The organism is Inquilinus sp. Marseille-Q2685 (assembly GCF_916619195.1).
Classification (GTDB): Bacteria; Pseudomonadota; Alphaproteobacteria; order DSM-16000; family Inquilinaceae; genus Inquilinus.
In genome coordinates this window covers 393575-507017 of record NZ_CAKAKL010000001.1, presented here as the reverse complement: position 1 = coordinate 507017, position 113443 = coordinate 393575, and the positions used below count along the sequence as shown (strand labels likewise).

Here is a 113443-nt window from a genome sequence, read left to right as displayed (position 1 = left end):
AGGGAGACGCGGCGTCACAGGCGCGCCATCAGCATGGCGAAGCGGGTCAAGCCTTCCGGCCAGGGGCCGTGGCCGCTGGCGCTGTCGAGGCCGCCGGCGTCGCCGGCATCGACGAACTGGCTGCCCCAGGCGGCCGCAAGGTCGTCGGCCACGGCCAGGGCGCAGCCCGGATCGCTGGCGCTGGCGACCAGCAGGGACGGGAAGGGCAGCGGGTCGCGGGGCACAGCCTCGTAACCGGGCACGCCGGCCGGGTCCGGCGGCGCCACCAGCAGCGCCCCGGCGACGCGGCCGTTCAGGCGCGGGGCGGCGGAGGCGACGGCCAGCACGCCCAGGCCATGGGCGATCAGCACCACCGGCTTGTCGGCGGCGTCGACCGCGGCGACCAGGGCCTCGACCCGGCCCCGGTCGGCCGGATCGTCGGCGCTGCCGACCCAGCGCGCGGTCTTGAGGCGCGACTGCCAGCGGGCCTGCCAGTGCCCCTCGTCCGGCGAGGCCAGGCCGGGGACCATGAGGATATGGGCGTCGGAGGATTTCATGATGGAAGTGCTACCGATCAGGCGCCGGCCTTGTCCAGCGCCGCGGCCAGGGCGCGGAACGGCAGCTCGACGCAGTCGTGCCGGCTGCGCACGGCGCGGACCGGGGTGAAGATCTCCAGCTCCGGCCAGGGCGGGGCGGCCCCCTCGCGCAGCATCGGCCGGATGCCGGCCGCGATCTCGCGCAGCGTCGCCGGGGCCTGGCCGACCGCCTTCTCGGCGATCAGCGCCGCCGAGGCCTCGCACAGCACGCAGCCGCGCACCAGGTGGCCGACCCTGGCCACCTTGCCGTCCGCCAGGGTCAGGTCGATGGTCACCCGGTCGCCGCAGAGCGGGTTGTCGATCATCGCCGACCCGTCGGGCTCGGGCAGCCGCCCGGCACCGGTCGCGTCCCGCGCCTTCTGCAGGATGGCCTGGTCGTAGAGCGCGTCGATCATCGCGTCGGAACCTTGGCGGTCAGGGTCGACAGCGTCTCCGGCGTGTCGACGTCGAACAGCACGGCGGTGTCGCCGGCCTCGATCTCCACCACCTCGTCGGCATGCTCGCCGATCAGGTGGCGGGCGCCGACATCGCCGGCGACCGCGGCCATGGCCGGGAAGAAGCGGCGGTCCCACAGCACCGGGTTGCCGCGCTTGCCCTGATGAGTCGGCACCACGATCGAACGGCCCTCGGTCGGCGCATAGGCGGCGACCAGCCGCTCGATCAATCGCGAGTCGATGCGCGGCATGTCGCCGAGGCAGACGATGGCGGCATCGACCTCGTGCGGCAGCGCCGCGAGCCCGGCGGCGAGGGAGGTGCTGAGGCCTTCGGCATAGCGGGGGTTGGCCGTGAAGGTGACCGCCCGGTCGGCCAGCACCGCCTCGACCTGCTCGCGTTCATGCCCGGTGACGACGACCACCGGGCCGATGCCCTTGGTTCCGAGCGCGGCGTCGACCGCATGCGCCACCATCGGCTTGCCGTCGACCGGGGCCAGCAGCTTGTTCAGCTCGCCCATGCGGCGCGACTGGCCGGCGGCGAGCACCACCACGCCGACATTCGGCGCGTGCGGCATGCCGTTGCCGTCGGCGGTGCGGTCGCGGGGCAGGGGGCGGCTCGGGATCTCGGCCAGGAGGCCGCCGACGCCCATGGCCATGACATCGAGGCGGGTGACGGTCAGGCCGGCGGCGATGCGCTGCAGCACCCAGTCGAAGCCGTTCAGCTTGGGCGACCGGGCGCAGCCGGGCAGGCCCAGCACCGGCATGGCGCCGATGCGGCCCATCAGCAGCAGGTTGCCGGGATCGACCGGCATTCCGAAATGCTCGACGATGCCGCCCGACGCCTCGATCGCCGCCGGCAGCACGTCGCGCCGATCGGTGATGGCCGAGGCGCCGGCGATCAGCAACAGGTCGAGGCCGAGATTCTGCACCATGCGGATCTCGCTGGTCAGCGCCGGGGCCTTGTGGTCCGACCGGCGCTCGCGCGCCAGCGTGCCGCCCAGCCGGGCCAGCCGCTCCGCCGTCACCTGGGCGGTCTTGTCCAGCACGCTCGGCTTGGTCGTCGGCAGCCTGGTCTGGATCAGCCCGACCTTGAGCGGCCGGTAGCGGGCCAGGCGCAAAGCCGGCCCGCGCTCGGGCAGCGACGACATCACCTCGACCAGCGACACCGCGTCGGTCGGCGCGGCGAAGGGGATGATCTTGATCGTCGCCACCATCTGCTTGGGCGCGACCTCGGCCCATTCGGGCAGGGTGGCGATCGTGATCGATTCGTCGAGCCGGTTCAGCCGGTCGATCCGCTCGCGGTCGATCACGACCACGCCGGCCGCCTCGGCGTAGAGATTGACTCGGCCGGTGAAGGCGGCGCTGGCGCTCAGCCCCGGCCCCTGCACGGCCGCGGCGACCCGTTCGGCGGCCTGATCCTCGTGGATGTCGCCGCGCTCGAGCCGCGCCGCCTGCACCTCCTCGACGCCGGCGGCCTTCAGCGCCGCGATGTCGGCCTCGCTCAGCCGCCGTCCCTTGCGGAACACCGTGTCGCCGGCGGCGACGGCGTGGGCGAGGATGGCGCCGGCGGCCTCGGCGACGGGCAGGGAGCCGAAGATCACGCGGGGGCCTTTCCGTGCGGTTCGGCGCCGTGCAGCACCGCGGTCATCTGCGCCATCACGGCGATCGCGATCTCGGCCGGGGAGACGGCCCCGATGGCGAGGCCGGCCGGCCCGTGGATCCGGGCCAGCGCGTCGGTGCCGTGGCCGCGCGCGGTCAGCCGCTCGATCCGCCCGGCATGCGTCTTCCGGCTGCCGAGGGCGGCGATGTAGAAGGCCGGGGATTTCAGCGCCACGTCCAGCGCCGGGTCGTCCAGCTTGGGGTCGTGGGTCAGGGTGACGACGGCGGTGCGGCCGTCCGGCTTCAGCGCGGCAAGGCCGTCATCCGGCCATTCGGTGCTGACCTTGACGCCGGGGAAGCGTTCGTCGGAGGCGAAGGCGCGGCGTGGGTCGATCACGGTGACGTCGTAGCCGGCCAGCGCCGCCATCGGCGCCAGCGCCTGGGCGATGTGGACGGCGCCGACGATGGCCAGCCGCAGCGGCGGCACGAAGGCCTGGATGAACAGCTTGCCGTCCGCGGCCGTGCGGCTGCGGTTGTGGCGCAGCGCCTCGTCGATGGCGCCCCGCAGCGCCGCGTCGACCGGCAGGTCGCCGGTCACGGCGCCGTCGATCACCAGCGCCTGGGCGCCGCTGGAGAGATCGGTGACCAGCGCCGCGGTCTTGTGCTCGGCCCGCGCGGCCTGCAGCGCGTCGAGGATCTCGCGCTTCACGACAGCCGCTCGACGAAGACCTGGACCTTGCCGCCGCAGGCCAGCCCGACCTCCCAGGCCTGCTCGTCGGTGACGCCGAAATCGAGCAGGCGCGGCTTGCCGTCCTGCATCACCTCCAGCGCTTCGCGCACCACGGCGCCCTCGATGCAGCCGCCGGAGACCGAGCCCTGCATCCGGCCTTCGCCGTCGATCACCAGCTGGCTGCCGGCCGGGCGTGGCGAGGAGCCCCAGGTCGAGACCACGGTCGCCAGAGCCACCGGACGTCCCTCGGCGGCCCAGGCCGAGGCCAGAGCCAGCACATCGTCGTGATCGGTCATTGCACCACCTCCTGCTGGGCGGCAGCCAAATGCCGCCACCTGGCCATGCGCCGGTCGCCGCGCACCGGGTCCTCGGCCAGCACATCCACCAGCGCGGCCAGGCTGGCCAGGCTGTGGACCGGGCGGAACTCGTCGACATGCGGCATCAAGGCGCGCGCCCCCATAGATTTTGGCGCATAGCCGTCCCAACGCAACAGGGGGTTGAGCCAGATCAGCCGGCGAGAGCTGCGATGCAGCCGGTCGATCTCGCCCTCCAGCCGGTCGCCGGCGTCGCGGTCGAGCCCGTCGGTGATCAGGATCACCACCGCGCCCTGGCCCAGGACGCGGCGGCCCCAGACCCGGTTGAACTCGGCCAGGCAGGCGCCGATGCGGGTGCCGCCGCCCCAGTCCTGGGCAGCCCGGCCGACGCGGTCCAGCGCGTCGTCGACGTCGCGGCGGCGCAGCTGCCGGGTGATGTTGGTCAGCCTGGTGCCGAAGACGAAGCTGTGCACCCGGTCGCGCTCGGTCGTCACGGCGTGGAGGAAATGCAGCAGCATGCGCGAATACTGGCTCATCGAGCCGGAGATGTCGCACAGCACCACCAGCGGCGGCGGCCGGGTGCGGCGGATGCGCCGCGCCAGGTCGATGGAATGGCCGCCGGCGCGCAGCGACCGGCGCAGCGTCTGGCGCATGTCGACGAGGGGCGCCGAATGGTGTGGGGCGAAGCGCCGGGTCGGCACGTCGCGCACCGGCAGGCGGAAGCGCGCGATGGCGGCCCGGGCGCGGGCCAGCTCCTCCGCGCTCATCTGCTCGAAATCCTTCTGCTGCAGCTTCTCGCGCTCGGAGAAGGTCAGGCTGGCGTCGACCTCCAGCTCCGGCGGCTCCTCGGCGTCGTCGGGCGCCTCGCCGCGGCCGGGCTGGCGGTCGGCGAAGGCTTCGGCGACGCGGCGGTTGACGGCGCGCTCCTCCTCCTTGCCGGTGCGGATCTGCGGCAGCATCAGCGTCATGGCGCGCTTCAGCATGTCCGGGTTGCGCCAGAACAGGTGGAAGGCCTGGTCGAAGATCTCGCGCTGGTCGCGCCGGTTCACCAGCGTGGCGTGCAGCGCCCAGTACACGTCCTGGCGGCTGGCGATGCCGACCGTCTCCAGCGCCTCCAGCGCCGCCAGGGTGCGGCCGGGCCCGACCGGCAGGCCGGCGGCGCGCAGGGCGCGGCAGAACTGCATGACGTTGAGGGCCAGGCGGCCCTTCTCGGCCGGGGCGGGATCAGCCGGCATGGCGGCCGCTCCATTCCTCGGCCAGCAGGGCGTAGACGAGGTCGTCGCACCACTCGCCCTTGGCCCAGACCGAACGCCGGAAATGCGCCTCGCGCCGGAAGCCCAGCCGCTCGAACAGGGCGACGGAGCGGGCGTTGCGCGGGTCGATCGACGCCTGCAGCCGGTGCCGGGCCTCCTCCGCGAACAGGCGGCGGATCAGCGCGTCCAGCGCCTCGGTGGCGAGGCCGCGCCCCTGGGAGCCCGTGGCGAAGGTGACGCCGAGCTCGACGAGTCGCGGCTCCACGGCCAGAACATGGACGCCGATGTCGCCCAGCAACCGGTCGTCCGAGCGGTCGGCCACGGCAATCTGGAACCACTGGCCCGGCAGGCCGTAGGGGGCGCCGGCCATCCCGGCGACGAAGGCTTCGGCCTCCTCCCGGCCGCAGCCGTCCCAGCCCTGCCAGCGCGCGACCGCGGGGTCGTCCCGATAGGCGCGGAACGCCCCGGCATCCCGCGCCATGAAGCGCCGCAGGACCAGGCGGTCGGTCCGGATCGGGGCGAAGCCGCCGTCGCTCATACCGGTATGGACACCGCGGCGGCGGCCGCGGCGTTCATCTCTGCCCGCATCTCGGACAGGAGCCGCGCCGCCTCGGCGCCCTGGATGCGTTCGATGTCGTCCTGGTACTTCAGGATGGTGCCCAGCGTGTCGCGCACCACGTCGGGGTCCAGCTCCAGCACGTCCAGCTCGGTCAGCGCCTGGGCCCAGTCCAGCGTCTCGGCCACGCCCGGCTGCTTGAACAGGTCCATCCGGCGCAGCTTCTGGACGAAGGCGACGATCTGGGCGCTCAGCGCCTCCGGCGTGCCCGGCGCCTTGGCGTGCAGGATGGCGCGCTCGCGCTCCGCATTCGGGTAGTCGACCCAGTGGTAGAAGCAGCGGCGCTTCAGCGCGTCGTGGATCTCGCGGGTGCGGTTCGAGGTGACGATGACGATCGGCGGCTCGGCCGCCTTGATGGTGCCGAGCTCCGGGATCGTCACCTGGAAATCGGACAGCACCTCCAGCAGGAAGGCCTCGAACGGCTCGTCGGTGCGGTCCAACTCGTCGATCAGCAGCACGGCCGGGCCGGCGACGTCCGGCTCCAGCGCCTGCAGCAGCGGCCGGCGGATCAGGAAGCGCTCGGCGAAGATGTCGCTGGCCAGCTGGTCGCGGTCCTGCACGCCGCCGGCCTCGGCCAGGCGGATCTCCAGCATCTGGCGCTGGTAGTTCCACTCATAGACCGCGGCGGCGATGTCGAGGCCTTCGTAGCATTGCAGCCGCACCAGGCGCCGACCCAGCGTCGCTGCCAGCACCTTGGCGATCTCGGTCTTGCCGACCCCGGCCTCGCCTTCCAGGAACAGCGGCCGCTTCAGCCGCAGGGCCAGGAACAGGGCGGTCGCCAGCGGCCGGTCGGCGACATAGTCGCCGCGGGACAGCAGGGCGAGGGTCTCCTCGACGGAGGCGGGCAGGGCGGCAGCGTTCATCGGACGAATCCCAATTTTCCGGCAGGATACGGGGATGGGCGGGCAGGGGCCAGTGCCGGCGGTGCCGCGGGTCGTCACGGTGCTGTAACCGCCCCGTCGTCAATCCGTCGCCACCCTCATGGTCTCTTCCGCGCGCTCGAAGAGGGGAGAGACCGATGATCGACACTGGCTTCACGATCCGCCGGCGCACGCTGATGGGCGGCCTGGCCGCCGCGGCGGCGCTGACCCGCGCCGGGGCCGCCGGTGCCGCCGCGGCGCCGGCCGCGCCCGAAGGGACCGCCGCCGATCTGGCCCGCAACACCGCCTATTGGGACGAGGTGCGCAAGCTCTACGCGGTGACCGGCGACATCACCAACCTCGAGAACGGCTACTGGGGCATCATGGCCGAGCCGGTGCGCCGCGAATACCAGCGCCTGACCGACATGGTGAACCGCGACAATTCCTTCTACGCCCGGGCCAGGTCCGGCCCGGACCTCGAGGCCGTGCGCCAGGCCGTCGCCGCCGCAGTCGGCGCGGCGCCGGAGGAGATCGCCCTGACCCGCGGCGCCACCGAGGCGCTGCAGCTCCTGATCGGCAACTACAACCGGCTGCGGCCGGGCGACACGGTGATCTATTCCGACCTCGACTATGATTCGATGCAGTACGCGATGAACGCGCTGAAGGCCCGGCGCGGCGTCGAGGTGGTGAAGTTCGCGCTGCCGGAGCCGGCGACGCGCCAGGCCGTGCTGGACGCCTATGCCCAGGTCCTCGCCGCCAACCCCAAGGCGCGGCTGCTGCTGCTGACCCATCTCAGCCACCGCACCGGGCTGGTGATCCCGGTCGCCGAAGTCGCAGCCATGGCTAGGGCGCGCGGGGTGGACGTGATCGTCGATGCCGCCCATTCCTGGGGCCAGATGGATTTCCAGGTGACCGACCTCGGCGCCGATTTCGTCGGCTTCAACCTGCACAAATGGATCGGCGCGCCGCTCGGTGTGGGCTTCCTCTACATCCGTAAGGAGCGGATCGCCGACATCGACCGCGACATGGGCGATGAGGATTGGCCGGAGGCCGACATCCGCTCCCGCGTCCACACCGGCACGGTGAACTTCGCCGCCGTGCTGGCCGTGCCGCAGGCGATCGCGCTGCACCAGGAGATCGGCGCCGCGCGGAAGCAGGCGCGGCTGCGCCATCTGCGGGATTACTGGGTCTCCCGGGTCAGGGGCTTCAAGGACCTGCAGATCCTGACCCCGGACGAGCCCGGCAGCTACGGTGCCATCACCTCGTTCCGCTTGGCGGGCCGGACCGACAAGGCGGCGAACGACGCGATCGTGGCGGCGCTGCGCGACACCCATGGCGTGCTGACGGTGCGGCGCGCCGGCGTGGCGGCCGGCCACTGCATCCGGGTGACGCCGGCCCTCTATACGCAGGATGCGGACTTGGACAAGCTGGTGAAGGCGCTGGCGGCGGTGACCGGCTCGACGGCGGGATAGTCGCTACGCCGCGTCCGGGATCGTCTCGCCGCGCAGGTCCGGGGCCGGGGTGAACAGCTCCTGCGGCTCAGCGACCCCGCGCAGCCGGCGGGTGCCGGCGGAGATGAGGCGGACCGGGCTTAGCTCGGCGAAGCGGGACGACGTGAGGATCCGGCGGCCGATCAGCTTGGTCATCTGCTCGATCCGCGCCGCCCGGTTCACCTCCGGCCCGACCACGGTGAAGTCGAGCCGGTCGGGCGCGCCGATATTGCCGAAGATCACCTCGCCGACATGCAGCGCAATGCCGGCGTCGATCGCGTCCAGCCCCTCGGCCCGGCGGCGGTCGTTCATGGCGTCGAGGCCGGCGAAGGCTTCCAGCGCGCCGATCAGGCCGCGGGCGCAGGCCTCCTCCGCGGCTTCGCCGTCGCCCAGGCGGAAGATGGCGAGGATGCCGTCGCCCATGAACTTCAGCACCTCGCCGCCGGCGCCGTGCACCGCGCCGACGACGATGGTGAAGTACTCGTTCATCAGCTGCAGCAGCGCGTCGCGCGGCGTGGCCTCGGCCCGGGCGGTGAAGCCGCGCATGTCGCAGAACAGGATCACCGCCTCCAGTGACCGGGCGCCGCCGCGCACCACCTCGCCTTCCAGGATCCGCCGGCTGGCCTCGCGCCCGACATAGGTCTCGAGCAGATGGGCCATCTTCTGCCGGTCGATCATGATCTCGCAGACGGCGCCGAGCGCCGGCAGGATGCGCTGCACCAGGGCGATCTGGTCGGCCGAGAAGCCGTCGGGACGGTCCGAGACCATGCTGAAGCCGCTGGTCCGCGGCTCGTCGATGCCGAAGCGCATCGGCATCAGCACATAGTCCGCCGCACCCTCGGCACGCAGCTCCTGCAGCAGCGGGAATTCGACATTGGCCTCCGGCCCGACCAGCCGCCGGCGCACCATCCGGCCGCTGCGGTGCATCAGGCCCATCGGGCTGTTCTGATAGCCCGGGCCGTCCGCCCGCTCGCGCTCGAACCGGATCTCGCGCACCTGGCCCAGCGCCGGCCGCCATTCATAGGAGGCGGCGCCGATCAGCGGATGGAACTGCGGCAGCAGGAAGGTCAGCCGCCACAGCGGATAGCCGGCCTGGACCAGCCGCTCCGCCAGCGCCTGCAGCAGCGGGGCCGGCGAGGGCAGGGCGCGAGCCGGCCCGAGCAGCCAGCCGATGATCTCATCGGGGTCGAGCATGGTCCCGAGAATGCGCGGTGGTCGCGGTTTCGGGAAGGGGGCAGAGGATTCTCAGATGTCCGCCGCTTTCAGGATGGCAAGCCAGTCCTGCCGTCCGCCGAGCAGGCGTAGAATGGCGACGTGGTCACCTGCGTGCGTGTAGATGATCAGATGACTTTGGTACGCATGGATGCGGACCGGCGGATTGAACTCGCGATGCTCCCGAGCCAGGGTTGGCACGGAAGCGATCATCTCGAAGACACGCACGAGTTCGTCCAAATAGCGATCGGCCTGCGCGGCGGACCAAGTTTCGGCCGAATACCGCCAGATATCGTCGAGATCGGTCAGGGCAGCCGGAGTCAGGCGATACCGGTCTGCCTCACTTGGCGGCATGCTGTCGTCGCATCCGACGCTTGAAGGCCACGGCGTCGAAGGGTTCGGGTTCCCCGCTTTCGACCCCCTCGGTAATGGCAGCCTGCAAGGCGGCGATCGCTTCCGTCCGCTCCTGGTCCTTGCGGATCAGGTCCCGGACGTAGTCGCTAACATTGCCGTAGCGGCCGCCTTCAGCCTGCCTCTCCGCCCAAGCCTTCAAGGTGTCAGGCAGGGAAACATTCATCGTGGCCATGGCGCCCTCCTGCGGTGGCCGGGCCATGATATGACAGTCTTTGCCAAGTGTCATGGCAAAGACTGTCATGCCGAGACGACAACGGCCTGTCCCCGGTCTCCCGGAGACAGGCCGTCCATCGCGAGCGGTAGGTCAGCCGGCGGCCTGGACCGCGCGCTTGGCCATCACCTTGACCAGATGGGCCCGGTATTCGGCCGAGCCGTGGATGTCGCCGTTCATGCCGGCGGGGTCGACCGACAGCCCGTCCAGCGCCGCGGCGGAGAAATTGCCGGACAGCGCCTGCTCGGCCTCCGCCCAGCGGAACCCCCCGTCCGACCCCGCGCCGGTGACCGCGACGCGGATGCCGCCCGCCGTCTTCGCCACGAACACCCCGACCATGGCGTAGCGGCTGGCCGGGTTGTCGAACTTGATGTAGGCGGCCTTCTCCGGCTTCGGGAAGTGGATCGCAGTGATCAGCTCGTCCTCCTCCAGCGCCGTGGTGAACAGGCCTTGGAAGAAGTCGTCGGCCGCGATCTCGCGCTTGGTCGTGCGCACCGTCGCCCCGAGCGCCAGTACCGCCGCCGGGTAGTCGGCGCTGGGGTCGTTGTTGGCGACCGAGCCGCCGATGGTGCCGCGGTTGCGCACCTGGGCGTCGCCGATGTCGCCGGCCAGGGCGGCGAGGGCGGGGATCACCCGCCGCACCACGTCGGAAGCCGCGACCGTGGCATGGGTGGTCATGGCGCCGATGGTCAGGCCGCCATTCTCTTCCCTGATCCCCTTCAGCTCGGCCGCGCCGCCCAGGTCGACCAGGTCGGAGGGCGAGGCCAGGCGCTGCTTCAGCGTCGGGATCAAGGTCATGCCGCCGGCCAGGAATTTCCCGTCGGAGGCGGCGGTCAGCTTGGCCACCGCGTCGGCCGCGGAGGAGGCCTTCTGGTAATTGAACGCATACATGGTCTATCTCCTCACTCGGCCGCCATCGCGGGCGTGTGGATCGCCCGCCACACCCGCTCCGGCGTCGCCGGCATGGTCATGTCGCGGCCGATCGCATCGGTGATCGCGTTCATCAGCGCCGCCGGCGCCGCGATCGCCCCGGCCTCGCCGCAGCCCTTCACCCCGAGCGGGTTGGAGGGGTTGATGGTCTCGATCATGCCGACCTTGAAGCTGGGCAGGTCGTCGGCCCGCGGCATGCAGTAGTCCATGAAGGAGCCGGTCAGGAGCTGCCCGGTCTCCGGATCATAGGCGCAGTTCTCCAGCAGCGCCTGGCCCAGGCCTTGCGCCACGCCGCCATGCACCTGGCCCTCGACGATCATCGGGTTGATCACCCGGCCGAAATCGTCCACCGCCGTGTAGTTGGCGACGGTGACCACACCGGTCTCCGGGTCGATCTCGACCTCGCAGATCTGGGTGCCGGCCGGAAAGGTGAAGTTGATCGGGTCGTAGAAGGCGCTCTCTTCCAGCCCCGGCTCCACCCCCGCGGGATAGTTGTGCGGCACATAGGCGGCGAAGGCGACCTCCTGGATCGTCTTCGACCGGTCGGTGCCGGCCACGGTGAACTTTCCGTCCTTGAACTCGATGTCGGCCTCAGCCGCCTCGAGCTGGTGGGCCGCGATCTTCTTGCCCTTGGCGATGATCTTCTCCGCCGCCTTGACGATGGCGGATCCGCCGACGGCCAGCGAGCGCGAGCCGTAGGTGCCCATGCCGAAGGGCGTCTTGTCGGTGTCGCCGTGCACGACCTCGACCTGGTCGGCCGGCACGCCGAGAGTGCTCGACAGCAGCTGGGCGAAGGCGGTCTCGTGCCCCTGGCCGTGGCTGTGGCTGCCGGTGAAGACGGCGACATTGCCGGTCGGGTTGAACCGGATCTTCGCCGATTCCCACAGGCCGACGCCGGCGCCGAGCGAGCCGACCGCGGCCGACGGCGCGATGCCGCAAGCCTCGATGTAGCTGGAGAAGCCGATGCCGCGCAGCTTGCCGCGGCTCTGGCTCTCGGCCTTGCGGGCCGGGAAGCCGGCGTAGTCGGCCAGCTTCAGCGCCTCCTCCAGCGCCTTCGGGTAGTCGCCGCAATCATAGGTCATGATCACCGGCGTCTGGTACGGATACTGGTTCGGCTGGACGAAGTTGCGGCGCCGCAGCTCCGCCGGGTCCAGCTTCAGCTCGCGCGCCGCCAGCTCGACGATGTGCTCGATGACATAGGTCGCCTCCGGCCGCCCGGCGCCGCGATAGGCGTCGACCGGCGCGGTGTTGGTGTAGACCCCGTCGACCTCGCAATAGATCGCCGGGATGGCGTATTGCCCCGACAGCAGCGGCGCGTAGAGGAAGGTCGGCACGCAGCTGGCGAAGGTCGAGAGATAGGCGCCGAGATTGGCCGTGGTGTGCACGCGCAGGGCCAGGAACTTGCCATCCTGGTCCATCGCCAGCTCGGCATGGGTGACGTGGTCGCGGCCATGGGCGTCGGCCAGGAAGCTCTCGCTGCGCTCGCCGGTCCATTTCACCGGCCGGCGGACCTTCTTCGCCGCCCAGACGCAGACCGTCTCCTCGGCATAGATGAAGATCTTCGAACCGAAGCCGCCGCCGACATCGGGCGCGATCACCCGCAGCTTGTGCTCCGGCGCGATGCCGATGAAGGCGGACAGCACCAGCCGCGCCACATGCGGGTTCTGGCTGGTGGTGTAGAGGGTGAAGCTGTCCGAGCCGCGGTCGTATTCGCCGATCGCCGCCCGCGGCTCCATCGCGTTCGGGATCAGCCGGTTGTTCTGCAGATCCAGCTTGGTGACATGGGCGGCGCGGGCGAAGGCGGCCTCGACATCGGCCTTGTTGCCCAACTCCCACTCGTAGACGGTGTTGGCCGGAATGTCGTCGTGCACCAGGGCGGCGCCGGCGTCGCGGGCCTTCTCGGGCAGCACGACGGGCGGCAGCTCCTCGTAGTCGACGTTGATCTTCTCGGCCGCATCCTTGGCCTGGTCCTTGGTCTCGGCGATCACCACCGCGACATGGTCGCCGACATAGCGGACCTTGCCCTGGGCCAGAGCCGGGTGCGGCCCGGCCTTCATCGGCTCGCCGTTCTTCGACTTGACCAGCCAGCCGCAGATCAGCCCGCCGACCTTGTCCTTCGCCAGGTCCTCGCCGGTGAACACGGCGATGACGCCGGGCGCCGCCTCGGCCGCGCTGGTGTCGATGCCGCGGATCCGGGCATGCGCCACCGGCGAACGCAGGAAATAGGCGTAGGCCTGGCCGGGGCGGTTGATGTCGTCGGTATAGTGACCGTTGCCGGTCAGGAAACGATAATCCTCCTTGCGGCGCAGCGGGGCGCCGATGCCGTCTTGTGCCATGACCGCGCCCCCCTCATTCGGCCGCGACGCGCTGGCCGCCGGACTTGGCGGCGCAATCGAGACCCGCCTTGACGATGTTGTGGTAGCCGGTGCAGCGGCAGATGTTGCCCTCCAGCCAGTCACGCACCTCGTGCTCGGTCGGGTTCGGGTTGTTCTGCAGCAGGTCGACCGCGCTCATCACCATGCCGGGCGTGCAGAAGCCGCATTGCAGGGCGTGGTTCTCGCGGAAGGCCTCCTGCATCGGGTGCAGCGTGCCGTCGGCGGCGGCCAGGCCCTCGATCGTGGTCACCTGGCTGCCCTCGGCCTGGACGGCCAGCATGGTGCAGGACTTGACCGACCGGCCGTCGACATGGACGACGCAGGCGCCGCACTGGCTGGTGTCGCAGCCGACATGCGTCCCGGTCAGCTGCAGGTGTTCGCGCAGAAGCTGGACGAGCAGTGTGCGCGGTTCGACCTGCCGCGTCACCGACCTCCCGTTCACCGTCAGGGTCACGGTGGTGGTCATGGAATCCTCCCAAGCTGGCGTCAGGCCGCCGGGCACCGGCTGCGGCTGTTGCACGCCGCTTGCGGTGCCCGATCAGGCCACCCGGAGCGAAGGCTAAGGTTTCGTCCGACGATCGGTCAAGCCGGCCGAGGGTACGGTTCCGCCTGCGTTACAAATACAGGTACAGCAGCACCAGCACGATCACGATCAGGGCCGTGATCCAGACTGCCGGACTCAAGCCCCCGCGGCGCTCCTCGGGCGCGGGAGCCGGGGCGGGGCGGGGCGGGGCGGCGGCCGCGGGTTCGGGCTTCGGCGCCGGCTCTGCGGCCGGCACCGGCTGCGGCGCGGGGACAGGCTCGGCGGTGCCGAAGCTGGGCGCCTCGGCCGGGCTCGGCGGCGTCACCACCGTCTCGGCCGGGACCGGAATCGGCACCGGGATCTCGGTCGCGGCCGGCGCTGCCTCGGCCGGCGCGGGCGCCAAGGGCTCGGCCGCCGGGGCAGGGGCGGGCGCGGCGGCGCCGGCGCGCTGCTCCATCTCGGCGGCGAAGCGGGCGAAGAAGTCGTCCGCCATCTTCTTGGCGGTGCCGTCGATCAGCCGCGCGCCGAGCTGCGCCAGCTTGCCGCCGATATTGGCCTTCACGGCGTATTGCAGCAGGGTGCCGTCGCCATCCTCGACCAGCCTGACGTCGGCGCCGCCCTTGGCGAATCCGGCGGCGCCGCCCTTGCCCTCGCCGGAGATGGTGTAGCTCTCCGGCGGGTTCAGGTTGGACAGGGTGACCTGGCCGCCGAAGCTGGCCTTGACCGGCCCGACCTTGGCGGTGACGGTCGCCGTCATCTCGGTCGGCGAGGTCTTCTCCAGGCTGTCGCAGCCGGGAATCGACCGGCGCAGCACCTCGGGGTCGTTCAGCCCTTCCCAGACCACCGACCGCGGCGCCGCGATCCGATGCTCGCCCGTCATCTCCATGGTGCGATTCCCTTGTCTCGAGCCGGTCGGCTCCGTCCTGTCGAAGCTAGTGCGGGCCACCGGCCGCGACAACCCTACCTTCGAGGTGCCGGCCACCGCGCATCGGCCCGGCCGAAAAAGTTGGCTGCTCCCGTCTTCGCCGCCATACTCCGCCGGCAAAAATTTCGAAGCCAGAAGGGATGTTCATGCCGGTGTCTCGACATGTCCGCCGCTGCCTGGGAGCCGCGGCGGGAACGCTAGCCTTCATGTCGATCGCACCGGCCCGGGCCGCCGCCGACGGCGCGCCGCATCTGGACGGGTCGGAGCTCGGCCTGGCCTGGATCATCCCCTTCGTCGGCATCCTGCTGTCGATCGCGCTGTTCCCGCTGGTGCGGCCGCATTTCTGGCACCGGCATTTCGGCAAGGTCGCCGCCTTCTGGGGGCTGGCCTTCCTGCTGCCCTTCGCCGCGGTCCATGGCGCCGACCTCGCCCTGTACGAGGTGATCGCCGTCGCCCTGACCGAGTACCTGCCCTTCATCATCCTGCTGGCGTCGCTGTTCGTCGTCGCCGGCGGGGTACGGGTCAAGGGCACGCTGGTCGGCACGCCGGCGGTCAATCTCGGCATCCTCGCCATCGGCACCGCGATCGCCAGCTGGATGGGCACCACCGGCGCCTGCATGCTGCTGATCCGGCCGCTGCTGCGCGCCAACGAGAACCGGCGCTTCCGCGTGCACACCGTGGTGTTCTTCATCTTCCTGGTCGGCAATATCGGCGGGGCGCTGACGCCGCTGGGCGACCCGCCGCTGTTCCTCGGCTTCCTGCAGGGGGTGTCGTTCTTCTGGCCGACGCAGCACCTGCTGCTGCCGATGCTGGTCTGCTCGGCGATCCTCCTGGCCCTCTATTTCGCCATCGACACCGTGCTGTTCCGGCGCGAGCACGCGCTGCGCGAAGTGCCGCCGGAACCGCGCGTGCCGTTCGGCCTGGAAGGCGGGATCAACCTGCTGCTGCTGGCCGGCGTCGTCGGCGCGGTGCTGCTGAGCGGCGTCTGGAAGCCGGGCGTCGCTCTCGTCGTCTATCGCGTGCCGGTGCAGCTGGAGAATCTGGTCCGCGACCTGCTGCTGCTCGCGATCATCGGCCTGTCCTGGGTGCTGACCAGCCGGGAGAGCCGGCGGCTGAACGACTTCAACTGGTTCCCGATCGTCGAGGTCGGCAAGCTGTTCGCCGCGATCTTCGTCACCATCGTGCCGGCGATCGCGATTCTGCGCGCCGGCCGGAACGGGGCGCTGGCTGACCTGGTCGACCTCGTCGGCGGCGCCGGCGACCCGAACAACCTGGCCTATTTCTGGCTGACCGGCGCGCTGTCCAGCTTCCTCGACAACGCCCCGACCTATCTCGTCTTCTTCAACATGGCCGGCGCCGACCCGCAGCACCTGATGGGGGCCTGGGCGACAACGCTCGGCGCCATCTCGGCCGGCGCGGTGTTCATGGGCGCCAACACCTATATCGGCAACGCGCCGAACTTCATGGTGCGCTCGATCGCGCAGGAGCGCGGCGTGCAGATGCCCAGCTTCTTCGGCTACATGGCCTGGTCCTGCGGCATCCTGCTGCCGCTGTTCGTGCTGGTGTCGCTGGTGTTCTACGCCGGGCCGTAAGTCACTCGCCCGCAGGCCCGACATAGCCGAGATAGTCGGCGATCTCCGGCAGCGGCGGGCGGGTCAGCAGCTCGGTCGCCGGGCCGGTGGCGGCGATGCGGCCGTCCTCGACGAAGGCGGCCTGCGCGTCGATGCCGGGCAGGGCGTCGAGCTGGTGGCTGACCATCAGCACGGTCAGGCCGCGCTCCCGCCGCAGCCGGTCGACCAGCCCGACCATCTCGCGCCGCTGCGCCGGGCCCAGCGCGGCGAAGGGCTCGTCCAGCAACAGGATCGGGCGGTCGCGCACCAGGCTGCGGGCCAGGGCGACGCGCTGGCGTTCGCCGCCGGACAGCTCGGCCGGCCGGCGCGCCTCCAGCCCTTGCAGGTCGACATGGGCCAGCGCTTCCGTCACCTGCGCCGTCTCGGCCGGGCTCAGCCGGCCCGGATGCAAGCCCAGCGCCACGTTCTTCGCCGCCGTGAGATGCGGGAACAGGTTGTGGTCCTGGAACAGGGTGGTGACCGGCCGCGCCGCCGGCGGCAGGCCCAGCGCGTCGCGGCCGAGCAGCCGCAACGAACCGGACAGCGGCGCCTCGAAGCCGGCGATCAGGTTCAGCAGCGTGCTCTTGCCGGCGCCGCTGGGCCCGAACAGCACGACGAAGGCGCCGGCCTCGACCGTCAGATCGAAGCGCATCTCCATCGCCTCGTAGCGATAGGTCAGGCCCTCGATCTCAATCGCGCGTGTGGCCACCGAAGATCCTTTCGATCAGGCCGAACAGGGCCAGCCCCATCAGCACCAGCAGCAGCACGACGGTCGACGCCTCCTGCAGGCGGTAGGCGCCGAGCAGCTGCGCCACCAGCACCGGCAGCGTCTCGTTGCCGTTGCCGCCGAACAGCGCGGCGGCGCCGAGATCGCCGAAGGCCAGGCCGGCCGCGATCGCCAGGGCGAAGCCGGCGGGCCGGCGCAGCAGCGGCCATTCGACCAGCCGAAGGCGGGCCCAGCCGGACAGGCCCAGGCTGTCGGCCAGCCGCCCGTGGCGATGCTGCGCCAGCTCGGCGGCGCCGACCAGCAGGCGCAGCACGAAGGGCAGGGCCATCAGCGCGTTGACCATGGCGACGATCGGCAGCGCCCAGCGCTGCAGGTCGGCGGTGCCGAGCAGCATGACGAACAGGCCGGCGCCGAGCGCCAGCGGCGGCACCACCAGCACCACGGTGCCGCTCAGCTCGAACAGCCGCGCCAGCCGCCGACGCCGGCGGCCGATGCGCAGCACGGCGATGCTGTGCGCCAGCGCCCAGCCCAGCACCAGGGCGAGCGTGGCGGCGCCGAGGGCGACGGCCAGGCTGCGCCCGGCGGCGTGCCACAAAGAGGGGCTGGACAGGATCGGCTTGCCGATGCCGCCCAGGCCTTCGACCAGGATCGCGACCAGCGGCAGCAGCACGAAGCCGGCGGCCAGGACCAGCACCGTCGCATCGATCGCACGGGCCGCCGCGGTCCGGCCGTCGCCGCGCAGCACCGGCCGGCCGACGCCGCCCTCGTCGGCGACCCGGCCGGTCAGCCGCATCGCCGCCAGCACCAGGAGCGCGCAGAGGGCGACCTGCAGCAGCGACAGGGCGACGGCGCGGCCGGGGTCGAAGTCGAAGCGCAGCGCCTGGTAGATCGCGATCTCGATGGTGGCCGAGGCCGGGCCGCCGCCGAGCGTCAGCACCACGGCGAAGCTGGTGAAGCACAGCAGGAAGATCAGGGCGGTCAGGCCGGGCAGCTGGCGCCGCAGCATCGGCCATTCGACCAGGCGGAACAGGTCGGCGCCGCGCAGCCCCAGCATCGACGCCAGGCGCCAGCTCTCGGCCGGGATCGTGCCCCAGGCCGAGAGCAGCACGCGCACGGCGAAGGGCATGTTGAAGAAGACGTGGGCCAGCAGGATGCCGGTCAGGCCGTAGATGTTCGGCCGGATGGTCAGCCCCAGCGCCGCGAACAGGTCGGCGAGCAGGCCGGAGCGGCCGAACACCGTCAGGATGCCGAAGGCGCCGGCCACCGCCGGCACGATCATCGGCAGGCCGAACAGGCGCAGCAGCAGGGTGCGGCCGGGAAAGCGGCGGCGCGACAGGGCGCGGGCGACCGGGATGGCGATGGCGACGCTGATCAGCGCCGACAGCCCGGCCTGCAGCGCCGTGAAGCGCAGCACCGACCAGAGATAGGGATCGGCCCAGACGGACAGCAGGTCGAACTCGGTGGCGGCGCGGATCAGGCCGGTCGCCGCGGTGGCGATCAGCGCCAGGATGGCGAGGAGCGCGAGGAGGCCGGGGAGCGATGCGATCCGATTCGCCGCAGGTTGGGTCCGCCACGGCGAACCCAACAGGCCGGCGCCGTCGCGGGATGTTGGGTTCGCGTGCCGCGAATCCAACCTACGCTGGCTCAACGGCTGGTCGCCTGCAGCCATTCGGCGATCCAGGCGGCGCGGTTGGCCGCGACCTCCTCCGGCGGATACAGCAGCGCCTTGGCCGGGGCCGGCAGCGCCTTGTAGGCGTCGGGCAGCCCGGCCTTCGGCGTCACCGCCGGGTACATCCACTGCGTCGTCGGCAGCAGGTCCTGGAAGGCCGGGCTCAGCATGAAGGCGAGGAATTTGTCGGCCAGTTCGGGATGCTTCGAGGAGGCGAGCTTGGCCGCGACCTCGACCTGCAGGTAGTTGCCCTCGCTGAACACCGCGGCGCCGACATTGCCGTCGTTCTCGGCGATCACGTGATAGGGCGGCGAGGTCAGGTAGCTGAAGGTCATCGGCACCTCGCCCTTGCGGAACAGGCCGTAGCTCTCGCTCCAGCCCGGGGTGACGGTGAGGATGCGCGGCTTCAGCTTCGCCCAGGCCTCCGGCGCCTTGTCGCCATAGACCTGCTTGACCCAGAGCAGCAGGCCGAGGCCCGGCGTGCTGGTGCGCGGATCCTGGATGGTCAGCTCAAGGTCGCTGCTCTCGACCAGGTCGTGCAGGCTCTTCGGCGGGTTCGGCACCTTCGTCTTGTCGTAGACGAAGGCGAAATAGCTCCAGTCGAAGGGCACGAAGACCGGGTCGGTCCAGGCGACCGGCAGCGACAAACCGTCCAGCGTCATGCCGTGCGGCGCGAACAGCCCGGTCGCCGCCGCCTCGGCGGTCAGGTTGGTGTCGAAGCCCAGCACGACATCGGCCTGGGTCGACTTGCCCTCCAGCTTCAGCCGCGACAGCAGGGCGACGCCGTCCTCGACCGAGGTGAACTCGACCGTGCAGCCGCATTCGGCCTCGAAGGCCTTCTTCACCTGCGGCCCCGGCCCCCATTCGGCGGTGAAGGATTCATAGGTGTAAACCTTGAGCACCGGGGTCTCGGCCGCGGCCGGCCCGGCGACGGCGGAGGTCAGGGCCGTCAGCAGGACGGCGGCAATCAGGCGCATCTTGTTCCTCCGCGGGGCGCAGCCGGGCGGAAAGGGAACCTGCCGATGCCTGAGGCGCCGTCTCGTTCTCCCTTCGCCGGCATGACCCGGATCAGGTTCGTCGGGTTGGCGCTGACACGCCTCTCAGCCCCCGTTCGGGCACCCCGGCAAGACGCGCGCATCATCGGGTCGAGCGACCGCCCTGTCAACGCGGGCCCGTTTGGTTGGAGCGACCATTTGGAGGTCTTGCGGCAAGGCATCCGATGGCACATGTCTCCTGCATGGCCGGGGAGGAGCCCATGAACGAGTGCGGACTTGTGGCCCTGCTCAGGACGATGAAGCCGTTGAACAAGGACTTCCCGGAGATCGACGATCCCGCGCCGGAGCCGGAGATCGTTTTTGTCGAAGATGATGCTCCTGATGACACCGATCTCACGGCGCGGTAAAATTCCGCAATTAACGCTAATTGGAGGTAAAAATGGCCGGTCCGCTCGCGATTGGTGAGGACGCGCCCGATTTCGAAGTCGAGACCACCGAGGGGCGGATCCGCTTCCACGACTGGCTCGGCTCGTCCTGGGGCGTGCTCTTCTCGCATCCCAAGGACTTCACCCCGGTGTGCACCACCGAGCTCGGCGCCGTGGCCAAGCTGAAGCCCGAATTCGACAAGCGCAACGTCAAGGTGATCGGCCTCAGCGCCGACCCGGTCGACCGGCATGAGAGCTGGGCCCAGGACATCAAGGAGACGCAAGGTGTCGCCCCGAACTTCCCGGTGATCGGCGATTCCGAGCTCGTCGTCTCCAAGCTCTACGGCATGCTGCCGGCCGATGCCGGCACCACCTCGGAAGGCCGCACCGCGGTCAACAACCAGACCGTGCGCAACGTCTACGTCATCGGGCCGGACAAGAAGATCAAGCTGGTGATCTCCTACCCGATGACCACCGGGCGCAACTTCGACGAGATCCTGCGGGTGATCGACTCGCTGCAGCTGACCGCCAAGCACAAGGTGGCGACGCCGGCCGACTGGAAGAACGGCGAGGACGTCATCATCGTCACCTCGGTCTCGGACGAGGAGGCGAAACAGAAGTTCCCGGCCGGCTTCAAGACCCTCAAGCCCTATCTCCGCACCGTTGCTCAGCCGCGCGACTGATGATCGCGTTCCCGGGCTCAGCCGAGCCCGGGAACCGTCTCCGGCGGCACCAGCCAGCTGGGATCGGGCCGCAGCCGGAACACGACGCGGCCGACGATGTGATCGAGCGGGATATCCCCCAACTGCGCAGAGCGGCTGTCGTCGGCATAGTCGCGATTGTCTCCCAAGACATATATGGCTCCTGCTGCAACTGCCGTCTCCGGAATCTCGTCGAAACGGCCGGGTGTAGGGGATTCCGCGACTTCATAAGATAGGCCCTCCGGGAGCGTCTCGGAGTATACGCTCAAAGTTTCCCATCGCTCGGGAACTTGCCTTCTGATCGTCCCTTGAGGAGCCCGGGCAACTCTGATGCCGTTCAGGGTCAGCTGTCCCGAATTCACGGCGATCTTGTCTCCCGGCAGGCCAATCACGCGAAACATCGCCTTGCCATCGCCATCCGGTCGCCTGAAGACGACGACCTCGCCCCGCTTCGGCAACTGTCCGGCCGTCCGCAGGTCGGCAAGGACGGCATCGTCGACTTCCAGTTCCGGATCATCGCTCCGCTGGCGACACGCAAGATGTCGATCGGAATTCCGGCCTGAGAGAAGCGCGCGATGATGGCTGCGCTATCAAGTTTGGCTTGAGGCGGGGCCGATTGGCTGGAGCGTGCGGATAGCGACAGGCCCGCGGAGCCAAGGAGAAGCAGTGCCGCACGGCGTCCGACCATGGCCTCCGGTCCCAATAGCGATCTCAATCACAGATGATGGCGGAGAGCTGATTTGATGTCATCTCGCCTCCCGGGCTCAGCTGAGCTCGGGCCTTTCCGTCATCGGCCCAGCAGCTCCTTCGCCATCATCATGTGCACGCCCTTGCAGCCGTTCACCGTCTGGGTGATCCGCAGGTCGCCGGCTAGGCTGCACAGGGTGTAGGCGTCCTCGCGCGACAGGCCGGCGGTCTCGCCGAGCAGCCGGATCATGTCGCGCAGCGCCATCTCGGCGCAGCGGTCGAGGTCGGGGTCCATCCCCATGGTGATGTGGTGGGTCGGCGTCTCGGCGCGGGGATAGGTGAAGCCGAGATCGTCGCGGACGATCAGCTGGAAGGTGCCCTGCAGCGCCGTCTCGATCGCGGTGACGCAGACCTCGCCGTCGCCCTGGGCGCCGTGGCCGTCGCCGCAGGAGAACAGGGCGCCGTCGGTGAACACTGGCAGGTAGAGGGTGGTGCCGGCCACCAGCTCCTTGTTGTCGATGTTGCCGGCATGGGCGCGCGGCTGGATCGAGCTGATCCGGCCCCAGCCCTTCGGCGGTGCCACGCCCATGACGCCGAAGAAGGGCCGGAGCGGCAGGTCCAGCCCCCAGGGCAGGCGCGCGGTGCCGCGCCCGGCGTCGAGCGGGATGTTGAGGAGGCGCGAATCCTCGAAGTCATAGGGCAGGGTGCCGGCCAGCGGCCGGATTACGTTGTAGCCCCAGTCCTGGCGCAGCGAGACGTCGAGGATCCGCACCTCCAGCACCCGGCCAGGCTTGGCGCCGCGGACCGCGACCGGGCCGGTCAGGATGTGGCCCGGCGTCGAACGGTCGCAGCGCTGGTGGATCTCGTGGAGCTCGGGCGGGATATGGAAATCGCCATTGGGCAGCACCTCCGGCCCTCCGGTCACGGTGTCGATCACGACCGTGTCGCCGCTGTCGACCGTCAGCACCGGCTCTCGCGTCGCGTCGAAATAGCCCCAGGCACAGGTCTCGGCCGACGCGGGCACATGGTGTCGCGACATGATCGGGTCCCCTCCGGTGGAGCCGACACGCTCGTCTCTTTCGGTTGCCGGTTCAACCCTTCACGGCGCCGGCGGTCAGCCCCTGCACCAGATAGCGCTGGATCACGGCGAAGAAGATGCAGACCGGGATCAGCGCCAGCACCGAGGCCGCGGTCATCTGCCCCCAGTCGACGCCGAACTTGGCGACGAAGGTCGACAGGCCGACCGCAAAGGTTTTCTGGCTGTCGGAGTTGATCAGCATCAGCGCGAACAGCATCTCGCTCCAGGCCGCGGTGAAGACGAAGCCCAGCGTCGCCCCCATGCCCGGCAGAGTCAGCGGCAGCACCACCCGGCGCAGCGCCTGGAAGCGGCTGCAGCCGTCGATCATAGCCGCCTCCTCCAGGTCCTTCGGGATGGCGTCGAAGAAGGACTGCATCAGGAAGGTGGCGAAGGCGACGTTGAAGGCGCTGTAGATGACGATCAGCCCCATCAGGTTGTTGGTCAGGCCCAGCGGCGCCATCAGCCGGTAGACCGGCGGGATGATCATCACCAGCGGGAAGGTCTGGGTCAGCAGCAGCACGAACATCACCGCCGGCTTGGCCTTGAAGCGGAAGCGCGAGAAGGCGTAGCCGGAGGCCGAGGCGCAGAGCGTGACCACCGCCGCGGTGGCGACCGAGACGATGACGCTGTTCAGGAAATAGCGCGGGAAGTTGCTGGCGGTCAGGACCGAATCGAAGTTCCCCAGCGTCCATTCCGACGGCCAGAAGGTGATGCCTTCGGAGAACAGGAGCCGGGTCGGCGTGACCGAGATCTTGACCAGCCAGTACAGCGGGAACAGCGCGAACAGCAGATAGGCGCCGATGCCGAGATAGAAGCCGATGCCGCCGGCGAGGCGGCCGAGGGGCGAGCGTCCGACGATGGTCATCTCATTGCCCCGCGAGCAGGCTCTTGCGCATCCGGATCAGGATGGCGGCATAGAGCAGGAGGAGAAGCAGCAGCATCGTCGCCACGGCCGAGGCGTAGCCGAAATTCAGCCGGGTGAAGGCCTGGGCGAAGATGTAGGTCGACAGGATGCTGGTGGCGTTGGCCGGCCCGCCATTGGTCATCACCCAGATCAGGTCGGCGAAGGTGGCGATCCAGATCGTGCGCAGCAGCACGGTGATGGCGATGGTCGGGGCCAGGAACGGGATGGTGATCTGGGTGAAGCGCTGCCAGGCGGTGGCGCCGTCGATCGCCGCCGCCTCGTAGAAGTCGGACGGGATCGCCTGCAGCGCCGCCAGCAGGGTGATGGCGAAGAACGGGATGCCGAACCAGATATTGGCCAGGATCGGTCCCCACATCGCCAGGTCCGGGTCGGACAGGATGTTCAAGGGCTCCGGCAGCAGGCCGAGATCGGCCATCCAGTAGGGCAGGGGGCCGACCACCGGGTTGAACAGCCAGGCGAAGACCAGGCCGGACAGGAAGGTCGGCACCGCCCAGGGCAGGAACACCAGCGCCTGGACCACGCGCTTGCCGCGGAACGGCCGGTTCAGCAGCAGGGCCAGGCCGAGCCCGCCGAGGAACTGGAACACCAGGCTGCCGACGGTCCACCAGACGGTGTTCTTGAGCGCCCGCCAGACATTGGCGTCGTGCACCAGCATCTCGAAGTTCTTCAGCCCGACCCAGGTGGCCTTGCCGAACGGCGAGAAATTCTGGAAGGCATAGGACAGCCCGACGATCAGCGGCACCAGCATGCTGAGCGTCAGCAGGATGATGGCCGGGCTGAGATAGAGCCAGGGCTCCAGCGCGTTGCCCAGCGCGCGGCGGAAAGATCCCGGGCGGGTGCCTGGGATCGCATGGGTCACGGTCATACTCGCCATCGCAAGTTTGAATCCGTCATGGCGAGGCGCGCAGCGCCCAGTGGCCGGTGCGAGCGGCCCTGGATGGCCAGGCCCCTTCGGGGCTCGCCATGACGGCTTGGGAATGGCCGCGGGTCGATATGTCCCGCTGCCGCGTCACTTCTTGCTGGCCAGGAACTTCTGCTGGGCGGCGGTGAGGTAGTCGGCCCACTCCTTGGCGACGTCGGCGGTCTGCTTCTGGCCCAGCAGGGCCTCCTGGAAGCTCTGCACCGACATCACGTCGAAGAAATAGCCGAACTCCTCGAGATGGGCCGGCCAGGGCAGCGGCTGCCAGCGCGGGTCGTTCAGCTCCTGGAACCAGCCGGCATAGCGCTCGCCGGCGAAATGCTCGTTCTTCTCGGCGCCCTTGTGGATCGGCAGGACGCCGACGAACTTGGCCCATTCGATGTTCTGGTCGGCGTCGAGCAGGAAGGACATCAGCTTCCAGCTCTCCTCCTTGTGCTCGCTGTTGGCGAACATCGACCAGCCGGCATAGCCGATCGAGGGATAGGCGTGGCCGCCGGGGCCGAGCGGCATCGGCGCCACCGCGAAATCCTCGGGCTTCATGTGGTCGAGGATGCCGATCATGGCGTCCGGGTCGTTGTCCAGCATCGCGCAGGTGCCGGAGTAGAAGCCGGTGACGGTTTCGTTGAAGCCCCAGTTCAGGCTGTCCTTCGGCGCGCCGCCGGCCTTGTACAGGTCGACCAGGAACTGCATGCCCTTGGCCGCGCCCTCGTCGCCCAGGGTCGAGGTGCCGTCCTCGTTGAAGAACGTGCCCTTGCCGTCCATGGTCAGCATGAAGAAGGCGGTGCCGCCGGTGCCGCCCTTGCCGCCGCGCAGGCAGTAGCCGGTCTTGCCGCCGCCCAGCGCCGCGATCTTCTTCGAGACGTCCATGAACTCGTCGAGCGTCTTCGGCGGCTCCTTGATGCCGGCCTCCTGGAACAGCTTCTTGTTCCAGTACAGGCCGCGCAGATAGAAACCGTAGGGCACCATGTAGGGGGTGTCGTTCACGGTCTTCGAGAACTGCACCGTCCGGTCACTCAGAGTCGAGGCCTCGTCCCACTTGGCGATGTAGGAGGACAGGTCCTCGAGCTGGCCGTTGTTGGCGTAGAGCGACATCCAGCGCTCCGGCATTTCGGCGATGTCCGGGGTCTCGCCGGCCTGCACCATGGTCAGGAACTTCTCGAAGGCCTCGCCCCAGGGCAGCGAGACGATTTCGACCTTCACGCCCGGGTTGGCGGCCTCGAACTTGGCGATCTGGCCCTTCAGGAACTCGGTGCGCTGCGGGCTGGTGATGACCTCGACCAGCTTCAGGTTGGTGTCGGCCAGCGCCGGGCCGGTGAAGGCGATCGAGGCCAGGCCGGCCAGGAGCATCAGACGTTTCATTGTTGCCTCCCTGTTTGCAAAGCGAGTGTCAGGTGACGGAGCCGGCGAGCGCGCGCTCGAGATCGGCCCACAGGTCCTCAGTGTCCTCGAGCCCGACCGCCAGCCGGACCAGGCGCGGCGAGACCCCGAAGGCGGCGAAGGAATTCGGGCCCTGGGCCTGGCGCAGCGTGGCCCGGGCCGGGACCACCAGGCTCTCATGCCCGCCCCAGCTGACGCCGAGCTTGAACAGCTTCAGCGCGTCGACCAGCCGGACCACGTCGACCTTCTCCTCGACCTCGAAGGAGAACAGGCCGCTGTGGCCGGTCAGCGTGGCGCCGCCCGGGTGGTTGGAGAAGGCGGGGTGCAGCACCCGGGTGACCAGCGGGTGGTCGGCGAGGCGGCGGGCGATGGCCAGGCCGCTCTCCTGGTGCTGCCGCATCCTGAGCGGCAGGGTGCGCATGCCGCGGACCAGCAGCCAGGCTTCGAAGGGCGACAGCTTGCCGCCGAGATAGGGGTGGGTGATGTCGTTGACCCGGGCGATGCGCTCGGCTGAGCCGGCGATCACCCCGGCCACCGTGTCGCTGTGGCCCGACAGGTATTTCGAGGCCGAATGCACCACCAGGTCGACGCCGTGCCGGATCGGCTGCTGGAACAGCGGCGTGGCCCAGGAATTGTCGATGATGGTGGCCGCGCCCTGCGCCTTGGCCAGCGCCGCCAGCCGCCCGATCTCCTGCAGCTCGAACATCATCGAGGTCGGGTTCTCGAGATACAGCAGCTTCGCCCCCGGCAGCGCTGCCTCGACCGCGCCCAGGTCGCCCAGGTCGACATAATCGACGGTGATGCCCAGCCGCGGCAGCAGCTTCTCGAACAGGCGGTAGGCGTCGCCATAGACATGGCGGGTGCACAGGATGCGGTCGCCGGACCCGGCGATGCTGAGCACGGCCGCGCTGATCGCCGCCATGCCGCTGGCGGTGCCGCGGGCGGCCTCGGCCCCCTCCAGCGCCGCCACCTTGCGCTCGAACTCCTGCACCGTCGGGTTGTCGCCGCGGGAATAGACCGGGCGCCTCACCTGGCCGGAGAATGCCGCCTCCATCTCCGCATAGCTGGCGAAGGTGAACAGCGAGGTCTGGTAGATCGGCGGCACCACGGCGCCGGCGGGGAAGCTGTCGTCATGCGCCAGGGTGGTGGCGGCCCCGAAGACGTCGGGGGCGGGGAAATCGTCGGTCATCGGGTCCGTCTGCGGTCGGCGTCTCGGATGTCCTCATCGACCATGTCGATGATGGTCAGCGCGGCGGCGCGCGCGCCGTCCGGGTCGCGCCGGACGATCGCGTCATACATCACGCGGTGATAGGGGAAGGTGCGGCCGGCGAAATCCGGCATGTCCAGCGGGTTCTCCCAGAAGCGGTGGAAGGCGTCCCGCATGCTGGCCAGGATCTGGCCGAAGATCGGGTTCTCGGTGGCGCGGAAGATCGACTGGTGGAACTCCCAGTCCTGCTCCGGCGCGTCGCCGTATTTGGTGTGGTGCGCCTCCATGATGTCGAGGCGGCGGCCGATCTCGGCGATCTGCTCTTCCGTCGCCCGGCGGGCGCAGATCGCCGCGGCCTCGCCCTCCAACGCCCGCCGCACCTCCAGCGTGTGCAGCAGCGTGGCGACGTCGGAGGCGCGGTCGATGGTCAGCGGCATGTGGATGCTGGCGGTCGATACCGGCACCTTGAGATAGGTGCCGCTGCCCTTGCGCATCTCGACGATGCCGAGGCCCTCCCAGCGCTTCAGCGCCTCGCGAACGGTGGAACGGCTGACCTGCAGCTGCTCCGCCAGCTCGCGCTCGGGCGGCAGCCGCTCGCCGGGCTTGATGCCGGCGCGCTCGACATGCTCCGCGATCGCCGCCAGCGCCGCCTCGTCACGCGTCGGCGTGCGGACCGGCAGCAGGGAAGGGCGGAGGCGGGCGGACATCGCGGCGGCAGGGCGTCAAAATTGGTCTGACATCCCGACCACTTTGGACGGATGTATCGAATGCCGTCAATATCGGTTTAAGGTGGAGGCTACGGCGGCGCCAAATCGCAATATCCTTACGGGATTGCCGGTGCTCGATTCGACGGTGATGTGGCTGCGCATGCGTTCGTTGGGCTGGATTGCGATCGTCTGCGCCTTGCTGTCGTCGGCAGCCGGTGCGGCGCAGGGCAAGGACGAGACGGTCGAGCAGGCGGTGTGCCGGCTGATCGAGCAATCCGCCGCCGCCGAGAACCTGCCGCTGGAGTTCTTCACCCGGCTGATCTGGAAGGAGAGCCGGTTCCGGCCGCGCGCGGTCAGCCCGAAAGGGGCGCAGGGCGTAGCCCAGTTCATGCCCGGCACCGCCAAGCTGCGCGACCTGGAGGACCCCTTCGACCCGGAGACGGCGCTGCCGGCCTCCGCCGCTTTCCTGGCCGAGCTGCGCGACCAGTTCGGCAATCTCGGCCTCGCCGCCGCCGGCTACAATGCCGGGCCGAACCGGGTCGAGAGCTGGGTCGGCGGCCGCGGCTTCCTGCCTTTGGAGACCGAGGACTACGTGCTGTTCGTCACCAAGCGCCCGGCCGACGACTGGGTGCCGAAGGCCGACGGCAGCGTCCCCAGCTTCGACGGCAGCCCGAAATCCTGCCTGGAGCTGCTGGCGTCGCTGAAGACCGAGGCGGACCGGGACGAGCTGGTCTCGCCGACCGCGCCCTGGCACGTGCAGATCGCCGGCAACTTCTCCAAGGGCCGGGCGCTGGCGTCCTACAACCGCGTCCGCCGGCGCTTTCCGCAGCTGATGGCGGGGATCCAGCCGATGATCGTCGGCACCCGCATGCTCAGCATGGGCACGCGGCGATTCTACCGGGTCAGCGTGCCGGCGCAGAGCCGGGCCGAGGGCAACCAGTTCTGCAGCCGCCTGCGCCGGGCCGGCGGCGCCTGCATCGTGCTGCGCAACTGAGCGGGACTTGAAGTCCCGCCGCTTCGCACCGATCCTCAATCCACTGCCTGCGAGGGAGGATGTCATGCGTTTCCCGAAATGCCTGATCGTGGTCGCACTCGCCGCTTCGGTCGCGTCCTGCCAGTTCGACAGCGCGCCGAACACGATCGGCGGGGCCGCTGCCGGCGGCCTGGCCGGGGCCGGCATCGGCGCCCTGGTCAGCGGCGGCAACCGGGGCACGGGCGCGCTGATCGGCGCCGGCGTCGGCGCGCTCGCGGGCGGCGCCATCGGCAATTACATGGATCGGCAGCAGGCCGAGCTGCGGCGCAATCTCGCAGGCACCGGCATCGGCGTGAACCGCCGCGGCGACAACCTGGTGCTGGAGATCCCGGGCGACGTCACCTTCGCCACCGATTCCGCGACTATCCGGCCGGCCTTCTACGGCCCGCTCGACAGCGTCGCGGCGACGCTGAACCAGTACACCAACACCTATATCGACGTGGTCGGCCATACCGACAACACCGGCCCGGCCGAATACAACCAGCGGCTGTCGGAGGCGCGGGCGCGCTCGGTCGCCGACTACATCTCCTCGCGCGGGGTCTATCCGCCGCGGATCAATATCGGCGGTGTCGGCGAGGATCAGCCGAAGGCCAGCAACGCCACGGCCGCCGGGCGGCAGGAGAACCGGCGGGTGGAGCTGACGATCCGGCCCAACGGCCAGTGAGCCGAGGCTGATCCGGACAGGATTTCTTCGACCAAAGGCGGAGGCGGTACGCAACGGGTTCCCAACCCGAAGGACGGCGCGTTAGGCTGTTTGCCGGACATAAGATCCGCAACGGGAGGAACGGCCATGCAGCTGAGTCGCGATGACCTTTTGCGTGCCTATCGCCAGATGCGCCTGATCCGGGAGTTCGAGGATCGGGTCCATCTCGAATTCGCCACCGGGGAAATTCCGGGTTTTGTCCATCTCTATGCCGGTGAAGAGGCCAGCGCCGTTGGCGTCTGCCTGCATCTGACCGACCGCGATTCGATCGCCAGCACCCATCGCGGCCACGGCCACTGCATCGCCAAGGACTGCGATCCGGTGGCGATGATGAAGGAGATCTACGGCCGCCGCGACGGGCTGTGCGGCGGCAAGGGCGGGTCGATGCACATCGCCGATCTGTCCAAGGGCATGATGGGCGCCAACGGCATCGTCGGCGGTGGCCCGCCGCTGATCTGCGGCGCCGCGTTGGCGGCCAAGACGCTGGGCACCGGCGGCGTCGCCGTGGCCTTCGTCGGCGACGGCGGGTCGAACCAGGGCACCACCTTCGAGGCGATGAACCTGGCCACCGTGTGGAAGCTGCCGGCGATCTTCGTGTTCGAGAACAACGGCTATGCCGAGGCGACCTCGAGCAAGTATTCGGTCAGCTGCAAGGACATCGTCGAGCGCGCCCAGGCCTTCGGCATGCCCGGCGTCCAGGTCGATGGCCACGACTTCTTCGCGGTGTGGGAAGCGGCGCGGGAGGCCGTCGAGCGGGCGCGCTCCGGCGGCGGCCCGACCCTGCTCGAAGTCAAGCTGAACCGCTATTACGGCCATTTCGAGGGCGACGCCCAGACCTACCGCGCCCCCGGCGAGGTCGAGGCGATCCGGGCCCAGCGCGACAGCCTGGACCTGTTCCGCAGCCGGGTCACCGAGGCCGGGCTGCTGGAGATCGCGCAGATGGAGGCCATCGACGCGGAGATCAGGCAGGCGATCGACCGCGCCGTGGTCGACGCCAAGGCCGCCCCGGTGCCGGGGCCGGCCGATCTTCTGACCGACGTCTACGTCTCGTACTGAGGGAGGCAGGGCATGAGCAGGAAGAGCTTCCGCCAGGCGGTCAACGAGGCGCTGGCGCAGGAGATGCGGCGCGACCCGCGCGTGATCCTGATGGGCGAGGACATCTCCGGCGGCTCCGGCTCGCCGGGCGAGCAGGACGCCTGGGGCGGGCCCCTCGGCGTCACCAAGGGGCTGTACAAGGAGTTCGGGCCCAGCCGCGTCCTGGACACGCCGATCACCGAGAGCGCCTTCATCGGCGCCGCGGCCGGTGCCGCGGCCAGCGGGCTGCGCCCCGTCGCCGAGCTGATGTTCGTCGACTTCATGGGCGTCTGCTTCGACCAGATCTTCAACCAGGCCGCCAAGTTCCGCTACATGTTCGGCGGCAAGGCGGTGACGCCGCTGACCATCCGCACCATGTACGGCGCCGGCTTCCGCGCCGCGGCCCAGCACAGCCAGTGCCTGTACCCGGTGTTCACCCACATCCCCGGCCTGAAATGCGTCATCCCGTCCTCGCCCTATGAGGCGAAGGGCCTGCTGATCCAGGCGATCCGCGACGACGACCCGGTGATCTTCTTCGAGCACAAGGTGCTGTACGACATGGAGGAGGAGGTGCCGGACGAGCCCTACACCATCCCCTTCGGCGAGGCGAATCTGGTGCGCGAGGGCGAAGACGTCACCATCGTCGCCATCGGCCGCATGGTGCAGATGGCCAGGGCGGCGGCGGATGTCCTGGCGAAGGAAGGCGTCGACTGCGCCATCATCGACCCGCGCACGACCTCGCCGCTCGACCTGGATACGATCCTGGAGAGCGTGGAGGAGACCGGAAGGCTGGTGGTGGTGGACGAGGCCAGCCCGCGCTGCAACATGGCGACCGACATCTCGGCCCAGGTGGCGGACCAGGCCTTCGGCGCGCTGAAGGCGCCGATCAAGATGGTGTCGCCGCCGCATGTGCCGGTGCCGTTCTCGGCGGCGCTGGAGGACCTGTACATCCCGAACGCCGACAAGGTGGCGGCGGCGGTGCGCACGGTGATGGGCGCGCCGGACCGGCGGGAGGCCGCGGAATGACGGGAACGATTCACCCGATCACGATGCCGAAATGGGGCCTGGCGATGACCGAGGGCCTGCTCGCCGCCTGGACGGCGGAGGAGGGCGCGCGGATCGAGCCGGGCACCGAGATCGTCGACATCGAGACCAGCAAGATCACCAACGCGCTGGAATCGCCGGTCGGCGGCACGCTGCGCCGGCGGGGGGCGGCGGAGGGCCCGGCCCCGCCGGTCGGCGCGCTGCGGGGCGTGGTGGTCGAGGGCGGGGTCGACGAGGCCGAGCTCGCCCGCTTCATCGAGGCCTCCCAGGCCGAGGTAGCGGCCGCGGCGGAAAGCGCCGCCCCGCCGCCGGAACCCAAGATCGTGCAGGCCGGTGGCCGGCCGATCCGGGCCCTGGTGACGGGGGAGGGCGACGGCACGCCGATCGTCCTGATCCACGGTTTCGGCGGCGACCTCAACAACTGGCTGTTCACCCAGCCGGCGCTGGCCGGCCGTCCGGTCCACGCCATCGACCTGCCGGGCCATGGCGGCTCCGGCAAGGATGTGGGCGCGGGCGACATCGCGGCCCTGGCCGGCGCGGTGCTGGCCTATCTGGATGCCGCCGGGATCGCCAGGGCGCATCTGGCCGGCCATTCCATGGGGGGCGCCGTGGCGCTGTCCCTGGCGCTGGATGCGCCCGACCGGGTGGCCTCGGCGACGCTGATCGCCCCGGCCGGACTCGGGGCGGAGATCAACGGCGGCTATATCGACGGCTTCATCGGCGCGCAGAAGCGCAAGGACCTGAAGCCGCATCTCGAGGCGCTGTTCGCCGATCCGGAGCTGGTGACCCGCGACCTGGTCGAGGACGTGCTGAAGTACAAACGCCTGGACGGGGTCGAGGCGGCGCTGAAGACGATCGCCGGCGCTGTCTTCCCCGGCGGCCGCCAGGCGGCGTCGTTGCGCGACCGGATCGGCGGTGCCAAGGTGCCGGTCCAGGTGATCTGGGGCACGGCGGACGCCATCCTGCCGGCCGCCCATGCCGATGGACTGCCGGCTTCGGTCCCGGTCCACCGCTTCGACGGCAAGGGCCACATGGTCCATATGGAAGCCGCGGCCGAGGTGAACCGTCTGATCGAGGCGTTCATCGCGGCCGCGTAGGTTGGGTTCGCGATTGCGAACCCAACATTGCATCGCCTGATCATCGAAGAGTGTTGGGTTCGCCGGGCGAACCCAACCTACTCGCTGCACGAGCAGATTCTGCGGCTGAGTTCGCCAGCGGCAAAGCAGATTCTCATGGATTCTTCGTCTTCAGGACAGATTTCGTGAGAATTGTCATTTGTATGACATAGATATGGACTAGTGAATTCCCTTCGAAAGGAGGGCGATCCCATGAGATCCATCCGAAGTATCAAGGCGCTCGGAGCCATTTTCAGGGCTTGGGAGGGATATTTCGGAACCGGAGGCTTTTTGCGCAAAGACTGGATTTATTTTGGACTTGAGTTTCTGTCGCACGAGCAATGGCGAATATCTCAACCGGGGCCTCCGCCCGCTCCGGCCAGGAGCAATGTCTCGCAGCTCAGCGATCATCGGAAACCCCAGGTGACGGCCGATGCCCGGCCGGGGCCGACGGCATCGCCGGCGCCGGAGGCCCTTGCGGCCCGCCGGAGGGCCCGCTAGCCTCCGTCCCGCGTGCAAGACGCATCCGGTCCGCGGGAAGGGCAGCGCCCACTTGCGAGAGAGCAGCCTTCCTGCGCCGATCCTTCTTTCTGCCCGTGATGCGGATGCCGGGCCTGTGAAAGGAGGAGCGCCATGCCTCATCCCTATGCCCGCGACCTGCCCGCATCGCCCGATCCGGAGCAGCAGAAGAAGCGCGCCAAGGACCTGCTGAAGGCGCTGCGCGCCGGCGAGGCCGAGGCGATCGCCCGGTTCCGCTACAGCCATCCGCGACTGGCTCATCGTGCCGATGCCGAGCTTGCCGCCGCGGCGAAGCTGAGCGACGCGCAATGGGTGATCGCCCGCGAATACGGCTTCGCCAGTTGGCCAAAGCTGCAGGCCCATCTGGCCGGGGAGCTGCCGGAGATCGCCCGGCCCTTCGAGACCGAGCTGCAATACTATCGCGACCGCGCCGCCGGCATTCGCAGCAATCACCGCACCGGCGAGGCCGGGTCGCTGCGCCTGGCGCAGCGCTTCCATCCGCGATTCGCCGCGGCGTCGGAGGCCGAGATCCGCGCCGCCGAATTGAGCCAGGCCGACGCCGAGCTGATCGTGGCCCGCAGCCACGGCTTCGACGACTGGACCGGTTTCGCCGAGCGGATCGAGGCGATGCAGGCCGGCCGGGTGGAGGAGCCGTTCCGGACCGCCTTCGAGGCGATCCGCGGCGACGACCGCGGCGCCCTGGCCGCGGTGCTGTCGTCGCATCCCGGCCTGGTCAACGCCAAGGGGACCAACGGCAACCGCCTGCTGATGCTGGCGATCTCGATGAACCGCCTGGTGCTGGCCGGCGACCTGCTCGACGCCGGCGCCGACCCGTCGCTCACCAATGACAAGGGCTGGGGCCCGCTGCACGACATCGCCTATGGCGGCGGCCGCGGCGACCGGGAGGCGCGCCTGGCCCTGCTCGACCGGCTGATCGCAGCGGGCAGCCCGGTCGAGGCCGAGGCCTATGGCGACGGCGGCACGCCGCTGGCAGTCGCGCTGTTCTGGGGCCACGGCACGGTGGCCGAAAGGCTGGCGGCGGAGGTGGTGGCGCCGCTCAACCTGCGCATCGCCGCCGGCCTCGGGCGGATGGACCTGATCGGCCTCTTCTTCGAGGCCGACGGGACCCTGCGGCCGGAGGCGGGGCATCACCGCGGCTTCTACCGCCCTCACAGCGGCTTCCCGGAATGGCACATGACCGATTCGCCGCAGGAGATCCTGGACGAGGCGCTGACCTGGGCCGCGCGCAGCGGCCGGATCGAGGCGATGGCCGCCCTGCTGGCCCGCGGTGCCGACATCGACGGCGCGCCCCACAACGGCGCCGCGCTCCACTGGGCGCTGCTGAGCCATCGGGCGGAGGCGGCGGACTGGCTGATCGGGCAGGGCGCGGACGTCAACCGCCGGGTCGTCTGGGGCGATACGGCCGACGTCACCCCGCTGCACATGGCGGCCGGCTGGGCCAACGATTCGCGCGGCGCCCGCCTGCTGCTGCGGCACGGGGCGGACCCGGCCCTGCGCGACCGGACCTACGACAGCACCCCGCTGGGCTGGGCCGAGCATTTCGGCCATCCCGAGGTCGCCGCGGTGCTGAAGGGCGGATCGGTAGGCGACTCCGGCGCATGAGCGGCGGCCGTCATGCCGGGCGCGACCCGAGCCGGCGCAGCAGGGACAGGGTGTAGAGGAAGACGAACAGATAGATGAACAGCTCCTGCTGCTCGGCGGCGCGATAGGGCTTGGGGCCCTGGCCGAAGCCGAACAGGTGCAGCCATTCCGGCAGGATCGTCACCAGCACCAGCAGCGCGGCGGTGAAGCCAGCGAAGGTCGGCATCAGCCACCACGGCCGGGCGACGCGCAGCTGGCCGGTCGCCGCCGTCGCCAGCGGGTAGAGGAGGCCGCCGACATAGATCGCAGCCTCCAGCAGCGCGCGCGGCTTCTGGTCGAACCAGGCGGAGGTGTTGTGCAGGTTGGTCTCCTGCTGGTCGTTGACCCGGGCGAACCAGCCTTCGGCCGCCCAGCCGACATAGTGCTGACCCCAACTGATCTCTTCGCCGAGCATGTAGGCCGACCCCAGCGCCAGCAGGGCGGCCCAGACGACCAGGCCACGCTCGTGCGCGGCGCGGGCGCGGGCGACCAGGACCAGGGCGGCGATCAGGGCGACCAGCAGGACGGCCGCCTGGGTGTTTTCCAGAACGCCGAGCTCGCCCTCGAGGACGGTCAGGCGGAGATCGGGACGGAGATAGAGGGCGAGGCTGAAGACCAGGAACAGGACGAGCGGCAGGACGACGGCAATGCCGAGAGGCAGGTCATCGGCCGCCCGCAAACGGGACGGGCTGAACGCAACCAATGAAGCGGAACTCCAAGAACCGATGCCCCTCGCCGTTTTGTTACGAAATTGTGACCACCGTGTCGATCTGCAATCTGCGGCTGTGGCGCGGCGGATCGCGGAACGGCAGGGTCAAAAAGCAGAAAGCCCCGCCGAAGCGGGGCCTGGAAACGGCTGATGCCGGAAGTTTGGCTGGGGGACTAGGATTCGAACCTAGGCTGGCGGAGTCAGAGTCCGCTGTCCTACCACTAGACGATCCCCCAGCGGCCGGCGGGAGGGTGTCTACCCCAGCGATCCGCCCGTGTAAAGGCCCGCGTTGCGGAACGGCAGCCATGCCGAAAGCGGATGCGACCCTGCGGCCATTTCCACTTTGGCCGTGCCTGCGCTACAGTTCGGTGAAGGGACGGAGGCGCCGTTCGAAACGGGACGGACGGCCATGGAAGGAATGTCAGTGGTGGAGTCGATCGCAATCGCCGAGGCCACCGCGGCCGGCGATCGACGTCGGGCAGCGAGGCCCGAACCTCTTTACGCCGCCGTGGATCTCGGCACCAACAACTGCCGGCTGCTGATCGCGCGTGCCGCGACCGGCGGCTTCCAGGTGGTCGACGCCTTCAGCCGGATCGTCCGGCTGGGCGAAGGCGTCGGCGCGACCGGACGGCTGCAGCCCGAGGCGATGCAACGCACGCTGTCGGCGCTGCGCATCTGCGCCGCCAAGATCCGGCGCCAGAACGTGATCCTGTCGCGCGCGGTGGCGACCGAGGCCTGCCGCCAGGCCGGCAACTTCCCGGCCTTTCGCGACCGGGTGCGGCGCGAGACCGGTCTGCAGCTGGAGATGATCCCGGCGGCCGAGGAGGCACGCCTGGCCGCGGCCGGCTGCGCCCCGCTGCTCGACCCCGCGATCCCGCACGCGATCATCTTCGACATCGGCGGCGGCTCGACCGAGCTGACCTGGCTGGAGTTCGATTCCGACGGTCATGCTGTGACGCTCGACGCGCTCAGCATCCCGCTCGGCGTCGTCTCCCTGGCCGAGCAGCATGGCGGCCACGAGGTCTCGGCCGAGACCTATGCGTCGATGACCGCCGCCACCGCCGCCGCTCTGGCCGAATTCGAGGCGCGCAACAACCTGCGCGGGCTGATCGCCCAGGGCCGGGTGCAGATGATCGGCTCCTCCGGCACCGTCACCACGCTGGCCGGGGTGCATCTCGGCCTGCCGCGCTACATCCGCTCCGAGGTCGACGGCTGCACCCTGACCTTCGAGGAGGCGCGGCGCGCCAGCCGCATGCTGCTCGGCCTCGACTATGCGGCGCGGTCGTCCTATCCCTGCATCGGGCGCGACCGGGCCGACCTGGTGCTGGCCGGCTGCGCCATCCTCGAGGCGATCTGCGACACCTGGCCGGTCGGCAGGCTGCGGGTCGGCGACCGCGGCGTGCGCGAGGGCATCCTGTTCGACCTGCTGGCCGAGGCGCAGAAGCGCCGCGCCTGACGACATCCGGGACCGATGAAGACACCGAAGAAGCCTGGCGGCACCGCGAGGGCGGGGGGGCCGAGCGGCCGCGGCAGCCGCGGCCTGACCGTGCGGGTCAAGACCGCCAAGCAGCGGACGCCGTCCTCGACCCGCTGGCTCGAGCGCCAGCTCAACGATCCCTATGTCGCCGAGGCCAAGCGCCTGGGCTATCGCTCGCGCGCCGCGTTCAAGCTGGTGCAGCTCGACGACAAGCTGCAGCTGCTGCGCCGCGGCATGCGCGTGGTCGATCTCGGCTGTGCTCCTGGCGGCTGGGTCCAGGTGGCGCTGGAGCGGGTCGGGCCGGGCGGCAAGGTGGTGGGCATCGACTATCTCGGCATGGATCCGGTGCCGGGCGCGACCATCCTGGAGATGGATTTCCTCGACCCCGCGGCGCCGGCCCGGCTGAAGGAGGCGCTGGCCGGCCCGGCCGACATCGTGCTCAGCGACATGGCGGCGCCGACCGTCGGCCACCAGGCGACCGACCACCTGCGAATCATGGCGCTGGCCGAGACCGCTGCGGATTTCGCCCTCGACGTGCTGGTGCCGGGCGGCGCCTTCGTCGCCAAGCTGTTCCAGGGCGGGGCGGAGAAGGACCTGCTCGACGTCCTGAAGCGCAACTTCGCCAAGGTCCGCCACGTCAAGCCGCCCGCCAGCCGCCAGGACAGTTCCGAAGTCTATGTCGTGGCCACGGACTTCAAAGGCCGAGATCCGCGGGACGCAACGCAGGCCCCCTAGATCTGCGCTTCACAACGGCCCGAGGGGGGTTATATTGCGGCGCTTCCAAGCTCTGGGAGCCCCGACATGTCCTCCTTCCGCGATGCTCTGACCTTCGATGACGTCCTGCTGGTCCCGCAGGCCTCGTCGATCCTGCCGGCCGAGGCGGACACGCGGACCCGCCTGACCAAGCGCATCGAGCTCGGCATCCCGCTGCTCTCCGCCGCCATGGACACGGTGACCGAGGCGCCGCTGGCGATCGCCATGGCCCAGGCCGGCGGCATCGGCGTGATCCACCGCAACCTCGACATCGAGCGCCAGGCCGAGGAAGTGCGGAAGGTGAAGCGCTTCGAAAGCGGCATGGTGGTGAACCCGATCACCATCGGCCCGAACGCCTCGCTGGCCGAGGCGCTGGCGCTGATGGACCGGCACGGCATCTCCGGCATCCCGGTGGTGGAGGACAGCGGCAAGCTGGTCGGCATCCTGACCAACCGCGACGTCCGCTTCGCCACCAACCCGACGCAGCCGGTGCGCGAGCTGATGACCAAGGACAAGCTGGTCACGGTGCGCGAGGGCGTGGGCAAGGACGAGGCCAAGCGCCTGTTGCACCAGAACCGGATCGAGAAGCTGCTGGTGGTCGACCAGGACTACCGCTGCATCGGGCTGATCACGGTCAAGGACATCGTCAAGGCCCAGCTGCACCCGAACGCCTGCAAGGACGAGCAGGGCCGGCTGCGCGTCGCGGCCGCCACCGGCACCGGCGACAAGGGCATCTCCCGCGCCGAGGCGCTGTTCGACGCCGGGGTCGACGTGCTGGTGCTGGACACCGCGCACGGCCATTCCGAGGGCGTGCTGAAGAGCGTGGAGCGGGCGCGCCGCCTGACCAACTCGACCCAGCTGGTGGCCGGCAACGTCGCCACCGCCGACGCCGCCAAGGCGCTGATCGACGCCGGGGCGGACGCGGTCAAGGTCGGCATCGGCCCGGGCTCGATCTGCACCACCCGCATGGTCGCCGGCGTCGGCGTGCCGCAGCTGACCGCGGTGATGGATGTGGTCGAGGCCTGCCGCAAGGCCGGCATCCCGGTGATCTCCGACGGCGGCATCAAGTATTCCGGCGACCTGGCCAAGGCGATCGCCGCCGGCGCCGACGTGGTGATGCTGGGCTCGCTGTTCGCCGGCACCGACGAGGCGCCGGGCGAGGTGATCCTGTACCAGGGCCGCTCCTACAAGAGCTATCGCGGCATGGGCTCGCTCGGCGCCATGGCGCGCGGCTCGGCCGACCGCTACTTCCAGCAGGAGGTGTCGGACACGCTGAAGCTGGTGCCGGAGGGCGTCGAGGGCCGGGTGCCGTACAAGGGCCCGATCGCCAACGTCATCCATCAGCTGGTGGGCGGGCTGAAGGCGGCGATGGGCTACACCGGCAGCCGCACCATCGCCGACCTGCACCAGCGGGCGGAGTTCGTGCGCATCACCAATGCCGGCCTGCGCGAGAGCCATGTGCATGACATCACCGTGACCCACGAGGCCCCGAACTACCGGCCGGGGCTGTAGAGAGACCTTTCCGTCGCAGTCCTGCCCGTGACGCTGGCCCGTTCCGGCGGCCGTCCCTATTCTGGCCGGCCACGGATTCAACCGGCACGGGCACCATGGACGCTTCCGACGATCCCTATCTGTGGCTCGAGGACATCGACGGCGCGGCGGCGCTCGACTGGGTCCGGGCGCGCAATGCCGAGAGCACCGGCCGCTTCGCCGAGACGGCGGAGTTCGAGCGGATGCGCCGGCAGATGCTGGAGATCCTCGACTCCGAGGAGAAGCTGCCGCACGTCGTGCGCCGCGGCGACCGCTACTACAATTTCTGGCGCGACGCGGCCCATCCGCGCGGCCTGTGGCGGCGCACGACATTGGCGTCGTTCCGCGCGGCCGAGCCGGTGTGGGAAGTGCTGCTGGACCTCGATGCGCTGGCCGAGGCCGAGGGCGAGAACTGGGTCTGGCACGGCGCCGACGTGCTGGAGCCGGACTTCAGGCGCTGCCTGGTCGCCCTGTCGCGCGGCGGCGCCGACGCCCATGTCGTCCGCGAATTCGACCTGGAAAGCCGCGCCTTCGTTCCCGACGGCTTCCATCTGCCCGAGGCGAAGAGCCGCTTCGGCTGGAAGGATGCCGATTCGATCTATGTCGGCACCGATTTCGGGCCGGGGTCGCTGACCCGCTCCGGCTATCCGCGGATCTCCAAGCTGTGGCTGCGCGGCCAGCCGCTGGAGGCGGCCACGACGGTTTATGAGGGGCAGGAGGACGATCTCGCGGTCGACGCCTTCCACGACCGCTTCCCCGGCTTCGAGCGCGATCTCGTCGCCCGGCGCATCGACTTCTACACCAGCGAGCTGTTCCTGCTGGGCGACGACGGCACCCTGACCCTGATCGACGTGCCGCGCGACGCCGAGGCCGGCACCCATGGCCCCTGGCTGCTGGTGTCGCCGCGGACGGACTGGACGGTCGGCGGCCGGACCTATCCCGGCGGCGCTTTGCTGGCCGCCCGCTTCGATGACTGGCTCGCCGGCAAACGCGAGCTCGCGATCCTGTTCGAGCCGAGCGAGACCACGGCGCTGTCGAGCTGGTCCGGCACCCGCAACCACCTGGTCCTGCAGATCCTCGACGACGTGAAGAGCCGGGTCGAGGTGCTGACGCCGGGCGAGGGCGGTTGGCGGCACCGCAACCTGGAGGGGCTGCCCGAGGCTGCCACCATCGCCTATGTCAGCACCGCCCCGCACCAGGACGACGAGATCCTGGTGCTGGCTTCGGGCTTCCTCGAGCCGGACACGCTGTATCGCGGCACGGCCGGCGAGACCGGCTTCGAATCGCTGAAGCAGGCGCCGGCCTTCTTCGACGCCTCGCCCTATGCGGTGGAGCAGCATTTCGTCGCCTCGGCCGACGGCACGCGGGTGCCCTATTTCGTGGTGGCGCGAAAGGACTTGGCCCGCGACGGCAGCGCCCCGACCCTGCTGACCGGCTATGGCGGCTTCGAGGTGCCGCTGTTGCCGCATTACATCCCGGGCGAGGGGCGGCTGTGGCTCGACCGCGGCGGGGTCTATGCCGTCGCCAACATCCGCGGCGGCGGCGAATACGGGCCGCGCTGGCACCAGGCGGCGCTGCGCGAGAACCGGCCGCGCGCCTATGAGGATTTCGCCGCCGTGGCGCGCGACCTGGTCGCCCGCGGCATCACCTCGGTGCCGCATCTCGGCATTGAGGGCGGCAGCAATGGCGGCCTGCTGGTCGGCAACATGCTGACGACCTATCCGGAGCTGTTCGGCGCCATCGTCTGCGCCGTGCCGCTCCTGGACATGAAGCGCTACACCAGGCTGCTGGCCGGCGCTTCCTGGGTCGCGGAATACGGCGACCCGGACAAGCCGGAGGACTGGGCATTCCTCAAGACCTTCTCGCCCTACCAGAACCTGCGCCAGGAGGCAGCTTATCCGCCGGTGCTGTTCCTGACCTCGACCCGGGACGACCGGGTGCATCCGGGCCACGCCCGCAAGATGGCGGCGAAGATGATCGCGATGGGCCGGGACGTCCTCTACTACGAGAACATCGAGGGCGGCCACGGCGCCGCCGCGAACAACGCCCAGACCGCCTTCAACCAGGCGCTGATCCACGCCTTCCTGTGGGAGAGGCTGAGCTAGCCCTCCAATTCTGAATGCCCGCCGTTCAGGGCTGGGGTGCTCCCAGCCCTTCGAGCGGCGGTCAGGATGCCTTCCTCATCGACGATGATGGATGGAGGCATCTTGGCGTCCCCTCTGATGATCCTGGTCGCCGGCCCGTACCGTTCGGGCACCGGCGACGATCCCAAGCTGATCGCGGCCAATATGCGGGCCATGAACGAGGCCGCTCTGCGCCTGTTCCGGACCGGCCACCTGCCCATCACCGGCGAGGCTCTCGCCCTGCCGCTGGTCGAGGCGGCCGGATCGACCGGCCTCGGCGACCCGGTGTTCGACGAGATCTTCCACCCGATCGGCGAGCGTGTGGCGCGGCGCTGCGACGCCTGCCTGCGGATCGGCGGTCCCTCGGTCGGCGCCGAGGCGATGGTGGCGATCTTCCGGCAGGTTGGGCGGCCGGTCTATCGCAGCCTGGCCGAGGTCCCGGGATGCGCGTGATGCAGGACCGGATCCGGATCCGATCGGTCGAGACACTGTCGGACGACTGGTATGTGCTGAAGAAGACCACTTTCGACTATCAGCGCCGGGATGGCAGCTGGCAGACCCTGAGCCGCGAGACCTATGACCGCGGCAACGGCGCGGCGATCCTGCTGTACGACCCGGCGCGCGGCCGGGTGCTGCTGACCCGGCAGTTTCGCTTCCCGGCCTATGTCAACGGCCATCCGGAGCCGCTGATCGAAGCCTGCGCCGGGCTGCTCGACGACCGCGAGCCGGAGACCGCCATCCGTGAGGAGGCGGAGGAGGAGACAGGCTACCGCGTGGCGGCGCCGCGCCGGGCGTTCGAGGCCTTCATGAGCCCCGGATCGGTGACCGAGCGGCTGGTCTTCTTCGTCGCCGAATACAGCCCGGCGGATCGGGCCGCGAACGGCGGCGGGGTGGCGGCGGAGGGCGAGGACATCGAGATCCTGGAGCCGACCCTGGCCGAGGCGCTGGCCATGGTCGGGCGCGGCGAGATCATGGACGGCAAGACCATTCTCCTGCTGCAATACGCCCAGCTCCATCGACTCTTAGGCTGAGCGTGACCACCGGCGAGCCGAACTGGGACGACATCCGCATCTTCCTCGCCGTCGCCCGGACCGGCAGCCTGACCGAGGCTGCCAGGCGCCTCGGGCTGAGCCAGCCGACCATCGGCCGGCACCTGCGGTCGCTGGAGGATCTGGCCGGCGCCCGGCTGTTCGACCGGCTGCCCAACCGGCTGGAGCTGACCGCGCGCGGCCGGGCGCTGCTGCAGGCCGCTAGCGGCATGGAGGAGGGGGCGGACGCCCTGCTCCAGGAGTTCCGCCAAGGCACCGCGGCCGAGTCCGAGCCGGTGCGGGTATCCGCCACCAGCTCGGTCTCGCTGTTCCTGACCGACCATCTGCAGGAACTCCTGGCCGAGAGCGGACAGGCGATCGCGATCGGCAATTCGCGCGCCCGGGCCAATCTCGCCTGGCGCGAGGCCGACATCGCGCTGCGCATGCGCCGGGTGCCGGAGGAGGGCGATTTGGCGGCCCGCCGCATCGGCCGCATCGGCTTCGCCCTCTACGCCGCCCGCGCCTATCTCGAACCGCGCGGCCTGACGGGTGACTCCGGCCTTGCCGGACTGGACTTCATCGGCCTGCCGGAGCCGGAGCGGACGCCGTCGCAATCCGCCTGGTTCGACGCCGTGGCCACCCGGGGCACGCTGCGCTGCCGGCTGGGCGAGGTCTATCTGCGCCACCGGGCGGCGGCCGACGGGCTCGGCGTGGCGCTGCTGCCCTGCTTCCTCGGCGATGCCGACGACCGACTGCTGCGCCTCGGCGCCCCGGTGCCGGAGCTGGCGGAGGACATCTACCTGATGCTGCATGGCGACCTGCGCCGCGACGCCGCCGTCCGCGCCGTGGCCGAGGCCCTGGCCGCCCTGTTCCGCCGCCGGCGCCGCGCGCTCGAAGGCACGCGGCGCGGCTGAACGGGCCTATTCCGCCGCCTGGCGCTGCTGGCGGCTGTGGATGATCTGCCACAGCTTCTGCGGCGTCGCCGGCATGTCGACATGCTCGACCCCGAGCGGCGACAGCGCGTCGACGATGGCGTTGATGATCGCCGGCGGCGCGCCGATCGCCCCGGCCTCGCCGGCGCCCTTGATGCCCAGCGGGTTCGTGGTGCAGGGGATCTCGTTGTACTTGAAGGTGACATAGGGCAGGTCGACCGCCCGCGGCATGGCATAGTCCATGAAGGAGCCGGACAGCAGCTGGCCGCTCTCGGGGTCGAACACGGCGTGCTCCAGCAGCGCCTGGCCGAGGCCCTGGGCGATGCCGCCATGCACCTGGCCGGCCACCATCAGCGGGTTCATCACCCGGCCGAAATCATCGACCACGGTGTAGCGCAGGATCTCGAGCTCGCCCGTGTCGCCGTCGATCTCCAGCTCGACGATATGGGCGCCGTTCGGGAAAGTGGCCGAGGGCGGGGTGAAGCTGCCGCGCTCCTCGAACACGATCTCGCTGTCCGACTCGGTCTGGGCGGCGATCTCGGACAGGGTCAGGGCCCGGTCGGTGCCGACCACGGTGAAGCGGCCGTCGGCGAAGGCGATGTCGACCGCCGCCGTCTCCAGCAGGTCCGCCGCCCGCAGCTTGGCCTTTTCCTGGACCTTCAGCGATCCGTCCTGGATCGCGGAGCCGCCGACCGGCACGGAGCGCGAGCCGCCGGTGCCGTTGCCGGTGCGGACCAGGTCGGTGTCGCCCTGGACGATGGTGACCTGGTCGGGCTCGACGCCGAGATGTTCGGCGATGATCTGCTTGTAGGCGGTCTCGTGGCCCTGGCCGTTGGTCTGGGTGCCGACATAGACCGTGACCTTGCCGTCGCGGGCGACCCTGACATCGGCAGCCTCGTCCTCGCCGCCGGCGCAGGCCTCGACATAGGTCGCGATGCCGAGCCCGCGATACTTGCCCTTCGAGGCCGAGTCGCGCCGCCGCGCCTCGAAGCCAGCGACATCGGCGATCTGCGCCGCCTCCTCGAGGTTGCGGGTGAACTCGCCGCTGTCATAGGTCACGCCGGTGACCGTGGCGTAGGGCATCGCCGAGGGCGGGATGTAGTTGCGCCGCCGCAGCTCGACCGGGTCGATGCCGAGCACGCGGGAGGCGTGGTCGACGATGCGCTCGACGTTGAAGGCCGCCTCCGGCCGCCCGGCGCCGCGATAGGCGTCGACCGGCTGGGTGTTGGTGAACACGCCGCGCACCCGCTCATAGACGCCCTGCAGCATGTACAGGCCGTTCAGCATCTGCGCGCCGCCCGCCATGGTCGGGATGAAGGGCGCGAAGTTCGACAGATACGCGCCCATATTGGCGATCAGGTCGACGCGCAGCGCCAGGAAGCGGGCGTCCTTGTCGACCGCCAGCTCGACCGTGGTGACGTTGTCGCGGCCGTGATCGTCGCTGATGAAGGCCTCGGTCCGCTCCGACGTCCATTTCACCGGCCGGCCGAACTTGCGCGCGGCGTACAGCGTCGCCGGGTACTCCGGATACATGAACAGCTTCATGCCGAAGCCGCCGCCGACATCGGTGCTGCGGACCAGGAACTTCTCCGGCGGCAGCTTGAAGATGTCGTTCGCCAGCATGTCGCGCAGCATGTGCACGCCCTGGCAGGAGACGTAGAGCACGAACCGGCCCTCGGTCGCGTCCCAGTCGGCGTTGCAGCAGCGCGGCTCCATCGGCGAGGCGACGACGCGGTTGTTCACCAGATCGACCTTGATCACCCGATCGGCCTGGGCGAACAGCGACTCCACCTTGTCCTTCTCGCCGAACTCCCAGTCGAAGCACAGGTTGGTCGGCGCCGCGTCCCAGATCGCCGGGCCCTCGAGCGTGCCGACAGGATCGGTGACGGCCGGCAGCGAATCATAGTCGACCTCGATCGCCTCGGCGGCGTCCTTGGCCTGCTCGATGGTCTCGGCCACCACCAGCGCCACCGCCTCGCCGACATGGCGCACCCGGCCGCGCGCCAGGATCGGCCGCGGCGGCAGCACCTGGTCGGAGCCGTCGCTGTTCTTCACCGGGGCGTAGCATTTCAGGTCGGCGATCCCGTCGGCGTCGAGATCGGCGATGGTGACGATGCCGATCACGCCCGGCATCGCCGCGGCGGCCGTGGTGTCGATGCCGCGGATCTCGGCATGGGCGAAGGGCGAGCGCAGGAACCAGGCCTGCGCCTGGCCGGGGGCCGAGACATCGTCGGTGTAACGGCCGCCGCCCTTCAGCAGGCGGGGATCTTCGCTGCGGCGCATGGGCTGGCCGATGCCGAACTTCGTCGCCACGATGTGCTCCTCCCGGGGTCTGAATCGGTTTAGGATCGGCCGTGGGGCCGCGGGCGTCAATGCCATGTCGGACAATAGCAGCGCCGAAAGCAGGGCGGGATCGTGCACGGGCGCAGCGAGGGGCTGGTATTGGGGGCTGGTCTTCGCTACATAAGCGCCATCGCCGGCTGCCGGGCGCAGCCGGCCGTTTTCGTTTGTCGACAGGTGTCCAGTGCAGCAGGTCTTGCTCGTCATCCACGTACTGATCGCCGTGGCCCTGATCGGGGTGATCCTGATCCAGCGCAGCGAGGGCGGCGGCCTGGGCATCGGCGGCGGTGGCGGCGGCGGGCTGGTTTCGATCCGCGGCCAGGCCAACCTGCTGACCCGGGTCACCGCCGGCCTGGCGGGCGCCTTCATGGTGACCAGCATCGTCCTGGCGATCATGGCCGGCGCCCACCGCGGCGGCTCCGCCATCGTCAACGAGGTGCCGGCGGCGCCGGCGCAGACTGCGCCGGCCAACACCGCGCCGGCGGGGCCGAGTGTTCCCACGACGGAATAACCGTTCGGCATGACTGTCATGTCGGGGGGGCCCCGGTTTGGGGCCGCCCCGCTGTTTTTGGGTGAACGAATCTGGGGTAGGGTAGAATTCCATGACGCGGTACATCTTCATTACCGGCGGCGTGGTCTCCTCGCTTGGCAAGGGACTGGGCGCAGCAGCACTCGGGGCACTCCTTCAGGCGCGGGGCTTCAAGGTCCGGCTCCGGAAGCTGGACCCCTATCTCAACGTCGACCCGGGCACGATGAGCCCGACCCAGCACGGCGAGGTCTTCGTCACCGATGACGGGGCGGAGACCGACCTGGACCTGGGCCATTACGAACGCTTCACCGGCGTCTCGGCCCGCAAGAGCGACAACGTCACCACCGGCCGGATCTACTCCAACGTGATCGCGCGCGAGCGCCGCGGCGACTATCTCGGCGCCACGGTGCAGGTGATTCCGCACATCACCGACGCAATCAAGGAGTTCATCCGCTCCGACGTCACCGACGAGGACTTCATCGTCTGCGAGGTCGGCGGCACCGTCGGCGACATCGAGAGCCTGCCGTTCCTCGAGGCGATCCGCCAGTTCGGCAACGAGGTCGGGCTCGAGAACGCGCTGTTCCTGCACGTCACGCTCCTGCCCTACATTCCGGCAGCGGGCGAGCTGAAGACCAAACCGACCCAGCATTCGGTGAAGGAACTGCTGTCGGTCGGGATCCAGCCGGCGATGCTGCTGTGCCGCGCGGACCGGCCGATCCCGCCGAACGAGCGGCGCAAGATCGCTCTGTTCTGCAACATCCGGCCGGAGCGGGTGATCGCCGCCCTCGACGTCGACACCATCTACAACGTGCCGATCTCCTACCACGAGGAAGGCTTCGACGATCAGGTCCTGGCCTATTTCGGCATCGAGCAGCAGAAGACGCCGGACCTGTCGCGCTGGACAGGCATCGTCCAGCGGGTGCGCCAGCCGGAAGGCGAGGTCACGATCGGCGTGGTCGGCAAGTACACCTCGCTGATCGACAGCTACAAGAGCCTGGCCGAGGCGCTGACCCATGGCGGCATCGCCAACAACATCAGGGTCAAGCTCGACTGGATGGATTCGCAGATCTTCGAATCGGAGGATGCGGTCTCCCATCTCGAGCATGTCCACGGCATCCTGGTGCCGGGCGGCTTCGGCGAGCGCGGGGCCGAGGGCAAGATCCGCGCCGCCCAGTTCGCGCGCGAGCGCAAGGTGCCGTATTTCGGCATCTGCTTCGGCATGCAGATGGCGGTGATCGAGGCGGCGCGCCACATGGCCGGGCTGCCGGCCGCGAACTCGACCGAATTCGGCCCGACCAACGAACCGGTGGTCGGCCTGATGACCGAATGGGTGCGCGGCAACGAGCTGGAGGTCCGCCGCTCGGACAGCGACCTCGGCGGCACCATGCGCCTCGGCGCCTATCCGGCGGCGCTGGTGCCCGGCAGCCGGGTGGCCGGGATCTACGGCGCGACCGAGATCAGCGAGCGGCACCGCCACCGCTACGAGGTCAACATCAACTACCGCGAGCGGCTGGAGCAGGCCGGGCTGTTCTTCTCCGGCCTGTCGCCCGACGGCGTGCTGCCGGAGATCGTGGAGCTGCCGGACCACCCGTGGTTCATCGGCGTGCAGTTCCATCCGGAGCTGAAGTCGAAGCCATTCGACCCGCATCCGCTGTTCACCGACTTCATCCGCGCCGCGATCGAGCAGAGCCGGCTCGTCTGAGGACCAGGACCATGACCGCTGCCCGTGCCGTCACCGTCGGCAACCTGACCTTCGCCAATGACCGCCCGCTGACCATCATCGCCGGCCCGTGCCAGCTGGAAAGCCGCGAGCACGCGCTGGAGATGAGCCAGGCGCTGGTCGAGATCACCGGCAGGCTGGGCCTCGGCTTGGTCTACAAGACCTCCTTCGACAAGGCCAACCGCACCTCCGCCTCGGCCGCGCGCGGCCTGGGCATGGAGAAGAGCCTGCCGATCATGGCCGAGATCCGCGAGAAATTCGGCTGCCCGGTGCTGACCGACATCCACGACGCGGCGCAGTGCGCCCCGGTGGCCGAGGCGGTCGACATCCTGCAGATCCCGGCCTTCCTCTGCCGCCAGACCGACCTGCTGCTGGCCGCGGGCGCCACCGGCCGGGCGATCAACGTCAAGAAGGGCCAGTTCCTCGCGCCCTGGGACATGAAGAACGTCGCCGCCAAGATCGCCTCGACCGGCAACGACAAGGTGCTGCTGACCGAGCGCGGCGTCAGCTTCGGCTACAACACGCTGGTCAGCGACATGCGCTCGCTGCCGATCCTGGCGCAGACCGGCTATCCGGTGGTGTTCGACGCCACCCATTCGGTGCAGCAGCCGGGGGGGCAGGGCACCAGTTCGGGCGGCCAGCGCGAATTCGTGCCGGTGCTGGCCCGGGCCGCGGTCTCGATCGGCGTCGCCGCCGTCTTCATCGAGACCCACCAGGACCCGGACCACGCCCCGAGCGACGGTCCCAACATGGTGCCGCTGAACAAGCTCGAGGCGCTGCTGACCACCCTGGTCGCGCTCGACCGCATCGCCAAGGCCGACCCGGTCCGGATCTGAGCCCGGAGGCTGCGTCTTCGACTGACCTCTCTATTGTCATCCTCGGGCTTGACCCGAGGATCCAGGGGCTTTCAAGAGCCGCTCTCGGTGCCCCTGGATTGCCGGGTCAAGCCCGGCAATGACAATAAAAGAGGAATCACTCGGCCCAGGTTCGCAGTGACGAATCCGGGCTGTCCTCGCTACTCCGCCGCCGCGGCCATCGTGGCGTAGCGGCGTTCGGTGTCGGTGATGTAGTCGCGGGTGAGGGGGGCGGCGTCGCGCTTCCGGGCCAGCTGCATCTGGAACACCATGCAGGTGCCCAGCCGGAACTCGTTCTCGCAGCCCAGCAGGTAGAACTCCCACATCCGGCAGAAGCGCTCGTCGTAGAGCTTGGCGATGCGCTCCCGCTGCGCCTGGAACCGCTCGTTCCAGGCCGCCAGCGTGTCGGCGTAGTGCACCCGCAGGATCTCGATGTCGGTGACCCACAGGCCCTGGCGCTCGACCGCGGCCAGCACCTCCGACAGCGCCGGCACGTAGCCGCCCGGGAAGATGTATTTCCGCAGCCAGGCGCCGGTGTTGCCCGGCGGCGTCATCCGCCCGATCGAGTGCAGCAGCATGACGCCGTCCTCGGCCAGGAGGTTGCGCACCTTGGCGAAGAACTCGTCATAATAGCTGGCGCCGACATGCTCGAACATGCCGACCGAGACGATCCGGTCGAAGCGCCGGTCGAGCTTGCGGTAGTCGAGCAGTTCGAACCTCACCCGGTTGCCCAGGCCCCGCTTGGCGGCGCGCTCCTGCGCCAGCTTCTGCTGCTCGACCGACAGGGTCACGCCCGTCACCTCGACAGGCGCCAGGTCGGCCAGCGTCATCGCCATGCCGCCCCAGCCGCAGCCGATGTCGAGCACGGTCTTGGCGTCGTCGAGCAGCAGCTTGGCGGCGATGTGCCGCTTCTTGGCGATCTGCGCGTCCTCGATCGTGCGCACTCCGTCGCCGAAATAGGCGCAGGAATACTGCATGTCCTCGTCGAGGAAGAGCTCGAACAGCTCGCGCGACAGGTCGTAGTGATGGGCGACGTGCTCCTGCGCCTTGCCGATCGGGTTGTATTGCTGCAGCCGGCGCAGCCGGCGGCCGAGCGAGTTCAGGAACGCCTGCAGCGGATAGCCGTCCAGCGCCTGGAAGTTATGGCCGTACAGCGCGAACAGGTCGCGCAGCGTGGTGCCGTCCTCCAGCGTCAGCGTGCCGTCCATATACGCTTCGCCGACCACCAGCGCCGGGGCCGCGAACAGCTTCCGCGGCAGGGCCGGATCGTGCAGCCGGACCGAGACGAAGGGCCCGGGCTGCTGGCCCGCGAAGTCATGGACCACACCGCCGGCGTCCGTCACACGCAGGCGTCCCGCCTGCACGAAGCGCGACAGCATGTGGGAGAGAAGCCGCATTTCGATACCTTGAGTTGCGCACTTTTGTCGCGAGGCTACTCCCCAAATTGACGCAGTTTCAACACGGGGGCGCCACAATCGCCGGATGCGAGACCTGCCAAAGGCGCAGAGGCGAAAATCCTTGCATTTTCCGGTCCGCGGCACAGTCTGGCCGCGCCGATTCCCGCCTTACCACTCCTGCGCCAAGCGAGAGGCAGCTATGACCGCGATCGTCGACATCCATGCCCGCCAGATCCTCGACAGCCGGGGCAACCCGACCGTCGAGGTCGATGTCACCCTCGAATCCGGCGCCTTCGGCCGCGCCGCGGTGCCGTCCGGCGCCTCGACCGGCGCCCATGAGGCGGTCGAACTGCGCGACGGCGACAAGTCGGTCTATGGCGGCAAGGGCGTGACCAAGGCGGTCGATGCCGTGAACGGCGAGCTGTTCGACGCGCTGACGGGGCTCGACGCCGAGGACCAGATCGCGCTCGACCGCACCATGATCGAGCTCGACGGCACCCCGAACAAGGGCCGGCTCGGCGCCAACGCCATCCTCGGCGTCAGCCTGGCCGTGGCCCGCGCCGCGGCCGAGGATGCCGGCCTGCCGCTGTACCGCTATGTCGGCGGCGCCTATGCCAGCACGCTGCCGGTGCCGCTGATGAACATCATCAATGGCGGCGCCCATGCCGACAACCCGATCGACATCCAGGAATTCATGATCCTGCCGGTCGGCGCGCCGACCCTGGCCGAGGCGGTGCGCACCGGGTCGGAGGTGTTCCACGCCCTGCGCAAGAAGCTGAAGGACGCCGGCCACGGCACCAATGTCGGCGACGAGGGCGGCTTCGCCCCGAACCTGGCCTCGGCCGACGAGGCGCTGAGCTTCATCATGCAGGCGATCGAGGCCGCGGGCTACAAGCCGGGCGACGACGTGGTGCTGGGGCTCGATGCCGCCTCGACCGAGTTCTACAAGGACGGCCGCTACCATCTGGAAGGGGAGGGCAAGACCCTCGATAGCGCCGGCCTCGTCGCCTACTATGAAGAGTTGGTGAAGCGCTACCCGATCGTGTCGATCGAGGACGGCATGGCCGAAGACGACTGGGAGGGCTGGGCCGCGATCACCAGCACCCTCGGCCAGCGCGTCCAGCTGGTCGGCGACGACCTGTTCGTCACCAATCCGGAGCGCCTGTCCCAGGGCATCGCCCGCGGCATCGGCAACTCGATCCTGGTCAAGGTCAACCAGATCGGCACCCTGACCGAGACGCTGCAGGCGGTGGAGATGGCGCACAAGGCGGGGTACACCGCGGTGATGTCGCACCGTTCGGGCGAGACCGAGGACGCGACCATCGCCGACCTTGCCGTCGCCACCAATTGCGGGCAGATCAAGACCGGCTCGCTCAGCCGTTCCGACCGGCTGGCCAAGTACAACCAGCTGATCCGGATCGAGGAGCAGCTGGGCCGCGCCGCCAGCTATGCCGGGCGGTCGGTGCTGCGCCAGCGTTAGTACCTCGATTGACGCCGACCCCGACCTATGGTGACCTAGGGCCATGAGCATGTTTCGCTATCTCCGGCGGAAACTGCGTCCCGTCATCGGGCCGGTGGTCGGCGCCTGCCTGATCGCCTACTTCACCTATCATGCGATCCAGGGCGACCACGGCATCTTCGCCCGCGACGCCCTGCAGGGCGAGGTCGCCCAGGCCAGGTCCACGCTGGACGCGCTGACGGCGCAACGCATGGAGATGGAGAAGCGCGCCGCGCTGATCGACCCGAAGCAGGTCGATCTCGACATGCTGGACGAGCGGGCCCGGGCGATGCTGAACGTCGCCCGGCCGGACGACGTCGTCATCTTCTACCCCAAGGCCGCGCCGGCCGAGGCCCCAGCCCAGTAGATCCCGCGCGGCAGCCCTGCGCCGGCGCGGGACATTTCATGACCTGCGCCTTGCAAATTCCGGCCGTGCGGGGTAGCACTGGGCCAGGCGAAAGTCCTATGCGCGCCTACTAATCCGATGCCATCCGTCTGAGGGAGGATCCATTGGCCGCCACGAAACGTCGTCCTGCCCAGGAGAAGACGTCGGGAGCCGTGGCTCCCGCCGCCGCCGGCAAGGACGAGCTGCTGCGCTATTACCGCGACATGCTGCTGATCCGCCGCTTCGAGGAGAAGGCGGGCCAGCTGTACGGCATGGGGCTGATCGGCGGCTTCTGCCACCTCTATATCGGCCAGGAGGCCGTGGTGGTCGGCATGCAGGCGGCCCAGATCCCGGCCGACGACGTGATCACCGGCTATCGCGACCACGGCCACATGCTGGCCTGCGGCATGGATCCGCGCGGCGTGATGGCGGAGCTGACCGGACGCCGCGGCGGCTACTCCAAGGGCAAGGGCGGCTCGATGCACATGTTCAGCCGCGAGAAGAAGTTCTTCGGCGGCCACGGCATCGTCGGCGCCCAGGTCTCGCTCGGCACCGGCCTCGGCTTCGCCCATCGCTACAAGGAGGACGGCGGCGCCTCGGTCACCTATTTCGGCGACGGCGCCTCCAACCAGGGCCAGGTCTATGAGAGCTTCAACATGGCGGCTCTCTGGAAGCTGCCGGTCGTCTATGTGATCGAGAACAACAAGTACGGCATGGGCACCTCGGTGCAGCGCGCCTCGGCCAATGCCGACCTGCATCTGCGCGGCCAGGCCTACGGCATTCCGGGCTTCCAGGTCGACGGCATGGACGTGCTGGCGGTCAAGGCGGCCGCTGAGGAGGCGCTGGAGCGCGCCCGTTCGGGCGGCGGCCCGACCATCCTCGAGATGATGACCTACCGCTATCGCGGCCACTCCATGTCCGATCCGGCCAAGTACCGGAGCAAGGAGGAGGTGGCGAAGATGCGCGAGACGCACGACCCGATCGATCTGGTGCGCAAGAAGATCGACGCGATCGGCGGCGTCAGCGAGGACGACTTCAAGGCGATCGACAAGGAGATCCGGGGCATCGTCAACGATGCGGCGGAATTCGCGCAGCAGAGCCCGGAGCCCGATCCGTCGGAGCTCTACACCGACGTCCTGATCGAAGCCTGAGCCATCACGACCCGGCGGGCGCCGCGACGGGCGCCGCCGGCTGCCGGAGAATTCCCCAATGCCCACCGAAATCCTGATGCCGGCGCTGTCGCCGACCATGACCGAGGGCACGCTCGCGAAGTGGCTGAAGCGCGAGGGTGACGCGGTGAAGTCGGGCGACGTGATCGCCGAGATCGAGACCGACAAGGCGACCATGGAGGTCGAGGCGGTCGACGAAGGCACCATCGGCAAGATCCTGGTGCCGGAAGGCACCGAGGCCGTGGCCGTGAACACCCCGATCGCCATCCTGCTGGGTGACGGCGAGAGCGCGGGCGACATCGGCCACGCCAACGGCAAGGCCGCCCCGGTGGCGGAGACGCCGCGCGAGGCGCCGGCTGCCCCCGAAGCGCCGAAGGTCGAGGCCCGGGCGCCCGCCGCCCCGGCCGCGCCGCCGGCGACCAAGGCGCCGCCCGCGACCGACGAGGACAAGTTCTTCACCAAGACCAAGCGCATCACCGTGCGCGAGGCGCTGCGCGACGCCATGGCCGAGGAGATGCGGCGCGACCCGACCGTCTTCCTGATGGGCGAGGAGGTCGCCGAGTACCAGGGCGCCTACAAGGTCAGCCAGGGCCTGTTGGAGGAGTTCGGGGCCAAGCGCGTGATCGATACCCCGATCACCGAGCACGGCTTCGCCGGCCTCGGCGTCGGCGCCGCCTATGCGGGCCTGCGGCCGATCGTCGAGTTCATGACCTTCAACTTCGCCATGCAGGCGATCGACCAGATCATCAACTCGGCCGCCAAGACCCTGTACATGTCCGGCGGCCAGATGGGCAGCCCGATCGTGTTCCGCGGCCCGAACGGTGCCGCCGCCCGCGTCGGCGCCCAGCACAGCCAGGACTACGCCAGCTGGTACGCGCATTGCCCGGGCATGAAGGTGGTGGCGCCGTGGTCGGCGGCCGACGCCAAGGGCCTGCTGAAGGCGGCGATCCGGGACCCGAACCCGGTGATCTTCCTCGAGAACGAGATCCTCTACGGCCAGAGCTTCGACGTGCCGGAGGATCCCGAGTTCATCGTCCCGATCGGTCGCGCCAAGATCGTGCGCCCGGGCAAGGACGTCACCATCACCGCCTATTCGATCATGGTCGGCAAGGCGCTGGAGGCGGCCGAGACCCTGGCCGCCGAGGGCATCGACGCCGAGGTCATCGACCTCCGCACCATCCGGCCGCTGGACGTCGAGACCATCGTCGCCTCGGTCAAGAAGACCAACCGCCTGGTCTCGGCCGAGGAAAGCTGGCCCTTCGCCGGCATCGGCGCCGAGTTGGCGGCGCTGATGATGGAGCATGCCTTCGACTATCTCGACGCCCCGGTCGGGCGCGTCTGCGCGGTCGACGTGCCGCTGCCCTATGCCGCGAACCTGGAGCACCTCGCGCTGCCCCAGGCCTCGCACATCGTCGAGGCGGCCAAGGCCGCCTGCTACCGCTAGGCCCGGCGCCGGACAGGGGAGGGATCGATGACGATCAACATTCTGATGCCCGCGCTGTCGCCCACGATGACCGAGGGCACGCTCGCCACCTGGCACAAGAAGGAAGGCGACAAGGTCAAATCGGGCGACGTGATCGCCGAGATCGAGACCGACAAGGCGACCATGGAGGTCGAGGCGGTCGACGAAGGCACCATCGGCAAGATCCTGGTGGCCGAGGGCACCGAGAACGTGCCGGTCAACGAGGTCATCGCCATCCTCCTGGAGGAGGGCGAGGATGCCGGCGCGCTGAAGGGCGGCGCCCCCGCCGCGAAGCCCGAGGCCAAGGCGGAGGCTCCGGCCGAGCCGAAGGCCGAGGCAGCCCCGGCTCCGGCGGAGCAGCCGACGCCGGCCGCGAAGCCGGCGGCCAACGGCCATGACGACAGCCGCGTCTTCGCCAGCCCGCTGGCCCGCCGCATGGCGCAGCAGGCCGGCATCGACCTGGCCGCGCTGCAGGGCAGCGGCCCGCATGGCCGCATCGTCAGGGCGGATGTCGCCGCGGCGCTGGCCGGCGGCGCCCCGGCGGCCAAGCCGGCCGCCGCGGCGCCCGAGGCGGCCAAGCCCAGCGCGGCGCCCGCCGCCACTCCGGCCGCGAAGCCGGCAGCCGCCGGCCCGAACGCCAAGCAGCTGGCGGACGCCTACGGCATCCCGTACAGCGAGCAGAAGCACAGCAACATGCGCAAGACGGTGGCGCGCCGGCTCCTGGAGTCGAAGCAGACCGTCCCGCATTTCTACCTGACCGTCGACATCGAGCTCGACGCGCTCCTGAAGCTGCGCAAGGAGCTGAACGACCGCGGCGACGTCAAGCTGTCGGTCAACGACCTGATCATCAAGGCGGCGGCCCTGGCGCTGCGCAAGGTCCCGGCGGCCAACGCCTCCTGGACCGACGAGGCGATGATCCAGTACGAGCGGGTCGACGTCTCGGTCGCGGTGGCGACCGAGGGCGGCCTGATCACCCCGATCATCAAGGACGCCGACCGCAAGGGCCTGGGCACGATCTCCGGCGAGATGAAGGACCTTGCCGCCCGCGCCCGCGAGGGCAAGCTGAAGCCCGAGGAGTACCAGGGCGGCCCCTTCTCGATCTCCAATCTCGGCATGTTCGGGGTCAAGGCCTTCGCGGCGATCATCACCCCGCCGCAGTCCTGCATCCTGGCGGTCGGCGCCGGCACCCAGCGGGCGGTGGTCAAGGACGGCGCACTCGCCATCGCCACGGTGATGAGCTGCACCCTGTCGGTCGACCACCGCGCCGTCGACGGCGCGGTCGGGGCCGAGTACCTGGCCGCCTTCAAGGCGCTCGTCGAAGCCCCGCTCAGCATGATGCTCTGACCGGTCGCGGGGGCCGGCGCGAACCGGCCCCCGACCGGCGACCCCGTGACAGCCTCCGCCGGGACGCGGGAGGCAGCAAGGAGACACGACAGTGGCTGATACCAGCTTCGACGTCCTGGTGATCGGCGGCGGCCCGGGCGGCTATGTCGCCGCGATCCGCGCCGCCCAGTTGGGGCTGAAGACCGGGTTGGTCGAGCGCGAGCATCTGGGCGGCATCTGCCTGAACTGGGGCTGCATCCCGACCAAGGCGCTGCTGCGCTCCTCCGAGATCTCGCACCTGCTGAAGCATCTCGACCAATATGGCTTTTCGGCCAAGGACATCAGATTCGATCTTAAGAAAGTGGTCGAACGATCGCGCAAGGTGGCTTCGCAGCTGTCCGGCGGCGTCAAGCACCTCTTGAAGAAGAACAAGGTGCCGGTGTTCGACGGCACCGGAAAGCTGCTCGGCGGCGGCAAGGTCGAGGTGACGCTGAAGGCCGGCGGCAAGGAGACGCTCGCGGCCAAGCACATCATCATCGCCACCGGCGCCCGGGCGCGAAACCTGCCGGGGCTGGAGGCCGACGGCAAGCTGATCTGGAGCTACAAGGAGGCGATGGTTCCGCCGACCATGCCGAAATCGCTGCTGGTCATCGGCTCCGGTGCCATCGGCATCGAATTCGCTAGCTTCTACCGCAACATGGGCGCCGAGGTGACCGTGGTCGAGATGCTCGACCGCGTGCTGCCGGTTGAGGACGAGGAGATCTCGGCCTTCGCCAAGAAGCAGTTCGAGAAGCAGGGCATGCGCATCCTGGTCGGCGCCAAGACCCAGAAGCTGGAGAAGGGTGCCGACAGCGTCACCGCCACCATCGAGGTCGGCGGCAAGACCGAGACCATCACCACCGACCGGGTGATCCTGGCGATCGGCATCGACGGCAATGTCGAGAACATCGGCCTCGAGAACACCAAGGTAAAGGTCGACCGCGGCCATATCGTGGTCGGCCCGTATCTCGAGACCGACGAGCCCGGCGTCTACGCCATCGGCGACGTCGCCGGCGCGCCCTGGCTGGCGCACAAGGCCAGCCACGAGGGCGTGATCTGCGTCGAGAAGATCGCCGGCCAGCACCCGCACCCGATGACCGTGACCAACATCCCGGGCTGCACCTACTGCACGCCGCAGGTGGCGTCGGTCGGGCTGACCGAGGCGAAGGCCAAGGCGGCGGGATACGAGGTCAAGGTCGGCCGCTTCCCCTATATCGGCAACGGCAAGGCGATCGCGCTGGGCGAGCCCGAGGGCATGGTCAAGACCGTGTTCGACGCCAAGACCGGCGAGCTGTTGGGCGCCCACATGGTCGGCGCCGAGGTCACCGAGCTGATCCAGGGCTACGTCGTCGCCAAGACCGGCGAGCTGACCGAGGCGGAGCTGATGCACACCATCTTCCCGCATCCGACGCTCAGCGAGATGATGCATGAGAGCGTCCTGGACGCCTACGGCCGCGCAATCCACTATTGATCAAAGCGAACTTGGCTTCCGGCGGCGTTTGCCCATCTTTGGGTGAGGCGCCGCCGAGCCAGGCCGCAACCCGCAAGGACGGACCATGTCCGCTGTAGAGCCCCATCTCCGCCACCCCGAGAAGGCCCATCGCCCGGACAATCCGGTGCCGCGCAAGCCGGCCTGGATCCGGGTCAAGGCGCCGGTCTCGGCCGAGTATCACGAGACCCGCCGGCTGATGCGGGACCTCAAGCTGAACACGGTGTGCGAGGAGGCGGCCTGCCCCAATATCGGCGAGTGCTGGGCCAAAGGCCATGCCACGGTGATGATCCTGGGCTCGATCTGCACCCGGGCCTGCGCCTTCTGCAACATCGCCACCGGCCGGCCCGACCAGCTCGATCCGCATGAGCCGCAGCACGTCGCCGAGGCGTGCGGCCGCCTCGGGCTGAGCCACATCGTCATCACCTCGGTCGACCGCGACGATCTGGACGACGGCGGCGCCCGGCATTTCGCCGAGACCATCCGCGCGGTCCGCGCCGCGTCCCCGGACACGACCATCGAGATCCTCACTCCCGACTTCAAGAACAAGCCGGGAGCCGTTGAGATCGTTGTCGAAGCGCGCCCGGACGTCTTCAACCACAATCTCGAGACCGCGCCCCGGCTGTATCCCTCGATCCGGCCCGGCGCCCGCTATTTCACCTCGCTGCAGCTGCTGTCGCGGGTGAAGGAGCTGGACCCGACCATCTTCACCAAGTCCGGCATCATGGTGGGCCTGGGCGAGACGGCGGAGGAGGTGGGGCAGGTGATGGACGACCTGCGCGCCGCCGATGTCGACTTCATGACCATCGGCCAGTACCTGCAGCCGACGCCGAAGCACGCCAGGCTGGACCGCTTCGTCACGCCTGAGGAGTTCCAGAGCTATGAGCGGATCGGGCGGGGCAAGGGCTTCCTGATGATCTCGGCCTCGCCGCTGACCCGGTCCTCCTATCACGCCGGCGCCGATTTCGAGAAGCTGAAGGCCGCCCGCCTGGCCAAGCTGGCGGCAGCGTCTGGATCGATCGACTTGGTCGCTCTGGCTCGGGGCGCCTGAAGGTCGCACTGGCGGGACGCCGCCGACGGTCTAATCTAGACCATCGAGCGTCCCGCGGATCCATCATGCCGTCACACACCGAACGCCGCGTCCTGCCCTTCACCCCGCAGCAGCTCTATGAGCTGGTGGCGGATATCGAGGCCTATCCAAGCTTCCTGCCCTGGTGCCTCGCCGCGCGCATCCGCAAGCGCGAGGGCAATGTGCTGCTGGCCGACCTCGTCATCGGCTTCAAGATGATCCGCGAGCGCTACACCAGCCGCGTCACACTGACGCCTGGCCGGCAGATCGACGTCTCCTACGTCGACGGGCCGATGAAGCGGCTGACCAATTGCTGGCGCTTCCTGCCGCATCCCGCCGGCTGCGAGATCGACTTCCATGTCGATTTCGAGTTCCGCTCGCGGGTGCTGCAGACCCTGATCGGCGCGGTGTTCCACGAGGCCTTCCGCCGCATGGTCGCCGCCTTCGAGGCCCGGGCCCGGGCGCTCTACGGCGACCGCGCCTCGGTGCCCGCGGCGGCGGCCGAGGGCTGATCCGCCAGCCCGGCCGCGGTGAAGCGCGGCGCCAGGGTGCGGTCGGCGCACAACGAATCCAGCGGCGACGCCGGCATCTCGATGAAGCGGGCCACCAGCTCCGGCGCGCAGCTCTCGGTGGTCAGGATCGAATGGCTGCCGGCCCGGAACTCCACCACCCGGCCATTGGTCAGGGTCCGCGCCGCGATATAGGCGTATTCGGGCGGGGTGATCGGGTCGAAGCTGCCGGCCAGCAGCAGGCTCGGCGTGGTGCTCGACACCGCCACCGCATCCACCGCCGAGATCGGCGGCACGTGCCAGGAATCGCAGACCTGCCACTCCAGCGCATAGGCGGCGTTGTCGCCATAGGGCTCGGAGGCGGCCACCGACGCCGCCAGCGCGTCGCGGGTGGCGAAGGGCCAGCTCTCGCTGCAGGCGACGCTCAGCGCCAGCCCGTCGGACCGGTTCGGCCCGCCGCTGAACACCGGGCCGATCCAGGGGGCGAGGGCGGCGAGGTCGCCGCGCGCCACCTTGTCGATCAGGTCCGGCAGCTCCGGAAGGACGGTGGGATCGTAGAAGGTGGCGTAGAGCGCGTCGAGCACGATCCCGTCATCGGCCCGGACGGTGCGCCGGCCCTGGCGCACCGTCTCCGGCTGGGACCGCAGCTGCGCCAGCATGCCGTCGAAGCGCGCTTCCAGCAGCGGATAGGCGTTGTCGCAATCGGGGCTGGACCTGCACTCGCCGAACAGCCGGCGGAACACGCGGGCGATCAGCGCCGGCTGGGTGTCGAGGTCGAAGATCCCCGGCGGATAGACGCTGTCCAGCACCGCGCTGCGAACCCGGTCGGGGAAGTCGCGCATCACCGCCAGCGCCACCCGGGTGCCGTAGGAGACGCCGATCAGGTTGTAGCTCTCGTAGTTCAGCGCGGCGGCGACGTCGTCGACATCGGCCGCGGCCTCGGCTGTGGTGTAGGCCGACAGGTCGATGCCGGACCGGGTCAGGCGGTCGTGGCAGCGCAGCGCCGCCGGCCGCTCCAGCGCCAGAACCTCGGCCCGGCCCATCCCCGGCTTCCAGTTCCGCTCGGCGATGCGGTCCAGCTCCGGGCAGTCCAGGCTGGGCCGCGACTGGCCGACGCCGCGCTGGTCGAAGACGATGAAGTCGCGCGACTCCCGGATCGGGCGGCTGATCTGCCACCAGGTGTCGGCATCGTCGCCGAAGGCGGCGTCGCCGGGGCCGCCGTTAAGGAAGATCACCGGGTCCGGCAGCGGCGACGGGGCCTGGCTGTGCAGCACCGCGACATAGAGGCGGATGCTGCGGCCGCGCGCGCCCTCGCGATGCGCCGGCACGGCGACGAAGCCGCAGGTCGCCCGCTCGCCGCGCGGCACGGCGAAGACGCAGCGCGCGCTCTCGAAGCCGGGGGCCGCGGAAGCCGGAAAGGCGAACAGGAGCAGGGCGCCGAAGGCGAGAAAGGGCCAGAGGCTCGAGGCCGAGTTCAGACGCACTGGCACGCTACTTTCGTGTGAGTCTCGCCGGCCATGATGCGGTGCGCCCCGCCGGCCGGCAACCCGCGTCAGCCGGCGTGGGGGGATGCGGTTTTCGCAGCTTGCGCGCCTGAGATCCGGCCCGGAGCCGACCGCTCCGCCGGATCAGTCCTGACGATCGACTGCGGCGGAAGCCTTGGCCAGCACAGCCGCCCTGAATGCGACAGCGATCTTGTTCACGAACGAGGCACCGAAAGCCCCGATCGGATCGGCGGTGGGGTCGAGGTAGAACGAGCGCTCGGCCACGTCGCGGTTATACTCGTTGACGTAAACCCAACAGCGGGCTTTCCATTCCGAAAGTCCGCCCCTTCGGCGCTCGATCTCAGGCACTTCGATCGCACCGTCGCGATCGGTCGGTGGAACCGTGCTGACGGCCAGAAGGTAGAGAACGGTTTCCTTCGATCCGGCCTTCCGTACCGGCAGCAGCATGCAACAGGGGCGATCCTTTCGCCCTTCGGTCTCGCCGGCTGCCTGCTGCCGGGCCCAAAGGTACGGATACCAGATGAGCTGACCGGTTCTAGGCGTCGCCATCGCGCCGGTCGTCGATGATGTCGTCCAAGGCGGCCAGAAGCTCCGCGCGAACATCGGCGGGTTCCTCGCCCGAGACATAGACCTTGCGCGGGTCTTCCGCCCGGCGGGGCAGGCGCTCAAAAACCTCGATCGCCATAAGGACCAGCCGGGGCTTGTTCCGCTGGGGGATCGTGACCGGGTGCCGGAGGGCTTCGGCGATGATGTCGCCTGACCTGCGCGACAGGTCGCTGGTGGAGTATGACGACATGGCAGCGGTCTCTCCTGTGATGCTGCAAAATACAGCAAAGGCAGCATTGCTGCAAATTCCAGAAGCGAGAATACCGCCCTCGGTCAGCGGCCAATCCGGGGGCTGATGGCCCGCAACATTCGTCAGCCGGCGTGGGGGGATGCGGTTTTTGCAGCTTGCGCGCCGGCCAGCAGCAGCTCCAGCGCCAGCCGCAGCGCCTGGGCCCGGACCGCGGCCCGGTCACCGGCGAAGACGCGCCGTTCCGTGCGCGTCCCAGCACCCTGCCGGGCCAAGCCGAAATGCACCAGCCCCACCGGCTTGCCCGGGGTGGCGCCGCCCGGCCCGGCGATGCCGGTAATGGAGACGGCGAGGCCGACCCGGGCGCGGATCAGCGCGCCCCCGGCCATCGCCGCCGCGACCTCGGCGCTGACCGCGCCCTTGTCGGCGATCAGCCGCGTCGGCACACCCAGCAGCTCGGCCTTCGCCGCGTTGGAATAGGTGACGAAGCCGCGCTCGACCACGTCGGAGGAGCCGGCGATCGCGGTCAGCGCCGCCGCCACCAGCCCGCCGGTGCAGCTCTCCGCCGTCGCCAGCGTCAGCCCCCGGGCCCGGCAGGCGTCCAGCACCTGCGCGGCCAGGGTGAGATCCGCGTCGCCGATCATGCCAGGCCTCCCGCCAGGACCGCCGCGCCGGCCGCGGCGACGGCCACCCCGGCGGCGATGTCGTCCATCATCACGCCCCAGCCGCCGCCGAGCTCGCGGTCCAGCCAGGAGATCGGCCAGGGCTTGGCGATGTCGAGCAGCCGGAACAGCACGAAGGCGAGGGGGTACAGCCACAGTACGCCGGCGACTGGGGCCAGAGCCAGCAGCTGGCCGGCCACCTCGTCGACCACGATCGCGCTCGAATCCGCCTCGCCGCCGCGGCAGACGGCGCCGGCCGCCCAGACTCCGGCCAGGCCGATGGCGACGCCGGCGGCCACCACCGCCACCGGTCCGCCCAGCCGCCACAGCAGCCAGGCGAGGGGCAGGGCGGCGAGCGACCCCCAGGTGCCGGAGGCCACCCGGATCAGCCCGATCCCGCCCATCGTCGCCAGCAGCGTTGTGGGCTGCCAGAAGGTACAGCCGGGCGGGAGCGGCCGGAACGGCATCAGCGCTCGATCCGTACGCTCGCCGAGGCCTGGGCGGCGATGCCCTCCTCGCGGCCGGTGAAGCCGAGCCGCTCGGTCGTGGTCGCCTTGACGCTGACCCGCTCGGCGTCGATCCGCAGGATCTCGGCGATCCGGACCACCATGGCGGCGCGGTGCGGGCCGACCTTCGGCCGTTCGCACAGCAGCGTCACGTCGACGTTGAGGATGGTGCCGCGAGCCCGCACCAGCTCGGCGGCATGGGCCAGGAAGGCGGCGGAATCGGCGCCGCGCCAGCGCTCGTCCGAGGGCGGGAAGTGCTGGCCGATGTCGCCGGCGCCGATGGCCCCCAGCAGCGCGTCGGTCAGGGCGTGCAGCCCGACATCGGCGTCGGAATGGCCCTCCAGCTTGAATCCGTGGGGGATGCGGATGCCGCACAGGATGACGGCGTCGCCCGGGATCAGGCGATGCACGTCGAAGCCGGTGCCGGTCCGGATGTCGGCAGCGCCGCCGAGCAGTCGTTCCGCGCGGGTCAGATCCGCCTCCGTGGTGATCTTGAAGTTGTCGACATGGCCTTCGACCAGGCGCACCGCGATGCCCTGGCGCTCCGCCACCGCGGCGTCGTCGGTCAGCGCCTCGCCGGCGGCGGCGCGGTGGGCGGCGAGCAAGGCCGGAAAACGGAAGCCCTGCGGGGTCTGCGCCTGCCACAGGCCGCTGCGGTCGACCGTGCCGGCGGCGATGCCGGCGTCCGCCCGCTTGATCGTGTCCACCACCGGCACCGCGGCGATCGCCGCCTCGGCGTCGTCCAGCGCATCCAGCACCCGGTCGATGGTGGCGCGGTCGACCAGCGGCCGCGCCGCGTCATGCACCAGCACCCGGTCGGGGGCGCGGGTCTCCAGCCACTCCAGCGCCGCGCGGACGCTGTCCTGCCGGGTGGCGCCGCCGGTCACCGGCTCGGGCAGGCCGAGGTCCTCGGTCGCGGCGTCGTAGAGCGGCCGGTGCTCGTCGCGGATCACCACGACGATGTCGTCGAACCGGCCGGTGGCGCGGAACGCCTCGACCGACCGGCGCAGCACGGTGCTGCCGGCCAGCGGGCGGTACTGCTTGGGCAGGGAGCCGCCGAACCGCTCGCCGGTTCCGGCGGCGACGATGACGGCGGCGTGGCGTGGCATGATCCGCTCGGTCTCCTGGACGAAAGGCGCCGCACGATAGGGCGGCGCCCGGGGAGAGACAAGCGGAAGGCGCCGCGGCGGCTCGCGGCTATTGCGGGATCAGCTCGACCCGGCGGTTCCTGGCCCGGCCGTCGTCGCTGTCGTTCGGCGCCACCGGCGCCAGCGGGCCGACGCCCGCCGGGTTCAGCCGGCCGGCGGACACGCCGTATTGCTTGACCAGCGCCGCCACCACGGCCGCGGCGCGGGCGCGCGACAGCGCCATGTTGGTCTCCAGGCCGCCGACATTGTCGGTGTGGCCGACGACATGGATCTTCGCCGCAGGGTCGTCCTTCAGGAACTGCGCCACCTGGTCCAGCGCCGGCTTGGAGTCCGGCTTCAGATCGGCCTTGGCGAAGTCGAAGGTGATGCCGTAGAGGGCGATGTGACCCTGCGCCGTCAGGCCCTTTTCGATCTCGGCCGCCGACACCGTCACCATCTTGTCCTGCAGCGTGCCGGATTCGATGACGTCGAGCTGGACGATGACCTGGCCTTTCTCGACCTCGATGCCCGGGGTGTAGCCGTCCTCGTACTCGGTGACGTAGAGGACGACGTCGACCGTGGCGCCGTCCTTGGCCAGCTCGGCGGTCAGGAGATGCGCCGCCTCCGGGCTGTAGTCGAACAGCTGGGTCCCGATCCCGCTGAAGATGGCGTCCTGGCGCTTGCCGATGGCTCCGCCATCGGCCTTGAACAGGATTTGGTAGCCCTTGGCCGCCAGCTCGTTCTCGTAGTTCTCGAACACATCGTCGGACGAGATGCCGGCCGGGACCGTATAGCTGAGGCGGGTCAGCGCGCCGCTGGCCTGCTTCGAGGCGGCGAAGACCGGCTTGTTGTCGTCGTCGGCGTCGTCGGCGGGGCCGAGCGGCAGGGTGTAATGGGTGAATTTCTGGGCGCTGTAGACCACGATCGATGCGCCGTCGAAGCGCTTGATCCCGGGATAGTCCTTCGCCCCCTTGATGTCGGCGGCCACCGCCGGCGCCGTCACCACGGCGGCCAGCGCCAACGCCAGTGCGGCGATGCGACCGATCGTCCCGATCACCGAGTTCATAGGATTCTGCTCCATCCTCGTCGCCGGCCCGGAGGCGCGGCGCTGTCTTGCTCCAGCCACGGCCGTCTCCCTGGCAGAGAACGTCCCCGTGTTCGGCCTGAGCTGTGGCCGGCTCTCATGTAGCGCTGCCCGCAAGGAACTTCTTCCCCCTCAGAATAGGGGGATGGATGCCATTTCTGCTCATAGGTTAGGCAAAACTTTCATTGGACAAAATTTAGGCGATGGGCTGATCTGGCATTTGTCAGACCCTTTGCCGCCGATGCCGAACCTGAAACCGATCCCCGCCGCCGCGGCCGCGCCGCAACCGGACCCCTTCGCGCTTCTGGCCTCGCTGCCGGTGGCGGTGCTGGCGGTCGGCCGCGACCGGGTGATCCGCTTCGTCAACCTGGCCGCGCAGCAGCTGCTCGACGCCAGCGACTCCGCCCTGCTGGGCCAGGACCTGACCGGCTTCGTGCCGGGCGACAGCCCGCTCTTCACCCTGATCGACCAGGCGATCCAGCAGGACCGCAGCGTCGCCGATTACGGCATGCTGCTGGAAAGCCCGCGGATCGGCCGGCGCACCGTCTCCGTGACCGTCGCGCCGCTGGTCGAGCCGCCGGATCTCGCCGTGGTCAGCCTGTTCGAGGAATCGGTGGCGCGGCGGATCGACACCCAGTTGAACCGCCGCCACGCCGCCCGGTCGATGACCGCGATGGCGGCGATGCTGGCGCATGAGATCAAGAATCCGCTCTCCGGCATCCGCGGCGCCGCCCAGCTCCTGGAGCAGACGGTCGGCGACGACGACCGGGCGCTGACCCGGCTGATCTGCGAGGAGACCGACCGCATCGTCCGGCTGGTCGACCGCATGGATGCCTTCTCCGACCCCAGCCCGCTGAACCGCGAGCCGGTCAACATCCACGAGGTGCTGGAGCGGGCGCGCCAGGTGGCGCAGACCGGATTCGGCCGCCATGTCCGCTTCATCGAGCGCTACGACCCGTCGCTGCCGCCGGTGCCGGGCCAGTTCGATCAGCTGGTCCAGGTGTTCCTGAACCTGATCAAGAACGCGGTCGAGGCGGTGGCGGAGGACGGCGAGATCATCCTGACCACCGCCTATCAGCGCGGCGTGGCGATCGCGGTGCAGGGCACCAGCCAGCGCCTGAACCTGCCGCTGATGGTGGCGATCCAGGACAACGGCCCGGGCATCCCGGATGATCTGAAAGACCACCTGTTCGACCCCTTCGTCACCACCAAGGCGGAAGGCTCCGGACTCGGCCTGTCGCTGGTGGCGAAGATCGTCGGCGACCATGGCGGGCTGATCGGCTTCGAGAGCGAGCCGCGCCGTACCGTGTTCAAGATTTCCCTGCCGATCCACGCCGAACCGGCGCCGAACGGCGACAGCGAAGACAACGGAAGCGAAGCATGACCAGCGGGACCATTCTGGTCGCGGATGACGATCGCGCCATCCGCATGGTGCTGACCCAGGCCCTGTCTCGGCTCGGCCACGAGGTGCGCAGCACCGGCACCGCCTCGACCCTGTACAAATGGGTCCAGGACGGCGTCGGCGACCTGATCATCACCGACGTGATGATGCCGGACGAGAACGGCCTCGACCTGCTGCCGCGGATCAAGAAGCTGCGGCCCGACCTGCGCGTCATCGTCATGAGCGCGCAGAACACCCTGTTGACCGCGGTCAAGGCGACCGAGCGCGGCGCCTTCGAGTACCTGCCCAAGCCGTTCGACCTGAAGGAGCTGGTCGGGGTGGTGGAGCGCGGCCTGACCCTGCCGCGCCAGGAGGAGGCGGAAGCGCCGGGCGCCGAGGACGGCGAGGAGGCGATGCCCCTGATCGGCCGGTCGCCGGCGATGCAGGAGATCTACCGGGTGATGGCCCGGCTGATGGCGACCGACCTGACCGTGATGATCACGGGCGAGAGCGGCACCGGCAAGGAGCTGGTGGCGCGGGCGCTGCACGATTACGGCCGCCGCCGCACCGGACCCTTCGTCGCCATCAACATGGCGGCGATCCCGCGCGACCTGATCGAATCCGAGCTGTTCGGCCACGAGAAGGGCGCCTTCACCGGCGCGCTGTCGCGCTCCACCGGCCGGTTCGAGCAGGCCCAGGGCGGCACGCTGTTCCTGGACGAGATCGGCGACATGCCGATGGAGGCGCAGACCCGGCTGCTGCGGGTGCTGCAGGAGGGCGAATACACCACGGTCGGCGGCCGCACCCCGATCCGGGCCGATGTCCGCATCATCGCCGCCACCCATCGCGACCTGCGCACCATGGTGCGGCAGGGGCTGTTCCGCGAGGACCTGTTCTACCGTCTCAACGTCGTGCCGATCCGGCTGCCGCCGCTGCGCGAGCGGTCGGAGGACATCCCGGCCCTGGTCAGCCATTTCATGCGCCGCGCTGCCGCCGAGGGCATGAGCGAGAAGGCGCTGGACAAGCGGGCGATGGAGCGGCTGACGCGGCACCGCTGGCCCGGCAATGTCCGTGAGCTGGAGAACCTGGCCCGGCGCCTCTGCGCGCTGTACTCGCAGGAGACGATCGGCATCGACGTGGTCGAGGCCGAGCTGAGCGATGCCCTGCCGCAGGCCGGGATCGTCGAGCCGGGGGGCGAGCCGCCGGCGGGCGAGGGGCTCTCCGCCGCGGTCGAGCGCCATCTGCGCGACTATTTCGCCGCCCATGGAGGCAGCCTGCCGGCCAGCGGCCTGTACGACCGGGTGCTGCGCGAAGTCGAGCGTCCGCTGATCACGCTGAGCTTGGCGGCGACCCGCGGCAATCAGATCCGGGCGGCCGAGCTGCTGGGTCTCAACCGCAACACGCTGCGCAAGAAGATCCGCGAATTAGACATCCCGGTGGTCCGTGGCCTAAGTTAAGGCCTCAACTGCTGCAGAACCGTTCCCGATGACCACCAACGCCGCGAGCCCTTCCTCCCTCTGGCGGCAGCTGTACCAATGGGCGGCCCGGATCGGGCTTGAGAACAAGCTGGCGGTGGTGCTGATCTTCGCCGCCGTCGCCTCCGGCATCGCGACATACACCGCGCTCAGCAGCAACTCGCTGTTCGGCAAGGACGCCGACCGGGTGTCGCTGCTGCTGGTGCTCGACCTGACCATCCTCCTGATGCTCGGCGCGATCGTGGCGCGGCGGCTGGTCGGGATCTGGGCCGCGCGGCGCCGCGGCTCGGCCGGGTCGCGCCTGCATGTCCGGCTGGTGGCGCTGTTTGCCGTGGTGGCGGTGGCGCCGGCCATCCTGGTCGCCATCTTCTCCGCCGTGATCTTCAACATCGGCGTGCAGACCTGGTTCTCCGAGCGGGTCTCGACCGCGGTCAACGAATCGCTCTCGGTCGCCCAGGTCTATCTCGAGGAGAACCAGAAGAGCATCCGCTACGCCGCGCAGAGCATCGCCTACACGGTCGAGCGCGCCTATGCGCAGTATCCCGAGTTCATCTCTGGCAACCGGTCCGCCCTGGTCGGCATCCTCAGCAGCATGACCTCGACCTACGGCATCCCGGACATCCGGATCATCGACCGCAAGGGCCAGGTCGTCGCGGAATCGGCCTTCGCCAAGGGACTGAAGTTGGAGATGGTCGGCCAGGAGCATTTCGAGCGGGCGACCTCCGGCGATGCCGGGTACGGCCCGGTCGAGCTGATCGTCGACAGCCAGGGCGACCGGGTGCGTGCCCTGGTGCGGCTGAACGGCTTCCCGTTCGAGGCCTTCCTTCTGATCGGCAAGCAGGTCGATCCGGAGGCGCTGGCCTATGTCGAGCAGACCAAGGGCGCCGTCGCCGACTACCGGGCGCTGGAAGGGCGGCGGTCGCAGCTGCAGCTGATCTTCACCGCGATCTACGTTACCGTCGCCGTGCTGCTGCTGATGGCGGCGGTGTGGATCGGCCTGGTTTTCGCCGACACGCTGGTGCGGCCGCTGCGCGAGCTGATCATGGCGTCGGAGCGGGTGCGGGCGGGCGACCTGTCGATCCGGGTCCAGGGCAGCGACAGCACCGATGAGCTGGGCAGCCTGGCCCGGTCCTTCAACCGCATGACCAATCAGCTGGAAAGCCAGCGGCGCGAGCTGATCGAGGCCAACCGCCAGCTCGACCAGCGCCGCCAGTTCACCGAGACGGTGCTGTCCGGCGTCTCGGCCGGCGTGCTCGGCCTCGACCATGACGGCCGGGTCCATCTGCCGAACCGTTCGGCCACCGACCTGCTCGGCCGCACGGTCGACGAGCTGGTCGGCCAGCCGCTGGAATCGGCGGTGCCGGGGATGAAGGAGCTGCTGGAGAGCGCCCGCAGCCGGCAGGGCCGGGGGGTCGAGGGCCAGGTGAAGATCCGCCGGCACGGCGAGCTGCGCACGCTCCTGGCCCGCATCGCCGCGGAGCGCCTCGACGGCGAGATCCAGGGCTTCGTCGTCACCTTCGACGACGTCACCGAGCTGCTGTCGGCCCAGCGCAAGGCGGCCTGGGCCGATGTGGCCCGCCGGATCGCGCATGAGATCAAGAACCCGCTGACTCCGATCCAGCTCTCGGCGGAACGGCTGAAGCGCAAATATCTCAAGCAGATATCGGATGATCCTCAGACCTTCATCACCTGCATCGAGACGATCGTGCGGCAGGTCGGCGACATCGGCCGGATGGTCGACGAGTTCTCGGCCTTCGCCCGCATGCCGTCGCCGGTGATGAAGGCGATCGACCTGTCGGAGACCTGCCAGCAGGCGATCTTCCTGCAGCGCAACGCCCATCCGAAGATCGGCTTCGCCTTCAGCCAGCCCGACGACCGGCCCCTGGTGCCGTGCGATTCCCGGCAGCTGTCCCAGGCCGTCACCAACCTGCTGCAGAATGCCGCGGACGCGATCGAGGGCCGCATCGCCGAGGGCCGCGAGCTGCCGAAGGGGCAGGTGCGGATGGTGCTGGACTATGCCGATGGCGAGGCCTGGATCACGGTCGAGGACAACGGCAAGGGCCTGCCCACCGTCGACCGCGACCGGCTGACGGAACCCTATGTGACGACGCGGACCAAAGGCACCGGATTGGGGCTCGCCATCGTCAAGAAAATCATGGAGGATCACGGCGGCCGGCTGGTCCTCGAGGACCGCCCGGGCGGTGGGGCCCGGGTGAGCCTCGTCTTTCCGTTGGAACAGGCGGGCGTGCCGGCCGTTCCAACCGGCGACGAGCCGGATGCATCGACCGATCGGGTGACGGCTGCGGGCTCCAAGGACGCGGTGGGCCATGGCGCATGACATTCTCGTCGTCGACGACGAGGCGGATATTCGGATGCTCATCTCGGGCATCCTGGACGACGAAGGCTATACGACGCGGGAAGCGGGCGACACGACGCAGGCGCAGCACGAGCTCGCCGCGCGCCAGCCCAGCCTGGTGATTCTCGACGTCTGGCTGCAGGGCAGCCCGATCGACGGGCTGGAGCTGCTCGACATCATCCGGCGCGACCATCCGGGCGTGCCGGTGCTGATGATCAGCGGCCACGGCAACATCGAGACCGCGGTCACGGCGATCAAGCACGGCGCCTACGACTTCATCGAGAAGCCCTTCAAGTCGGACCGGCTGCTGCTGATGGTGGAGCGTGCCATCGAGGCGGCGCGCCTCAGGCGCGAGAACGCCGAGCTGCGGCTGCGCGCCGGCACCGAGGTCGAGCTGATCGGCCAGTCGCCGGTGATCGGCCAGCTGACCCAGCAGATCGAGCGCGTGGCGCCGACCGGCAGCCGGGTGCTGATCACCGGCCCGGCCGGCGTCGGCAAGGAGGTCGTGGCCCGCCAGCTGCACGCCCTGTCCAAGCGCGCCGAGGGCCCGTTCATCGCGCTGAACTGCGCGGCGATGCATCCGGACCGGCTGGAGGAGGAGCTGTTCGGCGTCGAGGCCATGGTCGACGGGACCATCGCCACCCGCAAGATCGGCACCTTCGAGCAGGCGCATGGCGGCACGCTGCTGCTGGACGAGGTGGCGGACATGCCGCTCGCCACCCAGGGCAAGATCGTCCGGGTGCTGCAGGAGCAGACCTTCGTCCGCGTCGGCGGCGCCACCAAGGTCGAGGTCGACGTCCGGGTGATCGCCTCCTCGAACAAGGACCTGCCGAGCGAGATCGCCGAGGGCCGGTTCCGCGAGGATCTGTACTACCGGCTCAACGTCGTGCCGATCGCGGTGCCGCCGCTGGCCAGCCGGCGCGAGGACATCCCGCTGCTGGCCCGCCATTTCATGCAGCGCGCCGCCGACAGCCAGGGGCTGATGCCGCGGCAGGTCGGCGAGGACGCGATGGCGGCGCTGCAGGCCTACAGCTGGCCGGGCAATGTCCGGCAACTGCGCAACGTGATCGAATGGCTGCTGATCATGGCGGCGGGCGACAACAGCATGCCGATCCATGCCGACATGCTGCCGCCGGAGATCGGCGCCATTGCGCCTGCGGTGCTGCGCGGCGACCGCGGCAGCGAGATCATGGGGCTGCCGCTGCGCGACGCCCGCGAGCTGTTCGAGCGCGAGTACCTGATCGCCCAGGTCACCCGCTTCGGCGGCAACATCAGCCGCACCGCCGAGTTCATCGGCATGGAGCGCTCGGCCCTGCATCGCAAGATGAAGAGCCTGGGCGTGCACGGCGCCGGCGACCGCAAGCTCGTCGACTGAGATCCGGATGACTCGCTTGTTGGGCCTTTCGGAATTCCGACACCGTCATTGCGAGCACAGCGAAGCAATCCAGGGGCCGGTGCGCACCGGCCCCTGGATTGCTTCGTCGGCTTCGCCTCCTCGCAATGACGGTGAGGGTAGGGCGTGCCAAGGCGCTCGGCGCGAGGGGAGAAACTAACCGATGGCGCGCGACGCCTATGTCAACGGGCGCTATGTGCCGCATGCCCGGGCGGCGGTGCATGTCGAGGATCGCGGTTTCCAGTTCGCCGACGGCGTCTACGAGGTGGTGTGCGTCCGCCAGGGCCGCCTGATCGACGAGGACGGCCATCTCGACCGTCTCGACTATTCGCTGCGCGAGCTGCGCATCGCCTGGCCGTGCGAGCGGCGGGTGCTGCGGCTGTTGATGCGGCAGCTATTGCAGCGCAACGGCGTGCGCGATGGCCTGATCTACATCCAGGTCACCCGCGGCGCCGCTCCGCGCGACTTCCGCTTCCCGGCGGCGGCCCGGCCGACCCTGGTGATGACTACCCGGCGGCTGACCCTGGCGGCGAATGCGCGGACGGGCGTCCGCATCGTCACCATCCCCGACATCCGCTGGAAGCGCCGGGACCTCAAGACGGTCGGCCTCCTGGCCCAGGTGCTGGGCAAGCAGGAGGCGGCGGAGCGCGGCGCCTTCGAGGCCTGGCAGGTGGATGAGGACGGCTTCGTCACCGAAGGCACCTCGTCCAACGCCTGGATCGTGACCGCCGACGGCGCGCTGGTCACCCGCCCGGCCAGCCACGACATCCTCAACGGCATCACCCGCCAGTCGATCCTGAAGATCGCGGCGGCGGAGGGGCTGCGCTTCGAACAGCGGCCGTTCAGCCTGGACGAGGCCCACGCCGCGCGCGAGGCCTTCGTCAGCAGCGCCACCAGTTTCGTGACGCCGGTGCTGAGGATCGACGACCGTACGGTCGGCGACGGCACCCCCGGCCCGCTGGGCCGAAGGCTGCTCGAGGCCTATCTCGCCCACGCCTCCGGCATCGGCGCATCGTGACCATGCGCCATTGCTCTCTTTTCTCCGGGCCGGCGCTTCCCATATTGTCGGACGGTGCCACATCGTGTGGCTCGGGCCTCTCGGGGCTCCAATAAGATCAAGCAGCAGGATCCCAACTAATGTCAGAAAAGGCGCAAAACGTTCAGGACGTCTTCCTCAACAACGTCCGGAAGAACAAGATCCCGGTGACCATCTTCCTCGTCAACGGGGTGAAGCTGCAAGGAATCATCACCTGGTTTGACAACTTCTCGGTCCTGCTCCGTCGGGATGCCCATTCGCAGCTGGTGTACAAGCATGCGATCTCGACCGTGATGCCGGCGCATCCGATCCAGCTGTTCGAGCCGCAGAAGGAAGAGGCCTGATCCCTTTGGGCCAGACTTCGGGGCCAAATCACGGTGCGGATGGCGCGTCCTCGGGGCGCGCCATCGTCATTCATCCGGTGCTTCCGGGTGCCCGCAACGATGCCGGGCGTACCGCCGAAGCCTCGCTGGAGGAGGCGGTCGGGCTGTCGCGCGCGATCTCGCTCGACGTCGCCGAGGCCCGTTGCGTCCGGGTGTCGCGGCCGCAGCCCTCGACCCTGATCGGCGAGGGCGCGCTGGAGGAGCTGTCCTCGGTGGTCGCCGCCACCGAGGCCGGGCTGGTGGTGGTCGATGCCACCCTCAGCCCGGTGCAGCAGCGCAACCTCGAGAGGCGCTGGAAGGCCAAGGTGATCGACCGCACCGGCCTGATCCTCGAGATCTTCGGCGAGCGCGCCCGCACCCGCGAGGGCCAGCTGCAGGTCGAGCTGGCGCATCTCAGCTACCAGCGCTCGCGCCTGGTGCGGTCCTGGACCCATCTGGAGCGCCAGCGCGGCGGCGCCGGCTTCCTCGGTGGCCCCGGCGAAACCCAGATCGAGCTGGATCGCCGCCAGATCGACGACCGCATCATCCAGATCAAGCGCCAGCTCGACGACGTCCGCCGCACCCGGTCGCTGCATCGCGACGCCCGGGCCCGGGTGCCGTACCCGGTGGTGGCGCTGGTCGGCTACACCAATGCCGGCAAGTCGACCCTGTTCAACCGCCTGACCCGGGCCACCGTGCTGGCGAAGGACATGCTGTTCGCCACGCTCGACCCGACCATGCGGGCGATCGAGGCGGGGCAGGGGCGGCGGATCATCCTGTCCGACACCGTCGGCTTCATCTCCGACCTGCCGACCCATCTGGTCGCCGCCTTCCGGGCGACGCTGGAGGAGGTGCAGGCCGCCGACCTGATCCTGCATGTCCGCGACATCGCCCATCCCGACACCGAGGCCCAGCGCGAGGATGTCGAGGCGGTGCTGCGCGACCTGGACATCGACATCGATTCCGACGGCCGCGTGATCGAGGTCCTGAACAAGGCCGACCTTCTGCCGGAGCATGAGCGCGAGACCCTGTCCACCGCCGTGCGCCGGCGCGGCCATGACGCGGCGGTGATCTCGGCCCTGACCGGCGAGGGCTGCGACGGGCTGATGGAGCTGATCGCCCGCCGGATCAACGCCGACCGCGAGACCATGACGGTCAAGCTCGACATCGCCGACGGCCGAACTTTGGCCTGGCTGCACCGCCATGGCGAGGTGCTGGAGGCGCGCGACGACGGCGCCCATCTCTTCGTCCGCGTCCGCCTCCACCCCAACGACGCCGCGCGGCTGCACCGCCAGCTCGGCATCGCCACCCGTCACTGAGGTCCGAATGCTCCGCCTGCCCGACATCGACACGGTCGCCGCCTTGATCGCGGAGACGGCGCAGGAGCTGATCCTGCCGCGCTTCGGCCGGCTGGAGGACGGGGCGGTGATGGAGAAGGCGCCCGGCGACCTCGTCACCATCGCCGACCAGGAGAGCGAGATTCGCCTGGCCGCGCGGCTGCCCGACCTGCTGCCCGGTTCCCTCGTCCTCGGCGAGGAGGCCCACGCCAAGGACCCGGCCGTGCTGGACCTGCTGGACGGCGAGGATCCCGTCTGGATCGTCGACCCGGTCGACGGCACCGCCAACTTCGTCGCCGGCCGGCCGCGCTTCGGCACCATCGTCGCGCTGGTGCAGCGGGGCGAGACGCTGATGGGCTGGATCCATCTGCCGGTCCAGAACCGCACCGCCTGGGCGGTCCGCGGCGAAGGCGCCTTCATCGACGGGCGGCGCCTGACGCTGTCTCCGCCCGGCCCGCTGGCGACGCTGCGCGGCGGCTTCAACCTGGCCAAGCGGCCGCCCGAATACGCCACGGCGGTGCTGCGGCTGCGCGACGCCGTCGCCTCGCACATCCATGTCAACTGCGCCGGCGCCGACTACATCGACGCGACCGAGGGCCGGATCGACATCCTGGCCTATCGCAAGCTGTTCCCCTGGGACCACGCCGCCGGCACGCTGCTGCATGCCGAGGCCGGCGGCTGGGCCGCGGTGCTGGACGGCACCCGCTACCGTCCGACGCTGCGCCAGGGCCCGATCCTGGTGGCGCCGGACGAGGCCAGCTGGCGTGCCGCCCGCGCCGCCATGGGCGAGATCGCGGCCGCGGCCTGAACCATACCAACCCGAGAAGGAAGCATCATGTCCCGCACCGTCACCGCCTCCGGGCTGGAGATCGAGGACCTGGAGGTCGGCACCGGCGCCGAGGCGACGCATGGCGTCACCGTGACCGTGCACTACACCGGCTGGCTGCAGAACGCCGACGGCAGCGCCGGCCGCAAGTTCGATTCCAGCAAGGACCGCAACGAGCCGTTCCGCTTTCCGCTTGGCGGCGGCCGGGTGATCCGCGGCTGGGACGAGGGCGTGCAGGGCATGAAGATCGGCGGCAGGCGCCGCCTGGTCATCCCGGCGGCGCTGGGCTACGGCGCCCGCGGCGCCGGCGGCGTGATCCCGCCGAACGCGACCCTGATCTTCGACGTCGAGTTGCTGGGCGTCTGAGCGGCGCTTCCCCTTATTGTCATTGCCGGGCTTGACCCGGCAATCCAGGGGCCACCCGGAACGGCATCGGGATTCCTGGATGCCCGGGTCAAGCCCGGGCATGACAGGTAGGGAGTAGGCGTCTGAGGCCTCAGGCCGCCGTTTCCGCCTTCTTGGCGGCGACCCACAGGGCCTCCATCTCGTCCAGGCTGGCCTCGGCCGGCTCGCGGCCCTGGGCCCTGAGGGCCGCCTCCAGGTGGCGGAAGCGGCGCTCGAACTTGGCGTTGGTCCGGCGCAGGGCGGAATCCGGGTCGACCTCGTAGCGCCGGGCCAGGTTGACGGCGCAGAACAGCAGGTCGCCGATCTCGTCCTCGATCCGCTCCTTCGGCGCCTTCCCGTCGATCTCCGCCCGGATCTCCACGACCTCCTCCTCGATCTTGTCAAGGATGTCGGCCGGGTCGGTCCAGTCGAAGCCGACCCGCGCCGCCCGCTTCTGCAGCTTCAGCGCCCGGGTCAGGCTGGGCAGCCCGCCGGCGATGCCGTCCAGCACCCCGGCCGACCGGCCCTCGGCCGCGGCCTTGGCGGCGCGCTCCTCCGCCTTCTGCCGCTCCCACTGCGCCGGCATGCCGTCGGCGTCGACCGGCGCGTCGCCGAACACATGCGGGTGGCGGCGGATCATCTTGTCGACGATGCCGGCGGCGACGTCGGCGAAGTCGAAGGCGCCGCGCTCCTCCGCCATGCGGGAATGGAAGGCGACCTGGAACAGCAGGTCGCCGAGCTCATCCCTGAGCTCGTCCATGGCGTCGCGCTCGATCGCGTCGGCCACCTCATAGGCTTCCTCGATCGTGTAGGGCGCGATGGTACGGAAGCTCTGCTCCACGTCCCAGGGGCAGCCGGTCTCGGGATCGCGCAGCCGCGCCATCACCTCGATCAGGCGGCGCGTGGCATCTCCAGCGTCGATGGCGTCGGGACGGTCGGTCATCATCGGTCTCCGGGCGGGCGGTCCCCTCTGGTATCGCATCGCGGCGACGGTCGCAAATTGCTCTCCTCCCCGACAAATGGGGGGCTGCGGCGGAAGCGATCCTTCCTATACTCCCTCGCCGGGGCGCTTCGCTCCGGTCCGGAGGGGAAATCCAGATCATGACGTTCCTTCGTTCTCTCAGAACCGTCGCGCTCGCGACCAGCCTGGCGACGACCGTCGCGCTCGCGGCCTGCGGCCAGAAGCCCGCGCCGGCGCCGGAAGCGCCGGTCGGCCCGACCCAGCTGTTCTCGTACGAGGCGCTGACCTTCAAGCCGCTCGGCCTCGATGACAAGAAGGCCACCTACGCCGACCGCGCCGCCTTCACCGAGCAGGTGCGCGACACCGAACTGCCGAAGATTCTGGCGCTGCTCAACATCCCGGCCGACCAGGTGCAGACCGAGGTGACGCCGGGGGGCTATCAGCTCGAGACCAACGCCTCGCTGCAATCGGCCTTCGAGACCGACCCGAAGACCGCCGACCTGTTCGGTGCCGCGGTCGGCTACACCTTCCGCCAGTGGAGCGTGCTGGTCACCGACTTCACGCCGGAAGGGCAGGGCAACACCGGCTACGCCGTGGTCACCTTCAAGGACCACGCGCCGAGCGGCGAGGAGGCCCAGGCCTTCTTCCAGCATGCAGCATCGGTGAACAAGGGGCTGGGCGGCGGCTACACCGCCTTCGGCCGCGACCTGTTCTTCCTCAACATCGCCGATTCCACCGGCAAGGCCTATAGCGGCCTCGACGACGCCACCTTCGTGGCCGAGCTGACCAAGGCGGCGCAGAGCTTCACCGGCGCGCCGGTGTCGGTCTCCCGCTCCGGCCGGGTCGACGCCCGCTTCGTCGAGAACGACTGGGACAAGTCCAAGACCGGCCAGGACTACGGCAAGATCCTGGGCCGCGACCTGACCCGGAAGCTGACCCAGTTGCGCCGCGAGCACGAGCGCGCCCTGCGCAAGTTCGGCACCGAGCACGGCTGGAAGAAGTAGCGAAGACGGCGCCGCCCCGCCGCGGGCGGCGCCGCCTCACCCGGCGGCGGCTGCGGCCGGACCTGGGCCTCGGACCGCCTCGTCGCTGATCGACCGGACCCGCTCGAACGTCCCGCCCCGGGACGCGTGGAACACCTCTCTTCGAGCGAGATCCTGCCGGGCGGCCATCCGTGCTGCGCATCGGTCCATACCAAAAAGCGGAATTCCCATCGGGATCCTCGAGGCAAATCCTCGTTGCGAGCAGCGTTGGGAGAGAAGCATGGCAGACAGGTCGGCGCAGCAGAGGATTGGCGGCGAAAGCTCCGGCCAAGGACAATCGTCGGGAGACGCGGCAGCTCTCAATCGAGGGCTGGCCGAGTTGCTGGGGATTGAGATCGGCCGGCTGCAGACCGCCGGCGACGCCCGGGATCATGTGGAGGCGGCCAGGGCCCGGACGAACGATCAGCTCGCCACCCGCCAGGACGAACTGGACACCGTGAACCAGGCTCGGTGGCAGGGCGCGGAGGAACAGGAAGCGCTTTTCGAGATGCTGGAAGAGCTCCGGCAGACACAGGACAACCAACTCACCGAATATTTTCGCCTCGTGGACGAAGAGCAGCTGGCATATTCGAATATAGATGATCAGCAACAGGCCTCGGTTTCGCTCATGGATCGTCTTTCTGCGCGACGGGATGCCCTGTTCGCCCAAGAAGACGAGCTCGAGAGATTGTACGATTCAATCGATGAACGGTGGATGCAGGTCGGCGACACGCTGGCCTCCCTCGGGATCGCGCTGGGCGAAGCCGGCGCGACGAGGGACCTGGAAGGCCTGACCACCCTGATCGATGGACACCGTGGCGCTCTCGACCGGTCGCTCGCCGATCTGGAGCGGCGGACGATCGAGGCGAAGGAGCAAGAGCAAGCGGCCAAGACGCGGACAGAACAGGCGACCGCAAGGCTCCAAGCCCTGCAGGAGGAGATTGGGACGCTCCGAGCCACGCCGGAAGATCCACAGGACCAGGGGCAGACGGCGGCGATTGCGGAAAGGCTCGAAGCCCTCGAGGCCGAGCGTTTCGAAGTCGATGCGGGAATAAGGGCCGGCACGGAAGAACTCGGCCAGATCGAGACCCGGCTGGAAGACCTGGAAAGACAAAAAAGCAAAGTGAGCGGTGACATCGGCGTTCTGAACGGCCTTCTGAACGATGGAAAATCGACGATAAACGAACTTCGGTCTGTCGATGGCCAATACAAATTGGCTTTGCAAAGATCGATAAAAATTAATGACGAGATCAATGAGATCGAAAATGACATCATGGAAAATGACGATAATGTAAGATCAATAAATGAAAATATTGAAGGATTAAAAAATAAAATCGCACATACACAATTGTCAATATCAGATGTCGAGAATAAGATTGAAATCGAGAGAAGCAAAATAGATTCGGTGGATCAAAAAATCGATGGACTCGATCAACAGAAGATCGCACTTGAAGAAAAAGTCGACGAGCTTTTGGCGATTGCGAGCCGGCTGGACAGCCCGGCACTCCTCCGCGCCATCGAACAATTGCCCGAATCGCTGCGAGGCGACACGATCGGGGACGACGCGGCAGGTCCCTCAAGGCCAACGACGCAACCGCAGACCGGGCAGCAGGAGGACATCGGTCTGGCCCCTGCGAGCGATCTGACATCCCACCCAGCCGGGGACGATGGTGTCGGGGCGTTGCCGCAGGCGTTTCAACAGCTCGTCGTCGCGAATGGGGGAGACCAGGTGGCGAGCGCCAGCATGTTGAGCGCCATCCGGGACGTCGGGAAAGTTGTTCTGCGCGACCTCGCGGTGCTGCTCACATTGGCCACCACCCGCGAAGCGGCCGCCTACGGCATCAGCGCGGGCAGCGAGAAGATGAAGCAGGATCTCGCCCCGATCCTGATCGCGCTGAATTTTCTGCCGATCGCGGTGAAGATTGGTGGCATGGTCTACGACAGCAGCAGCAGTCGACCGGCAGAAAACCGTTTGGCACCGACAGGAAAGCAGTACGCCTCGGTCGCCACCAACACCCTCTTGATGATCGGCGCGACCGCCGCCGCCGCCCAGGCCGGGGGCGGGATCGCGGCCCAGGGGCCTGCGTCGGCCAGAGCGCTGATCATAGGCCTGCGCGACATGGTGAACATGTACTTCCCGGTCACGGACAATCGTAACGGCGGCCCGCTGCTGAATATGGCGGCGGTTCTCGCCGACAACGTGGCGTACTCGACATATTCCCAGCTGACGACCGTTCTGATCGCTCTCGGGCTGGTGCATAGCGGTGCCGGTGCCCAGGCGGCCGGCCTGGCCGGACGGGAAGCCGCTGGGGAGGTGGCCAAGTATGTCGCGGCCTACACGGCTGTCGAGCTCCTGGAGACGATTTCGTATCGTGCCTTCAACCAGTACTTCGACAGAATCGCGATGGGCCTCGAGCCGCCGATGCCGGGCGACCCGAACGCGCGGCAGGGTTTGCAGGGTATTGCCCGATACCGGGCCAAGGTCGGGTTCAAGCTCAGACACACCCTCGGCGAGATCCGTCGCCAGGGGACCGATGCCGCGCACGCACGTCAGGCCTTCACGTATATCCTTCTCATATTCGGAAACGTCGTCTCCGAGTTGACCAGGAACCAGACCGTGGCGGCTTCGACTCTCATCTCGGCGGGCGCCTTCTTCGCCGCGACCTTCGTCGCCTATTTTCCCTTCGTCGGGATCGGGGAATACGCTGCGCGGCAGGGATAGCCGCTTCACTCGGCGGCTTCTGCGGCCGGCACTTGCGCCGGGCGGCGGCCGAAGCGCTGGGCCAGGACGACGCCCAGCAGCACCAGGGCGCCGCCGGCCAGGTGGTACGGGTGCAGGCTCTCGCCCAGCACCGCCACCGCGATCGCCGCGGTCATCACCGGCGACAGGTTGATGAACAGGCTGGTGCGGCTGGGGCCGAGCAGGCGGATCGCCTCCATCCACAGGAATGGCGCCAGGATCGAGGTCGGGATCCCGGCATAGAGGATCAGCGCGACCGCCGTGGCGCTGTGCGGCGCCGCCGGCGCCAGCAGCCAGCCCGGCAGCAGGAACAGCGTGGCGAATGCGATCTGCAGGTACAGCGACGGCCAGGCCGGCAGCGGCATCGGCCAGCGCCGCAGCAGCACGCCGTAGCCGGAATAGGTGATGCAGGCGATCAGCATCATCCCGTCGCCCGGCGCCAGCCCGCCGCTGAACGGCGCCAGCGGGTCGCCCTGGCCCAGCAGCAGCGTCAGGCCGACCAGGGACAGGGCGCCGCCGCCCACCATGCCCAGCGTCGGCGCCTCGGCCAGCAGCAGGCTCGACAGCGCCATGGTCAGCAGCGGCACCAGCGACACGACGAAGCCCATCTTGGTGGCGGATGTCGTCTCCGCCGCGTAATAGGCCAGCCCCTGATAGGCGGCCATGCCGAGCAGCCCCAGCACCGCCAGCTTCGCCAGATGCGGCCGGATCTCCCGCCGCAGCCGCCACACCGGCCGGATCAGGAAGGGCGTCAGCAGCAGCAGGGCCAGGGCCCAGCGTTCGAAGGCGATGACGCTCGGGTGGACCGTGGTCGCCGCCAGCTTGGTGACGACGACGTTGCCGGACCAGATCGCCACGGTGACGACCGGCAGGGCGAACCAGCGCAAGGGGGTGTCGGATGCGGACATGGCGCAACGGTAGCGCTTGGCCGGTTCAAGATATATAACGATGATCGGACAGGCGATCGAGAGGACAGGACATGGCCCGCATCCCTGCATTGCGTGGCGAACCGCCCGACCCGCTGTCGTTCCGCACCGAGGACTATCCGGCCGGCATGGTGTGGCCGGAGGCGTCCTTGCCCTGGGGCAAGCTGAACTACGCCGTGCGCGGCCTGATGGTGGCGACGGTCGGCGGCGTGCGCTACCTGTCGCCGCCGCATTACGCGATCTGGACACCGCCCGACGTGGTGCACGCCTGCCACAACCGCGACGCGGTGCGCTACGTCTCGGTCTATGTCCGGCGCGAGCTCTGCGTGGATCTGCCGGCCGAGCCCTGCACCCTGGCGCTCAGCCCGCTGATCAAGGCGATCCTGGCCGATGTCGACGCCCGGGGCGTGAAGGTGCCGAAGACCGACGCCGACCTGCGGCTGGCGCAGGTGCTGGTCGACCAGATCCGGCTGGCGCCACGCCATTCCTCCTATCTGCCGCTGTCCGACGACCCGGCCCTGCGCATTGTGCTGGAGGCGCTGCAGCGCGAGCCGGGGGGCCGCCGGTCGCTGGCGGAATGGGCGCGGATCACCGGCACCACCGAGCGCACCCTGTCCCGCCACTGCCAGCGCGACCTCGGCATGTCCTTCGCCGAGTGGCGGCAGCGGATGAAGCTGGTCGCGGCCCTGTCGCGGCTGGAGGAAGGGGCTTCGGTCGGCGCGGTGGCGCGCTGGCTCGGCTACGGCAACGCCTCGGCCTTCATCGCCATGTTCCACCGCCTGACCGGCACCACGCCCGACCAGATGCGCAAGGATGGCCTCCGCCGTGACCGGGACGCGGCGTAGGGGCGGATCTCGCGTTTCGTCAGCCCGCCTCGTCGTCCAGCGCCGCCAGGATCCGGTAGGCGGCTTTCACCCGCGCCGCGATCGGATAGGCGCGGTTCGCCAGGATCACCACGCCGATGCCGCGGGCCGGAACGAAGGCGACATAGGCGCCGAAGCCGTTGGTCGAGCCGGTCTTGTTGATCAGCACGTCGTCCTGCGGCGGCAGCGGCGGGTCCAGCCGGGTGACGGCATGGGCCTTCTGGCTCATCTCGGAGGAGTTGCCCGCCAGCAGCCGGTCGAGGCCGATCGGCCAGGCATACATCTCCCAGCCCAGGCCCTGGGTCATGTCGCCGACCCGGTAATAGCCGGCATGGGTCGCGGCGATGGCGCGCCGGAGCGTGTCGTCCAGCGCCCCGCCGCCCATATTCGCCTCGACGAACCGGATCATGTCGGCCGCGGTCGTCTTCACGCCATAGGCTTCCGAATCCAGCATGCCCGGCGTCACCCGGACCGGCCGGCCGGATCTCGAGACGCCCCAGGCGTAGCGGTCCATCTGGTCGCGCGGGACACGGATGTAGGTCCGGGTCAGGCCCAGCCCCGGGAAGATCTCCTGCTCCATCAGGTCGTCGAACGGCCTGTTCAGGCTCCGGGCGGCGAGGGCGCCGAACAGGCCGATGCTGGGGTTCGAGTACAGCCGGTGGGTGCCGGCGGCATAGGCCGGGCGCCAGCCCCGATAGAAGGCGATCATCCCGTCCTGGTCGGTGACGCCGTCCGGGAACTGCAGCGGCAGGCCGCCCGCCGTGTAGGTCGCGAGATCGAGCAGGCTGATCCGGTCGAAGGCGCTTCCGGCGAGGGCCGGCAGGTGCTGGCTGGCGCTGTCGGAAAGGGACAGGGTCCCGCGCAGCTGCGCGGCGGCGCCGAGGACAGCGGTGAAGGTCTTGCTGACCGAGCCGATCTCGAACAGCGTGTCCTCGGTGACCTTCTGGCCGCTCTCCCTGGCGGCGACCCCATAGTTGAAGAAGTACTGCTTCCCCTGGGCCGTGACCGCCACGGCCATGCCGGGAATGTCGTTCTCCTTCAGGACCGGCGCGACCGCGTCCCGGACGACGCTCTCGAGCCGGTCCCGGCTGGGGACGTCGGCAGCGTTGGCGGGCGTGCCGAGGAGCAGGGCGGCGGTCGCGAGGGCTCCGAGCTTCGGCAGCAAGATGCGTCTCATGGCGGATTCGGCGTCCTGATGTTGATGACGGATGGTCGTGCGCAGCCGCGCCTCCGCCCGGTCGAGGCCGAGCGCCAGCAGGGCGGCGATCTCGGCCTCCGGCAGCCCCTGCTCGACGGCGCGCCAGCGCAGCTCGCAGCGCCGCACCACCTCGTCGAGATCGGCGTCGCACCGGATCTCCCGGATCGGTCGCATGGGGGCTCCTCGGGGTGCGGGGACGGGCAGGGGCGAGCCGGGGTCAGGCCCCGGCGACAATGCGGCCGATCTCGGCGATCACCGGGTTCTGCTGCGCCATCGATTTCGACGGCAGCTCGCAATAGGCGGCGACGATGACTGCGCCGCGCTGCGGCGTCCAGGCGACGGCGACGTCGTTGACGCTGCCCTCCTTGTTCCCGCCGGTCCCGGTCTTGTCGCCGACCAGCCAGTCCGCCGGGAAGCCGGCCCGCAGCCGGGCGTCGCCGGTCTTGTTGGTGATCAGCCAGGCCGCCAGCTGGGCGCGCGAGGACGGGGAGAGCGCGTCGCCGAACAGCAGCGCCCGCAGCGTCTGCAGCATCGCCGCCGGCGTCGTGGTGTCGCGCGGATCGCCGGGGGCGGCATAGGCGTTCAGCTCCGGCTCGATGCGGTCCAGCCGCGAGGTCGCGTCGCCGATCGACCGCAGGAAGGCGGTCAGTCCCGCCGGGCCGCCGAAGCTGGCGAGCAGGAGGTTGCCCGCCGTGTTGTCGCTGTAGGTCACGGCCGCGTCGCAGAGCTCGGCCACCGTCATGCCGGCCCCGCCGACGCGGCGTTCGGTCACCGTGGACACGCCGGCCACGAGTTCCTTGCGCGAGAACACGACGCGGCGGTCCAGCCGTTCCTTCTTCTGGTCGACGCGGGCGAGGACGAAGGCCGCGGCCAGGGCCTTGAAGGTGCTGCACAGCAGGAAGCGCTCATCGGCCCGATGCCCGATGCGCGCGCCGGTCGCGAGATCGAGCGCGGCGACGCCGATGCGGCCGCCATGGGCGCGCTCGAGCTCGGCGAGCCGCGCCTCGGCATCACCGCCGGCCTGGGCCCGCGCCGCGGCCGGGAAGGCGGCGAGCGCGGGGACGAGCAGAGAGCTGGCAAGCGCCCAGCGGCGCGATACCGGGATCGTCAATCCTGTCTCCATGAATCGGGGTGCCGGAGCTTTCGTCCGGAACGGCGCCATGTCGTCGGCCGCCGTCGATCTCCTGGATAAGCGGAAGCGATGCCCTCAGCCAAACGAGGAATACTTCGCATAGGCATGAGCCAATGTTGGCCAAGACCGGGGCGGCGAGGCGCGTTATCCGTGCTGCCAGACCTTGACGGCCGAGATGGCGAGGATCGCCGCCAGGATCGGCAGCAGGATCGCGCCCGGCACCACGCCGAGCAGCAGACCGCCGATAAAGCTGCCGGCGATGGAGCCGACGGCCATCACCAGCACGAATCGCCGATTGCGGCCGAGCACGCCGAAGCTCTGGTCCCGGCTGTAGCGCGCGAAGCCGACGAGCATCGTCGGCAGGCTCACGGCGAGGGAGAGGCTCCCGGCGAGCTTGATGTCCGTCCCGAACAGCAGCACCAGGGTCGGGATCAGGAGCTCGCCCCCGGCGACGCCCAGGATGGCCGCGAAGATCCCGATCCCGAAGCCGGCAACGACACCCGCCACCAGCTGCGTCGGCCCGGCGAACAATGCGGCGCCGCCCGCGATCCGATGCTCGAGCAGCAGCACGGCGGCGATGGCCGCGAGCAGGACCGCGATCACCTTGTAGAGGGTGTCCGAGCGCAGACGCGTTGCCCAGCCCGCGCCGAACCAGGCGCCGAGGAGGCTGCCCGCCAGCAGATTGGCGACGACCGGCCAGTGGGAGAGCACGTCGTCGACCGGCACGGCTCGCGTCCTGAACAGCAGCGCCGAGGCGACGACAACAAGGCTCATGGCCTTGTTGAGAATGACCGCTTCCAGCGCCCTGAAACGGAACAGGCCGATCAGCAGCGGCAGCCGGAATTCGGCGCCGCCCAAGCCGATCAGCCCGCCGAGCGTTCCGATCGCCGCTCCTCCGAGGAAGCCTGCCGGGAGGCTGCGTCGGGACGCTGCGGATTGAGCCGGGTCCATGCGTTGTAGTTAGCCGGACATAACGCATCGGCACAAGCCGGCTTATGGGACGGACGGCCGGCATCAACCGGAGGTCGCGGCCCGGTTGCGGGCGACATGTCCTCTCGCGGCTGTGGATGAGCGCGTCACTCGGCGCCGGCAGGGGCGGGGATGGCCTCCCGGTGTCCGCGGCCAACGTCGGCCCCCGCTTCCAGCGAGACCGCATCCGCCGGCTTCACGCGGAACCAGGCGGCGTAGAGCGCCGGCAGGAAGAGCAGGATGAGCACGGTGCCGATGGCCGTCCCGCCGATCAGCGTGTAGGCCATGGATCCCCAGAAGACCGAATGGGTGAGGGGGATGAAGGCCAGCACGGCGGCGAGCGCCGTCAGGATGACCGGCCGGGCGCGCTGCACGGTCGCCTCGACCACGGCGTGATAGTCGTCGAGCCCGGCATCCCTGTTCTCCTTGATCTGTCCGATCAGGATCAGCGTGTTGCGCATCAGGATGCCGGCGAGCCCGATCAGACCCAGGATGGCGTTGAAGCCGAAGGGCTGGTTGAAGGCGAGCAGGACCGGCACGGCGCCGACGAGGCCCAGCGGGGCGGTCAGCATCACCATCGCGGTCGCCGAGAAGGAGCGGACCTGCAGCATGATGAGGACCAGCATCAGGGCGACCATGATCGGGAACACGGTGGCGAGCGCGGCGTTCGCCTTCCCCGCCTCCTCGATCGAGCCGCCCATCTCGATGCGGTAACCCTCCGGCAGCGAGGCGATCAGCGGCTGCAGGGCCTGCATGACGCGCAGCGAGACTTCGGGCGGCTGGGCGGCCTCGCCGATGTCGGAGCGGACGGCGATCGTCGGGGTCCGGTCGCGCCGCTTCAGGATCGGGTCTTCCATGCGCACCTCGGCATGGCCGATCTGGGCGAGCGGGATCAGGCGCCCGTCGCGGCTGGTGAGCGAGAAGTCGGCGAGCCGGGCAGGGTCGAGCCGCTCTCCGCCGGCGCTGCGGGCGACGACGTCGACGGTGCGGATGTTCTCGCGGACCTGCGTGACGGCGACGCCGGTGAGCAGGAACTGCAGCTGCTGCGCCGCTTCCGCCGGCGACAGGCCGATGAGGCGCAGCCGGTCCTGGTCGAGGACATAGCGCAGGGTCGGCACGCGGTTGCCCCAGTCGCGATTGGCCTGCCGCACGTCGGGAACGCCCCGCATGATGGCGAGCGCCTGCTCGGAGATCCGGCGCAGCTCGCCGGCATCCGGCCCCATGATCCGGAACTCGACCGGAAACGGCGTGTAGGGGCCGAACATCAGCTGGGTGATGCGCAGATAGGCTTCGGGCGCGAGCCCTTTGGCCACGGCCGTGCGCAGCCGGCGCTTCAGGGCTTCGCGGGCCTCCCCGGCGGGGGTCAGGATGACGATCTTGGCGAAGGCGGGATCGGGCAGTTCCGGGGACATGGCCAGGAAGAAGCGCGGCGCGCCCTGGCCGACATAGCTCGTGACGATCTTGGCCTCCGGCTGGTCCGCCAGCCAGCGCTCGACCGTCTCGACCGTCCGCTCCGTCGTCTCGATGCTCGTGCCCTCCGGCATGCGCACCTCGACCAGCACCTCGGGACGGTCGGAGGTCGGGAAGAACTGCTGCTTCACCGCGCCCATGCCGATGACGGAGAGCGCGAAGACCACGCCCACCGCGCCGCAGGTGAGGAACTTGTGACGCACGGCGAAGGCGATGACCTGGCGCAGGCGGCGGTAGTTCGGCGTGTCGTAGATGGCGTGGTGCCCGCCTTCGACCGGCTTGATCTCGGGCAGCAGCTTCACGCCCAGATAGGGCGTGAAGGCGACCGCCACGACCCAGGAGGCGATCAGGGCGAAGCCCACGATCCAGAAGATGTTGCCGGCATATTCGCCGGCGGTCGAGCGCGCGAAGCCGACCGGCATGAGCCCGACCACCGTCACCAGCGTCCCCGACAGCATCGGCGCCGCCGTGTGGCTCCAGGCATAGGCCGCGGCCGCGATCCGGCCCATGCCTTCCTCCATCTTCACCACCATCACCTCGATGGCGATGATGGCGTCGTCGACCAGCAGCCCGAGCGCGAGGATCAGGGCGCCGAGCGTGATGCGGTCGAAGAACCGGCCGGTCTCCAGCATGACGAGGAAGACGACCGCGAGGGTGAGGGGGACCGCGGCAGCGACCACGATGCCGACCCGCCAGCCGAGGCTGACCAGGCTGACCAGCAGCACGACCCCGAGCGCCATGACGAACTTCAGCATGAACTCGTCGATGGACTCCGTGATGTTCACGGCCTGGTCGGTCACCTTGGTCAGGCTGAGCCCGAGCGGCAGGGCGCCGGCGATCTTCGCCGTCTCCGCCTCCAGCGCCCGGCCGAGGTCGAGGCCGTTCCAGCCGTCCTGCATCACCACGGACAGCATCAGTGCCGGCTCGCCCTGGTGGCGGATGATGAAGGTCGCCGGGTCCTCGTATCCGCGCCGGACATCGGCAATGTCGGAGAGCTTGAGCGTGCGGCCGCCGGCGGCGATCGGCGTGTCGGCGATCTTCCGGAGGTCGTCATAGGCGCCGTCGAGACGGATGAAGACCTGCGGTCCCTCGGTGTCGATCGAACCCGCCGGCGTCACCGCGTTCTGCCGCTGGAGGGCGGCGAAGATGTCCTGCGCCGAGACGCCGAGGGTGACCAGCTTGGCATAGGAGAACTCGACGAAGATCCGTTCCGGCCGCTCGCCGAGAATGGCGATCTTCTTGATGCCGGGCACATGGAGGAGCTGCTGGCGGATGGTCTCGGCCTGCCTGACCAGCGCGCGCATCGGCATGCCTTTGGCCTTCAGCGCATAGAGCGCGAAGCTGACGTCCGAGTACTCGTCGTTGACGAACGGGCCCACGGCTCCGGCGGGCAGGTTCCGGGCCTCGTCGCCCAGCTTCTTGCGGGCCTGGTAGAACTGCTCCTGCACCTGGGCCGGCGGGGTGCTGTCCTTCAGGGTGAGCGTCATGAAGGCGAGCCCGGGCCGCGTCATGGTCTCGACCCGGTCGTACCATTGCAGCTCCTGGAGGCGCTTCTCGAGCGGCTCGGCGACGAGGTCCTGCATCTCCTGCGCCGTCGCGCCCGGCCAGGCGGTGGTGACGGTCAGCACTTTCACGGTGAAGGCGGGATCCTCGGCGCGGCCGAGCTTGAGGAAGGCGATGGCGCCGGCGATCGCGATCGCGATGATGAAGAACAGCGTCACCGAACGTTCGCGAACGGCGAGCGCCGAGAGATTGAAGCTCATGGCGTATCCGCCTTTGCGACAAGAGTGCGGACGGTCTCGCCCTCATGAAGAAGGTGGGCCCCCAGGGCCGCGATCCGCTCGCCGGGCTCGAGGCCCGATACGATCGCGGTCTCCCCGCCGAGCCGGCGTATCGTCACCGGCCGGAAGCCGACCGTGGACGTGGCCTGGTCGATGACCCAGACACCGGGCTTGCCGCCGTCGTCCAGGACGGCGCCGATCGGGACCTCGACGGCGTCGGCGGCATCGGCATCCGCGATCCACAGCGTCACCGTCGCGCCCAGCGGCGCCGACGCCGCATCGCCGTCCAGCACGTAGCGCGCTTCGTAGGTCCGGGTCTGCGGATCGGCCGAATCCGACAGCTGTCGCAGGCGGGCGGGCCAGCGCCGCTGGTCGACGCCGTAGACACTCGCCTCCGCCCGCGAGCCCATGGCCAGCCTGACCGTCTCGGGAAGCGCGACGGTGGCCTCGCGGGGCCCGGCATGGGCGAGCCGCACCACCACCTGTCCGGCCGCGACGACCTGGCCGGGCTCGCCGAGCGTCTCCACGACGATGCCGTCCGCGTCGGCCTCGAGGGTCGAGTACTCGGCCTCGTTCGCCGCGACCCTGGCTTCGGCTTCGGCGGCGGCGAGCTGCGCCTCGGCGGAGTCCAGCGCCGCCCTGGCCTGCTCATGGCGCTGCTTCGTCGCCCATCCCTTGGCCACGAGGTCGGCGTATCTCCTGTCGTCCGCGCGGGCCTGCACCGCCACCGCGCGGGCGGCGGCGACCGCGTTCTGCCTGGCCGTCAACGCAAGGCGCAGGTCATTCTCGTCGATGCGCATGAGCGGCTGGCCGGCGGCGACGCGCTCGCCGACATCGACCAGGCGTTCGACGATCTTGCCGGGCACGCGGAAGCCGAGATTGCTCTGCACCCGCGCCGAGATCGAGCCGGTGAAGGCGCGCTCGACATGGCCGACCGTCCTGGCTTCGGCGATCGCGACGACCGGCGGGGCGCTGCGCGGATCGTCCTGCGCCCTCCGTCCTTCGGCCGAACCGGACACCACGAGGACGCCCGCCGCGCCGATCGCCAGCAGCGAAAGAGCCAGGGAGAGCAGGAGGTGCTTCTTGTTCATGAGCGGAAATCCGACAACTGGGGCAGGCGCCGTGGGAGGCGGGATCGGGCGCATACAGGGAAACCAGTGCATATGCACATATTGGCCAAACACTTGCGCTTCACATCCATCGTTCAGCCCCTGTCCACGGGACGGAAGCGCTCCAGCGAGGCTGTCAGCTGCGCGAGCTCTTCCGGCGGGAAGCCGGCCGTGACGGCCTGCTGGGCCTGCTGCCAGCCTTCCTTGGCGCCGGCGAGGATCTCTTCGCCGGCTTCGGTCAGGGCGATGCGCCGCGCGCGTGCGTCGCGCTCGTCGGTGGACACGTCCAGAAGCCCGCGCCGGGCGAGCGGCTTCAGGTTCTTGGTCAGGGTCGTGCGGTCCATTCCCAGCGTCTCCGCCAGTTCGCCGATGGTCGGGGACCGGAGATGCTTGAGCGCGATGAGGACGGAGAACTGCCAGTTGTTGATCCCGAGCGACCGGAACGCTTCATCGAAACGACGGCCGATGATCCGCCCCGCCCGCTGGACGTGCTGGCACAGGCAGGTGCGGGCGATGAGGTCGGCGGTCTCGGCGTCGAGGGTTTGCGAAAGCGGCATGCCCTTCAAATAGGTGCATATGAACGTATCGTCAAGTGCAGTGGCCCTGCCGATGAGCGTGTGCATCGTCGCGACATGATTCTCCTTGCCTGAATGTTCTGTTTTTGTTCTATTCAATCATGGTCGATACTGCGATCAAAGCCGGAGCTCCGTCCGCCGTTTCGCCGGCCACGGAGGCGGCGCCAATGGACCGACGACGGCTGGGCCGAACACCGCCGCCAGCCCTGCAACGACGACGTGGATCCCTGGAATCCAGGAAAGCTTTCCGGGAACGAAGGGGATCATCGTGGTTTATCCGGTCACAGGCCGGGAAGGGAGATCCGCATGTGCACCCGACACCATCGCCACTCGATCTTCTGCATCCTGCCGCCCTATCTGTTGCGCGAGATTCTCGCCAACGGCAGCAGGGCGCAGAAGGCGGCCGCCAGCCGGGCGCTCGGCATCGACACGACGTTCCGCACCATGCGCGTCCGGCTGGAGGTGGCGCAGTCGGTGGCGGCGCGCCGCAGCCGCAAGCTGGCCCTGCCGCCATCGCGCCAGCGCAGCATCTACACTGCCGGCAACGGCGAGACCCTGCCGGGCACGCTGGTGCGCGCCGAAGGGCAGGACCCGTCGGGCGACGTCGCGGTCGACGAGGCCTATGACGGCCTGGGCCACACCTTCGACTTCTTCTTCGAGGCGTATCGCCGCAACTCGATCAACGACGACGGCATGGCGCTCGACGCCACGGTCCATTACGGCGAGGACTACAACAACGCCTTCTGGAACGGCCAGCGCATGGTGTTCGGCGATGGCGACGGCGACCTGTTCAACCGCTTCACCGCCTCGCTCGACGTCATCGGCCACGAGCTCGGCCACGGCGTCACCGAGGACGAGGCTGGCCTCGTCTATATGCAGCAGCCGGGGGCGCTGAACGAATCCCTGTCCGATGTCTGGGGATCGCTGGTCAAGCAATGGGTGCTGAAGCAGACCGCCGAGGAGGCCGACTGGATCATCGGCGAGGGGCTGTTCACCGCCAAGGTGCAGGGCGTGGGCCTGCGCTCGATGAAGGCGCCGGGCACCGCCTATGACGATCCGGTGCTGGGGAAGGACCGCCAGCCCGGCCACATGGACGACTATGTCGACACGATGCAGGACAATGGCGGTGTCCACATCAATTCCGGCATCCCGAACCGGGCCTTCTACCTCGCTGCGACCGCCATCGGCGGCCATGCCTGGGAGAAGGCGGGCCGCATCTGGTACGATGCCCTGCGTGACGCCCGGGTGACCGAGACCACGAAATTCGCCGATTTCGCCGCCGTGACGGTGGATGTGGCGGGGCGGCTGCCCGGCGTGAAGAAGGCCGAGGCCAAGGCCGTGGCCGACGCCTGGAAGCAGGTCGGCGTCCCGACCGGCTGACGCCCCGGGGAGGGGCAGGAGCGGACGATGCGGATCACCTTCGCGATGTCGAGCACGGGCCTGTTCTATGCGCCGGGGCTGGCCGAGCCGGTGGTGCTGGACCTGGCGGCGCTGCCGCCGGCGGAAGCCGCCCGGATCGAGGCGCTGGTCCGCGACGCCCATGTCCTCGACCGGCCCGCGGCGCCGGAAAGCCTGTCGCGGCCGATGCCGGACGCCCGGCAGTTCACCGTGACGATCGACGAGGGCGGCCGCAGCCGCACGCTCGAGCTGGCCGAGCCGATCGCCGACCCGGCGCTGAAGGACCTGGTCCGCTGCCTGCTGGACCAAGTCCGGGCGGCGCGGGCGAGCCGGCGGTCATAGTCGGCGCTTCGGATCGGTTCCTTTCGCACTCCACAGGCCCGACGGTCTGGGCATGAGCCAGGGCACACGGAACGCACGAAACATTCGCAATTAAGCCATAATTATAAACAAAACATCCTGTCCTGGAGCATGGAGTCGAGGCTTATTCCTTAATGTTTAAGGAGATGCAGCGATGTCCATCATTCCGGGAACCTCGGGCGACGATAATCTCTACGGCACATCCTCCAGCGATCAGATCACCGGCGCCGGGGGCGACGATACGATCTACGACGGCGACTACAGCGTCAGTTCGGTGGACACGATCGACGGGGGAACCGGCGACGACTATGTCGTCACCTATGCCGGCGCCGATACCATCAATGGCGGCACCGGGCAGGACCTCCTTCAATTCTACTATACGAGCGGTTCGACGGCGTTCACCGTCACGACCAACACGACGCCGGGGGCGACCACGACCGCTTCCAACGGCGTACAATTCACCAATTTCGAGAGGCTGTACTTCTATCTCGGATCCGGCGACGACGTCGTGACCGCGGGGGACGGCGACGATTCCTTTTCCGGCAATGCCGGGAACGACACGTTCAACGGCGGCAGCGGTCGCGACGGCGGCTATGGCGGCCTTGGCAATGACATATTCCACGGCGGCAGCGGCAGCGACTATCTCAACGGCGACGACGGGAACGATTCGCTCTACGGAGACAGCGGCGGCGACTCCCTCTATGGCGGCGCCGGCGCCGACACCATCTCCGGCGGCGACGGCTATGACTATATCGAGGGCGGTGCCGGCGCCGATACACTCAATGGCGGCGCCTCCGGCGATAGCCTGTCCTACTATTCCTCCGCAGCCGCGGTGGCGGTGAACCTGGCGTTTGGGACCGCGAGCGGCGGCCATGCGCAGGGTGACACCTTCTCGAATTTCGAGAACGTCACCGGCAGCCAGCATGACGACTCGCTCACCGGAAATGCCAGCAGCAACAGCCTCAACGGCAACGATGGCGACGACGCGCTCTCCGGTGGCGGAGACTACGACAGTCTCTATGGCGGCTCCGGCAGCGACACCCTCTCCGGGGACGCCGGAAACGACTATCTCTCCGGGGACGACGGCGACGATCTGCTGCGCGGCGGGGTCGGCGCGGACAGCCTCTACGGCGGCAACGGCACCGACACCGCAAGCTATTATACGAGTTCGGCCGGGGTCGTGATCAATCTGGTGACGGGCTCGGGCAGCGCCGGCGACGCCGCGGGCGATTTTCTGAGCGCGATCGAGAACCTCTCCGGCGGCCAGGGCAATGACAGCCTGGTCGGGGACACCGGGGCGAACACGCTGCTGGGCTGGAACGGCAACGACGTGCTCACCGGCGCGGGCGGCAAGGACATGCTGACCGGAGGCGCCGGCGCCGACCGCTTCGTCTATGGCAATACGGCGCAGAGCCCGGTCGGCGCCGGAGCCGACCGGATCACCGATTTCAGCCACGCCCAGGGCGACCACATCGACCTGGAGGGAATCGACGCCAACACGGCCGTGGCCGGCGACCAGGCCTTCAGCTTCATCGGCACGGCGACCTATACCGGCGTTGCCGGCCAGCTGCGCTACGTCGTCGTCGGAGGCGTCACTACCATCGGCGGCGACGTCGACGGCGACGGCGCCTCCGACTTCCACATCCAGCTCACCGGCTCGATCGGCCTGGTCGCCGCCGATTTCGTGCTCTGACCGCGGCGGCTGGCGATTTACCCCGCCTGCGGCACCGGCGCGGCGGCCGGGCGGCCCTTCGGGCCGCGGATGCCGGTCAGGTCGGCCCAGCGGTAGCGGTCCATCGCCAGCCCTTCCAGGTCGATCTCGGCGCGGCGGCCGGAGACGATGTCCGACATCACCCGGCCGGAGCCGCAGGCCATGGTCCAGCCCAGCGTGCCGTGGCCGGTGTTGAGGAACAGGTTGCCATAGGGCGTGCGGCCGACCACCGGGGTGCCGTCCGGCGTCATCGGCCGCATGCCGGTCCAGAAGCTGGCGCGGGAGACATCGCCGCCCGCCGGGAACAGGTCGGTGACCGAATGCTCCAGCGTCCGCCGACGGGCGTCCCACAGCTTGCTGCTGTAGCCCGCCAGCTCGGCGGTGCCGCCGACGCGGATGCGGTCGCCCAGCCGGGTGATCGCGACCTTGTAGGTCTCGTCCATCACGGTCGAGACGGGGGCCCCTGCGGCCTCGGTGATCGGCACGGTGATCGAGTAGCCCTTGACCGGATAGACCGGGATCTGGATTCCCAGCGGCTTCAAGAGCAGCGGCGAATAGCTGCCCAGCGCCAGGACATAGCCATCGGCGCGCAGGGTCTCGCCGTCCTCCAGCGCCACGCCGCCGATGCGGTTGCCGTCGGTCATCAGCGCGGCGATGCGGGCGCCCCAGCGGAAGGTGACGCCCAGCCCCTCGGCCAGCTTCGCCAGGGTGTTGGTGAACTTGAAGCAGTCGCCGGTCTCGTCGCCCGGCAGGCGCAGGCCGCCGGCCAGCTTGTCCTTCACCGCGGCGAGGGCGGGCTCGGCGGTGGCGCAGCCGGCCGGGTCCAGCACCTCGTAGGGCACCCCGGCCTCCTGCAGCACGGCGATGTCCTTGGCCGCGGCGTCGACCTGCTTCTGGGTGCGGAACAGCTGCAGCGTGCCCTGGGCCCGGTCGTCATAGGCGATGCCGGTGTCGGCGCGCAGCTGGCGCAGGCAGTCGCGGCTGTATTCCGCCAGGCGGACCATCCGCTCCTTGTTCACGGCGTAGCGGGCGGCGGTGCAGTTGCGCAGCATCTGCGCCAGCCACAGCCACTGCCGGGTGTCCAGCTGCGGGCGCAGCACGAAGGGGCTGTGCTCCATCAGCATCCATTTGATCGCCTTCAGCGGCACGCCGGGGGCGGCCCAGGGCGCGGAATAGCCGGGCGAGACCTGGCCGGCATTGGCGAAGCTGGTCTCGTTCGCCGGCCCGTCCTGCCGGTCGACCACCGTCACCTCGTGGCCGGCGCGGGCGAGGTACCAGGCGGTGGTCACGCCGATGACGCCGGCGCCGAGGACGATGACCTTCACGACGGAACTCCTTCGAGAACCAGGGTGGACGAGGGGGCAGGGGATGGCTGGCCGTCGCGGTACTCGCGACGGAAGCGGCGGCCGAGCCGGGTCAGGATCTCGTAGCCGATGGTGCCGGCATCGGCGGCGATGGCATCGACGCTGCGATGCGGCCCGATCAGCTCGACCATCGCACCGGGGCGCAGCGCGCCCTCCGGCAGGGCCGAGACGTCGAGGCCGAGCGAATCCATCGACACGGCACCGACGATCGGCAGGGCGGCGTCGCCGAAATGCGCGATGCCGGCGTTGCTAAGGCTGCGGGGGAAGCCGTCGGCATAACCCACCGCCACGGTGGCGATGCGGCGCGGCCCATCGGCGCGCCAGGTCAGGCCGTAGCCGACCTCGTCGCCGGCGGCGATGCTGCGCAGCTGGACGATCCGGGCCTGCAGCCGCACCACCGGGCGCAGCGGGTTCGGCGCGCCGGCGACCGGGGTTAGCCCGTACAGCGCCGCGCCGGGCCGGGCCATGTCGTAGTGGAAGTCGGGGCCGAGGAAGATGCCGGAGGAGTTGGCCAGCGCCGCCGGGGCCTGCGGCAGGCGGCGGCGGGCCACGTCGAAGCGCAGGCGCTGGGTGCCGTTGGCCGGGTGGTCCTGCCGCTCGGCGCAGGCCAGGTGGCTCATCACCAGGCGCAGGTCGAGACTGTCGAGGCGCCGCGGCTCATCGACGATCCGGTCCAACTCGGCCGGCGACAGCCCCATGCGCGACATGCCGGTGTCGAGCTGCAGCACCGCCGGCAGCGCCCGCCCGAGGCGGCGCGCCAGGCCGGTCCAACCCTCGACCTGCTCCAGGCTGTTCAGCACAGGGGTCAGGCGGTGGGCCAGGGCGATGTCCTCGCAGCCCGGCATCGGCCCGTGCAGCACGAACACCTCCGCCGCCTCCGGCACGCGAGGCCGAAGGGCTATGCCCTCCTCGAGATGGGCGACGAAGAAGTGGCGGCATCCTTCCGCGGCCAGGACCGGCGCGATCCGGTCGGCGCCCAGCCCGTAGGCGTCGGCCTTCAGCACTGCGGCGCAGGCGGCGCGGCCGAGGCGGCGGCGCAGCGCACGATAATTCTCGCGGATCGCGGCCAGATCGACGATCAGCGTGGCGCCGGAGGCGTCGGCAAGGGAAGTGGTCATCGGGGCCGAACCGCAGGGGATCCAACGGCATCAGGATACGGCCGCGGGCCCTCGGTGATCCTTGATTTCCGTTGATCCTTCTGCGGCCGGATGGTCTGGTGTTCGCAGCAAATTCGCCGGTTTTCGCAGAAAACACGCATGACCACGCTCGACGCCATCGACCGCAAGATGATCCAGCTGCTGCGCGCCGACGGGCGCATCAGCAATGCCGACCTGGCCGAGGCGGTCGGGCTGTCGCCGTCCGCCTGCCTGCGCCGGCGTCAGTTGCTGGAGCATGCCGGGATCATCCGCGGCTACACTGCGCTGATCGACGAGCCCGACGTCGCCAACCCGACCATCGCCATCGTCCAGATCACGCTGGAGCGGCAGACCGAGGAATATCTGGCCCGGTTCGAGGCCGCCGTGCGGAAGTGCCCGGAGGTCGACCAGTGCTATCTGATGACCGGCATGTCGGATTACCTGCTGCGCGTCGTCGCCCGCGACACCGCCGATTACGAGCGGATCCACAAGGAGCAGCTGTCGCGCATGCCCGGCGTCTCCCGCATCCAGTCGGCCTTTACCCTGCGCAGCGTGATCCGAGGCAACTCCGGGACCTAAGGAGAACTTTGCCATGACCCGTGACCGCCTGTTCCTGCTGCGTCCCGGATTCACCGACCCGGCCTATCCCGGCCAGGTCTTCTACTGCTGGCACTGCGCCTTGCTGGAAGGCGTGCTGGCCTCCTTCCCGGAGCCGGCGGCGCGGCTGGACGTCGAGCGGATCCCCTGGCCGCGGCCGCGCCAGGCCGTGGTGGCGCTGGTCGGCGAACGGAACCAGTCGCTGCCGCTGCTGGTGCTGGGCGTGGGGAGCCCGGTCGATGCGGAGGCCGAGAGCCATGGCGACGTCCGCTTCATCGCCGGCAAGGACCGCATCCTCGCCGCCCTGTCACGGCGTCACGGCTTTCCCGACCCGCATCCTTGACCGGCGCGGCCTAAGGCTCCTTCCGCACGCCCCACAGCCGGGCGTTGCCCGGACCCCAATCGGCATAGCCGCGGACCTTCGGCCCGACCGTCGTCACCTGCACCGGGTTGAACAGGCCGATCACCGGCACCTGCTCGGCCATGCGGGCGTGCAGCTTGTCGAAGATCGCCTGCCGGCCGGCCTTGTCCTCCACCGTCTTGGCCTCGGCCAGCCAAGCGGCCGCCTGCGGGTCCTCCCACTGGCTGGTCGGGTCCTCGTCCTTGCTGCCGATGATCGAGTCGAAGGCCAGCGCCGGGTCGGGCCGGCCGGAATAGGTGAAGACCGAGGCCTGGAACTTGCCCTCGCGGTAGTTCTGCAGCTGCGTCGCCCAGTCCAGCGTCTCGAGCTGCGCGTCGATCCCGGCGGCGGTCAGCAGCCCCTGGATCATCAGCGCCGCCTCGTACTGGCCGGTCGGGCGGTTGTTGGTCTGGATCCTGATCGTGGCCCCGGCGCGGCCGGCCTGCTGCAGCAGCTTCGCGGCTTCGGCCGGGTCATAGGCCGGCCAAGCCATCTCGCCGTCGTGGTGATAGGCGCTGGCCACGGCGATGGCCGACGGATTCGGGGCGGCCAGGCCGAAGCTCGCCGCCTCGGCCACCTGCTTGCCGTCGATCGCCCGGGCCAGCGCCTGGCGCACCCGGACGTCGGACAGCAGCGGATCCCGGGTCTGCAGCAGCAGCACCGCCCAGGACAGGGTCGGCGTCACCGTCACCTGCGCCCCGGCCGCCTTCATCGTCTCGATCTCGGTGGCGCCGACATCGGGCACGATGTCGACCTGGCCGGAGAGGAGGGCGGCGTTCATCACCGAACGGTCGGGTATGACGACAAAACGCAGCCTCTCCGCCAATGCCTGCTTGCCGCCGGCGGCGCCGTCGCGGTCGCCGGGCAGCGACTTGTAGCCGGCGAAGCGGGTCAGCTCGAGATACCGGTTCTTCTGCCAGTCGGCGAAGACATAGGGCCCGGTCCCGACCGGCTTGACCCAGGCGCCGTCGGGCCCGAGCGAGGAGGGGCTGAGCACCGCGGCGCCGCACTGGATCGTCGCCATGTTGACCAGGAACAGCGCGCTGCGCCGGTCGAGCCGGAACACCACGGTGCGCGGGTCCGGCGTCTCCACCGCCAGCACCTTCGGGCCGTTGCGGCCGTCAAAGCGGTCCAGGCACTGCCACTGCGTCGCCGGGTCGAGATAGCGCTTCCAGCTCCATGCCACCTCGGCCGAGGTCATCGGCCGGCCGTCGTGGAAGGTGACGCCGTCGCGCAGCCGGAAGGTGTAGGCGGTGCCGTCCGGCGACACCTCGACGCTCTCGGCCAGCATCGGCACCGGGGTCTGGTCCTCGCGCAGGGCGACCAGCCCTTCGGTCACATGCTGCAACACGACGTCGGAGTTGAAGTCGCGCTGCACGCCCGGATTGCTGCTGCGGATATCGGCATTGAGCGCGATCGACAGCAGCGGTGTCGGCTCCGCCGCGGCCGCAGGAGCGGCGGCGAGGAGCAGGGCGGCAAGGGCCAGGGCCCGCATGGCGCTCACGCCGCCTCGGCCCGGAGCTTCGCCAGCGTGTCGGCGAAGAAGGCCTTCACCGGCTCCAGCACGCGCGTGCCCTCATGGCCGACGCCGGGGACGATGTCATGGCGCACCGCGATGCCGTGGCGCTCAAAGCTGGCGCGCAGCGACAGCATCCGCTCCTGCCGGTTGCCGCCGGCCAGGTCGGCGCCGTCCATCCAGCCCGGATCGGTCGGCCTGGTGACGATCTCCCAGGTCTCGGTGTCGTCGCCGCCGATCACCATCTGCACCGCCACCCGGCGCATCGCCGCGAGGTCGACCGGCCGGCCGAAGCGGGCCTCGAAGTCGCGCAGGCCGACCCACCAGTCGTAGTCCCAATTGAGCAGCGTGACCGAGCCCGGCGCGCCGATCGAGACGCCCAGCACCCGCTCCGGATGGACGTAGAGGAAGCGGTGGACGAAATGGCCGCCGCCGGAGAAGCCGAACATCAGGAAACGGTCGGCGCGGACCCGGTACTTCGCCGCCACCTCGTCGACCATGGCCAGCAGCAGCAGGTCGAAGCGCATGTCGTGGAAGGCCAGGCGCTTGTAGTTCGACAGCTCTCCCGGCTCGATCAGCCCGGCCGGGAACAGCGGCGCCAGCAGGATGCAGTCGTTCGCCTCGGCGAAATCCATGAAGCCGTCGCGATAGGCGGTGGCGGTGCGGCCGGTGCCGTGCATCAGCACCGCCAGGCTGTAGGTCTTGTCGCCATCCTCCTCGTAGTCCCGGGGAACGTAGAGGCAGTAGGAGACGCGCTGGTCGGCCTGCAGCGCGAAGAACGGCGTCTGGCCGAAATCGTAGTAGGACAGCCTCACCCCATGGCCCGGACGATCGCGCATTGTCAGCCTCCGCTGTGCCGGCTTCACCGGCCGGCCCGGGCATCTTAGGACGGCCGACGCTCGTCGCAAGGCGAAATGTATTTTGATATCGTAAAATTCGAAAATTTCGACAGCGCCGCGATCATCGAGGCCTTTGCGCTGATGCGGCCGGCATGCCTAGAGTTGTGAAGACCTCGGCCAGCGGGGCAGAGCCGGATGCAGCAGGCGGTCGGCGCCAAGGATGATCTGCGTGTGGAGCGCGCCGCCGAGCCGGCGCCTGCGGGACTGCTGCTGCCCTTCGTCGAGGCACTGGCCCATCCGGTGTTCCGCCTGGTCTGGTTCACCGGCCTGTTCGCCAATCTCGGCGATTGGGCCCAGTCGGTCGCTGCCGCCTGGGTGCTGACCGTCACCGAGGCCAGCCCGTTCCTGGTCGCGCTGATCCAGGTGGCGACCGCGGTGCCGCTGGTGCTGCTGTCGCTGCCGACCGGGGCGCTGGCCGATATCTATGATCGCCGCAAGATGATCCTGGCTGGCGAGGCGTGCTGCGTCCTGGGCGGTCTCGGCCTGACCGTGCTCGGCGTCCTCGGTCTGCTCGAGCCGGTCGGGCTGATCGGTCTGACCTTCCTGATCGCCGTCGGCTACGCGCTGGAGGGGCCGGCCTGGCAGGCGGCGGTCGGCGACATGGTGCCGAAGCAGGCGGTGGCCAGCGCCGTGCTGCTGAACTCGATCAACTACAACGTCGCCCGCGCCCTGGGGCCGGCGATTGGCGGCCTCCTGCTCGCCTGGCTGGGCGCGTCATGGGTGTTCCTGATCGCCACGGCCAGCTTCGCCGGCCTGCTGGCGGCGGTCTGGTCCTGGGGCTGGCGCCCGGCGCGCTCGGCCCTGCCGCCGGAGACGCTGCGCGGGGCCGTGACCGCAGGGCTGCGCTTCGCCCGGCATTCGCTGGTGACCCGGCGGGTGGCGACGCGGTCCTTCATCTTCGGCTTCTGCGCCAGCTCGGTGTGGGCGCTGCTGCCGCTGCTGGCGCTCGACCAGCTCGGCGAGGACGCCATCGGCTACGGCGTGCTGCTCGGCGCGCTCGGCATCGGTGCGGTCTGTGGCGGCTTCCTGGTCCAGCCGGCGCGGGAACGGCTGGGCACCAGCGGGCTGATCTCGAGCTCCGCCTTCGTCTTCGCCGCGGTGCTGCTGGTGCTCGGCACCATCCACATCACCGCCGTGCTGGTGCCGGTGCTGTTCGTCGGCGGCGTCGCCTGGATCGCCGTGGTGTCGACCTACAACACCGCGGTGCAGCTGCTGGTGCCGGACTGGGTCAAGGCCCGGGCCATGGCGATCTACCAGATGGCGCTGTATGGCGGGCTGGCGCTCGGCTCGGTCGCCTGGGGCGCCTTGGCTGAGAGCGCGGGTGTCGCCGCCACTCTGGCGGCCAGCGGCGCCGCGCTCGTGATCGGGGCGCTGTGGGCGCTGCGGCTGAAGATCCCGGACATCGCCCTGGTCGACCTGCGGGCCGCGCCGGTCCGCAAGCTGGAGCTGCCGGCCCTGCCGATCGATCCGCGCCGGGACGCGGTGATGGTGGTGGTCGAGTACCGCATCGGGCCGGACCAGGAGCGCGACTTCGTCCGCGCCAGCGCCCGGTTGCGCGAGGTGCGGCTGCGCAACGGCGCCAGCCGGTGGTCGCTGTTCCGCGACGCCGCCGACCGGCTGAAATGGAGCGAAGTCTATTTCGTCGACAGCTGGTACGAACATCTGCGGCTGCTGGCCCGGTTGACCGCGGCCGACCGCGAGCTGATCGACCGGGTCGGGCGGCTGAACCAGGGGCCGCCGCCCTCGGTCCGCCACGCCATCAGCTGGCGCCGGCGCGGCCGGCGCCAGCTGGCCGCCAAGCCTCCCGCCGATGGCGCGGCAAGGCCGGATCCGGGGCGGCCGCCGGGGCAGGGGGCGACCGCATCACCGGGGCAGCAGCCTGTCTCCACGCCGGCTGCCGATCCTCAGATTTCCACCACCGGAACATAGTATCAGCCTCGTCTCGTTCCGTATTGCTACCCACCTGGACGTCATGCTCGCGCAGCATTCTGTTAAAATAGAGCTGTGAGTAGCCCGGGTTCTTGAACATTGAAGCTTCATTCGATGACATCTGGTCACCGACAGGCGGTGGCGATAGTCTAGGCAGACCTCCTTCTGCATTTGGAACCGCAAGGAATGGCCGTCGACGACGCGGTGCCTCCGGTATGAAACCTCCGATCGATCGATTCGCCGAACTGGAGTTCGAAAGCGCCGCCCATCTGACGCTGACGCTGCTGGGCCAGGTTCGGGACGGCCGGATGACGCCGATCGAGTTCGCGATCTGGCTGCGGCAACTGATGATGCACAAGCAGGAGCCACTGTCCGACAACGAGAAGAGCGCCATGGCCTGCACCCTGGCGGTCGCGCTGTTGGACGATGAGGGGCTGGACCTCACCCCACTGGAGCTGATGGAACTGCTGGACCGGTCCGAGCAAGCGGGCGCGATCGGACGGCTGGTGTAGGGACCTTCGGCGCCCTCAGCTCTTGGACGCGTGCTCGGGCTTGCCCTTGCGCTTGGTCGAGGCCATTTCGTCGAGCTGCTTCTCGCTCATGGACTTGTACATCGACTTCGACGCGCCCTTCAACTCGCCGACCTTCTGCTCACCGCGCTTGGCGGCCAGGGCGGCCCCGGCCGCCTTCTGCTGCGCTTTCGATTTCGCCGGCATGACTGCCTCCACGGTGGTGGATACCTGAATCAGGAACGGTGGGGCATGTCGGCCGGTTCCGCTCCTGCCCCCTGCGTCGCGGTTCGATCCGGAACGGCCGGCGCTTTGATCCTGTTGCAATCGTACATTCCCGTCCCCGACAGGGAGAATTGTCATGAGGGCCGTCCTTGTGCTGTCGACCGCGGCGATCGCTTGCACGCTCGCGCTCGGAGGCTGCAGCCGCGAGAGCGAGCCGGCGCAGATGCTGGCATCGCTGGCGCCTTCGCCCCAGATCGATCCGGCCAATTATGTGCAGACCGCCGGGATGAGTGACCTGTTCGAGGTCGAGGCCGGCAAGGTCGCCACCCGGCGGGCCCGCAGCAGCGAGGTCCGCAGCTTCGCCCGGATGATGGTGAAGGATCACACCGAATCCACCGGCAAGATCCGCAGCGCCGTCCGCAGTTCGAACCTGGGCATCCAGCTGCCGACCGCGCTCGACCCGCAGCATCAGGAGAAGCTGGCGGCATTGCGGTCGGTCCCGCGCGCCGAATTCGACCGCCAGTACATGGAAGGCCAGGTGGAAGCCCACCAGGAGGCGCTGAAGCTGCAGCAGAGCTATGGCAAAAGCGGTGGCGATCCGAACCTGAAGGCGGTGGCCTCGCAGCTGACCCCGATCGTCCAGCACCATCTCGACGAGGCCCAGGCCATCCTGTCCGGCCTGCGCTGAGGCTTCTGTCCCTTCCCTGCCTCCATGCGACGGGTCAGCCCCCGCGGAGCATGACCGTCGACAGTGGGGGCAGGGAGGCCAATAGCAGGTCGCGGCCGCCGGCACCGGTCTCGATCACCGGTTCGGCCTCTGTGATGCCGCCGCCGCCGTATTCGCGCGCATCGGTGTTCAGGATGGGCCGCCAGGGCCCGCGATGCGGAACCGGAATGCCATATTCCGGCCGCGGCACCGGGGTGAAGTTGCACACCACGAGGATCGGCGCGTCGCCCTCCGCGCCCAGCCGCAGATAGGCGAAGACGCTGGCCTCGGCATCGTCGACCACGGTCCAGGCGAAGCCGGCGGGGTCGGCGTCGTGCCGATGCAGCGCCGGCTCGGCCCGGTAGATCCGGTTGAGGTCGCGGACCAGCCGCTGCACGCCGCGATGCAGCGGGTCGTCCAGCAGGTGCCAGTCCAGCTGGGCGTCGTGGTTCCACTCCCGCTCCTGGCCGAACTCGCCGCCCATGAACAGCAGCTTCTTGCCCGGCGAGCTCCACATGAAGCCGAAATAGGCGCGCAGGTTGGCGAAGCGCTGCCAGGTGTCGCTCGGCATGCGGCCCAGCAGCGAGCCTTTGCCGTAGACCACCTCGTCATGAGACAGCGGCAGCACGAAGCGCTCGCTGAAGGCGTAGAGCAGCCCGAAGGTCATCGCATTGTGGTGGTGTTTGCGATGGATCGGGTCGCGCGTCATATAGCCGAGCGTGTCGTGCATCCAGCCCATGTTCCATTTGAAGGAGAAGCCGAGACCGCCCTCCGATACCGGCGCGGTGACGCCGGGCCAGGCGGTCGATTCCTCCGCGATCACCACAGCGCCGGGATGGCGCTCGGCCACCAGCGTGTTGAGCCGCCGCAGGAAGGCGATCGATTCCAGATTCTCGCGCCCGCCATGGGCATTGGGGATCCAGTCGCCGGGCCCGCGGCTGTAGTCGCGGTAGAGCAGGGAGGCGACGGCATCCACCCGCAACCCGTCGATATGGTAGCGGTCCAGCCATTCCAGCGCGCTGGCCAGGAGGAACGCGACCACCTCGGTGCGGCCGAGATTGTAGATCCAGGTGTTCCAGTCGCGATGGAAGCCCTCGCGCTCGTCCTCGTGCTCGTAGAGGGCGGTGCCGTCGAAGCGATGCAGCCCGTGGGCGTCGCCGGGGAAGTGCGCCGGCACCCAGTCCAGCAGCACGCCGACGCCGGCCCGGTGGCAGGCGTCGACGAAGCGGGCGAAGGCCTCCGGCGGACCGAAGCGGGCAGTCGGGGCGAACAGGCCGAGCGGCTGGTAGCCCCAGCTGCCGGTGAAGGGGTGCTCGGTGATCGGCATCAACTCGAGATGGGTGAAGCCCATGCCGGCGACATAGGGCACCAGCCGGTCCGCCAGCCCGTCCCAGCCCAGCGGCCGGCCGTCCGCGCCGCGCAGCCAGGAGCCGGCATGCAGCTCGTAGATCGAGATCGGGGCGGAAGCGGACTGCCGCTCGGCCCGGCCCTGCATCCATTCGCCGTCGGCCCAGCGGAAGGGCAGGGGCAGCGGCACCACCGAGGCGGTGCGCGGCGGCGCCTCGGTCTCGCGGGCCAGCGGATCGGCGCGCTGCGGCAGCAGCCGGCCGTGCCGGTCCAGCAGCTCGAATTTGTAGAGCGCGCCGTCGGCGACGCGCGGGATGAACATCTCCCACACTCCGCCGTGATGGCGCAGCCGCATCGGATGGCGTCGTCCGTCCCAGCTGTTGAACTCGCCGACCACCGAAGCGCGGCTGGCATTCGGCGCCCAGACGGCGAAGCGGGTGCCCGCGACCCCGTCGATCGTGACCACCCGACTGCCCAGGCAGCGCCGCACCGCCTCCGGGTCGCCTGCGGCCAGGGCGCGCAGGTCCGGATCGCCGAGCAGCACGCCGAAGCCGTAAGGATCCTCGGTTTCCTGCACCGCGCCGCCGGGCCAGGTGATGTGCAGCAGATAGGGCTCGTCCTCGTTCAGCACGCCGGCGAACACCCCGGCCGGATGGATGGGCTTCAGCCTCGCCAAACGGCGGCCATCCGACCGCGCCACCGCCTCGACCCTGTCGGCATTGGGCAGGCAGGCACGGACCGCGATGCCGTCCCCGGTCGGGTGGGGGCCCAGCACCGCGAAGGGATCGCCATGGCGCCCCGCCGCGATCGCGTCGAGGGCGGCGGGATCGAGGCCGGTCGGCAGCGCGACGTCAGGCATGGGTCAGAACCTTCGCGTCGGTGGCGAGCTGGTCCAGCAAGGCCGCCAAGCCACGGATCGGCAGGCCGATCCAGCTGGGGCGGTTCGCCGCTTCGTAGCGGATTTCGTAGGCCGCCTTCTGCAGCGAGAAGAGGGCGATCAGAGCCTCCTCCGCCTCCGGCGTCGCCCAGGGATGCGGCGCAACCCGGGCGACCGCGCGGTAGGCCTCCAGGAAGGCCTGCGACGCCTCGGCCCGGTACCGCTGCAGCAGGGCGGTCCGCTGCTCCCGCATCGCTTCGGGGATGGAATCACGGATGGCATCGTCGGCCGTGGCCGCGGCGTAGTCGATCGACCGCAGCAGGCCGGCGACGTCGCGCAGCGGGCTCGATTTGTGCCGGCGCTCGGCGATCGGTCGGGTCGGCTCGCCCTCGAAATCGATCAGATAGGCGTCGCCCTGCGCCACCAGCACCTGGCCGAGATGGAAGTCGCCATGGACCCGGGTCTGCAGCGATCCCCGACCCGCGTCGGCCAGGCGTTCGACCAGCCGGGCCAGCCGATCCTGGCCTTCCAGCAGCCGCCTGGCCGCCGCTTCGGTCGCGGCGTCCGGCCAATCGCGCATCGCCGCGACCGTGGCGATCGCGCCGTCGATCTCGACCCGCGCCTCCTCGATCCAGCCGCGGACCGCCGCGGCATCCGCCGGCTCGGGTGCGAAGGCTGGGTCGTCGCTGGGCCGGGCCAGCACGGCATGGATCTCGGCCAGGCGCCGGCCGATCGCCGCGGCGAAGCCGGCCTCGTCGGCGAAGCCTTCGCCATCGGTTGCTCCTTCGGTCAGGGTCATCTCGTCGACGGTCCGGCGCAGATTGTCCAGGCTCCAGCTCCAACCGTCGCCCTGGTTGCGAACGAAGCCCTGGGCGATCGCCAGCGTCCGCGGCTCGCCGTCGGCGCCGATGCGCACCACCTCGCCGAACAGCGGAGCGATATTGGTTGCGCCGTGCTCGGTCAGATAGCGCCCCATCTCGGATTCGGGATGGATGCCGGGGCGGATGCGGCGAAGCAGCTTCAGCACCAGCTTGTCACCGCCGAGGACCAGGGAGCTGTTCGACTGCTCCGCCGCCAGCCACTGGACATCCACATCCGGCGGCAGCTCGAACCCTTCCATCCGCGTCGTCGGCAGGAACCGGATCTCGCCATCCTCGGCCGGAAGCGTCTGGCCGGTCTGCAACCCGTTGACCAAAGCGAGCGGCAGGTCGCGCAGGGAGAAGGCGTCGGTGAGGAAGCCGACGCGGCGGCCGCGCCGAACCCGGGCGACGGCCAGCTGCTGCTGCAGCGCCGGCAGGCTGCCATCCTCCCAGGCGATGCCGAGCGGCACCTGATAGCAATCCGTCGTGCCGCCCGCGGTCGCTTCCACCTGGGCCAGCATCAGCTCGGTTCCCGGCAGCGGCGTCGCCTTGGCGATGCGGATCTCATCGATGCGCCGGTCCTTGGCCGCGAACCAGCGGCGCTTCGGCAGATAGGCCGGCAGGCTTTCGGTCTCCAGGATCTTCCGTGACGCCGGGGACAGCACGTCGGCCAGGCCGTCGCGCAGCACCAGGGTGACGAATTCCGGCATCTGCTCCGGCGGCTCCTGATGCCAGCGCGGCGCTGCAGCATCGGCCCGCAGCTGGAACCAATAGAAGCCGTAGGGCGGCAGGGTCAGCAGATAGGTCAGCTGGCCGATCGGTGGAAACACGGTGTCGCCGGTCAGTTCGACCGGCGAGCGGCCCTCGAAATCGGCGAGGTCCAGTTCGACCGCCTGCGGCGCGCGCGACAGGTTGGCGACGCACAGGATGGTCTCGTCCTCGTAGCTGCGCAGATAGGCCAGGATCTTGCGGTTGCCGGGATAGAGGAAGCGCAAGGTTCCGCGGCCGAAGGCGCGGTGCCGGCGGCGCAGCGCCAGCATCCGGCGGGTCCAGTTCAGCAGCGAATGCGGGTCGCGCCCCTGGGATTCGACGTTCACGGCCGGAAAGCCGTAGAGGGCGTCCATGATCGCCGGCAGCACCAGCTTCTCCGGGTCGGCGCGGGAGAAGCCGCCGTTGCGGTCCGGCGACCATTGCATCGGCGTACGCACCCCGTCGCGGTCGCCGAGATGGATGTTGTCGCCCATGCCGATCTCGTCGCCGTAATACAGGACCGGCGTCCCCGGCATCGACAGCAGCAAGCTGCTCATCAGCTCCATGCGCCGGCGGTCGCGCTCGAGCAGCGGCGACAGGCGGCGGCGGATGCCGAGATTGATCCGGGCGCGCCGGTCGGCGGCGTAGGTCTCCCAGAGATAGTCGCGCTCGCTGTCGGTCACCATCTCGAGCGTCAGCTCGTCGTGGTTGCGCAGGAAGATCGCCCATTGGCAGGTCTCCGGGATCTCCGGCGTCTGGCGCAGGATGTCGGTGATCGGGAACCGGTCCTCGCGCGCGATCGCCATGTACATCCGCGGCATCAGCGGGAAGTGGAATGCCATGTGGCATTCGTCGCCGCGGCCGAAATACTCCTGCGTGTCTTCCGGCCATTGATTGGCCTCGGCCAGCAGCATGCGGCCGGGATAGCGCGCGTCGAGATGCGCCCGGATCTGCTTCAGCACGGCGTGAGTCTCGGGCAGGTTCTCGTTCGAGGTGCCCTCGCGCTCGATCAGATAGGGGATGGCGTCGAGACGCAGCCCGTCGACTCCGAGATCGAGCCAGAACCGCATCACCCGCAGCACCGACGCCAGCACCCGCGGATTGTCGAAGTTCAGATCCGGCTGGTGCGAGTAGAAACGGTGCCAGAAATAGGCGCCGGCCACCGGGTCCCAGGTCCAGTTCGACGTCTCGGTGTCCAGGAAGATGATCCGGGTGCCGGCATAGGCCTGGTCGGTGTCGGACCAGACATAGAAGTTCCGGGCCGAGGAGCCCGGCTTGGCCCGCCGCGCGCGCTGGAACCAGGGGTGCTGGTCGGAGGTGTGATTGATCACCAGCTCAGTGATCACACGCAGGCCGCGGCGGTGCGCCTCGGCGATGAAGCGGCGGACATCGGCCAGGGTGCCGTAATCCGGATGCACCTCGGTGTAGGCGGCGATGTCGTAGCCGTCGTCGCGACGGGGCGACGGGTAGAAGGGCAGCAGCCACAGCGTGTCGACGCCCAGGCTGGCGATGTAGTCGAGCTTGGAGATCAGCCCCTTGAAGTCGCCGATCCCGTCGTCGTTGCTGTCGAAGAACGACTTGACGTGCAGCTGGTAGATGACCGCGTCCTTGTACCAGGTCGGGTCGTCGAAGCCGGGGGCGGGGGAGCGCTTGAGCATGTCACACCTCCTGCGCCGGACGGATGCGCCAGATCGCGAAGGGAAGGGCGGGGTCGAGACGGATGTGCTGGATCTTGCCGTGCCAGGTGAGCTCACGGCCGGTCATCAGCTCCTCGGCCGCCAGCGCGCCGTGGTCGGGCAGGCCCCATTCCCAGAGCGGGATCTCGATATCGGCCTCCTGCGGCCGGTGCGGGTCGAGATTGATGGCGACCAGCAGGACGTTGCCGCGGTCGGGCGTCGCCTTGCCGTAATAGAGGATGCTGTCGTTGAAGGCGTTGTAGAAGGTCAGGCCGAGATGGCTGTGCAGCGCCGGGTTGGCGTGACGGATCCGGTTCAGCCGGGTGATCTCGGCGACGATGTTGCCGGGCCGGTCCCAGTCCCAGGCGCGCAGCTGGTACTTCTCGCTGTCGAGATATTCCTCCTTGCCCGGGACGGCCTGCGCCTCGCACAGCTCGAAGCCGTTGTACATGCCCCACAGCCCGGACAGCGTGGTCGCCAGCGCGGCGCGGATCAGGAAGCCCGGGCGGCCGCTGGTCTGCAGGAACTGCGGGTTGATGTCCGGCGTGTTGACGAAGAAGTGCGGACGGAAGAAGTCCTTCGGCGCCGTGGTGGTCAGCTCCGTCAGGTAGCTGGTCAGCTCCGCCTTGCTGTTGCGCCAGGTGAAGTAGGTGTAGGACTGCGAGAAGCCGATCTTCGCCAGCCGGTACATGACCTTCGGCCGGGTGAAGGCCTCGGCCAGGAAGACGACGCCGGGGTCGCGGCTGCGGATGTCGGCGATCAGCCACTCCCAGAACGGGAAGGGCTTGGTGTGCGGGTTGTCGACCCGGAACAGCCGCACGCCCTCGCCGACCCAGAAGGCGACGATGTCGCGCAGCACCCGCCACAGCTCGGGCAGCGCCGCCTCGGCGTAGAACTCGACATTGACGATGTCCTCGTACTTCTTCGGCGGATTCTCGGCGTAGCGGATGGTCCCGTCCGGCCGCCAGCCGAACCAGCCGGGATGCTCGCGCAGCCAGGGATGGTCGGGGGCGCACTGGATGGCGAAGTCCAGCGCCAGCTCCAGCCCGTGTTCCGCCGCCGCATCGCGCAGCCGGCGGAAATCCTCGATGGTGCCGAGCTGCGGGTGGATCGCGTCGTGGCCCCCCTCGGCCGCGCCGATGGCATAGGGGCTGCCGGGATCGTCCGGTCCGGGGGTGAGGGTGTTGTTGCGGCCCTTGCGGTTCTTCCGGCCGATCGGATGGATCGGCGGGAAATACAGCACGTCGAAGCCCATCGCGCGGACCGCCGGCAGCCGCCGGATCACGTCGTCGAAGGTGCCGTGCCGGTGAGGGTCGCCGCTGGCCGACCGCGGGAACAGCTCGTACCAGCTGGCGAAGCCGGCAGCACGGCGCTCGGCGTCCACCGCCTGCGGCGGGTCCTGGCGGATGGCGAAGGGCCGGCGGTCGGCCTTGGCCATCAGCGCTGCGGTCTCCGGCGCCTGCAGCCGCGCCAGCCGCTCCGACGGCGCGGCCTCGGCGAAGCCGGCCAGCAGCGCCTCTAGCTCGGCCCGGATCCGGCCGCGGCAGGCGTCGCGTGCCCGTTCGACCAGCAGCCGGCCTTCCTCGATCTCGACGGCCAGGTCCAGCCCGGCCAGCTGCTTCTTGCGCAGGTCGGACAGGAAGGTCGCGAAGACGTCGCGCCAGGCCTCGACGGCGAAGAGATAGCGGCCCATCCGCTCCAGCGGGAATTCGCCCGCCCAGCGGTCGTTGCCGATCGGCGACATGCGCTGCTCGCGCCAGCCGCGTTCGTCCTCCGGCCGCCACAGCAGGGCGACGGCGGTGATCTCGTGCCCGTCCGTGACAACATCGGCCTCGACCCGCACGGTCTCGCCGGCGATGCGCTTGACCGGGAAGCGGGGATGGCCGGGTGAGGGGGCAACCGCCTCGATCGCCACCCGCGGCGCCCGGATCGCGCGGGCCAGGTCCAGCTCGGCAACGCGCGACGGGGCGGGGGCGACCGGCGCCGCCCGCGGTGCTTCCAGCACCCGCGTCTCACCGGCGTCGAGCGTGATCGGATGGCTGCCGGCCAGGCCGGCCGGCGCCCCGTCCAACTTGTCCGGGCCCAGCTTGTCGGTGAACGGGCCGAACGCGCCGCCGATGCCGCGCAGCACGGGCGCCGGCTGCAGCGTCGCCGGCCGGTGCAGGTCGGTGTTGGCCAGGATCAGCTCGGCCCGTTCCGGGGCGACGCCGGCCTCGGTGCGCAGCAGGGCGACCACCGTGGCCTCCGGACCGCTGAGGGCCCGCAGCGCCGCAGCCTTGCCGCCCGGCCTGCCTAGCGCCGCGACCGTGGCCGCGATCTCCTCGCTCAGGTCGAAGGGCGCGGCGTCGCGCGCCCATTGCAGCTCGGCTTCGGCCGTGCCGATCGGCGTCTCGCGGGCGGCGAACTCGAAGCCCATCGGCAGCAGCAGCCCGTCGCCCGTGGCGGCGGCCAGCCGCAGAGAGCGCAGATAGGCCCGGCGCAGCAGCGGCGTATGCCGGATGCGGGCCGCCAGGCGCGTACCTTCGGGCGGCTCGGGATAGGTGATCACCGGCAGCGCCGCGGCTGTCGGGCCGGATGGGGAGCGCCGCCATGCCTCCAGCATCCCGATGCCGGAGATGCAGGCATCGAAGCCGCAATCCCGCAGCAGGATCTGGTCAAGCTCCTGCAGGGCCCGGGCCGCGGCCCAGAAGCGGTGCCCCGCGGCGCGCGTCTCCACGATCGCCTCCGACCATCGCCGTGCCTCGTCCAGGCTCGCGATCCGGCAGATGAATCCGTCGACGCCGGCTTCGCAGGCGGCGGCGAGGGATGCCGCCGGCCAGGCGAAGGCCGCGTCGTCCGGCAACACTGCCCGGATCGGGGGCCGCCGCGGATCCGGCGGCTCGTCATCGGCGGCCGTATGCGCCGGCTGTGAAGCCGCCGAGGCGAGATCGAGGACCAGGCCCAGCCCGTGCCGGCGGCAGCTTTCGACGGCACCGCCGATCGCGGCTCGGGATCGGGAGAGCGTGCCCGGCGTCGCTGCGACGGCCAGATGGCCGAACCCCATCCGGGCGGCCTGCGGGAGGCATTCGTCCAGGAAGGAATGCGACAGCGACCCAAGCCCGCCGGGAAGGCTGTAGATCGTGCGAAGCATGCGAGGCTCAAGGAGCGGGGCCGCCGGACGGCCGTCTTTCTCGCGCAACCCGGTCGCTTGTCCGGTCATGGCCACCTCGCGTCAGTTGCGGCTTGGTTGCTTCATCGGAGAACAGGAAGCCCGTCGTCGCGGTTCCTGGCAGATCGGGCGGAGGCGAGCGCGGCCGGTCGAAGCGCCGCACTCGGGGGCGGCGACGAGGCCGAGCCCTGCGGATGATCACATTCGGTTTGTCGGATAATATATATTATGGAAAATAAAGATGATCCCCCGAGGCCATTGAGATCCGGCCGCCACGGCTCGGTCCTCCCGGCCCGTTCTTCCGGTAATTACGACGCCGTCGCCAAGGACGCCGCGGCCAGGGCCGCAGTCGGAAGGAATATACGTCACGTCAACAAGTTATGACGCAACCCTCCGCCACCGGAGGAACTTAGGATTTCCTCATAACCCATTGAATCCTGGACCGACTCAGGCGGCGGCGTCCTTGCGGCGGATGGCGGCGGCCTCGGTGCCGATCACCAGCTGCCCGTGCCAGCCCCGGGGATCGTCGCCGAAGCCGGTGAAGCGTTCCCAGCCCCGCTCTTGGTCCGACAGCGTGAAGGCCGTGCCGCCGGCGGCCGCGACCAGGCACAGCCCGCCGGCCACGTCCCAGACATTCGGCCGCTCGAAGCGCGCCACCTCCAGCAGGCCCGCGGCCACGAAGGCGCATTCGATCGCGGCCGATCCGGTCTTGCGAGTCTCCCAGGGCAGCACGGTGCCGGGATCGAGACGAGGCTCTCCCGCCAGCCGCCGGCGCACCGCCGGGTTCGGGCCGACCTCGAGCTTCGCCCCGTCGAAGCTCAGCGGGCCGCGGCCGCAGGCGTGATAGACGCCGGAGCGCAAGGCATGGCTGGTCGAGCACCACACGGCGCCGATCACCGGCCGGCCGCGATGCAGCACCCCGATCGACGCAGCAAACAGCGGCAAGCCATTGACGAAATTGGTGGTTCCGTCGACCGGATCGATCGCCCAGACCGGGCTGTCGGGCCCGGCTGGATGATCCTCCATCTCCTCGCCGATGATGCCGTGGTCGGGGTAGAGCTCGGCGAGGCGTGCCCGGATCAGGGATTCCACCCGCTGGTCGACCTCCGACACCGGATCCCGGAACAGCAGGTCGTCTCCCTGCCCCGCCCCGGTCTTGTACCGGACGCTGAAGGTCCGGCCGAGCGAGGCGACGATCTCGGCCCCGGCGAGCCGGGCGAATTCGATCGCCGTCTCCTCCCACTGCTCCAGCCGGGCTGCGGGCAGGTCGTCGCTGGTCATTCGTCGTCTCCAGGAATGAGGACGGTCACCGGCTTGGGCTCGATGCGGATGATCAGCGTGGCCTCGCCGCCTTCGACGGCCTTGTCGTCGACGTGAACGCTGCCGCCCTGCGGATGCAACTCGACCCGCTCAGCCTTCACCCGGCGCAGCGGAGACCCTCGGGCCTCCGGGTCCTTCAGCCAGGCCAGCATCGAGCGGCGCTTCGCCGCCGGCAGCCAGGCCACGTCGAGATGCGCGTCCCCGGGGTCGGCTTCCGGCGCCAGCAGCAGGTTCGGCCCGATCATCGGAAGGTTCATCACTTCGAGCATCAGCATCTTTTCGTCCAGCCGCTTGCCGTCGACGGCCAGGCTGACATCGAGCGGCTCGCAATCGGCGATGATGTCGCGCAACTCCTGCCGCCGTTCCCCGACCAGGTCCGAGCCATGCTCCTTGCCGCCGGCGGCGCCTTGCCGGATTGCGGTCACCAGAGGACCCATCCCGACCGCCTCGACGAAGTTGCGGGTCCATTCCGGCCCTTCCACCACACCGATCCGGAGCGGCGTGCGCTTCGCCTTGGCCAAGCCGGCGACGATGTGGCGCGGCTCTTCGACGATGCCGAGCGCCCGCGCGATGTTGTTGGAGCTGCCGGTCGGCAGGATGGCGACGGTGTGGCCCCGGCCGTGCAGCGCCCGCACGATCTCGGCCACGGCGCCGTCGCCGCCGGCGATCACAACCAGATCGTGCGGATTCTCCAGCGCCCGTTCCAGCTCCTTGCCGCGGGTCGAGATATGCACCGGGGCGAAGCCCGACATCTCCAGCAGGCGGACCAGCTTGTCCGGCGACCAGTCGC

The 113443-nt window shown here is 69.5% G+C and carries 102 protein-coding genes, 1 tRNA gene and 1 riboswitch (1 of these 104 only partly in view); of the genes, 49 read left to right on the top strand and 54 right to left on the bottom strand.

Annotated features, from left to right (window positions below):
• Positions 1 to 14 precede the first annotated feature (14 nt).
• Genes LG391_RS02365 through LG391_RS02330 form a run of 8 tightly spaced genes read right to left on the bottom strand, consistent with a single transcriptional unit; the run spans position 15 to position 6384 of the window.
• On the bottom strand, positions 15 to 536 hold the full coding sequence (locus LG391_RS02365; RefSeq protein ID WP_225765793.1) for an alpha/beta hydrolase: 522 nt from the start codon (positions 534 to 536) through the stop codon (positions 15 to 17).
• Between the two features lie 17 nt (positions 537 to 553).
• On the bottom strand, positions 554 to 970 hold the full coding sequence (locus tag LG391_RS02360; RefSeq protein ID WP_225765791.1) for an iron-sulfur cluster assembly scaffold protein: 417 nt from the start codon (positions 968 to 970) through the stop codon (positions 554 to 556).
• Positions 967 to 2610, bottom strand: a complete 1644-nt coding sequence (locus LG391_RS02355; protein ID WP_225765789.1) for an NTP transferase domain-containing protein — start codon at positions 2608 to 2610, stop codon at positions 967 to 969. The genes LG391_RS02360 and LG391_RS02355 overlap by 4 nt, the downstream gene beginning before the upstream one ends.
• Entirely contained in the window at positions 2607 to 3317 is a 711-nt protein-coding gene (locus LG391_RS02350; protein WP_225765787.1) for an XdhC family protein, read from the bottom strand. The genes LG391_RS02355 and LG391_RS02350 overlap by 4 nt, the downstream gene beginning before the upstream one ends.
• The gene (locus LG391_RS02345; RefSeq protein ID WP_225765785.1) at positions 3314 to 3634 is read right to left on the bottom strand and encodes an XdhC family protein; all 321 of its coding nucleotides are present in this window, start codon (positions 3632 to 3634) and stop codon (positions 3314 to 3316) included. Before LG391_RS02345 ends, LG391_RS02350 begins: the two co-directional genes overlap by 4 nt.
• Positions 3631 to 4887 carry a VWA domain-containing protein gene (locus LG391_RS02340; protein ID WP_225765783.1) on the bottom strand — a complete coding sequence of 419 codons (1257 nt, stop codon included), beginning with the start codon at positions 4885 to 4887 and terminating at the stop codon, positions 3631 to 3633. Before LG391_RS02340 ends, LG391_RS02345 begins: the two co-directional genes overlap by 4 nt.
• On the bottom strand, positions 4877 to 5443 hold the full coding sequence (locus LG391_RS02335) for a GNAT family N-acetyltransferase (protein WP_225765781.1): 567 nt from the start codon (positions 5441 to 5443) through the stop codon (positions 4877 to 4879). The genes LG391_RS02340 and LG391_RS02335 overlap by 11 nt, the downstream gene beginning before the upstream one ends.
• The gene (locus LG391_RS02330; protein ID WP_225765779.1) at positions 5440 to 6384 is read right to left on the bottom strand and encodes a MoxR family ATPase; all 945 of its coding nucleotides are present in this window, start codon (positions 6382 to 6384) and stop codon (positions 5440 to 5442) included. Before LG391_RS02330 ends, LG391_RS02335 begins: the two co-directional genes overlap by 4 nt.
• 155 nt (positions 6385 to 6539) lie before the next feature.
• Between LG391_RS02330 and LG391_RS02325 the strand changes: the two genes are divergently transcribed.
• Positions 6540 to 7853: an aminotransferase class V-fold PLP-dependent enzyme gene (locus tag LG391_RS02325; RefSeq protein WP_225765777.1), complete on the top strand. Its 1314-nt coding sequence runs from the start codon at positions 6540 to 6542 to the stop codon at positions 7851 to 7853.
• 3 nt (positions 7854 to 7856) lie between these two features.
• Here LG391_RS02325 and LG391_RS02320 read toward each other — a convergent pair whose 3' ends face one another.
• From LG391_RS02320 to LG391_RS02290, 7 genes are all read right to left on the bottom strand, one after another.
• On the bottom strand, positions 7857 to 9065 hold the full coding sequence (locus tag LG391_RS02320; RefSeq protein WP_225765774.1) for an adenylate/guanylate cyclase domain-containing protein: 1209 nt from the start codon (positions 9063 to 9065) through the stop codon (positions 7857 to 7859).
• A gap of 51 nt (positions 9066 to 9116) precedes the next feature.
• Entirely contained in the window at positions 9117 to 9437 is a 321-nt protein-coding gene (locus tag LG391_RS02315; protein ID WP_225765772.1) for a type II toxin-antitoxin system RelE/ParE family toxin, read from the bottom strand.
• On the bottom strand, positions 9424 to 9669 hold the full coding sequence (locus LG391_RS02310; RefSeq protein ID WP_225765770.1) for a type II toxin-antitoxin system ParD family antitoxin: 246 nt from the start codon (positions 9667 to 9669) through the stop codon (positions 9424 to 9426). Before LG391_RS02310 ends, LG391_RS02315 begins: the two co-directional genes overlap by 14 nt.
• Positions 9670 to 9801: 132 nt before the next feature.
• Positions 9802 to 10599: a xanthine dehydrogenase family protein subunit M gene (locus LG391_RS02305; RefSeq protein WP_225765768.1), complete on the bottom strand. Its 798-nt coding sequence runs from the start codon at positions 10597 to 10599 to the stop codon at positions 9802 to 9804.
• A gap of 11 nt (positions 10600 to 10610) precedes the next feature.
• Complete coding sequence (locus tag LG391_RS02300; RefSeq protein WP_225765766.1) at positions 10611 to 12974, bottom strand: xanthine dehydrogenase family protein molybdopterin-binding subunit; 2364 nt, start codon at positions 12972 to 12974, stop codon at positions 10611 to 10613.
• A gap of 13 nt (positions 12975 to 12987) precedes the next feature.
• A complete protein-coding gene (locus LG391_RS02295) occupies positions 12988 to 13479 on the bottom strand; it encodes a (2Fe-2S)-binding protein (RefSeq protein ID WP_225765764.1) in 492 nt (163 codons plus the stop codon).
• Positions 13480 to 13627: 148 nt separating this feature from the next.
• Complete coding sequence (locus LG391_RS02290) at positions 13628 to 14422, bottom strand: carbon monoxide dehydrogenase subunit G (protein WP_225765763.1); 795 nt, start codon at positions 14420 to 14422, stop codon at positions 13628 to 13630.
• A gap of 245 nt (positions 14423 to 14667) precedes the next feature.
• Here LG391_RS02290 and LG391_RS02285 point away from each other — a divergent pair, with 245 nt between their 5' ends.
• A complete protein-coding gene (locus LG391_RS02285) occupies positions 14668 to 16053 on the top strand; it encodes a sodium:proton antiporter (protein ID WP_225765761.1) in 1386 nt (461 codons plus the stop codon).
• A 1-nt stretch (position 16054) separates the two neighbouring features.
• On the opposite strand, the gene thiQ is transcribed toward LG391_RS02285, so the two are convergent.
• From thiQ to thiB, 3 genes are read right to left on the bottom strand one after another with little or no spacing between them, the layout of a single operon-like run.
• Entirely contained in the window at positions 16055 to 16780 is a 726-nt protein-coding gene (thiQ, locus tag LG391_RS02280; protein ID WP_225765759.1) for a thiamine ABC transporter ATP-binding protein, read from the bottom strand.
• Positions 16761 to 18383 carry a thiamine/thiamine pyrophosphate ABC transporter permease gene (gene thiP, locus LG391_RS02275; RefSeq protein ID WP_225765741.1) on the bottom strand — a complete coding sequence of 541 codons (1623 nt, stop codon included), beginning with the start codon at positions 18381 to 18383 and terminating at the stop codon, positions 16761 to 16763. The genes thiQ and thiP overlap by 20 nt, the downstream gene beginning before the upstream one ends.
• 59 nt (positions 18384 to 18442) lie before the next feature.
• The gene (gene thiB, locus LG391_RS02270; RefSeq protein ID WP_225765738.1) at positions 18443 to 19444 is read right to left on the bottom strand and encodes a thiamine ABC transporter substrate binding subunit; all 1002 of its coding nucleotides are present in this window, start codon (positions 19442 to 19444) and stop codon (positions 18443 to 18445) included.
• A 51-nt stretch (positions 19445 to 19495) separates the two neighbouring features.
• Positions 19496 to 19600, bottom strand: a riboswitch (TPP riboswitch).
• A 122-nt stretch (positions 19601 to 19722) separates the two neighbouring features.
• Here thiB and LG391_RS02265 point away from each other — a divergent pair.
• Together LG391_RS02265 and LG391_RS02260 are read left to right on the top strand one after the other, a co-directional pair.
• Positions 19723 to 19869: a hypothetical protein gene (locus LG391_RS02265; RefSeq protein ID WP_225765736.1), complete on the top strand. Its 147-nt coding sequence runs from the start codon at positions 19723 to 19725 to the stop codon at positions 19867 to 19869.
• A gap of 32 nt (positions 19870 to 19901) precedes the next feature.
• Positions 19902 to 20570: a peroxiredoxin gene (locus LG391_RS02260; RefSeq protein ID WP_225765725.1), complete on the top strand. Its 669-nt coding sequence runs from the start codon at positions 19902 to 19904 to the stop codon at positions 20568 to 20570.
• A gap of 17 nt (positions 20571 to 20587) precedes the next feature.
• On the opposite strand, the gene lepB is transcribed toward LG391_RS02260, so the two are convergent.
• The 7 genes from lepB to LG391_RS02225 form a co-directional block, all read right to left on the bottom strand.
• Positions 20588 to 21064: a signal peptidase I gene (gene lepB, locus LG391_RS02255; RefSeq protein ID WP_255646482.1), complete on the bottom strand. Its 477-nt coding sequence runs from the start codon at positions 21062 to 21064 to the stop codon at positions 20588 to 20590.
• Positions 21065 to 21375: 311 nt separating this feature from the next.
• Complete coding sequence (locus LG391_RS02250; RefSeq protein ID WP_225765723.1) at positions 21376 to 22314, bottom strand: acetamidase/formamidase family protein; 939 nt, start codon at positions 22312 to 22314, stop codon at positions 21376 to 21378.
• Between the two features lie 52 nt (positions 22315 to 22366).
• Positions 22367 to 23218 carry a carbohydrate ABC transporter permease gene (locus LG391_RS02245; RefSeq protein WP_225765721.1) on the bottom strand — a complete coding sequence of 284 codons (852 nt, stop codon included), beginning with the start codon at positions 23216 to 23218 and terminating at the stop codon, positions 22367 to 22369.
• A gap of 1 nt (position 23219) precedes the next feature.
• Entirely contained in the window at positions 23220 to 24143 is a 924-nt protein-coding gene (locus tag LG391_RS02240; protein ID WP_225765719.1) for a carbohydrate ABC transporter permease, read from the bottom strand.
• A gap of 144 nt (positions 24144 to 24287) precedes the next feature.
• Positions 24288 to 25556, bottom strand: a complete 1269-nt coding sequence (locus tag LG391_RS02235) for a sugar ABC transporter substrate-binding protein (protein WP_225765716.1) — start codon at positions 25554 to 25556, stop codon at positions 24288 to 24290.
• Between the two features lie 28 nt (positions 25557 to 25584).
• On the bottom strand, positions 25585 to 26763 hold the full coding sequence (locus tag LG391_RS02230) for a PLP-dependent transferase (protein ID WP_225765714.1): 1179 nt from the start codon (positions 26761 to 26763) through the stop codon (positions 25585 to 25587).
• Positions 26760 to 27488 (bottom strand): FadR/GntR family transcriptional regulator, encoded by a 729-nt coding sequence (locus LG391_RS02225; protein WP_225765712.1) that lies wholly within the window; start codon positions 27486 to 27488, stop codon positions 26760 to 26762. Before LG391_RS02225 ends, LG391_RS02230 begins: the two co-directional genes overlap by 4 nt.
• Positions 27489 to 27618: 130 nt before the next feature.
• On the opposite strand from LG391_RS02225, the gene LG391_RS02220 reads away from it, so the two are divergent.
• The 6 genes from LG391_RS02220 (at position 27619) to LG391_RS02195 (ending at position 34599) form a co-directional block, all read left to right on the top strand.
• Positions 27619 to 28482 (top strand): lytic transglycosylase domain-containing protein, encoded by an 864-nt coding sequence (locus tag LG391_RS02220; RefSeq protein ID WP_225765709.1) that lies wholly within the window; start codon positions 27619 to 27621, stop codon positions 28480 to 28482.
• A 64-nt stretch (positions 28483 to 28546) separates the two neighbouring features.
• The gene (locus tag LG391_RS02215; protein ID WP_225765706.1) at positions 28547 to 29185 is read left to right on the top strand and encodes an OmpA family protein; all 639 of its coding nucleotides are present in this window, start codon (positions 28547 to 28549) and stop codon (positions 29183 to 29185) included.
• Positions 29186 to 29311: 126 nt separating this feature from the next.
• Complete coding sequence (locus tag LG391_RS02210) at positions 29312 to 30280, top strand: thiamine pyrophosphate-dependent dehydrogenase E1 component subunit alpha (protein WP_225765704.1); 969 nt, start codon at positions 29312 to 29314, stop codon at positions 30278 to 30280.
• Positions 30281 to 30292: 12 nt separating this feature from the next.
• On the top strand, positions 30293 to 31324 hold the full coding sequence (locus tag LG391_RS02205; protein WP_225765694.1) for an alpha-ketoacid dehydrogenase subunit beta: 1032 nt from the start codon (positions 30293 to 30295) through the stop codon (positions 31322 to 31324).
• Complete coding sequence (locus LG391_RS02200; RefSeq protein WP_225765692.1) at positions 31321 to 32439, top strand: acetoin dehydrogenase dihydrolipoyllysine-residue acetyltransferase subunit; 1119 nt, start codon at positions 31321 to 31323, stop codon at positions 32437 to 32439. Before LG391_RS02205 ends, LG391_RS02200 begins: the two co-directional genes overlap by 4 nt.
• 651 nt (positions 32440 to 33090) lie before the next feature.
• Complete coding sequence (locus LG391_RS02195) at positions 33091 to 34599, top strand: ankyrin repeat domain-containing protein (RefSeq protein WP_225765690.1); 1509 nt, start codon at positions 33091 to 33093, stop codon at positions 34597 to 34599.
• Positions 34600 to 34609: 10 nt separating this feature from the next.
• On the opposite strand, the gene LG391_RS02190 is transcribed toward LG391_RS02195, so the two are convergent.
• Both LG391_RS02190 and LG391_RS02185 read right to left on the bottom strand, forming a co-directional pair.
• A complete protein-coding gene (locus LG391_RS02190; protein WP_225765688.1) occupies positions 34610 to 35320 on the bottom strand; it encodes a hypothetical protein in 711 nt (236 codons plus the stop codon).
• A 168-nt stretch (positions 35321 to 35488) separates the two neighbouring features.
• Positions 35489 to 35562, bottom strand: a tRNA-Gln gene (locus tag LG391_RS02185).
• A gap of 182 nt (positions 35563 to 35744) precedes the next feature.
• On the opposite strand from LG391_RS02185, the gene LG391_RS02180 reads away from it, so the two are divergent.
• From LG391_RS02180 to LG391_RS02150, 7 genes are all read left to right on the top strand, one after another.
• Positions 35745 to 36782 carry a Ppx/GppA phosphatase family protein gene (locus LG391_RS02180; RefSeq protein ID WP_374200730.1) on the top strand — a complete coding sequence of 346 codons (1038 nt, stop codon included), beginning with the start codon at positions 35745 to 35747 and terminating at the stop codon, positions 36780 to 36782.
• A gap of 15 nt (positions 36783 to 36797) precedes the next feature.
• A complete protein-coding gene (locus tag LG391_RS02175) occupies positions 36798 to 37538 on the top strand; it encodes an RlmE family RNA methyltransferase (RefSeq protein WP_225765675.1) in 741 nt (246 codons plus the stop codon).
• Positions 37539 to 37604: 66 nt separating this feature from the next.
• Positions 37605 to 39068 (top strand): IMP dehydrogenase, encoded by a 1464-nt coding sequence (gene guaB / locus LG391_RS02170; protein ID WP_225765673.1) that lies wholly within the window; start codon positions 37605 to 37607, stop codon positions 39066 to 39068.
• 95 nt (positions 39069 to 39163) lie between these two features.
• Positions 39164 to 41191: a prolyl oligopeptidase family protein gene (locus LG391_RS02165; RefSeq protein ID WP_225765670.1), complete on the top strand. Its 2028-nt coding sequence runs from the start codon at positions 39164 to 39166 to the stop codon at positions 41189 to 41191.
• A 102-nt stretch (positions 41192 to 41293) separates the two neighbouring features.
• Positions 41294 to 41662, top strand: a complete 369-nt coding sequence (locus tag LG391_RS02160; RefSeq protein ID WP_225765668.1) for a hypothetical protein — start codon at positions 41294 to 41296, stop codon at positions 41660 to 41662.
• Entirely contained in the window at positions 41662 to 42240 is a 579-nt protein-coding gene (locus LG391_RS02155) for an NUDIX domain-containing protein (RefSeq protein ID WP_225765649.1), read from the top strand. The genes LG391_RS02160 and LG391_RS02155 overlap by 1 nt, the downstream gene beginning before the upstream one ends.
• Positions 42241 to 42242: 2 nt before the next feature.
• On the top strand, positions 42243 to 43151 hold the full coding sequence (locus LG391_RS02150; RefSeq protein WP_225765647.1) for a LysR family transcriptional regulator: 909 nt from the start codon (positions 42243 to 42245) through the stop codon (positions 43149 to 43151).
• Positions 43152 to 43157: 6 nt separating this feature from the next.
• Here the strand turns inward: LG391_RS02150 and LG391_RS02145 are convergent, their stop codons facing one another.
• Positions 43158 to 45482: a xanthine dehydrogenase family protein molybdopterin-binding subunit gene (locus LG391_RS02145; RefSeq protein WP_308013024.1), complete on the bottom strand. Its 2325-nt coding sequence runs from the start codon at positions 45480 to 45482 to the stop codon at positions 43158 to 43160.
• 211 nt (positions 45483 to 45693) lie between these two features.
• Here LG391_RS02145 and secG point away from each other — a divergent pair, with 211 nt between their 5' ends.
• From secG to kdsA, 3 genes are all read left to right on the top strand, one after another.
• Positions 45694 to 46020 carry a preprotein translocase subunit SecG gene (secG, locus tag LG391_RS02140; RefSeq protein ID WP_225765645.1) on the top strand — a complete coding sequence of 109 codons (327 nt, stop codon included), beginning with the start codon at positions 45694 to 45696 and terminating at the stop codon, positions 46018 to 46020.
• A gap of 91 nt (positions 46021 to 46111) precedes the next feature.
• A complete protein-coding gene (locus LG391_RS02135) occupies positions 46112 to 47740 on the top strand; it encodes a CTP synthase (RefSeq protein WP_225765643.1) in 1629 nt (542 codons plus the stop codon).
• Positions 47741 to 47751: 11 nt separating this feature from the next.
• Entirely contained in the window at positions 47752 to 48594 is an 843-nt protein-coding gene (kdsA, locus tag LG391_RS02130) for a 3-deoxy-8-phosphooctulonate synthase (RefSeq protein ID WP_225765641.1), read from the top strand.
• Positions 48595 to 48773: 179 nt separating this feature from the next.
• Here the strand turns inward: kdsA and LG391_RS02125 are convergent, their stop codons facing one another.
• Entirely contained in the window at positions 48774 to 50009 is a 1236-nt protein-coding gene (locus LG391_RS02125) for a cyclopropane-fatty-acyl-phospholipid synthase family protein (protein ID WP_225765629.1), read from the bottom strand.
• A gap of 199 nt (positions 50010 to 50208) precedes the next feature.
• Here LG391_RS02125 and eno point away from each other — a divergent pair, with 199 nt between their 5' ends.
• The 8 genes from eno (at position 50209) to LG391_RS02085 (ending at position 58955) form a co-directional block, all read left to right on the top strand.
• Entirely contained in the window at positions 50209 to 51489 is a 1281-nt protein-coding gene (gene eno / locus LG391_RS02120; protein WP_225765627.1) for a phosphopyruvate hydratase, read from the top strand.
• A 43-nt stretch (positions 51490 to 51532) separates the two neighbouring features.
• Entirely contained in the window at positions 51533 to 51874 is a 342-nt protein-coding gene (locus LG391_RS02115; protein WP_225765625.1) for a septum formation initiator family protein, read from the top strand.
• A gap of 191 nt (positions 51875 to 52065) precedes the next feature.
• The gene (pdhA, locus tag LG391_RS02110; RefSeq protein WP_255646356.1) at positions 52066 to 53043 is read left to right on the top strand and encodes a pyruvate dehydrogenase (acetyl-transferring) E1 component subunit alpha; all 978 of its coding nucleotides are present in this window, start codon (positions 52066 to 52068) and stop codon (positions 53041 to 53043) included.
• 58 nt (positions 53044 to 53101) lie between these two features.
• Positions 53102 to 54505, top strand: a complete 1404-nt coding sequence (locus tag LG391_RS02105; protein WP_225765621.1) for a pyruvate dehydrogenase complex E1 component subunit beta — start codon at positions 53102 to 53104, stop codon at positions 54503 to 54505.
• 27 nt (positions 54506 to 54532) lie between these two features.
• Positions 54533 to 55867: a pyruvate dehydrogenase complex dihydrolipoamide acetyltransferase gene (locus tag LG391_RS02100; RefSeq protein WP_225765619.1), complete on the top strand. Its 1335-nt coding sequence runs from the start codon at positions 54533 to 54535 to the stop codon at positions 55865 to 55867.
• A gap of 91 nt (positions 55868 to 55958) precedes the next feature.
• On the top strand, positions 55959 to 57356 hold the full coding sequence (lpdA, locus tag LG391_RS02095; protein ID WP_225765617.1) for a dihydrolipoyl dehydrogenase: 1398 nt from the start codon (positions 55959 to 55961) through the stop codon (positions 57354 to 57356).
• Between the two features lie 85 nt (positions 57357 to 57441).
• A complete protein-coding gene (gene lipA, locus LG391_RS02090; protein ID WP_225765615.1) occupies positions 57442 to 58425 on the top strand; it encodes a lipoyl synthase in 984 nt (327 codons plus the stop codon).
• A 65-nt stretch (positions 58426 to 58490) separates the two neighbouring features.
• A complete protein-coding gene (locus LG391_RS02085) occupies positions 58491 to 58955 on the top strand; it encodes a type II toxin-antitoxin system RatA family toxin (protein ID WP_225765613.1) in 465 nt (154 codons plus the stop codon).
• On the opposite strand, the gene LG391_RS02080 is transcribed toward LG391_RS02085, so the two are convergent.
• The 3 genes from LG391_RS02080 to LG391_RS02070 form a co-directional block, all read right to left on the bottom strand.
• Positions 58910 to 60442: an alpha/beta fold hydrolase gene (locus LG391_RS02080; protein WP_225765611.1), complete on the bottom strand. Its 1533-nt coding sequence runs from the start codon at positions 60440 to 60442 to the stop codon at positions 58910 to 58912. The genes LG391_RS02085 and LG391_RS02080 overlap by 46 nt on opposite strands.
• Positions 60443 to 60580: 138 nt before the next feature.
• Positions 60581 to 60904 (bottom strand): hypothetical protein, encoded by a 324-nt coding sequence (locus LG391_RS02075; protein WP_225765609.1) that lies wholly within the window; start codon positions 60902 to 60904, stop codon positions 60581 to 60583.
• 88 nt (positions 60905 to 60992) lie between these two features.
• Positions 60993 to 61142: a hypothetical protein gene (locus tag LG391_RS02070; RefSeq protein WP_225765607.1), complete on the bottom strand. Its 150-nt coding sequence runs from the start codon at positions 61140 to 61142 to the stop codon at positions 60993 to 60995.
• Positions 61143 to 61203: 61 nt separating this feature from the next.
• On the opposite strand from LG391_RS02070, the gene LG391_RS02065 reads away from it, so the two are divergent.
• Positions 61204 to 61359, top strand: coding sequence for a hypothetical protein (locus LG391_RS02065; protein WP_225765605.1), 156 nt, complete (start codon positions 61204 to 61206; stop codon positions 61357 to 61359).
• A gap of 16 nt (positions 61360 to 61375) precedes the next feature.
• On the opposite strand, the gene LG391_RS02060 is transcribed toward LG391_RS02065, so the two are convergent.
• The 4 genes from LG391_RS02060 to LG391_RS02045 all read right to left on the bottom strand — a co-directional run bounded on the left by LG391_RS02060 (position 61376) and on the right by LG391_RS02045 (position 64611).
• Positions 61376 to 61894: a CinA family protein gene (locus LG391_RS02060; protein WP_225765603.1), complete on the bottom strand. Its 519-nt coding sequence runs from the start codon at positions 61892 to 61894 to the stop codon at positions 61376 to 61378.
• The gene (locus LG391_RS02055) at positions 61891 to 62379 is read right to left on the bottom strand and encodes a phosphatidylglycerophosphatase A (protein ID WP_225765592.1); all 489 of its coding nucleotides are present in this window, start codon (positions 62377 to 62379) and stop codon (positions 61891 to 61893) included. The genes LG391_RS02060 and LG391_RS02055 overlap by 4 nt, the downstream gene beginning before the upstream one ends.
• Positions 62379 to 63527 carry a bifunctional 2-C-methyl-D-erythritol 4-phosphate cytidylyltransferase/2-C-methyl-D-erythritol 2,4-cyclodiphosphate synthase gene (locus LG391_RS02050; RefSeq protein WP_225765591.1) on the bottom strand — a complete coding sequence of 383 codons (1149 nt, stop codon included), beginning with the start codon at positions 63525 to 63527 and terminating at the stop codon, positions 62379 to 62381. The genes LG391_RS02055 and LG391_RS02050 overlap by 1 nt, the downstream gene beginning before the upstream one ends.
• A gap of 88 nt (positions 63528 to 63615) precedes the next feature.
• Positions 63616 to 64611 carry an OmpA family protein gene (locus tag LG391_RS02045; RefSeq protein ID WP_225765589.1) on the bottom strand — a complete coding sequence of 332 codons (996 nt, stop codon included), beginning with the start codon at positions 64609 to 64611 and terminating at the stop codon, positions 63616 to 63618.
• A 259-nt stretch (positions 64612 to 64870) separates the two neighbouring features.
• On the opposite strand from LG391_RS02045, the gene LG391_RS02040 reads away from it, so the two are divergent.
• The 9 genes from LG391_RS02040 to LG391_RS02000 all read left to right on the top strand — a co-directional run bounded on the left by LG391_RS02040 (position 64871) and on the right by LG391_RS02000 (position 75161).
• A complete protein-coding gene (locus LG391_RS02040; protein ID WP_225765587.1) occupies positions 64871 to 66013 on the top strand; it encodes a nitrogen regulation protein NR(II) in 1143 nt (380 codons plus the stop codon).
• Positions 66010 to 67467 (top strand): nitrogen regulation protein NR(I), encoded by a 1458-nt coding sequence (ntrC, locus tag LG391_RS02035; RefSeq protein WP_225765585.1) that lies wholly within the window; start codon positions 66010 to 66012, stop codon positions 67465 to 67467. Before LG391_RS02040 ends, ntrC begins: the two co-directional genes overlap by 4 nt.
• Before the next feature lie 28 nt (positions 67468 to 67495).
• Complete coding sequence (locus LG391_RS02030; protein ID WP_225765583.1) at positions 67496 to 69823, top strand: PAS domain-containing sensor histidine kinase; 2328 nt, start codon at positions 67496 to 67498, stop codon at positions 69821 to 69823.
• A complete protein-coding gene (locus tag LG391_RS02025; RefSeq protein ID WP_225765581.1) occupies positions 69813 to 71216 on the top strand; it encodes a sigma-54 dependent transcriptional regulator in 1404 nt (467 codons plus the stop codon). The genes LG391_RS02030 and LG391_RS02025 overlap by 11 nt, the downstream gene beginning before the upstream one ends.
• 181 nt (positions 71217 to 71397) lie before the next feature.
• Complete coding sequence (locus LG391_RS02020) at positions 71398 to 72252, top strand: D-amino-acid transaminase (RefSeq protein ID WP_225765578.1); 855 nt, start codon at positions 71398 to 71400, stop codon at positions 72250 to 72252.
• Positions 72253 to 72371: 119 nt separating this feature from the next.
• Positions 72372 to 72614, top strand: a complete 243-nt coding sequence (hfq, locus tag LG391_RS02015) for an RNA chaperone Hfq (protein ID WP_026870608.1) — start codon at positions 72372 to 72374, stop codon at positions 72612 to 72614.
• Between the two features lie 77 nt (positions 72615 to 72691).
• On the top strand, positions 72692 to 73951 hold the full coding sequence (hflX, locus tag LG391_RS02010) for a GTPase HflX (RefSeq protein ID WP_308013023.1): 1260 nt from the start codon (positions 72692 to 72694) through the stop codon (positions 73949 to 73951).
• Positions 73952 to 73958: 7 nt separating this feature from the next.
• Positions 73959 to 74777, top strand: a complete 819-nt coding sequence (locus tag LG391_RS02005) for an inositol monophosphatase (protein ID WP_225765567.1) — start codon at positions 73959 to 73961, stop codon at positions 74775 to 74777.
• 27 nt (positions 74778 to 74804) lie between these two features.
• Positions 74805 to 75161 (top strand): FKBP-type peptidyl-prolyl cis-trans isomerase, encoded by a 357-nt coding sequence (locus LG391_RS02000; RefSeq protein WP_225765548.1) that lies wholly within the window; start codon positions 74805 to 74807, stop codon positions 75159 to 75161.
• A gap of 130 nt (positions 75162 to 75291) precedes the next feature.
• On the opposite strand, the gene mazG is transcribed toward LG391_RS02000, so the two are convergent.
• The gene (gene mazG / locus LG391_RS01995; protein WP_225765546.1) at positions 75292 to 76122 is read right to left on the bottom strand and encodes a nucleoside triphosphate pyrophosphohydrolase; all 831 of its coding nucleotides are present in this window, start codon (positions 76120 to 76122) and stop codon (positions 75292 to 75294) included.
• Between the two features lie 158 nt (positions 76123 to 76280).
• On the opposite strand from mazG, the gene LG391_RS01990 reads away from it, so the two are divergent.
• Both LG391_RS01990 and LG391_RS01985 read left to right on the top strand, forming a co-directional pair.
• Positions 76281 to 77144, top strand: coding sequence for a hypothetical protein (locus LG391_RS01990; RefSeq protein WP_225765544.1), 864 nt, complete (start codon positions 76281 to 76283; stop codon positions 77142 to 77144).
• 259 nt (positions 77145 to 77403) lie between these two features.
• Positions 77404 to 79884: a hypothetical protein gene (locus LG391_RS01985; protein WP_225765542.1), complete on the top strand. Its 2481-nt coding sequence runs from the start codon at positions 77404 to 77406 to the stop codon at positions 79882 to 79884.
• A 5-nt stretch (positions 79885 to 79889) separates the two neighbouring features.
• On the opposite strand, the gene LG391_RS01980 is transcribed toward LG391_RS01985, so the two are convergent.
• On the bottom strand, positions 79890 to 80810 hold the full coding sequence (locus LG391_RS01980; RefSeq protein ID WP_225765540.1) for a DMT family transporter: 921 nt from the start codon (positions 80808 to 80810) through the stop codon (positions 79890 to 79892).
• A gap of 71 nt (positions 80811 to 80881) precedes the next feature.
• On the opposite strand from LG391_RS01980, the gene LG391_RS01975 reads away from it, so the two are divergent.
• Entirely contained in the window at positions 80882 to 81673 is a 792-nt protein-coding gene (locus LG391_RS01975) for a helix-turn-helix domain-containing protein (protein WP_225765538.1), read from the top strand.
• Between the two features lie 19 nt (positions 81674 to 81692).
• On the opposite strand, the gene ampC is transcribed toward LG391_RS01975, so the two are convergent.
• The 6 genes from ampC to LG391_RS01945 form a co-directional block, all read right to left on the bottom strand.
• Positions 81693 to 82868, bottom strand: coding sequence for a class C beta-lactamase (gene ampC / locus LG391_RS01970; RefSeq protein WP_374200729.1), 1176 nt, complete (start codon positions 82866 to 82868; stop codon positions 81693 to 81695).
• A gap of 238 nt (positions 82869 to 83106) precedes the next feature.
• Positions 83107 to 84000 carry a class A beta-lactamase gene (gene bla, locus LG391_RS01965; RefSeq protein WP_225765535.1) on the bottom strand — a complete coding sequence of 298 codons (894 nt, stop codon included), beginning with the start codon at positions 83998 to 84000 and terminating at the stop codon, positions 83107 to 83109.
• A 165-nt stretch (positions 84001 to 84165) separates the two neighbouring features.
• Positions 84166 to 84972, bottom strand: coding sequence for a sulfite exporter TauE/SafE family protein (locus LG391_RS01960; protein WP_225765533.1), 807 nt, complete (start codon positions 84970 to 84972; stop codon positions 84166 to 84168).
• Between the two features lie 125 nt (positions 84973 to 85097).
• Positions 85098 to 88223: an efflux RND transporter permease subunit gene (locus tag LG391_RS01955; RefSeq protein ID WP_225765531.1), complete on the bottom strand. Its 3126-nt coding sequence runs from the start codon at positions 88221 to 88223 to the stop codon at positions 85098 to 85100.
• On the bottom strand, positions 88220 to 89386 hold the full coding sequence (locus LG391_RS01950; RefSeq protein ID WP_225765529.1) for an efflux RND transporter periplasmic adaptor subunit: 1167 nt from the start codon (positions 89384 to 89386) through the stop codon (positions 88220 to 88222). Before LG391_RS01950 ends, LG391_RS01955 begins: the two co-directional genes overlap by 4 nt.
• A 59-nt stretch (positions 89387 to 89445) precedes the next feature.
• Positions 89446 to 89973, bottom strand: coding sequence for a MarR family winged helix-turn-helix transcriptional regulator (locus LG391_RS01945; protein WP_225765519.1), 528 nt, complete (start codon positions 89971 to 89973; stop codon positions 89446 to 89448).
• Between the two features lie 258 nt (positions 89974 to 90231).
• On the opposite strand from LG391_RS01945, the gene LG391_RS01940 reads away from it, so the two are divergent.
• From LG391_RS01940 to LG391_RS01930, 3 genes are all read left to right on the top strand, one after another.
• Positions 90232 to 91305, top strand: coding sequence for a M4 family metallopeptidase (locus LG391_RS01940; RefSeq protein WP_225765518.1), 1074 nt, complete (start codon positions 90232 to 90234; stop codon positions 91303 to 91305).
• A gap of 27 nt (positions 91306 to 91332) precedes the next feature.
• A complete protein-coding gene (locus tag LG391_RS01935; protein WP_225765516.1) occupies positions 91333 to 91665 on the top strand; it encodes a protealysin inhibitor emfourin in 333 nt (110 codons plus the stop codon).
• A 172-nt stretch (positions 91666 to 91837) separates the two neighbouring features.
• A complete protein-coding gene (locus LG391_RS01930) occupies positions 91838 to 93376 on the top strand; it encodes a calcium-binding protein (protein ID WP_225765514.1) in 1539 nt (512 codons plus the stop codon).
• A 17-nt stretch (positions 93377 to 93393) separates the two neighbouring features.
• Here LG391_RS01930 and LG391_RS01925 read toward each other — a convergent pair whose 3' ends face one another.
• Both LG391_RS01925 and alr read right to left on the bottom strand, forming a co-directional pair.
• Positions 93394 to 94719, bottom strand: a complete 1326-nt coding sequence (locus LG391_RS01925; RefSeq protein ID WP_225765512.1) for a D-amino acid dehydrogenase — start codon at positions 94717 to 94719, stop codon at positions 93394 to 93396.
• Positions 94716 to 95876, bottom strand: coding sequence for an alanine racemase (gene alr / locus LG391_RS01920; RefSeq protein ID WP_225765510.1), 1161 nt, complete (start codon positions 95874 to 95876; stop codon positions 94716 to 94718). Before alr ends, LG391_RS01925 begins: the two co-directional genes overlap by 4 nt.
• A gap of 138 nt (positions 95877 to 96014) precedes the next feature.
• Between alr and LG391_RS01915 the strand changes: the two genes are divergently transcribed.
• A complete protein-coding gene (locus tag LG391_RS01915) occupies positions 96015 to 96473 on the top strand; it encodes an Lrp/AsnC family transcriptional regulator (protein ID WP_225765508.1) in 459 nt (152 codons plus the stop codon).
• Between the two features lie 13 nt (positions 96474 to 96486).
• Positions 96487 to 96834 carry a DUF3088 domain-containing protein gene (locus tag LG391_RS01910; RefSeq protein ID WP_225765506.1) on the top strand — a complete coding sequence of 116 codons (348 nt, stop codon included), beginning with the start codon at positions 96487 to 96489 and terminating at the stop codon, positions 96832 to 96834.
• Positions 96835 to 96844: 10 nt separating this feature from the next.
• Here the strand turns inward: LG391_RS01910 and LG391_RS01905 are convergent, their stop codons facing one another.
• Both LG391_RS01905 and LG391_RS01900 read right to left on the bottom strand, forming a co-directional pair.
• Positions 96845 to 98386: an ABC transporter substrate-binding protein gene (locus LG391_RS01905; RefSeq protein WP_225767627.1), complete on the bottom strand. Its 1542-nt coding sequence runs from the start codon at positions 98384 to 98386 to the stop codon at positions 96845 to 96847.
• 5 nt (positions 98387 to 98391) lie between these two features.
• Positions 98392 to 99246, bottom strand: coding sequence for an alpha/beta hydrolase (locus LG391_RS01900; RefSeq protein WP_225765496.1), 855 nt, complete (start codon positions 99244 to 99246; stop codon positions 98392 to 98394).
• Positions 99247 to 99441: 195 nt separating this feature from the next.
• Here LG391_RS01900 and LG391_RS01895 point away from each other — a divergent pair, with 195 nt between their 5' ends.
• The gene (locus LG391_RS01895; protein WP_225765493.1) at positions 99442 to 101235 is read left to right on the top strand and encodes an MFS transporter; all 1794 of its coding nucleotides are present in this window, start codon (positions 99442 to 99444) and stop codon (positions 101233 to 101235) included.
• A 215-nt stretch (positions 101236 to 101450) separates the two neighbouring features.
• A complete protein-coding gene (locus LG391_RS01890) occupies positions 101451 to 101747 on the top strand; it encodes a hypothetical protein (protein WP_225765491.1) in 297 nt (98 codons plus the stop codon).
• 15 nt (positions 101748 to 101762) lie between these two features.
• On the opposite strand, the gene LG391_RS01885 is transcribed toward LG391_RS01890, so the two are convergent.
• The gene (locus LG391_RS01885; protein WP_225765489.1) at positions 101763 to 101951 is read right to left on the bottom strand and encodes a DUF3008 family protein; all 189 of its coding nucleotides are present in this window, start codon (positions 101949 to 101951) and stop codon (positions 101763 to 101765) included.
• Between the two features lie 154 nt (positions 101952 to 102105).
• On the opposite strand from LG391_RS01885, the gene LG391_RS01880 reads away from it, so the two are divergent.
• Positions 102106 to 102657 carry a DUF4142 domain-containing protein gene (locus LG391_RS01880; protein ID WP_225765487.1) on the top strand — a complete coding sequence of 184 codons (552 nt, stop codon included), beginning with the start codon at positions 102106 to 102108 and terminating at the stop codon, positions 102655 to 102657.
• A 34-nt stretch (positions 102658 to 102691) separates the two neighbouring features.
• Here LG391_RS01880 and glgB read toward each other — a convergent pair whose 3' ends face one another.
• The 5 genes from glgB to LG391_RS01855 form a co-directional block, all read right to left on the bottom strand.
• Positions 102692 to 104881 (bottom strand): 1,4-alpha-glucan branching protein GlgB, encoded by a 2190-nt coding sequence (glgB, locus tag LG391_RS01875; RefSeq protein WP_225765485.1) that lies wholly within the window; start codon positions 104879 to 104881, stop codon positions 102692 to 102694.
• Complete coding sequence (treS, locus tag LG391_RS01870; protein WP_225765482.1) at positions 104874 to 108167, bottom strand: maltose alpha-D-glucosyltransferase; 3294 nt, start codon at positions 108165 to 108167, stop codon at positions 104874 to 104876. The genes glgB and treS overlap by 8 nt, the downstream gene beginning before the upstream one ends.
• Before the next feature lies 1 nt (position 108168).
• Complete coding sequence (locus tag LG391_RS01865; RefSeq protein ID WP_225765480.1) at positions 108169 to 111315, bottom strand: alpha-1,4-glucan--maltose-1-phosphate maltosyltransferase; 3147 nt, start codon at positions 111313 to 111315, stop codon at positions 108169 to 108171.
• A gap of 465 nt (positions 111316 to 111780) precedes the next feature.
• Positions 111781 to 112614, bottom strand: a complete 834-nt coding sequence (locus LG391_RS01860) for an inositol monophosphatase (RefSeq protein WP_225765479.1) — start codon at positions 112612 to 112614, stop codon at positions 111781 to 111783.
• On the bottom strand, positions 112611 to 113443 hold the 3' portion of the coding sequence (locus tag LG391_RS01855; RefSeq protein ID WP_225765469.1) for a diacylglycerol kinase family protein. 40 nt of this gene lie beyond the right edge of the window; 833 of the gene's 873 nt are visible here — the last part of the coding sequence; its start codon lies off the right edge, out of view — the gene reads right to left on this strand; its stop codon occupies positions 112611 to 112613. The genes LG391_RS01860 and LG391_RS01855 overlap by 4 nt, the downstream gene beginning before the upstream one ends.

Excerpts from the sequence above, each read along its gene's own strand:
- LG391_RS02365 (WP_225765793.1), bottom strand. The coding sequence starts at position 536 with ATGAAATCCTCCGACGCCCATATCCTCATGGTCCCCGGCCTGGCCTCG.
- LG391_RS02360 (WP_225765791.1), bottom strand. The coding sequence starts at position 970 with ATGATCGACGCGCTCTACGACCAGGCCATCCTGCAGAAGGCGCGGGAC.
- LG391_RS02345 (WP_225765785.1), bottom strand. The coding sequence starts at position 3,634 with ATGACCGATCACGACGATGTGCTGGCTCTGGCCTCGGCCTGGGCCGCC.
- LG391_RS02340 (WP_225765783.1), bottom strand. The coding sequence starts at position 4,887 with ATGCCGGCTGATCCCGCCCCGGCCGAGAAGGGCCGCCTGGCCCTCAAC.
- LG391_RS02335 (WP_225765781.1), bottom strand. The coding sequence starts at position 5,443 with ATGAGCGACGGCGGCTTCGCCCCGATCCGGACCGACCGCCTGGTCCTG.
- LG391_RS02330 (WP_225765779.1), bottom strand. The coding sequence starts at position 6,384 with ATGAACGCTGCCGCCCTGCCCGCCTCCGTCGAGGAGACCCTCGCCCTG.
- LG391_RS02325 (WP_225765777.1), top strand. The coding sequence starts at position 6,540 with ATGATCGACACTGGCTTCACGATCCGCCGGCGCACGCTGATGGGCGGC.
- LG391_RS02320 (WP_225765774.1), bottom strand. The coding sequence starts at position 9,065 with ATGCTCGACCCCGATGAGATCATCGGCTGGCTGCTCGGGCCGGCTCGC.
- LG391_RS02315 (WP_225765772.1), bottom strand. The coding sequence starts at position 9,437 with ATGCCGCCAAGTGAGGCAGACCGGTATCGCCTGACTCCGGCTGCCCTG.
- LG391_RS02310 (WP_225765770.1), bottom strand. The coding sequence starts at position 9,669 with ATGGCCACGATGAATGTTTCCCTGCCTGACACCTTGAAGGCTTGGGCG.
- LG391_RS02305 (WP_225765768.1), bottom strand. The coding sequence starts at position 10,599 with ATGTATGCGTTCAATTACCAGAAGGCCTCCTCCGCGGCCGACGCGGTG.
- LG391_RS02300 (WP_225765766.1), bottom strand. The coding sequence starts at position 12,974 with ATGGCACAAGACGGCATCGGCGCCCCGCTGCGCCGCAAGGAGGATTAT.
- LG391_RS02295 (WP_225765764.1), bottom strand. The coding sequence starts at position 13,479 with ATGACCACCACCGTGACCCTGACGGTGAACGGGAGGTCGGTGACGCGG.
- LG391_RS02290 (WP_225765763.1), bottom strand. The coding sequence starts at position 14,422 with ATGGAGATGACGGGCGAGCATCGGATCGCGGCGCCGCGGTCGGTGGTC.
- LG391_RS02285 (WP_225765761.1), top strand. The coding sequence starts at position 14,668 with ATGTCGATCGCACCGGCCCGGGCCGCCGCCGACGGCGCGCCGCATCTG.
- thiB (WP_225765738.1), bottom strand. The coding sequence starts at position 19,444 with ATGCGCCTGATTGCCGCCGTCCTGCTGACGGCCCTGACCTCCGCCGTC.
- LG391_RS02265 (WP_225765736.1), top strand. The coding sequence starts at position 19,723 with ATGAACGAGTGCGGACTTGTGGCCCTGCTCAGGACGATGAAGCCGTTG.
- LG391_RS02260 (WP_225765725.1), top strand. The coding sequence starts at position 19,902 with ATGGCCGGTCCGCTCGCGATTGGTGAGGACGCGCCCGATTTCGAAGTC.
- LG391_RS02250 (WP_225765723.1), bottom strand. The coding sequence starts at position 22,314 with ATGTCGCGACACCATGTGCCCGCGTCGGCCGAGACCTGTGCCTGGGGC.
- LG391_RS02245 (WP_225765721.1), bottom strand. The coding sequence starts at position 23,218 with ATGACCATCGTCGGACGCTCGCCCCTCGGCCGCCTCGCCGGCGGCATC.
- LG391_RS02240 (WP_225765719.1), bottom strand. The coding sequence starts at position 24,143 with ATGACCGTGACCCATGCGATCCCAGGCACCCGCCCGGGATCTTTCCGC.
- LG391_RS02235 (WP_225765716.1), bottom strand. The coding sequence starts at position 25,556 with ATGAAACGTCTGATGCTCCTGGCCGGCCTGGCCTCGATCGCCTTCACC.
- LG391_RS02230 (WP_225765714.1), bottom strand. The coding sequence starts at position 26,763 with ATGACCGACGATTTCCCCGCCCCCGACGTCTTCGGGGCCGCCACCACC.
- LG391_RS02225 (WP_225765712.1), bottom strand. The coding sequence starts at position 27,488 with ATGTCCGCCCGCCTCCGCCCTTCCCTGCTGCCGGTCCGCACGCCGACG.
- LG391_RS02215 (WP_225765706.1), top strand. The coding sequence starts at position 28,547 with ATGCGTTTCCCGAAATGCCTGATCGTGGTCGCACTCGCCGCTTCGGTC.
- LG391_RS02210 (WP_225765704.1), top strand. The coding sequence starts at position 29,312 with ATGCAGCTGAGTCGCGATGACCTTTTGCGTGCCTATCGCCAGATGCGC.
- LG391_RS02205 (WP_225765694.1), top strand. The coding sequence starts at position 30,293 with ATGAGCAGGAAGAGCTTCCGCCAGGCGGTCAACGAGGCGCTGGCGCAG.
- LG391_RS02200 (WP_225765692.1), top strand. The coding sequence starts at position 31,321 with ATGACGGGAACGATTCACCCGATCACGATGCCGAAATGGGGCCTGGCG.
- LG391_RS02195 (WP_225765690.1), top strand. The coding sequence starts at position 33,091 with ATGCCTCATCCCTATGCCCGCGACCTGCCCGCATCGCCCGATCCGGAG.
- LG391_RS02180 (WP_374200730.1), top strand. The coding sequence starts at position 35,745 with ATGTCAGTGGTGGAGTCGATCGCAATCGCCGAGGCCACCGCGGCCGGC.
- LG391_RS02175 (WP_225765675.1), top strand. The coding sequence starts at position 36,798 with ATGAAGACACCGAAGAAGCCTGGCGGCACCGCGAGGGCGGGGGGGCCG.
- guaB (WP_225765673.1), top strand. The coding sequence starts at position 37,605 with ATGTCCTCCTTCCGCGATGCTCTGACCTTCGATGACGTCCTGCTGGTC.
- LG391_RS02165 (WP_225765670.1), top strand. The coding sequence starts at position 39,164 with ATGGACGCTTCCGACGATCCCTATCTGTGGCTCGAGGACATCGACGGC.
- LG391_RS02155 (WP_225765649.1), top strand. The coding sequence starts at position 41,662 with ATGCAGGACCGGATCCGGATCCGATCGGTCGAGACACTGTCGGACGAC.
- LG391_RS02135 (WP_225765643.1), top strand. The coding sequence starts at position 46,112 with ATGACGCGGTACATCTTCATTACCGGCGGCGTGGTCTCCTCGCTTGGC.
- kdsA (WP_225765641.1), top strand. The coding sequence starts at position 47,752 with ATGACCGCTGCCCGTGCCGTCACCGTCGGCAACCTGACCTTCGCCAAT.
- LG391_RS02125 (WP_225765629.1), bottom strand. The coding sequence starts at position 50,009 with ATGCGGCTTCTCTCCCACATGCTGTCGCGCTTCGTGCAGGCGGGACGC.
- eno (WP_225765627.1), top strand. The coding sequence starts at position 50,209 with ATGACCGCGATCGTCGACATCCATGCCCGCCAGATCCTCGACAGCCGG.
- LG391_RS02115 (WP_225765625.1), top strand. The coding sequence starts at position 51,533 with ATGAGCATGTTTCGCTATCTCCGGCGGAAACTGCGTCCCGTCATCGGG.
- LG391_RS02105 (WP_225765621.1), top strand. The coding sequence starts at position 53,102 with ATGCCCACCGAAATCCTGATGCCGGCGCTGTCGCCGACCATGACCGAG.
- LG391_RS02100 (WP_225765619.1), top strand. The coding sequence starts at position 54,533 with ATGACGATCAACATTCTGATGCCCGCGCTGTCGCCCACGATGACCGAG.
- lipA (WP_225765615.1), top strand. The coding sequence starts at position 57,442 with ATGTCCGCTGTAGAGCCCCATCTCCGCCACCCCGAGAAGGCCCATCGC.
- LG391_RS02085 (WP_225765613.1), top strand. The coding sequence starts at position 58,491 with ATGCCGTCACACACCGAACGCCGCGTCCTGCCCTTCACCCCGCAGCAG.
- LG391_RS02075 (WP_225765609.1), bottom strand. The coding sequence starts at position 60,904 with ATGCTGCTGCCGGTACGGAAGGCCGGATCGAAGGAAACCGTTCTCTAC.
- LG391_RS02070 (WP_225765607.1), bottom strand. The coding sequence starts at position 61,142 with ATGGCGATCGAGGTTTTTGAGCGCCTGCCCCGCCGGGCGGAAGACCCG.
- LG391_RS02065 (WP_225765605.1), top strand. The coding sequence starts at position 61,204 with ATGATGTCGCCTGACCTGCGCGACAGGTCGCTGGTGGAGTATGACGAC.
- LG391_RS02060 (WP_225765603.1), bottom strand. The coding sequence starts at position 61,894 with ATGATCGGCGACGCGGATCTCACCCTGGCCGCGCAGGTGCTGGACGCC.
- LG391_RS02055 (WP_225765592.1), bottom strand. The coding sequence starts at position 62,379 with ATGCCGTTCCGGCCGCTCCCGCCCGGCTGTACCTTCTGGCAGCCCACA.
- LG391_RS02050 (WP_225765591.1), bottom strand. The coding sequence starts at position 63,527 with ATGCCACGCCACGCCGCCGTCATCGTCGCCGCCGGAACCGGCGAGCGG.
- LG391_RS02045 (WP_225765589.1), bottom strand. The coding sequence starts at position 64,611 with ATGAACTCGGTGATCGGGACGATCGGTCGCATCGCCGCACTGGCGTTG.
- LG391_RS02040 (WP_225765587.1), top strand. The coding sequence starts at position 64,871 with ATGCCGAACCTGAAACCGATCCCCGCCGCCGCGGCCGCGCCGCAACCG.
- ntrC (WP_225765585.1), top strand. The coding sequence starts at position 66,010 with ATGACCAGCGGGACCATTCTGGTCGCGGATGACGATCGCGCCATCCGC.
- LG391_RS02030 (WP_225765583.1), top strand. The coding sequence starts at position 67,496 with ATGACCACCAACGCCGCGAGCCCTTCCTCCCTCTGGCGGCAGCTGTAC.
- LG391_RS02025 (WP_225765581.1), top strand. The coding sequence starts at position 69,813 with ATGGCGCATGACATTCTCGTCGTCGACGACGAGGCGGATATTCGGATG.
- LG391_RS02020 (WP_225765578.1), top strand. The coding sequence starts at position 71,398 with ATGGCGCGCGACGCCTATGTCAACGGGCGCTATGTGCCGCATGCCCGG.
- hfq (WP_026870608.1), top strand. The coding sequence starts at position 72,372 with ATGTCAGAAAAGGCGCAAAACGTTCAGGACGTCTTCCTCAACAACGTC.
- LG391_RS02005 (WP_225765567.1), top strand. The coding sequence starts at position 73,959 with ATGCTCCGCCTGCCCGACATCGACACGGTCGCCGCCTTGATCGCGGAG.
- LG391_RS02000 (WP_225765548.1), top strand. The coding sequence starts at position 74,805 with ATGTCCCGCACCGTCACCGCCTCCGGGCTGGAGATCGAGGACCTGGAG.
- mazG (WP_225765546.1), bottom strand. The coding sequence starts at position 76,122 with ATGACCGACCGTCCCGACGCCATCGACGCTGGAGATGCCACGCGCCGC.
- LG391_RS01990 (WP_225765544.1), top strand. The coding sequence starts at position 76,281 with ATGACGTTCCTTCGTTCTCTCAGAACCGTCGCGCTCGCGACCAGCCTG.
- LG391_RS01985 (WP_225765542.1), top strand. The coding sequence starts at position 77,404 with ATGGCAGACAGGTCGGCGCAGCAGAGGATTGGCGGCGAAAGCTCCGGC.
- LG391_RS01980 (WP_225765540.1), bottom strand. The coding sequence starts at position 80,810 with ATGTCCGCATCCGACACCCCCTTGCGCTGGTTCGCCCTGCCGGTCGTC.
- LG391_RS01975 (WP_225765538.1), top strand. The coding sequence starts at position 80,882 with ATGGCCCGCATCCCTGCATTGCGTGGCGAACCGCCCGACCCGCTGTCG.
- ampC (WP_374200729.1), bottom strand. The coding sequence starts at position 82,868 with ATGAGACGCATCTTGCTGCCGAAGCTCGGAGCCCTCGCGACCGCCGCC.
- LG391_RS01960 (WP_225765533.1), bottom strand. The coding sequence starts at position 84,972 with ATGGACCCGGCTCAATCCGCAGCGTCCCGACGCAGCCTCCCGGCAGGC.
- LG391_RS01955 (WP_225765531.1), bottom strand. The coding sequence starts at position 88,223 with ATGAGCTTCAATCTCTCGGCGCTCGCCGTTCGCGAACGTTCGGTGACG.
- LG391_RS01950 (WP_225765529.1), bottom strand. The coding sequence starts at position 89,386 with ATGCGCCCGATCCCGCCTCCCACGGCGCCTGCCCCAGTTGTCGGATTT.
- LG391_RS01945 (WP_225765519.1), bottom strand. The coding sequence starts at position 89,973 with ATGCACACGCTCATCGGCAGGGCCACTGCACTTGACGATACGTTCATA.
- LG391_RS01940 (WP_225765518.1), top strand. The coding sequence starts at position 90,232 with ATGTGCACCCGACACCATCGCCACTCGATCTTCTGCATCCTGCCGCCC.
- LG391_RS01935 (WP_225765516.1), top strand. The coding sequence starts at position 91,333 with ATGCGGATCACCTTCGCGATGTCGAGCACGGGCCTGTTCTATGCGCCG.
- LG391_RS01930 (WP_225765514.1), top strand. The coding sequence starts at position 91,838 with ATGTCCATCATTCCGGGAACCTCGGGCGACGATAATCTCTACGGCACA.
- alr (WP_225765510.1), bottom strand. The coding sequence starts at position 95,876 with ATGACCACTTCCCTTGCCGACGCCTCCGGCGCCACGCTGATCGTCGAT.
- LG391_RS01915 (WP_225765508.1), top strand. The coding sequence starts at position 96,015 with ATGACCACGCTCGACGCCATCGACCGCAAGATGATCCAGCTGCTGCGC.
- LG391_RS01910 (WP_225765506.1), top strand. The coding sequence starts at position 96,487 with ATGACCCGTGACCGCCTGTTCCTGCTGCGTCCCGGATTCACCGACCCG.
- LG391_RS01905 (WP_225767627.1), bottom strand. The coding sequence starts at position 98,386 with ATGCGGGCCCTGGCCCTTGCCGCCCTGCTCCTCGCCGCCGCTCCTGCG.
- LG391_RS01900 (WP_225765496.1), bottom strand. The coding sequence starts at position 99,246 with ATGCGCGATCGTCCGGGCCATGGGGTGAGGCTGTCCTACTACGATTTC.
- LG391_RS01895 (WP_225765493.1), top strand. The coding sequence starts at position 99,442 with ATGCAGCAGGCGGTCGGCGCCAAGGATGATCTGCGTGTGGAGCGCGCC.
- LG391_RS01890 (WP_225765491.1), top strand. The coding sequence starts at position 101,451 with ATGAAACCTCCGATCGATCGATTCGCCGAACTGGAGTTCGAAAGCGCC.
- LG391_RS01885 (WP_225765489.1), bottom strand. The coding sequence starts at position 101,951 with ATGCCGGCGAAATCGAAAGCGCAGCAGAAGGCGGCCGGGGCCGCCCTG.
- LG391_RS01880 (WP_225765487.1), top strand. The coding sequence starts at position 102,106 with ATGAGGGCCGTCCTTGTGCTGTCGACCGCGGCGATCGCTTGCACGCTC.
- glgB (WP_225765485.1), bottom strand. The coding sequence starts at position 104,881 with ATGCCTGACGTCGCGCTGCCGACCGGCCTCGATCCCGCCGCCCTCGAC.
- treS (WP_225765482.1), bottom strand. The coding sequence starts at position 108,167 with ATGCTCAAGCGCTCCCCCGCCCCCGGCTTCGACGACCCGACCTGGTAC.
- LG391_RS01865 (WP_225765480.1), bottom strand. The coding sequence starts at position 111,315 with ATGCTTCGCACGATCTACAGCCTTCCCGGCGGGCTTGGGTCGCTGTCG.
- LG391_RS01860 (WP_225765479.1), bottom strand. The coding sequence starts at position 112,614 with ATGACCAGCGACGACCTGCCCGCAGCCCGGCTGGAGCAGTGGGAGGAG.